At 51.3% G+C, this 115,343-nt stretch carries 94 protein-coding genes, 3 tRNA genes and 1 riboswitch (1 of these 98 running past the window's edge); of the genes, 41 read left to right on the top strand and 56 right to left on the bottom strand.

Translation table 11 applies throughout. The annotated features are described in order from the left end of the window. Window positions 1–38 carry the final stretch of a replicative DNA helicase gene (gene dnaB, locus BW972_RS12555; protein WP_076422470.1) on the top strand. 1,534 nt of this gene lie to the left of the window's left edge, so 38 of the gene's 1,572 nt are visible here — the last part of the coding sequence; its start codon lies beyond the left edge, outside the window; the stop codon is at window positions 36–38. 154 nt (window positions 39–192) lie between these two features. On the opposite strand, the gene BW972_RS12560 is transcribed toward dnaB, so the two are convergent. Then, window positions 193–777: a nitroreductase family protein gene (locus BW972_RS12560; RefSeq protein ID WP_076422382.1), complete on the bottom strand. Its 585-nt coding sequence runs from the start codon at window positions 775–777 to the stop codon at window positions 193–195. 282 nt (window positions 778–1,059) lie between these two features. On the opposite strand from BW972_RS12560, the gene BW972_RS12565 reads away from it, so the two are divergent. Next, window positions 1,060–2,316 (top strand): PAS domain-containing protein, encoded by a 1,257-nt coding sequence (locus BW972_RS12565; RefSeq protein WP_040574307.1) that lies wholly within the window; start codon window positions 1,060–1,062, stop codon window positions 2,314–2,316. Window positions 2,317–2,772: 456 nt separating this feature from the next. Here BW972_RS12565 and BW972_RS12575 read toward each other — a convergent pair whose 3' ends face one another. Then, complete coding sequence (locus tag BW972_RS12575; protein ID WP_076422383.1) at window positions 2,773–4,506, bottom strand: phospho-sugar mutase; 1,734 nt, start codon at window positions 4,504–4,506, stop codon at window positions 2,773–2,775. A gap of 526 nt (window positions 4,507–5,032) precedes the next feature. Beyond that, window positions 5,033–6,127, bottom strand: a complete 1,095-nt coding sequence (gene hppD / locus BW972_RS12580; protein ID WP_076422384.1) for a 4-hydroxyphenylpyruvate dioxygenase — start codon at window positions 6,125–6,127, stop codon at window positions 5,033–5,035. Window positions 6,128–6,277: 150 nt separating this feature from the next. Between hppD and BW972_RS12585 the strand changes: the two genes are divergently transcribed. The 3 genes from BW972_RS12585 to BW972_RS12595 all read left to right on the top strand — a co-directional run bounded on the left by BW972_RS12585 (window position 6,278) and on the right by BW972_RS12595 (window position 9,292). After that, a complete protein-coding gene (locus BW972_RS12585; RefSeq protein ID WP_076422385.1) occupies window positions 6,278–6,676 on the top strand; it encodes a hypothetical protein in 399 nt (132 codons plus the stop codon). A gap of 320 nt (window positions 6,677–6,996) precedes the next feature. Beyond that, window positions 6,997–8,319, top strand: a complete 1,323-nt coding sequence (locus BW972_RS12590) for a S41 family peptidase (RefSeq protein WP_076422471.1) — start codon at window positions 6,997–6,999, stop codon at window positions 8,317–8,319. 130 nt (window positions 8,320–8,449) lie between these two features. Beyond that, window positions 8,450–9,292, top strand: a complete 843-nt coding sequence (locus BW972_RS12595; RefSeq protein ID WP_076422386.1) for a sulfurtransferase — start codon at window positions 8,450–8,452, stop codon at window positions 9,290–9,292. Between the two features lie 70 nt (window positions 9,293–9,362). On the opposite strand, the gene trpS is transcribed toward BW972_RS12595, so the two are convergent. The 4 genes from trpS to BW972_RS12615 all read right to left on the bottom strand — a co-directional run bounded on the left by trpS (window position 9,363) and on the right by BW972_RS12615 (window position 13,309). Further along, window positions 9,363–10,337 (bottom strand): tryptophan--tRNA ligase, encoded by a 975-nt coding sequence (gene trpS / locus BW972_RS12600; protein WP_076422387.1) that lies wholly within the window; start codon window positions 10,335–10,337, stop codon window positions 9,363–9,365. Between the two features lie 87 nt (window positions 10,338–10,424). After that, on the bottom strand, window positions 10,425–10,988 hold the full coding sequence (locus BW972_RS12605; protein WP_007657889.1) for a copper resistance protein NlpE N-terminal domain-containing protein: 564 nt from the start codon (window positions 10,986–10,988) through the stop codon (window positions 10,425–10,427). Window positions 10,989–11,392: 404 nt separating this feature from the next. Further along, window positions 11,393–12,304 carry an EamA family transporter gene (locus BW972_RS12610; protein WP_007657890.1) on the bottom strand — a complete coding sequence of 304 codons (912 nt, stop codon included), beginning with the start codon at window positions 12,302–12,304 and terminating at the stop codon, window positions 11,393–11,395. A gap of 213 nt (window positions 12,305–12,517) precedes the next feature. Continuing rightward, window positions 12,518–13,309, bottom strand: a complete 792-nt coding sequence (locus BW972_RS12615; protein WP_007657891.1) for a queuosine precursor transporter — start codon at window positions 13,307–13,309, stop codon at window positions 12,518–12,520. A 248-nt stretch (window positions 13,310–13,557) separates the two neighbouring features. On the opposite strand from BW972_RS12615, the gene BW972_RS12620 reads away from it, so the two are divergent. Beyond that, window positions 13,558–14,358, top strand: a complete 801-nt coding sequence (locus BW972_RS12620) for a hypothetical protein (protein ID WP_076422388.1) — start codon at window positions 13,558–13,560, stop codon at window positions 14,356–14,358. A gap of 30 nt (window positions 14,359–14,388) precedes the next feature. After that, window positions 14,389–14,991: a hypothetical protein gene (locus BW972_RS12625; protein ID WP_076422472.1), complete on the top strand. Its 603-nt coding sequence runs from the start codon at window positions 14,389–14,391 to the stop codon at window positions 14,989–14,991. 18 nt (window positions 14,992–15,009) lie between these two features. On the opposite strand, the gene BW972_RS12630 is transcribed toward BW972_RS12625, so the two are convergent. From BW972_RS12630 to BW972_RS12645, 4 genes are all read right to left on the bottom strand, one after another. Beyond that, window positions 15,010–15,927: a ribonuclease Z gene (locus tag BW972_RS12630; RefSeq protein WP_040574312.1), complete on the bottom strand. Its 918-nt coding sequence runs from the start codon at window positions 15,925–15,927 to the stop codon at window positions 15,010–15,012. A gap of 13 nt (window positions 15,928–15,940) precedes the next feature. After that, window positions 15,941–16,318 carry an STAS domain-containing protein gene (locus BW972_RS12635; RefSeq protein ID WP_007657896.1) on the bottom strand — a complete coding sequence of 126 codons (378 nt, stop codon included), beginning with the start codon at window positions 16,316–16,318 and terminating at the stop codon, window positions 15,941–15,943. A 55-nt stretch (window positions 16,319–16,373) separates the two neighbouring features. Next, complete coding sequence (locus BW972_RS12640) at window positions 16,374–17,321, bottom strand: phosphoribosylaminoimidazolesuccinocarboxamide synthase (RefSeq protein WP_076422389.1); 948 nt, start codon at window positions 17,319–17,321, stop codon at window positions 16,374–16,376. 175 nt (window positions 17,322–17,496) lie between these two features. Continuing rightward, the gene (locus tag BW972_RS12645) at window positions 17,497–18,981 is read right to left on the bottom strand and encodes an SDR family oxidoreductase (protein ID WP_076422390.1); all 1,485 of its coding nucleotides are present in this window, start codon (window positions 18,979–18,981) and stop codon (window positions 17,497–17,499) included. A 255-nt stretch (window positions 18,982–19,236) separates the two neighbouring features. After that, a riboswitch (SAM riboswitch) is annotated at window positions 19,237–19,340 on the top strand. 295 nt (window positions 19,341–19,635) lie between these two features. Between BW972_RS12645 and BW972_RS12650 the strand changes: the two genes are divergently transcribed. The 4 genes from BW972_RS12650 to BW972_RS12665 all read left to right on the top strand — a co-directional run bounded on the left by BW972_RS12650 (window position 19,636) and on the right by BW972_RS12665 (window position 24,228). Next, window positions 19,636–20,970: an O-acetylhomoserine aminocarboxypropyltransferase/cysteine synthase family protein gene (locus BW972_RS12650; RefSeq protein ID WP_076422391.1), complete on the top strand. Its 1,335-nt coding sequence runs from the start codon at window positions 19,636–19,638 to the stop codon at window positions 20,968–20,970. Next, window positions 20,970–22,028, top strand: coding sequence for a homoserine O-acetyltransferase MetX (gene metX / locus BW972_RS12655; protein ID WP_076422392.1), 1,059 nt, complete (start codon window positions 20,970–20,972; stop codon window positions 22,026–22,028). The genes BW972_RS12650 and metX overlap by 1 nt, the downstream gene beginning before the upstream one ends. Next, window positions 22,009–23,262, top strand: a complete 1,254-nt coding sequence (locus BW972_RS12660; protein ID WP_076422393.1) for a homoserine dehydrogenase — start codon at window positions 22,009–22,011, stop codon at window positions 23,260–23,262. Before metX ends, BW972_RS12660 begins: the two co-directional genes overlap by 20 nt. Window positions 23,263–23,676: 414 nt before the next feature. Beyond that, a complete protein-coding gene (locus BW972_RS12665; RefSeq protein WP_143732056.1) occupies window positions 23,677–24,228 on the top strand; it encodes a hypothetical protein in 552 nt (183 codons plus the stop codon). A 95-nt stretch (window positions 24,229–24,323) separates the two neighbouring features. Here BW972_RS12665 and lysA read toward each other — a convergent pair whose 3' ends face one another. From lysA to bioB, 8 genes are all read right to left on the bottom strand, one after another. Beyond that, window positions 24,324–25,469, bottom strand: a complete 1,146-nt coding sequence (gene lysA, locus BW972_RS12670; RefSeq protein ID WP_007657909.1) for a diaminopimelate decarboxylase — start codon at window positions 25,467–25,469, stop codon at window positions 24,324–24,326. Next, window positions 25,462–26,793: an aspartate kinase gene (locus BW972_RS12675; RefSeq protein WP_007657910.1), complete on the bottom strand. Its 1,332-nt coding sequence runs from the start codon at window positions 26,791–26,793 to the stop codon at window positions 25,462–25,464. The genes lysA and BW972_RS12675 overlap by 8 nt, the downstream gene beginning before the upstream one ends. A 190-nt stretch (window positions 26,794–26,983) precedes the next feature. Then, window positions 26,984–31,243, bottom strand: a complete 4,260-nt coding sequence (locus BW972_RS19760) for a T9SS type A sorting domain-containing protein (RefSeq protein ID WP_143732058.1) — start codon at window positions 31,241–31,243, stop codon at window positions 26,984–26,986. A 465-nt stretch (window positions 31,244–31,708) separates the two neighbouring features. Next, window positions 31,709–32,908 carry a beta-ketoacyl synthase N-terminal-like domain-containing protein gene (locus BW972_RS12685; RefSeq protein ID WP_076422395.1) on the bottom strand — a complete coding sequence of 400 codons (1,200 nt, stop codon included), beginning with the start codon at window positions 32,906–32,908 and terminating at the stop codon, window positions 31,709–31,711. Window positions 32,909–32,937: 29 nt separating this feature from the next. Then, the gene (bioA, locus tag BW972_RS12690) at window positions 32,938–34,254 is read right to left on the bottom strand and encodes an adenosylmethionine--8-amino-7-oxononanoate transaminase (protein ID WP_076422396.1); all 1,317 of its coding nucleotides are present in this window, start codon (window positions 34,252–34,254) and stop codon (window positions 32,938–32,940) included. Between the two features lie 86 nt (window positions 34,255–34,340). Next, a complete protein-coding gene (bioD, locus tag BW972_RS12695) occupies window positions 34,341–34,955 on the bottom strand; it encodes a dethiobiotin synthase (RefSeq protein WP_076422397.1) in 615 nt (204 codons plus the stop codon). Then, window positions 34,952–36,085: an aminotransferase class I/II-fold pyridoxal phosphate-dependent enzyme gene (locus BW972_RS12700; RefSeq protein WP_076422398.1), complete on the bottom strand. Its 1,134-nt coding sequence runs from the start codon at window positions 36,083–36,085 to the stop codon at window positions 34,952–34,954. Before BW972_RS12700 ends, bioD begins: the two co-directional genes overlap by 4 nt. Window positions 36,086–36,333: 248 nt before the next feature. Next, on the bottom strand, window positions 36,334–37,332 hold the full coding sequence (gene bioB / locus BW972_RS12705; RefSeq protein WP_076422399.1) for a biotin synthase BioB: 999 nt from the start codon (window positions 37,330–37,332) through the stop codon (window positions 36,334–36,336). Window positions 37,333–37,639: 307 nt separating this feature from the next. Between bioB and BW972_RS12710 the strand changes: the two genes are divergently transcribed. Together BW972_RS12710 and BW972_RS12715 are read left to right on the top strand one after the other, a co-directional pair. Then, the gene (locus BW972_RS12710) at window positions 37,640–38,386 is read left to right on the top strand and encodes a multidrug transporter (protein WP_076422400.1); all 747 of its coding nucleotides are present in this window, start codon (window positions 37,640–37,642) and stop codon (window positions 38,384–38,386) included. 56 nt (window positions 38,387–38,442) lie between these two features. Further along, complete coding sequence (locus tag BW972_RS12715; protein ID WP_007657924.1) at window positions 38,443–39,585, top strand: DEAD/DEAH box helicase; 1,143 nt, start codon at window positions 38,443–38,445, stop codon at window positions 39,583–39,585. Between the two features lie 115 nt (window positions 39,586–39,700). On the opposite strand, the gene BW972_RS12720 is transcribed toward BW972_RS12715, so the two are convergent. The 5 genes from BW972_RS12720 to BW972_RS12740 all read right to left on the bottom strand — a co-directional run bounded on the left by BW972_RS12720 (window position 39,701) and on the right by BW972_RS12740 (window position 45,175). After that, on the bottom strand, window positions 39,701–41,368 hold the full coding sequence (locus BW972_RS12720) for an alpha-amylase family protein (RefSeq protein WP_076422401.1): 1,668 nt from the start codon (window positions 41,366–41,368) through the stop codon (window positions 39,701–39,703). Between the two features lie 83 nt (window positions 41,369–41,451). After that, on the bottom strand, window positions 41,452–41,907 hold the full coding sequence (locus BW972_RS12725; protein ID WP_076422402.1) for a GNAT family N-acetyltransferase: 456 nt from the start codon (window positions 41,905–41,907) through the stop codon (window positions 41,452–41,454). Next, the gene (locus BW972_RS12730; RefSeq protein WP_076422403.1) at window positions 41,907–43,235 is read right to left on the bottom strand and encodes a toxin-antitoxin system YwqK family antitoxin; all 1,329 of its coding nucleotides are present in this window, start codon (window positions 43,233–43,235) and stop codon (window positions 41,907–41,909) included. Before BW972_RS12730 ends, BW972_RS12725 begins: the two co-directional genes overlap by 1 nt. A 98-nt stretch (window positions 43,236–43,333) precedes the next feature. Beyond that, complete coding sequence (locus tag BW972_RS12735; RefSeq protein ID WP_143732060.1) at window positions 43,334–43,864, bottom strand: HEAT repeat domain-containing protein; 531 nt, start codon at window positions 43,862–43,864, stop codon at window positions 43,334–43,336. Window positions 43,865–43,990: 126 nt separating this feature from the next. Continuing rightward, window positions 43,991–45,175 carry an acetyl-CoA C-acyltransferase gene (locus tag BW972_RS12740; RefSeq protein ID WP_007657939.1) on the bottom strand — a complete coding sequence of 395 codons (1,185 nt, stop codon included), beginning with the start codon at window positions 45,173–45,175 and terminating at the stop codon, window positions 43,991–43,993. A gap of 283 nt (window positions 45,176–45,458) precedes the next feature. Between BW972_RS12740 and BW972_RS12745 the strand changes: the two genes are divergently transcribed. The 3 genes from BW972_RS12745 (at window position 45,459) to BW972_RS12755 (ending at window position 51,531) form a co-directional block, all read left to right on the top strand. Continuing rightward, the gene (locus tag BW972_RS12745; RefSeq protein WP_076422405.1) at window positions 45,459–48,365 is read left to right on the top strand and encodes a S9 family peptidase; all 2,907 of its coding nucleotides are present in this window, start codon (window positions 45,459–45,461) and stop codon (window positions 48,363–48,365) included. A gap of 191 nt (window positions 48,366–48,556) precedes the next feature. Continuing rightward, a complete protein-coding gene (locus tag BW972_RS12750) occupies window positions 48,557–50,188 on the top strand; it encodes a TldD/PmbA family protein (RefSeq protein WP_076422406.1) in 1,632 nt (543 codons plus the stop codon). 11 nt (window positions 50,189–50,199) lie between these two features. Beyond that, complete coding sequence (locus tag BW972_RS12755; protein WP_076422407.1) at window positions 50,200–51,531, top strand: TldD/PmbA family protein; 1,332 nt, start codon at window positions 50,200–50,202, stop codon at window positions 51,529–51,531. A gap of 90 nt (window positions 51,532–51,621) precedes the next feature. On the opposite strand, the gene BW972_RS12760 is transcribed toward BW972_RS12755, so the two are convergent. Next, entirely contained in the window at window positions 51,622–52,080 is a 459-nt protein-coding gene (locus BW972_RS12760; RefSeq protein ID WP_007657942.1) for a PaaI family thioesterase, read from the bottom strand. Window positions 52,081–52,287: 207 nt separating this feature from the next. Between BW972_RS12760 and BW972_RS12765 the strand changes: the two genes are divergently transcribed. Further along, entirely contained in the window at window positions 52,288–52,629 is a 342-nt protein-coding gene (locus tag BW972_RS12765) for a zinc ribbon domain-containing protein YjdM (RefSeq protein WP_040574320.1), read from the top strand. A 181-nt stretch (window positions 52,630–52,810) separates the two neighbouring features. After that, window positions 52,811–53,200, top strand: a complete 390-nt coding sequence (locus tag BW972_RS12770) for a VOC family protein (RefSeq protein ID WP_076422408.1) — start codon at window positions 52,811–52,813, stop codon at window positions 53,198–53,200. Between the two features lie 147 nt (window positions 53,201–53,347). On the opposite strand, the gene BW972_RS12775 is transcribed toward BW972_RS12770, so the two are convergent. The 5 genes from BW972_RS12775 to BW972_RS12795 are packed head-to-tail and all read right to left on the bottom strand — an operon-like array spanning window position 53,348 to window position 57,162. Further along, window positions 53,348–53,971, bottom strand: coding sequence for an HD domain-containing protein (locus tag BW972_RS12775; RefSeq protein ID WP_076422409.1), 624 nt, complete (start codon window positions 53,969–53,971; stop codon window positions 53,348–53,350). 31 nt (window positions 53,972–54,002) lie between these two features. After that, window positions 54,003–54,515: an acyl-CoA thioesterase gene (locus BW972_RS12780; RefSeq protein ID WP_076422410.1), complete on the bottom strand. Its 513-nt coding sequence runs from the start codon at window positions 54,513–54,515 to the stop codon at window positions 54,003–54,005. Between the two features lie 50 nt (window positions 54,516–54,565). Beyond that, on the bottom strand, window positions 54,566–55,174 hold the full coding sequence (locus BW972_RS12785; RefSeq protein WP_083674168.1) for a TetR/AcrR family transcriptional regulator: 609 nt from the start codon (window positions 55,172–55,174) through the stop codon (window positions 54,566–54,568). Between the two features lie 54 nt (window positions 55,175–55,228). Beyond that, the gene (locus BW972_RS12790; protein WP_076422411.1) at window positions 55,229–56,194 is read right to left on the bottom strand and encodes a tetratricopeptide repeat protein; all 966 of its coding nucleotides are present in this window, start codon (window positions 56,192–56,194) and stop codon (window positions 55,229–55,231) included. After that, window positions 56,191–57,162: a vWA domain-containing protein gene (locus BW972_RS12795; RefSeq protein WP_076422475.1), complete on the bottom strand. Its 972-nt coding sequence runs from the start codon at window positions 57,160–57,162 to the stop codon at window positions 56,191–56,193. The genes BW972_RS12790 and BW972_RS12795 overlap by 4 nt, the downstream gene beginning before the upstream one ends. 320 nt (window positions 57,163–57,482) lie before the next feature. Here BW972_RS12795 and BW972_RS12800 point away from each other — a divergent pair. From BW972_RS12800 to BW972_RS12825, 6 genes are all read left to right on the top strand, one after another. Beyond that, window positions 57,483–57,569, top strand: a tRNA-Ser gene (locus BW972_RS12800). A 118-nt stretch (window positions 57,570–57,687) separates the two neighbouring features. Beyond that, a tRNA-Pro gene (locus BW972_RS12805) sits at window positions 57,688–57,761 on the top strand. 70 nt (window positions 57,762–57,831) lie between these two features. Next, window positions 57,832–57,905 (top strand) — tRNA-Arg (locus BW972_RS12810). A 383-nt stretch (window positions 57,906–58,288) separates the two neighbouring features. Next, window positions 58,289–60,112 carry a site-specific DNA-methyltransferase gene (locus tag BW972_RS12815; protein ID WP_076422412.1) on the top strand — a complete coding sequence of 608 codons (1,824 nt, stop codon included), beginning with the start codon at window positions 58,289–58,291 and terminating at the stop codon, window positions 60,110–60,112. Window positions 60,113–60,121: 9 nt separating this feature from the next. After that, on the top strand, window positions 60,122–60,688 hold the full coding sequence (locus BW972_RS12820; RefSeq protein ID WP_007657984.1) for a hypothetical protein: 567 nt from the start codon (window positions 60,122–60,124) through the stop codon (window positions 60,686–60,688). 173 nt (window positions 60,689–60,861) lie between these two features. Continuing rightward, window positions 60,862–61,368, top strand: coding sequence for a cupin domain-containing protein (locus BW972_RS12825; RefSeq protein ID WP_007657986.1), 507 nt, complete (start codon window positions 60,862–60,864; stop codon window positions 61,366–61,368). A gap of 64 nt (window positions 61,369–61,432) precedes the next feature. Here the strand turns inward: BW972_RS12825 and BW972_RS12830 are convergent, their stop codons facing one another. From BW972_RS12830 to BW972_RS12850, 5 genes are all read right to left on the bottom strand, one after another. Beyond that, window positions 61,433–61,855: a c-type cytochrome gene (locus BW972_RS12830; protein ID WP_076422413.1), complete on the bottom strand. Its 423-nt coding sequence runs from the start codon at window positions 61,853–61,855 to the stop codon at window positions 61,433–61,435. Further along, entirely contained in the window at window positions 61,839–62,528 is a 690-nt protein-coding gene (locus tag BW972_RS12835) for an SCO family protein (RefSeq protein WP_007657990.1), read from the bottom strand. Before BW972_RS12835 ends, BW972_RS12830 begins: the two co-directional genes overlap by 17 nt. Next, window positions 62,515–62,943: a hypothetical protein gene (locus BW972_RS12840; protein ID WP_076422414.1), complete on the bottom strand. Its 429-nt coding sequence runs from the start codon at window positions 62,941–62,943 to the stop codon at window positions 62,515–62,517. The genes BW972_RS12835 and BW972_RS12840 overlap by 14 nt, the downstream gene beginning before the upstream one ends. 166 nt (window positions 62,944–63,109) lie before the next feature. Then, window positions 63,110–63,538 carry a DUF2267 domain-containing protein gene (locus BW972_RS12845; protein ID WP_076422415.1) on the bottom strand — a complete coding sequence of 143 codons (429 nt, stop codon included), beginning with the start codon at window positions 63,536–63,538 and terminating at the stop codon, window positions 63,110–63,112. 167 nt (window positions 63,539–63,705) lie between these two features. After that, the gene (locus BW972_RS12850) at window positions 63,706–64,035 is read right to left on the bottom strand and encodes a DMT family protein (protein ID WP_007657994.1); all 330 of its coding nucleotides are present in this window, start codon (window positions 64,033–64,035) and stop codon (window positions 63,706–63,708) included. A gap of 446 nt (window positions 64,036–64,481) precedes the next feature. Here BW972_RS12850 and gyrB point away from each other — a divergent pair, with 446 nt between their 5' ends. Beyond that, window positions 64,482–66,440 (top strand): DNA topoisomerase (ATP-hydrolyzing) subunit B, encoded by a 1,959-nt coding sequence (gene gyrB / locus BW972_RS12855; RefSeq protein WP_007657995.1) that lies wholly within the window; start codon window positions 64,482–64,484, stop codon window positions 66,438–66,440. Window positions 66,441–66,514: 74 nt separating this feature from the next. Here gyrB and BW972_RS12860 read toward each other — a convergent pair whose 3' ends face one another. From BW972_RS12860 to BW972_RS20210, 4 genes are all read right to left on the bottom strand, one after another. Further along, window positions 66,515–67,279 (bottom strand): CPBP family intramembrane glutamic endopeptidase, encoded by a 765-nt coding sequence (locus BW972_RS12860; protein ID WP_076422416.1) that lies wholly within the window; start codon window positions 67,277–67,279, stop codon window positions 66,515–66,517. Window positions 67,280–67,446: 167 nt separating this feature from the next. Beyond that, window positions 67,447–67,908, bottom strand: coding sequence for a DUF302 domain-containing protein (locus BW972_RS12865; RefSeq protein ID WP_076422417.1), 462 nt, complete (start codon window positions 67,906–67,908; stop codon window positions 67,447–67,449). A 4-nt stretch (window positions 67,909–67,912) separates the two neighbouring features. Beyond that, complete coding sequence (locus tag BW972_RS12870) at window positions 67,913–69,037, bottom strand: acyloxyacyl hydrolase (protein WP_234986372.1); 1,125 nt, start codon at window positions 69,035–69,037, stop codon at window positions 67,913–67,915. A gap of 38 nt (window positions 69,038–69,075) precedes the next feature. Next, on the bottom strand, window positions 69,076–69,258 hold the full coding sequence (locus BW972_RS20210; protein WP_369750938.1) for a DUF5996 family protein: 183 nt from the start codon (window positions 69,256–69,258) through the stop codon (window positions 69,076–69,078). A gap of 324 nt (window positions 69,259–69,582) precedes the next feature. On the opposite strand from BW972_RS20210, the gene ppk1 reads away from it, so the two are divergent. Continuing rightward, window positions 69,583–71,688 carry a polyphosphate kinase 1 gene (ppk1, locus tag BW972_RS12880; RefSeq protein ID WP_007658003.1) on the top strand — a complete coding sequence of 702 codons (2,106 nt, stop codon included), beginning with the start codon at window positions 69,583–69,585 and terminating at the stop codon, window positions 71,686–71,688. 166 nt (window positions 71,689–71,854) lie between these two features. Here ppk1 and BW972_RS12885 read toward each other — a convergent pair whose 3' ends face one another. Next, a complete protein-coding gene (locus tag BW972_RS12885; RefSeq protein WP_007658004.1) occupies window positions 71,855–72,757 on the bottom strand; it encodes a Ppx/GppA phosphatase family protein in 903 nt (300 codons plus the stop codon). 101 nt (window positions 72,758–72,858) lie between these two features. Beyond that, window positions 72,859–74,211: a peptidoglycan DD-metalloendopeptidase family protein gene (locus BW972_RS12890; RefSeq protein ID WP_076422419.1), complete on the bottom strand. Its 1,353-nt coding sequence runs from the start codon at window positions 74,209–74,211 to the stop codon at window positions 72,859–72,861. A gap of 175 nt (window positions 74,212–74,386) precedes the next feature. Here BW972_RS12890 and BW972_RS12895 point away from each other — a divergent pair, with 175 nt between their 5' ends. Further along, window positions 74,387–75,241 carry a murein L,D-transpeptidase catalytic domain family protein gene (locus BW972_RS12895; RefSeq protein ID WP_234986373.1) on the top strand — a complete coding sequence of 285 codons (855 nt, stop codon included), beginning with the start codon at window positions 74,387–74,389 and terminating at the stop codon, window positions 75,239–75,241. Here BW972_RS12895 and BW972_RS12900 read toward each other — a convergent pair. The 5 genes from BW972_RS12900 to treZ all read right to left on the bottom strand — a co-directional run bounded on the left by BW972_RS12900 (window position 75,207) and on the right by treZ (window position 84,623). Then, window positions 75,207–75,779, bottom strand: coding sequence for a thioredoxin family protein (locus tag BW972_RS12900; RefSeq protein ID WP_076422420.1), 573 nt, complete (start codon window positions 75,777–75,779; stop codon window positions 75,207–75,209). The genes BW972_RS12895 and BW972_RS12900 overlap by 35 nt on opposite strands. Before the next feature lie 154 nt (window positions 75,780–75,933). After that, entirely contained in the window at window positions 75,934–77,442 is a 1,509-nt protein-coding gene (malQ, locus tag BW972_RS12905) for a 4-alpha-glucanotransferase (protein ID WP_076422421.1), read from the bottom strand. Further along, complete coding sequence (gene treY, locus BW972_RS12910) at window positions 77,439–80,162, bottom strand: malto-oligosyltrehalose synthase (protein WP_076422422.1); 2,724 nt, start codon at window positions 80,160–80,162, stop codon at window positions 77,439–77,441. The genes malQ and treY overlap by 4 nt, the downstream gene beginning before the upstream one ends. Before the next feature lie 65 nt (window positions 80,163–80,227). Then, a complete protein-coding gene (locus BW972_RS12915; protein WP_076422423.1) occupies window positions 80,228–82,660 on the bottom strand; it encodes a DUF3536 domain-containing protein in 2,433 nt (810 codons plus the stop codon). 118 nt (window positions 82,661–82,778) lie between these two features. After that, the gene (gene treZ / locus BW972_RS12920) at window positions 82,779–84,623 is read right to left on the bottom strand and encodes a malto-oligosyltrehalose trehalohydrolase (RefSeq protein ID WP_076422424.1); all 1,845 of its coding nucleotides are present in this window, start codon (window positions 84,621–84,623) and stop codon (window positions 82,779–82,781) included. Between the two features lie 209 nt (window positions 84,624–84,832). On the opposite strand from treZ, the gene BW972_RS12925 reads away from it, so the two are divergent. From BW972_RS12925 to glgB, 3 genes are read left to right on the top strand one after another with little or no spacing between them, the layout of a single operon-like run. Further along, window positions 84,833–86,854, top strand: a complete 2,022-nt coding sequence (locus BW972_RS12925) for an alpha-1,4-glucan--maltose-1-phosphate maltosyltransferase (protein WP_076422425.1) — start codon at window positions 84,833–84,835, stop codon at window positions 86,852–86,854. Window positions 86,855–86,869: 15 nt separating this feature from the next. Then, window positions 86,870–90,202: a maltose alpha-D-glucosyltransferase gene (gene treS / locus BW972_RS12930; protein WP_076422426.1), complete on the top strand. Its 3,333-nt coding sequence runs from the start codon at window positions 86,870–86,872 to the stop codon at window positions 90,200–90,202. Beyond that, window positions 90,195–92,561, top strand: coding sequence for a 1,4-alpha-glucan branching protein GlgB (gene glgB / locus BW972_RS12935; RefSeq protein WP_076422427.1), 2,367 nt, complete (start codon window positions 90,195–90,197; stop codon window positions 92,559–92,561). Before treS ends, glgB begins: the two co-directional genes overlap by 8 nt. Window positions 92,562–92,734: 173 nt before the next feature. Here the strand turns inward: glgB and BW972_RS12940 are convergent, their stop codons facing one another. Both BW972_RS12940 and BW972_RS12945 read right to left on the bottom strand, forming a co-directional pair. Beyond that, a complete protein-coding gene (locus tag BW972_RS12940) occupies window positions 92,735–93,334 on the bottom strand; it encodes a DUF2179 domain-containing protein (protein ID WP_076422428.1) in 600 nt (199 codons plus the stop codon). A 34-nt stretch (window positions 93,335–93,368) separates the two neighbouring features. Further along, window positions 93,369–94,451: a mechanosensitive ion channel family protein gene (locus BW972_RS12945; RefSeq protein ID WP_076422429.1), complete on the bottom strand. Its 1,083-nt coding sequence runs from the start codon at window positions 94,449–94,451 to the stop codon at window positions 93,369–93,371. A 283-nt stretch (window positions 94,452–94,734) separates the two neighbouring features. On the opposite strand from BW972_RS12945, the gene BW972_RS12950 reads away from it, so the two are divergent. Beyond that, window positions 94,735–96,942 carry a bifunctional alpha,alpha-trehalose-phosphate synthase (UDP-forming)/trehalose-phosphatase gene (locus BW972_RS12950; protein WP_040574098.1) on the top strand — a complete coding sequence of 736 codons (2,208 nt, stop codon included), beginning with the start codon at window positions 94,735–94,737 and terminating at the stop codon, window positions 96,940–96,942. Between the two features lie 77 nt (window positions 96,943–97,019). On the opposite strand, the gene BW972_RS12955 is transcribed toward BW972_RS12950, so the two are convergent. The 4 genes from BW972_RS12955 to BW972_RS12970 form a co-directional block, all read right to left on the bottom strand. Next, on the bottom strand, window positions 97,020–97,226 hold the full coding sequence (locus BW972_RS12955; protein WP_076422430.1) for a hypothetical protein: 207 nt from the start codon (window positions 97,224–97,226) through the stop codon (window positions 97,020–97,022). Window positions 97,227–97,243: 17 nt separating this feature from the next. Continuing rightward, window positions 97,244–97,510: an exodeoxyribonuclease VII small subunit gene (gene xseB, locus BW972_RS12960; protein WP_007656098.1), complete on the bottom strand. Its 267-nt coding sequence runs from the start codon at window positions 97,508–97,510 to the stop codon at window positions 97,244–97,246. Continuing rightward, a complete protein-coding gene (xseA, locus tag BW972_RS12965; protein WP_076422431.1) occupies window positions 97,503–99,065 on the bottom strand; it encodes an exodeoxyribonuclease VII large subunit in 1,563 nt (520 codons plus the stop codon). The genes xseB and xseA overlap by 8 nt, the downstream gene beginning before the upstream one ends. 99 nt (window positions 99,066–99,164) lie before the next feature. Continuing rightward, the gene (locus BW972_RS12970) at window positions 99,165–100,646 is read right to left on the bottom strand and encodes a helix-turn-helix domain-containing protein (RefSeq protein WP_076422432.1); all 1,482 of its coding nucleotides are present in this window, start codon (window positions 100,644–100,646) and stop codon (window positions 99,165–99,167) included. Window positions 100,647–100,796: 150 nt separating this feature from the next. On the opposite strand from BW972_RS12970, the gene aceB reads away from it, so the two are divergent. Both aceB and aceA read left to right on the top strand, forming a co-directional pair. After that, window positions 100,797–102,389 (top strand): malate synthase A, encoded by a 1,593-nt coding sequence (gene aceB, locus BW972_RS12975; RefSeq protein ID WP_076422433.1) that lies wholly within the window; start codon window positions 100,797–100,799, stop codon window positions 102,387–102,389. Between the two features lie 210 nt (window positions 102,390–102,599). Further along, the gene (aceA, locus tag BW972_RS12980) at window positions 102,600–103,880 is read left to right on the top strand and encodes an isocitrate lyase (protein ID WP_076422434.1); all 1,281 of its coding nucleotides are present in this window, start codon (window positions 102,600–102,602) and stop codon (window positions 103,878–103,880) included. A 100-nt stretch (window positions 103,881–103,980) separates the two neighbouring features. Here aceA and BW972_RS12985 read toward each other — a convergent pair whose 3' ends face one another. The 4 genes from BW972_RS12985 to BW972_RS13000 form a co-directional block, all read right to left on the bottom strand. Continuing rightward, entirely contained in the window at window positions 103,981–105,030 is a 1,050-nt protein-coding gene (locus BW972_RS12985; protein WP_076422435.1) for a CNNM domain-containing protein, read from the bottom strand. Window positions 105,031–105,081: 51 nt separating this feature from the next. After that, window positions 105,082–105,474, bottom strand: coding sequence for a hypothetical protein (locus BW972_RS12990; protein ID WP_007656072.1), 393 nt, complete (start codon window positions 105,472–105,474; stop codon window positions 105,082–105,084). 112 nt (window positions 105,475–105,586) lie between these two features. Continuing rightward, complete coding sequence (locus BW972_RS12995) at window positions 105,587–107,017, bottom strand: aldehyde dehydrogenase (RefSeq protein WP_076422436.1); 1,431 nt, start codon at window positions 107,015–107,017, stop codon at window positions 105,587–105,589. A 14-nt stretch (window positions 107,018–107,031) separates the two neighbouring features. Beyond that, window positions 107,032–107,880 (bottom strand): SDR family oxidoreductase, encoded by an 849-nt coding sequence (locus BW972_RS13000; protein ID WP_076422437.1) that lies wholly within the window; start codon window positions 107,878–107,880, stop codon window positions 107,032–107,034. 266 nt (window positions 107,881–108,146) lie between these two features. On the opposite strand from BW972_RS13000, the gene BW972_RS13005 reads away from it, so the two are divergent. The 8 genes from BW972_RS13005 to BW972_RS13040 all read left to right on the top strand — a co-directional run bounded on the left by BW972_RS13005 (window position 108,147) and on the right by BW972_RS13040 (window position 115,270). Further along, the gene (locus tag BW972_RS13005) at window positions 108,147–109,007 is read left to right on the top strand and encodes a hydroxymethylglutaryl-CoA lyase (RefSeq protein ID WP_076422438.1); all 861 of its coding nucleotides are present in this window, start codon (window positions 108,147–108,149) and stop codon (window positions 109,005–109,007) included. Window positions 109,008–109,009: 2 nt separating this feature from the next. Then, window positions 109,010–109,750, top strand: coding sequence for a (Fe-S)-binding protein (locus tag BW972_RS13010; protein WP_076422439.1), 741 nt, complete (start codon window positions 109,010–109,012; stop codon window positions 109,748–109,750). A 606-nt stretch (window positions 109,751–110,356) separates the two neighbouring features. Further along, the gene (locus tag BW972_RS13015; RefSeq protein ID WP_234986374.1) at window positions 110,357–111,130 is read left to right on the top strand and encodes a transporter; all 774 of its coding nucleotides are present in this window, start codon (window positions 110,357–110,359) and stop codon (window positions 111,128–111,130) included. Between the two features lie 27 nt (window positions 111,131–111,157). Then, on the top strand, window positions 111,158–112,021 hold the full coding sequence (locus tag BW972_RS13020; RefSeq protein WP_234986375.1) for a TIGR02587 family membrane protein: 864 nt from the start codon (window positions 111,158–111,160) through the stop codon (window positions 112,019–112,021). Window positions 112,022–112,029: 8 nt separating this feature from the next. Continuing rightward, window positions 112,030–112,467 (top strand): hypothetical protein, encoded by a 438-nt coding sequence (locus BW972_RS13025; RefSeq protein ID WP_007656060.1) that lies wholly within the window; start codon window positions 112,030–112,032, stop codon window positions 112,465–112,467. Between the two features lie 27 nt (window positions 112,468–112,494). Then, entirely contained in the window at window positions 112,495–113,391 is an 897-nt protein-coding gene (locus tag BW972_RS13030) for a cyanophycinase (RefSeq protein WP_007656059.1), read from the top strand. 95 nt (window positions 113,392–113,486) lie between these two features. Next, on the top strand, window positions 113,487–113,867 hold the full coding sequence (locus BW972_RS13035; RefSeq protein ID WP_076422441.1) for a hypothetical protein: 381 nt from the start codon (window positions 113,487–113,489) through the stop codon (window positions 113,865–113,867). 53 nt (window positions 113,868–113,920) lie between these two features. Further along, entirely contained in the window at window positions 113,921–115,270 is a 1,350-nt protein-coding gene (locus tag BW972_RS13040) for a hypothetical protein (protein WP_076422442.1), read from the top strand. The last annotated feature ends 73 nt before the right edge of the window (window positions 115,271–115,343 follow it).

Consider the following 115,343-nt stretch of genomic DNA (forward strand, 5'->3'; position numbering starts at 1 on the left):
TCCCGGCCTCAGGCTTTGATGAGGAGCCACCGTTTTAAGGTACATACATAAGACATTTTTGATATAAGGCCAAAGCGTAAGTGTATCAGTATTTTCACCCTGATCACACTTTTAATGTATTCTTTGAGCCGAAAAGATCCTAAGCCAAAGGAAGAAAAGCCGCTGAACCTGAGAGTCAGCGGCTTTTCCATTTTACATCCACACTACTTTCTCTTCCAGCGGCACGATGCGCTTGCCTACTGTGGCAGGTGTGTCCGAATAGCCCAGGTATAGTATGCCCAGCACTACGTCTTCTTCGCGCAACTGCAACAGCTCTTTCATAGGCGGACGGTACGCCATACCACCCGAGCCCCAGTAGCTGGCTATACCCAGGGCCGTAGCGCCCAGTAACAGGTTTTGGATGGCGCAGGAAGTAGCGGCAATTTCTTCAAGGGCAGGAATTTTGGGCAGATTGCCGCGCTGCATGTAGGCTACTATTACATGGGAGACCTTGTCACCCATATACAGCAGTTTGTCATATTTCTCCTGCAGGTATTTCTCCTGTTCGGTGTGCTTCCTATACAGTTCGGCATGGGCCTGGCAGAAGTCCTGTACCTTATCGCCGGCGTATACCTTAAAGCGCCAGGGTTCTGTATGGCCGTGAGTAGGTGCCCAATCCGCCAGCTCCAGCAGTTTTTCCACTTGCTCGTCCGGTATACGCTGTCCGTTCATTTTGCCGGGCTTAGTCGTTCTGCGGTTCCGGATAATGTTACTTATTTCTGAGAATGATGTATGCATATCGGTAAATTGATCTTGTTTGGTATTGCAAAAGTACGGACAACGAAATTAAATGTCGGGATCAGGGTTTACAGGATTTCGTGTAGTGTTAACACACTTTGGCGCTATCACCAGTGGTACTAAAACTAAACTTGCAGAATACGTGTACATAACCGCCAGTTGTACTGCTCTCAACCTAGCAAAAAATCTACTTTAAAATGCTTATTCCTATAACTGGAGCGGTAAAGTATGTGTACAAGATTTACTATCTTTAAGATTATCTTTATTTGTTAGTAGGCTCTTATGGATTTTAATAGACTGTTTAATAGTATACCCGAACCTATTGTGGTGCTTTCACCCGAGTACAAAGTTGTTGCGGCAACAGATGCCTTTCTCGAGAGCAGCCTGCGTACAAGGGATCAGCTAATAGGCTTACATTTCCTGCTGGAAGCATTCCCTGAGAGGGAAAACTCTTACCAGGACAATGCTATAAAAAAAGGCCTGGATCAGGTGCTGCAAACAAAAAAGGCTGTTCGGTTGGGCGCAATGCGTTATGATATTCAAAAGCCTGAGTCCCAAGGAGGTGGATATGAAGTGCGCTTTTGGGAAGTAAACCAGACGCCGATCCTCGACAGTGAAGGCAATGTGGAATACATTATGCAGAAGCCTTTTGATGTGACGGAACGCGAAGTATCACAGGTAGCTTTGCAGAAGAGTGAAGAGAAGTTCAAGGTGATGGCAGAAGCCCTGCCTCAACTGATTTATACCATAGAACCCGGGGGGAAGACCTCTTATTTTAACAAGCGCTGGGAAGAATACACCGGTATAAATCTGGAAACACTATTACAGATCAAATGGGACCAGATGATTCATCCTGATGACCTGGAAAATACGCTGGCCAAATGGGAGACGGCTGCTAAGGAAGGAGCTGAGATGCAGATGGAGTTGCGTATGCGAGACAAAAACGGGACTTATCGCTGGCACCTGTCCCGCTCCATACCTATGAAAGATGCCGACGGCAACATTACCATGTGGATTGGCAGCTCGACCGACATACACGATACGCGAAAACTGGTACAGGAACTGCTGGATTCAAACGAACAGATGGCGCTGCTATCAGACCAGGTGCAGCACGCCTACGAAAAAGCCGAATCAGAGCGCAAAACACTGGAAAGGCTCATCATGGAAGCCCCAGCTATGTTTGTCATTTTGAGAGGGCCGGAGCATCGGTTTGAGCTGATGAATGACAAATACCAGCAACTGTACCCGGGCCGCAACCTAATCGGGATGCCACTAGGAGAGGCACTGCCTGATATCAAGGCACAGGGCTTCACAAAGTTACTCGACAGGGTATACGAGACGGGTGAAACCTACATTGCAGAGGGCGTGCCCATTATTTTGCCAAAGGACGGCACTGATGAGATGGAGGAAAGGTTCTTCAACTTCTCCTACCAGCCCATGTACGAAGCGGGCAAAATTACAGGCATCCTGGCCTTTGGCTACGACATCACCAATGAGATTCTGTTTAAAAGGAAGTTAGAAGACCTCTCGTCACTTTAGTCAGAAGTCCGTTTAAAAATAGTAATTGAGGGACGTTGTGTAGATGGAGGCAGCACGGCTAGATTTTCAGCAACTTAGGATAAAACATATTCTGTATAAGTCGAAGGTGCGTTCGTTTTTGTACGGCGGAACCTTCGATGCAAGCTTTTTTTCCAGTGCAGGGCCGATAGACATTTGGTTCTCTACAGTGGGTAAGATCCGGTACGCCCAGGAACCTGAAATTTTACAGCTTATCCGGCTTCATCAGCAAATGAATGAGATCGCGTTAAACCTTTACAAGCTTTACAGTAAGGGACTGATTGAGCAGGCCCACGATGGGCTGAAGGAAGTGGATTTCAGGTCAGATCAGTTTATCCAGATTCTATCAGGCTTAGATGAAAGGCTTCAAAAGGTATAGGTACACATTAAAAGAGGCCGGCAGTTTTAAACTGCCGGCCTCTTTTATATCCTAAAAGCTTATCGAAGTTTCAGATCCACCAGAATCTGCTCGATCTTCTGGCTCAGCTGCCTATTTACAGCATCAAATTCATCTTTAGAAGCCAAAGGCTCATTCACACTGATATAGAACTTGATCTTCGGTTCGGTTCCTGACGGACGAGCAGATATCTTGCTGCCGTCTTCGGTCAGGTATTGCAGTACATTGGAACTCTCCAAATCCAGTCTGGACTCCTCTCCAGTCAACAGATTTTTTCGGGTGCTGTGCTTGAAGTCGCTTACCTCTACCACTTTAGAACCGGCAATGGTCTGCGGTGGATTGGCACGCATGTCGGCCATCATTTGCTGTATTTCCTCTGCACCACGCTGTCCTTTTTTGGTGAAGGAAACCAGTTCTTCTTTGTAGAAGCCATGGCGGGTATAGATCTCCACCATCATCTCGAACAGGCTCTGTCCTCTGTCTTTTGCCACAGCGGCCATTTCGGCGATCAGGGCGCAAGCCGAAATGGCATCTTTGTCACGCACGAAGTCACCGATCATGTAGCCGTAGCTCTCCTCGCCGCCTCCGATGTACGTTTCCTTGCCTTCCAACTCACGGATCTTCTCAGCGATGTACTTAAAGCCAGTCAGGGTCTCGTACATGGTCACATTATAGCTATCGGCAATGTCCTTGATTAGATCGGTGGTCACGATGGTCTTCACAATGAATTCCTTACCAGTTAGCTTGCCAGCTTTCTGCCATGCCAGCAGGAGGTAGTTCATTAGCAAAGCACCCGTCTGGTTACCGTTCAGGAGCTCAAACTCGCCTTCCAGGTTTCTTACAGCTATACCTACACGGTCAGAGTCGGGGTCAGTAGCCATCACGAGGTCCGCGTCAATTTCTTTGGCTTTGTTCAGTGCCAGGGTCATGGCCTCTTTCTCCTCTGGGTTCGGGTATACTACGGTCGGGAAGTTACCGTCTGGCGTAGCCTGCTCCTCTACTACATGCACGTTGGTGAAGCCAAATCGCTTGAGTACCTCCGGTACCAAAGTTATACCTGTACCGTGTATGGAGGAGAACACAATCTTGAGGTCATGCTGGTTTTTAATAGCATCCTGTGAAATGGAAAGGTTCTGCACCTTGGCCATATAAGCTTCGTCCATTTCTTGGCCCAGCATGTGGATGTTGCTTGATTTTGCCTCCCATTTTACCTCGTCAATCGACGTGATTTTGTTCACCTCCGCGATGATGTTCTTATCGTGTGGGGCAGTTACCTGTGCACCGTCGTTCCAGTATACCTTGTAGCCGTTATACTCTTTCGGGTTGTGAGAGGCCGTTACCACCACACCGCTCTGGCAGCCAAGGTGACGGATGGCAAAGGATAGCTCCGGGGTAGGGCGAAGGGCTTCAAACAGGTAAGCCTCAATGTCGTTGGCCGAGAAAATATCAGCGGCGATGCGTGCAAACACATCAGAGTTGTTACGGCAGTCGTGTGCAATAGCCACTTTCACACGTTCACCCGGGAAGTTCTGCTTCAGGTAGTTGCAAAGGCCCTGCGTCGCCATACCCAAGGTATAGCGGTTCATACGGTTGCTGCCCGCGCCCATGATGCCGCGCAGACCACCTGTTCCAAATTCCAGGTCTTTGTAAAAGGCGTCGGCCAGTGCTTCGTGTTCGTTGCGCTCGAGCAGATTGTTTATTTCTGATTTGGTAGCATCGTCGTAGTTGCCGCTCAGCCAGGCGTTTATTTTCTGCTGTATAGCTGGTTCAATCATAGTCTTTTTGGTAATGTATGTTGTTGATGATAATGTCGTTAGTATGTTTAAAGACAACATGGCGCGAGCGTCCTCGCTCGTGATCTGCTATCGTGGGGCCTCTGGCCCAGTTGTAGCTATTGCAACCTGATTTGTTTCATTGCTTCGCCTGTGCGGCGGGCACTCACTTTTTTCCTTGATGAAAAAATCGAGGCCCCTACCCCCACTTGCTGACCGCTCAAACAAAAAATCGTCGGTTGTGCACTTGGCAGGGCTGTTTGCTACGTAGGTTACGTGCGAGTTACTATGCAATGCGTGCCTGTGCTCTGTGTTCTCAGTGGCATGTGCTACTGGGCTTATACCTACAAAACCTTTTCTAAGCTTGCGTCCTGCTAGCCTAAAGCTTTGTCCTTATACTTCCAATTGCACAAAAAATCACACCAGCCCTTCGTTTACCGCTTAACGGTTCTGAGAACTGGTGTGATTTGAATATAGCAAAATCGGAGTATCTAACACGGGTTACACCGTGCTATACTTGGCTTGCGGCTTAAAGGTTACCACGTAACGCCTGCTCACGCTCGATGGCCTCGAACAGGGCTTTGAAGTTGCCTTTACCAAACGATTTGGCTCCTTTGCGCTGGATGATTTCGTAGAATACAGTAGGTCTGTCTTCTACAGGTTTCGTGAAGATCTGTAGCAAATAGCCCTCATCATCGCGGTCTACGAGGATGTTCAGCTTACGCAGGTCTTCCATATCTTCGTCGATGTGACCGATGCGCTCGATCAGGTCTTCGTAATAGGTCTCCGGAACGTACAGGAACTCCACGCCACGGCGACGCAGTTCCGCTACGGTATGCAGAATATCGTTGGTAGCCACCGCGATGTGCTGTACACCGGCACCCTTGTAGAACTCCAGGTACTCGTCAATCTGCGATTTCTTCTTGCCTTCAGCTGGCTCGTTGATCGGGAACTTGATGTATCCGTTGCCATTCGAAACCACTTTCGACATCAGGGCGGTATACTCTGTGCTAATGTCTTTGTCGTCGAAGGTAAGCAGCAGTTTGAAGCCCATTACATCTTCGTAGAACTTCACCCACTCGTTCATGTGGCCAAGTTCCACGTTGCCTACGCAGTGGTCCACATACTTCAGCCCTACCGACTCAATATCAAGCTGGCTTTGACGTGCCACATAACCCGGCATGAACACGCCGTTGTAGTTTTTGCGCTCCACAAAGGTATGGATGGTATCGCCGTAGGTATGGATGGAGGCTACTTTTACCTCACCGTGCTCGTCGGTGAGCGTCTTCGGCTCCATGGCGGGTTTAGCGCCACGCTCTACCGTACCACGGAAAGAAGCCTCGGCATCATCTACCCACAGGGCCAGTACTTTCACACCGTCGCCGTGCTGGTGCACGTGTTGGGCGATATCAGAATTCGGGTCCAGTGAAGTGGTCAGCACCAGGCGGATTTTCTCCTGCTGCAGTACATACGAAGCGCGATCTCTTACACCCGTTTCAGGTCCGGCATAGGCGATCAGTTTAAAACCAAAAGCCGTCTGGTAGAAGTGAGCAGCCTGCTTGGCATTACCCACATAAAACTCAATATGGTCTGTGCCGTTCAGCGGCAGAATATCTGTTGCCATAGGTATAGGTATGGTTTAAGAAATGTTTTGTGTAAAAATACAGCTTTTATGCGTTTATCAAAACCCGGGTAGTGCCGCTGTAAATTATCATTGTTAATTCTTGCAATTACTACGGCATGTTTCCAACTTTGTAAAAAACAGAATGACGCTATGAACGCAAATGCACTAAACAGTTCGCTGGTGGCCATCATCAGCAAGAAAGAAGAACTGAATGCGCTTGATTATAATGACGAGCGCTACGACGATATTGAGGAAGAACTGCACGACCTGGAAGACGATTTTAACGAAGAGTACGGTGACTACCTGGAGGATGTACTGGAGGATGTGCATGGCAAGCTGCGCTCCGATGCGGATATCCTGCTGCCAACCGCCTACCTGCCGAGCTCACTCAATGGCGACCATATAACACCGGATGGTGAGCGTGAAGGCGTATGGGTTGAGTCAGATGAGTTTCCGGGTATAGAGATGCGCCTGGTATTGACTGCCAATCCTGCCCGCTTCGTGGTGCTGATCGGTGATCAGGAACGTGAGCTCTGGAAGGCGGAGTAATCAGTTAACAACACATACAAAAAGAGGTGGTCAGACACTAGGAACCGACCTGCCTCATATCATACTCAAAACCGCTTTACGCTACAATCTGCTGGCGTAAAGCGGTTTTTTCTGCTTTATATTCAGAAGTTATCAGCTCAGATACGTGTTTCGCCTGTTGGAAGCAACAAAAGGGTATCATCTTAGTATTCAGGAGTATAAAGTGATGGTGTTCGGCTTTGTTTCGGCTGGAAGGTATGGTGTTTCTGCAACATCTGTAGTTTAGAAACAAAAGAGCAGACCTGCATCACCTGGGTATGGCTATATCTAATGTGTGGCTTATGAAAAAGAGTTTTTGGATACTATGCTTGTGCCTTTTGTGCCTCAGTGCCTCGGCGCAGCAGCTTACCATTACCGCAGCTGAAAAGGACAGTGTGGTAGAGCGGGTGGTGGCGCTGTTGGAGCAGAACTACATTTTTCCGGACAAGGCAAAAGAGATGGGAAAGTACATCCGATCACAACACATGCAGAAGGCATACGATCAGGTAAATAACTACCAGCAATTCGCAGCGGTTTTGTCCTCAGATCTGCAGAAAACGCACCGTGACGGGCACTTAAACCTGAAATATAGCCCTGGGCTGGTAAAAATGCTGAAAAGCTGGAAATCTGCCTCAGAGCCTGGACCAGAGGTAATGCAGGAGCACCTGCGGATGGCGGAGCGCAATAATTTTGGCTTTACAAAGGTGGAGCGCCTGCCTGGCAACATCGGCTACATCAACTTCAGCCAGTTTTTTCCGGTCAGTGAGCAAGCCCGCCAGACAGTAGCAGCAGCTATGGCATTTGTCGCAAACACGGATGCGGTTATACTCGACTTGCGCTACAACGGGGGAGGGCATCCTGAAATGGTGCAACTGGTGATGAGCTACTTTTTTGATGAGAAGCCTATTCACTACAACAGCATCTATGACCGCCCTCGCAATACTACCAAAGAGTACCACACCCTAGCAGAAGTAGATGGAAAGCGAATGCCAAAAACTGATCTGTACGTGCTTACGAGCAGCAGCACCTTTTCTGCGGCCGAAGAACTGACCTACAACCTGCAGTCGCTAAAAAGGGCGACGATAGTGGGCGAGACAACGGCCGGTGGCGCACACCCTGTACAGCCCTTCATCGTGAACGATCAGCTTGTGCTGGATATACCTGTTGCCCGATCAGTCAATGCCATTACCCAAACCAATTGGGAAGGAACCGGTGTGGAGCCCGATATTAAAACCGAAGCTGACAAGGCACTGCTACAGGCGCAGGAGTTGGCGCTAAACAAACTGCTTTTAGCCAGTACTGACGCACAGGACAGAGCTTTGCTGGAATGGGAACTGCAGCATGTAAAAAGTGAACTGCAGCCTGTGCAGCTAGATAAGAAAGTGATGTCGAAGTATGCCGGCAGGTATGGCGAAAGGCTTGTCAGTCTGCAGGGAAATGAGCTTTATTACCAGCAAAAAGGCAAAGCACAACGAAGACTGATTCCGATCACTGATACCATTTTCCGCATCGACGGTCTTCCTCACCTGCGCATCGAAATGGTAAAAGATGCGTCCGGAAATGTAAGAAAGCTGTTAGAGCTACAGGCAGGCAGTTCCTTTAATGAGTTTGCACGCTCCAACTAATGCCCTTATCGCAGGTATACCGCAGGTGACCATCCTTTTCCGGCAGTAATTCACTTGCAGAAGTTTCTCACGTCTGAACTTTTAACTATCTTCCATCTGCCATCTTGTTATACCTGATAAGCCCTCCCATATGCAACCAATCCTGAATGCAACTGAACTGTCTTCTGTACTGAAGGAAAATCACAAACTGGTCTTGATCGACGCCCGCTCCGGACCCAATGGCCGCGCTAAATATGAAAAGGAGCACCTGGCCGGAGCCCTGCATGTTGACCTGGACAAAGACCTGGCTGATGTGAAAGCTGATGCTGCACAGGGTGGCCGGCACCCCTTGCCGGAACCTGATCAATTTGCCGGGTTGCTAGGCCGGCTAGGTATAACGCCTTATAGCCAGGTGGTGGTATATGATGACATGAGCGGAGCGAATGCTGCCTCCCGCTTCTGGTGGATGCTACGGGCTACGGGACATGATCAGGTGCAGGTATTGGATGGCGGCTATCAGGCAGCTGTAGCAGCCGGTATACCTGTCAGCAGCGGAGTGGAGCAGGCAACATCTGTTGATCCATATCCTTTCAAAGCATGGGAACTGCCGACTATCTCCATGGAGGAAGTTTCAAAGGCAGTAAAGGATCCGGATTACCTGGTGATTGATGTGCGTGATGCAGCACGCTACCGTGGGGAGACCGAACCGATTGATCTGGTGGCAGGGCATATTCCGGGTGCTGTTAACATTCCTTTTCAAAGTAATCTGACGCAGGACGGTACCTACCTGTCGCCTGAGACTTTGAGGGGGAAATATAGCCAGGCAGTAGGCGAGCGGGATCCGGAGCATGTGGTGGTACACTGCGGCTCCGGCGTAACGGCCTGCCACACAGCGCTGGCCATGGACTATGCGGGATTGGGTATACCGACTCTCTACGTAGGTTCCTGGAGCGAATGGTCACGCAATGACCGCCCGATCGGAACAGGGGCCTGATATAGGTATAAACGAAAAGCGGCTGCTGAATAAATTTCAGCAGCCGCTTTTCGTTTGGCAGGTATAGCTCTTAGTAGCCAAGCTTCTGGCGCACACGCTCCAGTACCGGCGTGGCGATGGCTTTGGCTTTCTCAGCGCCTTCCAGCAGTTTCTTGTCTATTTCGGCCAGGTTGTTCATGTAGTAGTTGAAGAGCTCACGCTCCTTGGCAAACTTGCGCAGGATCAACTCATACAGCGCCTGTTTGGCATGGCCGTAGCCGTAACCGCCGTTGAGGTAATTGTTGCGCATCTGCAGAATCTCTTCCGGTGAGGCCAGCAGACTGTAGAGTTTAAAGGTCGTGTCTTCGTCCGGATCTTTCGGGTCTTCCAGCGCAGTGCTGTCCGTTACGATGCTCATGATCGTTTTGCGCAGCGGCTTGTCGGCCTCAAATATGTCGATGATATTGCCGTAAGACTTGCTCATCTTCTCACCGTTGATGCCCGGAACAGTCATGACCGTTTCATCGGTCTTTGCCTCCGGAAGGACAAATGTCTCACCGTAGATGTGGTTAAATGAGCTGGCAATATCGCGGGTGATCTCGAGGTGCTGGATCTGGTCTTTGCCCACAGGCACAATGTTGGCGTCATACATCAGGATGTCGGCCGCCATCAATACCGGGTAGGTAAAGAGGCCGGCATTCACATCAGATAGTCCTCTGCGGCTTGATTTGTCCTTGAACGAGTGCGCATTGGCCAGCATCGGGAAAGGAGCGAAGCAGTTGAGGTACCAGGTCAGTTCCGTCACCATCGGTACGTCTGACTGACGGTATAGAATATGTTTATCGGTATCGAAACCACAGGCAAGCCAGGCGGCGGCTACCGAATAGGTGTTGTGACGCAGCACCTGTGGTTCGCGGATAGTTGTCAGGGAATGAAGGTCGGCGATGAAATACAGCGCCTGCTCCTGGGATGCCTTCGAAAGTTCGATGGCTGGGAGGATAGCACCCAGCAGGTTGCCCAAGTGTGGACGGCCTGTGCTCTGAATGCCCGTAAGGTATCGTGCCATAGTCGGGAAAATGGTTTACAGTTGCAAAATAACGCAAATTGCTGAAAACACCCTTAGCCCGGCTACGACAATTCTATACCTAAAGCTTTAAAGTTTCTTTAGAGAGTAATTTCTGGAGTTGCTGATCTCGTCCTGTGTATTGCTCAGCAGCTTCACCTCTGTGTCACTTACCTGCAGAAAATACATGGGGTCGATGTCGCCGGCAGTAGGTATAAGCTGCAGCACTACTGCGTCAGGGTTTTGCTTGTTGCCTTTGGCCAGGAACCATTTGCCGCTGCTGTTCACCACACTCTTATCAGCTGGTTTGCCTATGTATACCTGTTTCATAGTGAAGGAGCCCTTGGAATTGCCATTCAGGGTAAGTTCAGTTTTGATACCCTGGCAGTCCTTGCAGGCGATCGTGCCCATAAAAGTGCCGCTCGGAGGAGCCAGGGCGGGAACTGCTGACGGCGCTTCTTCTGCCGGCTTTGCAGCGGTGCCTTTTGCTGTAGAGGACTTTGCTTTTACAGGAGCTTTCTTAGCAGTTGCTTTTTTACCCCCGCCACGGTTTTCTTCCAGCCATTCCTGATAACTTTTGCCGGACTGCGCCTGTACCTGCTGCAAGCCCAGTGTAAGATTGAATAGGACGATAAGTGTGAGTATTGTTCTCATGCGATGTAGGATTTGTCGTTCAGGGTGAATCATATCAGAAAATATACCAGTTTTTCAGAAGTATCCTTTTGAACAGGCTATTTCTGTTAAAACTGTTGTTAAATGTTAATTATTGTGCGCATCTGCGAATCACGCTTCATGCGGTGGTCCTGATATGATGTAGTAGGATGTGAGATACGAAAGTAGGAGGAGAGGGTTTTCAGCAGTAGAACCTGAGCTTATGGATTGCATTATTTTCTGGCTCTAACTGGATGGCACCCCTATAAAAAGCAAATGACCAGGCGCTTCATTTAAGAGCAGACACCCAGCCATTCAAAAAAAATCAAATCAAATCTTATAGTTTAAAGTCAATTACATCATAGGCTAGTCTCGGTTTAAGTAAAAAACAATCAATCTTGTATCGTTTAGGCTGTCACCAGCTTTTTGGTTTTCTTTGTTTGGTATACCCTGTTGATGTTACTCACAGTAATGGCGAGGAGTATAAGCGCCACACCCAGCCACTGTATCGTCCATACCTCTTCCTGCAGTACGAGGTAGGACATGGCCACGGCCACCGGCAGTTCAGCCGAACTCAGGATGGCACTCAAGCCAAGGCCGGTACGCGGTATTCCATAGGCGAAGAACAGTGGTGGAATAACGGTGCCGAACACGGCCAACAGTAAGCCCCACTTCAGTAGTCCATCACCCAGCGCCCCGTTCACCAGAAACACCGGAGGGAAGACGCTCATGACAAGTATAGTTGCGCCCGTCAACAAAAGGGCACTCTTGGCGGTAGGGTGCAGGTTGTTGCCGGCCGCACCGTTGATCATCAGAAAAACAGAATAGCAGGCTGCTGCAAGTAATCCGAAGCCGATACCAGCTAAGTCAAAGTCAGGAACAGTGCCTGAGAACAGTCTGCCCGCCATAGCAGTTCCTATCAGTACCAGCAGCACCATCACGATTTGCGATAGCTGCGGCATTTTGCGCTTAATTACCGCTTCCAGCAGCAGGCTCATCCAGGTGAATTGCATCAGGAGCAAGATGGCGATCGAGGCCGGCACCGCCTGCACGCACTTGTAATAGAAGATGCTCACCAGGCCGGTGCTGGTACCCATGGCTACGAGCTTGAGTTTGTCCAGTGCCGAAACACCAAAACTGCGACGCCCCATCAGCTGGCGCACTAGCACAATGCTCCAGAGTATGATAAAGCCAAAGAGGACCTGCGTACCGGTGACGTCACCCAGGGTATAGCCTTCTTTGTAAGCCAGTTTTACGAATGTGGATAGTATGCCGAAGCTGCACGCTCCGAGAAATACCAAAAGGATGCCTCTGAACATAGATGTCCCTTTTGAAAATGGTCAGTAAAAAAATAAGGTAAAGGGGCGGGCTACACAGGCCCAATTAGCGGAAATGGGGACTGTTAGAGGTCGTGCAGGACGTACCCCGTAATGAAAATCTGTGTATGTGCTAAGTGTGCAGCCATTTTGTTTTGCAAGGCCGCAAAGATAAGGGCGTATTTATTTTAAAAGCAAATTTATTTGTAACACAGGCTACTCTTTGCTCTCCTCAGCTGCCACCTCTATCATTGTTGCGGCAGTGCGCTCACCCAGGTAACCGTCTATCAGATAGTGTGCTACATACAGGACAGGGGTGAGCGCAACGGCGATGAAAAATTTGTAAATATAATTGATCGCCGCCACTGACATGACCAGCGAAAGTGGCCAGTTTCCGAAAATATAGAAGGCAACGAAGAGCACGACCACACTATCGATTAGCTGCGACACCAGCGTAGAACCAGTCGCTCTGAGCCAGATCTTGCTGCTGCCAGTGAAGCTGCGCAGCCAGTGGAACACGGTGGCGTCCAGAAACTGCGATATCAGAAAGGCCACCACCGAACCGATGATAATTCCCAGCCCCTGCCGGTAAATGGAATTGAAAGCAAAGTCAATGTTAAAAGGGTTTCCTTGGGCATCCTGATTATTCAGCTCCAGCCAAAATGCAGCTGGCGGCAGACCCGTCACGATGGTGATGACCAGGAAAGCATACAAAATCAGGATGACGGTCAGAATGCTGACTTTCTTCACGCCCTCCTTGCCGAAGTACTCGTTGATGATGTCGGTGGTCACAAACACCACAGGCCAGATAATCACCCCTGCCGTGAGGTTGAAATCGAACTTCTCACCCATGATGCCAATCTGGGCACCCTGCAAACCAAAGAGAGCTTCCGCCGAAAAAATCTTCACACCGATCAACTCAGCCAACAGGGCGTTGGCCAGGAAGATGCCACTAAGGACAAGGAAGAGGTTGGTGCGTTTTTTCTCCAGGGAGGGGGCTGCCGGCATAGGTCGGGTTTTCTTATCACAGCAAGTTTACAAGTTATGGACCGCTAAATCAAATATCATTGCCCTTAGCTTTGCTGCTAACAGTGCTCCAGCTAAAACATTGAGCTGCACCTTCACCAAGTATTTCCTGCCACTCAATAAATATAATATACAGATTGCTAATATTTATAAAAATTGTTTTAAAAAATATTGGATAAAAGCTAAATTTAAATTTGCTAGTTGCTTATTTCAATTAATTCCTTAGTTCTATGAAAAAGATATTTACAGGAGCCGTGCTGCTGCTGTTGTGCTTTGGGTCGGGAGAGGCTGTGGCACAGGGCGGGATGCTCAACAAGCTAAAACAAAAAGCCAACAACATTGCCGAAAAGGCTTTGGACAAGACAATTGAGGACAAAACAGGTATAGGAAACGGCTCCACTAACAATAGCAGCGCTACTGCTGGCAATACCAGTTCCGGCCGGGCCAGAAACAAAGGGGGCGAAGGCCTGATCTCAACGCCGCCTGATGTAAACGCATTTCTGGGAGATGCCGACAAAGCCTTCAAAGCTGGCACTTACGGCGAAGCCCGCTATGCCGTGCAGCAGGCCATGCTGGGAGTAGAGCTTCAGATCGGTCAGAAGATACTCAAGTCGCTGCCGGAGTCGATCAGCGGTTTGAATAAGGATGAAAGTGTAGAGCAGGTGGCCAGCAGCGGATGGGGATGGGCTGGCCTGACCATCATGCGCCAGTATACTGACAATAGCGAGAAGGAACTGCGGGTGATGGTGGCCAACAATTCGGTGATGTTATCGGCTGTAAACATGTACCTGGCAAATGGTGGCTATACCCAGACGTCAGGAGAGCAGCAGAACTGGAAGCAAACCAGAGTGAAAGGACACCGTGCCGTGATCGAGTATGATGATGCCAGTGGTTACAAACTGACCGTGCCTATGGGGCAGTCGTCGCTGCTGGTATATGAGGGCGTCAACTTCAAAAACGAGCAGGAGATGATGACAGCGGCCAATGCGGTGGATATTGATGGCATCAAGAAAATGCTGGGCGAAAAGTAAGCATCATAGAAATCTAGAATGAAACCAGACATGAAAAATATAGCAATCCTAGTCGTTTTTACCTTCCTGCCTGTCCTGGCCTTTAGCCAGGATTTCAGCAAAAGCCTGGCAGAAGCCAAAACCTCTTATACTTCAGGTGATCTCAGTAGTTCCCGCTTTGCCATGGAGCAGATGCTTCGCAGCCTTGATGCGGAGATCGGAAAGGAAATCCTAAAGATGCTGCCGGCAAAAATGGAGGACCGCAATCCAAATGTGAAAGAAGATGACGTGACTGGCGGTGGCGCAGGCCTAGGTATGGGCCTGTTTGTGCATCGCAGCTATGGCCCTGCCACCAATCAGGTCACAATAGATATTATCAACAATTCACCACTGATCAACTCGTTGCAAGCTGTTCTGGCTCTGCCATTTATTGGCAACTCCGGTGACGGCAAACAAAAAGTGGTGAAAGTGCATGGCTATAAAGCAGTGCTGAACAAAGTAGAAGGTATGGAAGGGGCTCCAGCTGGCTATGAATTGCAGATTCCCTTGCAGAACACGCTGCTGACCTTAAAAGCCGACAATACAAAAGAGGACAATATCCTGAAAATGGCTAACAGCCTACCGCTCGATAAAATTGCACAGATGGCACATTAGCCAAGGTATAGCTATACCTCATTCACGTACACAAAAGATGCTTCCCTCAACGGCTAAGTCCGTTTTGGCGAAGACTTCCTTTGCTTCTTCCAGTATAGGTGTGAGGTCTTTGTAGCGCACTGAAAAATGTCCCAGCAGCAAGTGGCGTACTTGCGCGGCAACGGCCATTTCGGCGGCCTGCCGGGCAGTGCTATGGAAGGTATAATGGGCCCGCTCCCGCAACTCGTCCGTAAATGTGGCTTCATGGTAAAGCAGGTCGACTCCTCGTAAGTGGGGGAGGAGGTCGGGCTTATACCTGCTGTCGGCACAGTAGGCGTAGCTGCGGCTGCGCTTGGGCTCCAGCGTAACCACGGAGTTGCGTACCAGCACATTGCCCTGTTCGTCGCGTATGTCCTCGCCCCACTTCAGGCGCACCAGTTGCGGCGGCGTCAGGAAGCCGGGCAGGTTCTCTTTGATCAGCGGACGCGGCTTTGGCTTTTCGCGGAACAGGAAGCCACAGCAGGGTATGCGGTGCTCCATGGGCAGCGTGTGCACCGTGATCTTCTTGTCTTCGTAAATTTTGCGATAAACACTGGTGTCCAGCTCGTGAAATACGAGTTTGTAGCATAGATTAGTGCCGGAGTATTTGAGCTGCAGACTGAGAATTTCGGAGAGGCCGGGAGGGCCGAAGAGGTGCAGTGGCTGTTGGCGGCCCTGCAAATGCATGGTGGAGAGGAGGCCTGCAAGACCGAAGTAGTGGTCGCCGTGCAGGTGGCTGATATAGATATTAGAAATGCGCTGATGCTTTATCTTGTAAAGCATCAGCTGCATTTGGGTTCCTTCTCCGCAATCAATCAGATGAAGCTGATTGTCGATGGTCAGCAATTGGGCGGTATGGTGCCGGTTTGCCGAGGGTGTGGCCGACGAACTGCCGAGTATTCTGAGTTCGAAATCCACAAAGTTGGTTTAACTAGTCTTCCTTGTTGGTCAGGTCCTGCTCGATCTCGTGCAGAAACACGCGGTCGATGGCCTCTTCCACCGTCGGAAGGATGTTTAGCACAGACTCCAGTTTAGAGATCGTGATCAGCTTCATCACGTGGTCCTGCAGGCTGGTCAGAATCAGCAAGCCGTTAGAGGAGTTGCAAAGTCTGTTCGCGATCAGGATAGAGCTCAGTCCTGAAGAGTCGGTATATTTTACGTTATTGAGGTCAAGAATCAGGTTGGTGATCCCTTCAGCATTCAATTTCACGAACTCAGATTTTAAATCCGGAGCGATTGAAGTATCCAGTTTCTTCTCGTCTATCGTGATAATCGTGTAGTTTTCTTTCTTATCAATCGTGTACTTCATAGATCTACCAGTAAAGGATTTAAACGCGAATGTACCAAAATCCACGTTAATAATTCTAATTTTTCTCGTTAAAAATGTTTTCTACTATGTGATTCTCAATGCGTGAGAGCACATTATCGTAACTTTCTTTGTGAAAAGGCTGTCCCGTAAATACCTCGTACAACTCGATGTAGCGGTCCGAAATACTGTTCACCACTTCATCGGTCATTTCAGGTATAGCCTGTTCTTCCTTTCCCTGAAAACCGTTCTCGATCAGCCACTGTCGCACAAACTCCTTCGAAAGTTGCTTCTGCGTTTCACCGTTCTGCTGACGCTGCTGATACCCTTCCAGATAAAAGTAGCGCGAAGAGTCCGGCGTGTGGATCTCATCGATCAGGTACACCTCGCCGTTGTAGCTGCCGAACTCGTACTTGGTGTCTACCAGTATCAGTCCGCGCTTGGCGGCAAGCTCTGTACCCCTTGCAAAGAGTGCCTGGGTATAAGCTTCTAATTTAATATATTCTTGCTCAGATACAATGCCTTTTGCCAGAATTTCTTCACGCGAGATGTCCTCGTCGTGCCCTTCGTCGGCTTTGGTGGTCGGGGTGATGATCGGCTCCGGCAGTTTGTCGTTTTCACGAAGTCCTTCCGGAAGCGCTACGCCGCACACACTGCGTTTGCCAGCCTTGTACTCGCGCCAGGCATGCCCCGCCAGATACCCCCTGATCACCATCTCTACTTTGTATGGCTCGCAACGATACCCGATGGTTACGTTCGGGTCTGGAGTCGATAGCACCCAGTTGGGCACAAGGTCTGCAGTAGCTTTAAGGTTTATGCTTGCTATTTGGTTCAATACCTGTCCTTTATAGGGAATAGCCCGCGGCAACACCACGTCAAATGCCGAAATGCGGTCAGTGGCTACGACTGCCAGACGGTCCTCGAAATAATAAACATCGCGCACCTTACCTCTATAAAAACCGGTTTGCCCGGCGAAGGAGAAGTTGGTTTCTTTTATGGCCTCCATTAGGTCTGTTGGGTTAGAGAAAGGCAAAGTTAAAATTTTTTGTCGGTGCGAGTTATAAGGTATAGGTATAAATGTGAAATGCCTTCGCAGAAAGGATAATCATCTGAGTTTGGACATTGCTGTATACTCTTAAGTATAGCTATAGTTTTATATTATGAAATCTATTGTTTGTACATTATCGAGAATGTTGCGGAGGAGGTGAGATTTTGCTTGCCACCGGCTCGCGGTAATGAATAATGTTGTGCGCCATTCCCTTGAAAATTACAAAATGAAATGGCAGCATCGCATACCAGTATAACCTGCCTGCCAAGCCATCCGGACGAAAAGCGGCCAATTGCTCAAGGTAGTTGCCATCCTTCTCACGATAGATCCGGAACTGCAGCCAAGCCTCGCCGGGCAGTTTCATTTCAGCGTATAGGAGAAGCCGCTTTGCCTGGCGATCGACCGCTAACACACGCCAAAAATCGATAGAATCACCTGCCTGCACGTCTGAGGGGTGCCTCCTGCCGCGCTGCAAACCAACGCCGCCCACCATTTTATCGAGCAGGCCACGTATCTCCCACAAAAAGTCAGTCTTGTACCAGCCACGCTCACCGCCGATGCGCAGGATGTTGTCCATCACTTCCTCCGGCGCTCTGTCGAAACGCATGCGCCGTCGGTCGGTGAGTACGCCGTGTTCTGGTATTTGTACAAAATCCATGAAGTTAAGGCTCATGGTGCCACTCACCAGCGCATCCTTCCAACTGGAGACCACCATGTTTTGCTCCATCTTGGTAAAAGCCAGATTCAGAGCACTCTCGTAACTAAGGCACTTGTGCGGGATCAGCTGTTGTATGCTGCTGTCTTTCACCACGGCATCGTTGCGCAGGCTCTCCACCAGACTGCGGGCCAATGCGTAGTTTGTGCTCGTGACAAAGTATAGCCAGTAGGAGGAGAGCTTGGGCGTGAGCACCGGCAAGGTATAGATGCGCCGCTTCAGGTTTCGTACTTTGGCCAGTTGCAGCAGCATTTGCTTGTAAGTAAGCACATCGGGCCCGCCAATCTCAAAGCGTTCGCCATAGCAGTCCTCACGGCCCAGCACGGCAGTCAGGTAAAAGATGACGTCGCGTATGGCGATGGGCTGGCAGCGGGAGTTGAGCCAACGCGGTGTCACCATCACAGGCAGTTTTTCCACCAAGTCGCGGATGATCTCGAAAGAAGCGCTGCCCGAGCCGATGATGATCGCAGCCCGCAATACTGTGAGAGAAGCTTTGCCCTGCGCAAGCACATCCTCCACCTGCCGGCGAGAAGATAGGTGGCGCGACAAATGTTCGTCGTTGGCAATGCCACTGAGGTAAATCAGTTGTCGGGCGCTTGTTGTATTGAGGTAGCTGACGAAGTTGGCGGCAGATGTTTTTTCGGCCTCCTCAAAGTCAGCCGATCCGGAGCCCATGGAATGCACGAGGTAATAGGCGGCTTCTATGTCACGGGGCAGGTTTTGTAAACTTTCCGGTTTGAGTAAATCTCCCTGAACTACTTGCACCTTACCTTTCAAACTATCTGCCACCTCAAAGCGGCGCTGGTCACGCACAAGGCAGACCACCTCGTGCTGCGCTTCAATCAGTACGGGTAGAAGTCGTTTGCCAATGTAGCCGTTTGCGCCGGTCAGGAGTATTTTCATGCGGGTTATCCAGACAGTTTATACCTGCACAACAGGTATAGCCGGTGAATGTTATGTATGAGCAATTATACTTATTCAAAGATTCTAAACCAACAGGTATAAAGGTTAGCTATTATAAAGTATGTAAAGCATTGGAGAGCAGGTTTATAAAATTGATTTTTCGACGAACTTTAAATTATTTAAAATTTTAATTTGGATTATTTGAAATGCTGCTCTAGCTTTGCATCATCAAGTCTGATATCCCTTGTGGGTATCGATTTATAAAGAAGCGTGGAGAGACAGGCTCTATGAAACGCTAGCAACCAGCCGCAGTGCAAGGTGCTAATTCCTGATTCCGGAAGTCCGGATGTATATAAATTGATAACGTTATGGAAAAGGGAACAACATCAACACCGCTTTTTTTACGATCAACCCCGGCAGCTCAAAGCCTGGTTCTTTCGCATGCCTCAACTTTTGCTACCACCTGTTGTAGCCGAATGTGCATGTGCTGCTGCTGTTGCTAGCAGTGCATTAATCCTCTTTATATCTGCTGCATTTACCGCTTAGCTACAGGCTATACCTGTAATCACGGCTATTGCTGCATCTCTATCTTTTCTTGTCTCAGCACAAGCTAATCTATTCTATATTTTTTCAAAAATCTTAAACAGAACGACTATGTCTAATTCACTTCATTTCGAAACACTTCAATTACACGCCGGCCAAGAGATCGATCCTACTACCCGTTCTCGTGCCGTGCCTATTTACCAGACTTCTTCCTATGTTTTCAAAGACGCCGAGCACGGTGCCAATTTGTTTGCGCTAAAGGAGTTCGGTAACATCTATACCCGCATCATGAACCCGACCACCGATGTGTTTGAGAAGCGCATTGCTGCTTTGGAAGGCGGCGTAGCGGCAGTGGCCGTTGCCTCGGGGCAGGCGGCCCAGTTCATCGCACTAAACAACATCCTGCAGGCCGGTGATAATTTTGTCTCCTCCAGTTTTCTCTATGGTGGCACTTACAATCAATTTAAGGTAGCCTTCAAGCGACTGGGCATCGAAGTGCGCTTTGCCGAAAGCGACGAACCGGAGAGTTACAAAAAGCTGATCGATGAGAACACGAAAGCCATCTATACCGAATCCATTGGCAATCCGCGCTTCAATATTCCTGACTTTGACGCCATCGCGGCCATTGCCCAGAAGCATGATATTCCGCTGGTAGTGGACAATACCTTCGGGGCGGGCGGCTACCTGTTCAGGCCCATAGAGCATGGCGCCAACGTAGTGGTGGAGTCGGCTACCAAGTGGATCGGCGGACACGGCACCAGCATCGGCGGTGTGATCGTGGATGGTGGCAACTTCAACTGGGGCAACGGCAAATTTCCGCAATTCTCAGAGCCATCGGAGGGCTACCACGGTCTCAATTTTTGGGAGGTGTTCGGTACGGACGGACCTTTTGGGAACATTGCTTTCTCGATCAGAGCGCGGGTAGAGGGCCTGCGTGACTTTGGTCCGGCACTCAGTCCGTTCAACTCTTTCCTGCTGCTGCAGGGGCTGGAGACACTCTCGCTGCGTGTGGACCGCACGGTGCAGAATGCGCAGGCGCTTGCTGAATGGCTGGAGCAGCACGAGCAGGTGGAGAGTGTGAACTATCCGGGGCTGCCGTCCAGCAAGTATCACGACCTGGCCAAAAAATACCTGAAACGAGGGTTTGGTGGCGTGCTTTCCTTTAACCTGAAAGGCGACAAAAAACAAGCGGAAACTTTCGTGAACAGTCTACAACTGGTGAGTCACTTGGCCAATGTGGGAGACGCTAAAACGCTGATCATCCACCCGGCCTCCACTACTCACCAGCAGCTTTCGGAGCATGAGCAGCAGAGTGCCGGTGTGACACCTACCTTGCTGCGTCTGTCTGCAGGTATAGAACACCTTGACGATATCAAAGCTGACCTAGAACAGGCTTTTGCCAAAGTGCGGCAGCGCCACGAAGAACCTGTATTGAACGAAGCATAATGCCTGAACAACTAGTATTTCATTACCAGAAACAATTCCAACTGGAGTCGGGGGCCTCGCTTCCCGGCTTCCAGTTGGCCTATACAACCTATGGACAACTCAACCAAGACCAAAGCAATGTGGTGTGGGTATGCCACGCCCTCACGGGCAGCTCGGACTTCACCGACTGGTGGACCGAATTATTTGGCGAGGGAAAACTATACGAGCCGGCGGACTGGTTTGTGGTTTGTGCGAACACCTTGGGTGGCTGCTATGGATCCACGGGACCACTTGCAGTTAATCCGGAAACGCTGCAGCCCTACTACCACAGCTTTCCGCAACTGACCAACCGCGACATTGTGCGTGCCTTCGATCTGCTGCGGCAGGACCTGGGTATAGCCAGGGTGCATACCCTGCTCGGCGGTTCGCTGGGTGGGCAGCAGGCGCTGGAGTGGGCTATCTTGCAGCCGGAGGTATGTGGTCATCTGATCCAGGTGGCCTCCAATGCGCGGCACTCGGCCTGGGGCATCGCCTTTAACGAAAGCCAGCGCATGGCTATCCGTCAGGACCCAACCTGGCAGACCAGCACAAGCGAGTCAGGTATAGCGGGTCTTAAAACGGCCCGCGCCATCGCCATGCTTTCCTACAGGCACTATACCTGCTACGAAGCGAGCCAGCAGGAGCCGGGCAACAGCATCACCGATGATTTCCGGGCTGCCTCCTACCAGGTATACCAGGGAGAGAAACTGGCACAACGCTTCAATGCCTACACCTACTGGTTGCTCTCCAAAGCCATGGACTCCCATAACATTGGTCGGGACAGGGGAGGTGTTGAGAAAGCCCTGGAGCGGCTTCGGGCTAAGACCCTATTTGTCGGCGTAGACACTGATCTGCTTTTCCCGATAGAGGAGCAGCAGCAGCTCCACCGGCTGGTGCCGGGTTCTCGTTTCTCCCAACTCCGCTCCGGTTACGGCCATGATGGCTTTTTGGTGGAAACGGCACAGTTGACAAAAGCCATACAGGATTTTTACCAAGCAGAAAAAGTAAAGCACATACACTATGAAAATACAGAAGTTTAAAAAGCGTATCGGCCTGATCGGTTTTGGTTGCGTAGGGCAGGGGCTCTACGATGTGGTGGAGGCCAACCGGCACCTTGGCTGGGAGATCGGGAGTATCTGCGTGAAAGATAAAGACAAGCCGCGCACCTTACCCGCCTCTGCCTTTACCTACAATGTGCAGGAGGTGCTGCAAGATACCAGTCTCGACATCATTGCCGAACTCATCAGCGATCCAGAGGAGGCGCTCGGTATACTCCGGCAGGCGCTGCAGCAGGGGAGGACGGTGGTATCGGCCAATAAAAAAGTAATTGCCGAGAATCTGCCCGAGCTGATTCGGCTGCAGCAGAAATATGGCGGTGTACTGTTGTACGAAGCCTCCGTTTGCGGCAGTATACCTGTGCTGCGCACGCTTGAAGCCTACTATGGCTCAGAGCCATTGCTAGAGGTGCGAGGTATACTCAACGGGTCATCCAATTATATACTGAGTAAACTGCACGCTGAGCGGGGAAGCTACCAATTGGCTTTGGAGCAGGCGCAGGCCTTAGGATTTGCCGAGGCGGATCCTTCCCTGGATGTAGAGGGGGTGGATGCGCTGCATAAGCTCTGCATCCTGGCAACGCATGCCTATGGGGTACTGGTGCATCCGGAGGAGGTGCTGCATTTTGGTATTCAGCACATAAACACTGAAGTCGTTGAGCTGGCTGATGCCTTGGGTTGTCGTATCAAGTTGATTGGGTCTTTAAAAGCTACTGCTACGGGGCAGGTTGCGCTTCAGGTCCTACCTACGCTTATACCTGCAACGGATGCTCTGTATGGTGTGGAAGCAGAATTCAATGGTCTTGAAATAGAAGCTCAGTTCGCAGGCAAGCAATTTCTACTCGGGAAAGGGGCTGGAAGTCACCCGACGGGCTCGGCTGTGTGGGCTGATATTACTTCGGCAGTACGGGGATATCGCTATACCTATCCAAAGCTTTGCACCAGCCAGGCAACAAAGGCCTCCGGAGAGGAGCAGATCACAGTCCTGCTCCAGGGGCAGGGGAGGCCTATAACAACGTTCATAGAATTGCTTCAGTCGACCTTGCACTTTCAGTCGCCGGATAAAAATCAGGTTGTCCTTTCGGTGACGCCGCAGCAACTTAAGCTAAACCAGACCTCCTTGAAGTTGCAAGGTGTATTTGTGGCGGTTGTCCCGGCAAGTGTAGCACTTGATAAAATACCAGACCTACTTGCCCGATCTGAGGCGATTCCTGCATAATATGTACAGGTATAGCTTCAGATCCCAGGTGTGATTAAGTGTTGAAAGTGGAAATTGTTTCGGGGATGGATTATAAGAAAAATTCAATTAAATAATTTTAATAATAGCAATTTTGAATTGCACATTAATTGTATAAGTATATTGTGATAAATTGGGTTATGGCCTTAATAATAACTTTTCAAAATATTTATGCAAATAACGCTATCATTTTCATCTGTTTATGGTTTTACTATCGTACAATGAATATTTATGGACGATACATAATACCCGACGGCAATGAAAACCTATATACCTTGGATAAGCACTCTACTTCTGATAATTATATTTTCATCCTGTAGAAACGACAATGTTTCACCGATTCGGAATGTCCGATTTGACCCCGGTTTGCTAAATCCGCTGCAAGCTGGCGGTGGTATGCCCTGTATCGCACATACCTATTATTATAATGATGCAGAGAAGTCGCTGGGAACTGTATACAGTGGCATGATACTCCTGTCATTTAGCCAGGAACTTACCCAAGAAGCGGCTACAGCTGCAGCAGGGCAGTATGCTTTTATTGAAGAGATGGGGCAGCCGATCCATACAAACTCTGCTCGTTTATACCCTGTCAAGTTAGCGGCAGGACTTAGCTGCCAGCAGGTAGAAGGAGCGATATCCGAGGTTTCAAAAGATCCGGCAGTAGCATACGCAGCTCCCTATTTCGAGTCTGCCGGAGGTAAGCTATTGGGTGTATCGAATGAATTTATTGTAAGTGTGGAAAGTGGCCGACAGCCAGCTGAGCAGGTGATCAAACGCCTGACTGCAGCGACCCGCACTGAAGTAGTAACTGAGCTGAGCGCTAATACTTTTATATTGCGAGCTGATAAAAATTCACGGGGCAATGCGCTCGAGATGGCTAACTTCTTCCATAAGCAGCCGCTCATAAAACATGCTGAACCAGACTTTGTGGTTTCAGTCAGCATGTAAAGTTTTTGATTGTGATGGTTTTGGGTTAAGAGTGAGAAAGCCCCGGTTCCTTGACTGAAACCGGGGCTTTCGTTTTATCAGAGGGGATGCAAAAACTAGCTAAGGTATACGGCAGCCGCTTTGTCACGCAGGTTGTAGGCCGAAGCCATCACCTCGCCATAAGCGCCCGCTGTGCGGATGGCAATCAAGTCACCACGATTAGTCTCGGGCAGCACTACCGCCTTGCCAAAGCAGTCTGACGATTCGCAGATCGGGCCTACGACGTCATATTTGTCCTCAGGGCCTTTGCTAGTCAGATTCTCTATTTTGTGGTACGACTGGTAAAGTGCCGGACGTATAAGCTCTGTCATACCGGCATCCAGGATGGCAAAGTTCGTCGAAACACCTTTCTTGATGTACAGTACTTTGGAGATAAGCGTGCCGCTCTGGGCTACGAGTGCGCGCCCCAGTTCAAAGTGCACCTGCTGGTTAGGACGCACCTCCAGAAACTGATTGAACAGCGAGAAGTATGACTCAAAATCAGGTATAGGCTGCTCGTCCGGACTATAGTAGTCCACGCCAAGACCACCGCCCACGTTAATGTGCTCCAACTGCACCTGCTGTGACTCGAACCAGTCCTGGAATTCGTTTACACGGGTACACAGGTTTCTGAAAGCCGACAAGTCCGTTATCTGAGAGCCGATGTGGAAGTGCAGGCCGATCAGCGACAGGCTCGGGAGTGATTTAAGCAGAGTCAGCACATCTGGCAGTTCCCAAGCATTGATACCGAACTTGTTTTCCTCCAGCCCTGTGGTGATGTACTTGTGCGTATTGGCATTCACGTTCGGGTTGATACGCAGCGCTACACGGGCCGTTTTGCCTTTTGCCTCAGCTAACTCGTTCAGCACGATCAGCTCGTGGCTTGACTCACAGTTGAAGCAGAAAATGTTTTGATCCAGAGCGTAGTTGATCTCTGCATCGGACTTGCCTACACCTGCAAACACCACGTGATCAGCCGGGAAGCCATTTTCAATGGCACATTTCACCTCATTTCCGCTCACGCAGTCAGCGCCAAAACCCACGGCACGCATCTCGTTCAGGATCGGGCTGTTAGTGTTAGCCTTCATGGCGTAGTGCACCTGAAAGTTATATTTAGCTGCCTCCTGGCTGGCCTGCTGCAGGGTTTGGCGCAACAGGTTGAGGTCGTATACATAAAAAGGAGTGGCGTGCTGCTGCAACTCCTGCACAGATAAATTAAGCATTGCTGTTGTTCCTTTCAAAGATGCCCTCATTCAGCAGGACAAGAGATCTTTCTTTATCGGTTGTGTTGATGAGTAAGCTAATGTTGTTTTTGCTTCCGCCGTAAGAGATCATGCGCAGCGGAATATCACGGAGCGCTTTGAAAATCTTGAGGCCGGAGCCGCTGCGATCGGCAATAAAATCGCCAACGATACAAATGATGGTCTGGTCCTGGTCAACCTCTACCTGTCCGTACTCCTGAAGCTCACGCGTGATCTCAGCCAGGAACTTCGGGTTGTCGATGGTCAGGGACACGGCTACCTCAGAGGTCGTGATCATGTCGATCGGAGTCTTATACCGTTCGAACACCTCAAACACGCTGCGCAGAAAGCCATAGGCCAGGAGCATACGTCCGGATTTGATCTTGATTGCTGTGATACCGTCTTTCGCCGCTACCGCCTTGATGCCCCCTTTTCCGGTCTGCGCTGAAATGGTAGTACCCTGCGCCTGTGGCTGCATGGTGTTGAGCAGGCGCACCGGAATGTTCTTCTGCTTAGCTGGCTGTACGCTGGACGGGTGTAGAATCTTGGCTCCAAAATAGGCAAGCTCCGCCGCCTCGTCAAACGACAGTTCCGCAATCGGGAAGGTGTTTTTCACGATGCGCGGGTCGTTGTTGTGCATGCCATCGATATCGGTCCAGATCTGGATTTCGCTGGCATCTGCAGCTGCTCCAATCAAAGAGGCGGAGTAGTCCGATCCGCCACGCTTCAGGTTGTCGACCTCGCCAAAGGCGTTGCGGCAGATGTAGCCCTGCGTGATGAACAAAGTAGCGTCCGGGTGCTTCTCCAGCTCCAGTTTCAGGTTCTTGCTGATGTAGGCCGTGTCGGGCTCCTCATTCTCGTCGATCTTCATGAAGTTAAGGGCCGGCAGCAGCACGGAAGGTATACCTTGCTCTTCGAGGAAGAACTGGAACAAAGCCGTTGACAATAGTTCGCCCTGCGCCAGCACGGCACGCTCTTCGTAAATGGTGAAGAGGTCGAGCGTGAAGGAGCGGATGTGATCAAAATGATGCGAAATCAGCTCAAGTGCCTGTTTTTTCTTGTCGTCGGTAAGGTAGAGCGCCTCTACCACCTGTTTATATTTGTCGTGCAGCGCATCGATGAGCGCATTAGCTTCCTGGTTAGCATTCTGGTAGAGCGTCTCCGCTATCTGTACCAGCTGGTTGGTAGTGCCCGACATTGCCGAGAGCACCACGATCTTCGGCGATCCATCGTTGATGAGGTCCGCCACTGCTTTCATTCTTTCAGCCGACCCTACAGAGGTGCCGCCGAACTTTAAAACTTTCATCTAATCAGTTTGAAATAAAGGGTATAATCAGAAGATGGTCAGGTATAGCCTTTTGCAAGGTATAGGATGAGCAAAGTCTGACTGCAAATTTAGTAAAAAGCAAAGATTTTCAGTAGAGTTATACCTGTTGGGATTAAAAAAGAAAGGGCAGCTTTAAAAAGCTGCCCTTTCTGTAGGAGGTTTCTTCAAGTTAATTTTTCATGATACGTGTCGTCGACTCCATTCCTTCGCCTACTACTTTGAGGATATAGACACCGGATTGTAACTGGCCAAGCTGAAGTTCCAGGTTATTTATACCTGCATCCAGATTTAGGTCTTTGGTCATGACACGTCGGCCATTGATGTCATAGATGGTCATAGCCGCGATTTGTGACTCTGGTACTGTAAGCGTTACTTTGATCACATCACGGAATGGGTTTGGATACGCCTGTGTTGCCAGCTCACGTGCCAAACCTTTGGCATTTACAGCAATCACATTGCTGTAAGCAAACTGTCCGTCTGTGTCAACCTGCTTGAGTCGGTAGTACACGGTGCCTTGCACTGGTGTGCGGTCGGTGAACTGGTACTTGGTCTCCAGGCTGGTAGTGCCCTTGCCTTTCACAGTCCCGACTTTCTCGAAGCTCCTCGCATCAAGGCTGCGCTCTATCTCAAAGCGGTCGTTGTCGAGTTCAGAAGCCGTCAGCCATTCCAGATGCGCCTGGTTGTTGCGGACAGTGGCTGTGAAGTAGACAAGCTCGACTGGGAGTGGGATGATAACAGGAGAGTCCTCAAGGATCTCGAGGGTGAGGCTGACCTCAGTGACGTCACCTACTCCGTCTGTAAGGCGCACTCTGAAGGTATAGATACCTGTTACGAGTGCATCTGGGTTTTCGACGAAGATGTTACCATTGTCAGGGTCCAGTGTAGCTCCCGGAGGGAAAGCGCCACCAATTAACTCAGCCGCTTCGATGCCGCCGTCAGGATCAACTGCTGTAGCTAGAATGTCACCCGGTATATACTCGTCACGGTACTTCGGCGGAGCAATGACATAAGTAGAAGGACAGTTAACGGTAAGTGTTATTTGATCCACGGAAGGCTCATAGGTGGTGCCTCCACAGATAGTGGTTACGGTCCAGGTAATTGTGTAGGTGCCGGTTGTGAGGCCAGTAATTGTGGTAGAAGGGCTGGTAGGGTTTGTGATTACGGCCCCTCTGGCATCTCCTACGAACTCCCAAAGGCCAGTACCAGGATCAGGTGACACAGCTGCCGTTAGGATTGTCTCTTCGCCGCATACGGTTCTGTCGCCGCCAGCATCAGCAACACCAGGTTCGTTGGCTACGGTTATGCTAGGCTCAGAAAGTAACCTCGTTGGAGTAAGGCAGTTGCCTCCTATTACCAATGCATAAAATGAGTAATCTCCTTCCTGGTTAAGTGTACCAGTGCTAACTGGTATTACTTGTCCATTACCAACTATATCAATTCCAATCCGTGTTTCAGTGCCATCAGGTGCTACTCTAAACACATTATACCGATAGGTAGAGTTGTTCTGAGTAGCCAGGAAGATTGTGGCAGGTCCACCCACGCAGACTGTAGTAGTTGGCGTGAAGAACGGTCGGTCAATTGCCGGACCGGAGATGGTGGCATTATAGCGCGCAGCATCTATGAACTCACACTCATTTGACAAGTTTCTAATGTAAACGGCATAGTTAGCGTTCGATGTGATATTGTTAATGGTTAACGTTATAGGTCCTCCTGTACCTTCAACTTCAGAGCCGACTAAATCACCGGTTGCCTCATTCAGGAACTGATACGTAAAGCCCGTAGCCGAGCTTGAAAGTTGTACCTGCACGTTCGAACCGGCACATATATTACTACTAAGCGGGGTGAGTGTAAAGTCAGTGGGCGGTTGTGGCAAGATAGTTCTGGTAATTGTTTCGTTCAAAATAGCTGAGCAGCTTTCAGGAAGTTCATCCCCAAGGCTACCTGTCACTCTTCTGGCTCTTACAGAAAGTACTACATTTTGTGACGTAGCTGTTTCGTTTGGAATCGGACCTGAAGTGATTGTAATCGGTCCGCCTGTTCCCATCACAGAACTGCCGCTGGTCGTACCATTAGGCAAGACAATGGTATAGGCTACACCTGTCTCAGAGCCACCGAGGCTGATTGTAACTGTACCGCTGCCTCCACACAGTACATCATCTGTGTCTGAGGTTACAGTAAAGGTTGCAGTGAGCGGGTTGCACTCTACAAAAAGACTCTCAATAGGCTCGCTTTCACATAAACCTGTAGCTGTTTCGGTTACGGTAACTTCTGCACCAGGGAATAGCTCCGAAGAAGAGAATCCTGTCAGGCTCCAGTTACCATCAGGAGGAATGACGATTGGAGTAAAAGGTGTGCCTCCAATATAAAGGGTTAGTTGTGCACCTCCAGTACCTGTGCCTGTTATCGTGTTGGCTCCTTCCAGAATTGGTCCATTTATTGTCAGCGTTTCGTTCGAGGTTTGTGCTGTGGCTGTTACAGGTTCGGATGGTTCACTTTCAGTGCTGCCAGGTGCAGTAGCCGTGGCTGTGAACGCTGTACCAGCTGGAATTTCTAGACCTGTTACAGTCCAGAAGCCATTTTCATTTACTGTTCCCGGATCACCAACAGCGTCATCCCCAACATAAACCTGAATGCTGGTCCCTGCAGGCTCTGTAGAAGATCCTGATACAATAGTGGTAGTGCCACAATAATCACCGGTTATTACAGGAGCAGCTGACTGGCAGGTTGTAACAACCGTAGTTGGTGTAGACTGGCCGTAATAAGTCGTAGGAGTTCTGGATCTTACATATAATCTGCTTCCTTCTTGTATACCTAAGTCTGCTGTCAAACTCCAGTTGCCACTGGCGTCGGCCTGAACTGTATAGGCATTATTGGATGTTCTGACAAGGTAAAGGGGTACATCGTTCAAAAATAATGTTACAAAAGCGTTTGCAACTGTCGTACCTGTTATGGTGGATGTACTTACACATACTGGTGCTGTAATGGTAGGTGGGTTGTTCGTATTGTTTGTAACTCCATTTAAGAACGGTGCCGAAGGTATTGATTCGCAACCAGTGCCTATCTGTTGAGTTGCAGTGAATACTCCGTTCCCAATACAGTTGTTATTGCCCGAACCACCCCCCGGAGCGCATACTCTAAAAGTCCATGTACCATTAGCTGCAGCGGTAACTGTTTGATTACCATCTGAATTTGTCAGCAGAACCCCATTCCTATAAATTCTGATTATTGCATTTGGAGCTGAAGTGCCATTAAGTACTCTTCCAGGATTATCTGCGCTTAAGATAGCTGGTGGAGGCGTGGTACAAACTGTACTTGTCACCACAACAGTATTTGAAGCCTCTGATACAGGTCTACCAGACGCGGTTGCAGTAGCTGTAATTTGGTTCCCAACTGCGAGTGCAGTGCCCGCAGCTACCGCAAAAGACCAGGTACCCGCTTCTGTGACAGTGGTATTACCCAGAGGGGTGCCGTTACGCAATACCTGTATCGTAGTGCCTGCAGGTTCACGGGATGTACCTGTTATCATTGTAGTAGCAGTCGTTATCGGAGAGTTGATGATGGGTGCAAAAGTCCTGATCGCACCTACTTCGTCCGCTACCAGATCATTTAGAGTAGTGGGAGGAAAGGTGCTGATAATATCCCGGTATGCGGCCATTGCATCGTAATTGTAGCTCTGGAAGTTAACCCCGGCTACATCGGCTATTACACTAAGATCCTGGAGTGCACTCTGCTGGCCCAGGTTAAGGGTGCTGCCTGCCATGCGAAGTGGAGTGGCAGCTGTGATCTGCCCATTAAAAGTCGATATCGGAATATAGAAGTCTACAAAATAATCAGCGTTTCCTCCCACAGTACTGGCAGCAACGGCACGCTGAGAAAATTGTCTGTGAGCTCCACTTAGAAGGGTTTGTCTTGAGGTGCCATTATGCTGGATCAGACTTACATCGAAGCCTGAAGAGAAAACAATCTCGTACTCAAATCCAGGGTTAGCGCCGGTTCCGGCAAAAGTATTGTCGCTGTCAATGAGGACACTGTACCCCCGCTGTGAAGGTGAGTTGCCACCAATCCGCATTCTAAACATTAAATGTTGACCATCATAAAAAGCTTGTAATGGAGCAGGGGAGACAAAATCAGTATGGCCTCCCGCTTCTCCCCTCCTGATGTCCCCGATAGGCTCAGGAGTAAGTGTAGGCAATGGCCGATAAGGGACCTCACTCACGGCAGGACCAATATCTGAAGTTCCTGCAAATCCAGCTGGGGTAGTGGAAATATAACCATCGTTATTAGGATCCAATATGTCTTGCCCGCCATTAACAGCTTCTCTGATAATCAGACCTGGTGTCTGCGCTAAAGCGCCTGTGATCGATACTACGGCCAGAAGGGCAGCCAGCAGGCTGTTTCGCAGCATCGAGACTTGTATAATTTTTTTCATAGTCCAAGTAAAAGTTTGTTATAGCATGTACTTTTTAGGGTAAACAACACAATAACTAATAGTCTGTAAATGGTGCGAAATGGCTTGTCCAGACTACTTGTCCAGACTATTAGATTGTATTGGGTTATACGTTCCTGTGCTACAAAACTTTAGTGTGCAATTGGATGGAAATTGGAGAGGTTTACTTGTTATAATTGTATTAATAAGACGCTATATTTTTATAGAAATATCTAGTGATATAGAGACTCTTAGCTATTTCTTGTGTTATGAGGGGTTTTAAGAATAGTGTCTTGGCCTAGGAGCTGGCAGATTGGTAAGGGGTTGAATTAAGTGAAAAAAACAGTGCAATTTTTGTAAAGGGATTGAGTTGTTTGAAGAGCGGAAATGTACAATATTTACGCTCTATAGCATGAGTGAATATAAGGAAGGTGAGTTGAGGTAAGAATTTAAAAAATCCTTGATTTTCTAAACGATCGAAAGAACGATACTGGCTGCATTTCCACCGAAGCCAGCGGCATTTACTAAGATGCGACGCATAGGGCCAGAAGTGTGTGTTGGGAGTAAATTCGTATAACCTGGGGTAGTAATTTGCTGGGATGAGAGCAGGTGCAGGGCATATTGTAGACTCAATGCACCGGAGGCACCTAACGTGTGACCTATCAAGTGCTTGTTCGTAGTCAGAGAAGGTAATTTATCGCCTAATACAGCTTCGATCGCAGCTAGTTCAGCATTATCTCCGGCTCTGGTGCCAGGGGAGTGGGTGATGATCGCATCAATCTGGTTATCATCTTGACCAAGATGACTAATGGCATGTCGCATGGATCTCTGGAAATTCTGGCCCTCTGCTGATATACCTGTTTTACTCGTGATTTGCTCAAACCCAAAACCGACTGCTTCTATAATGACATCAGCTGTTCTAAGTTCTGTTGAAAGAGCTTTTTCGAGAGCGAAAACACCAGCGCCTTCCCCTAACACAAAGGTGTTTTGCCCGGAGATGCCGTAGGGCTGACAAGGAAATAAATCATCTTGTAACCTGGAATATATACCCACCGCTTTCATCTGGGCTATGGTAAAATCTGTGAGTGGCGCTTCGGTACCGCCTGCCAGAAAGCGATTTGCCATACCTGCCCTGAGCCAAGCAACCCCGTTGGCTACAGCCATGAGTGCCGTACTACAGGTAATAGAGTGGCTGATCTGGGCGCCACCGGCATTCACAGCATGTCCTACCCAACTCGATAAATTGCCCAAAGTGGTCGTAGGGGAGGAGGAGGAGGAAAGCTGGCCTAGCTGATATGCGTCGTAATGGTGCTCAAACAATCCGGTTGCTCCTCTGGAGGAGCCAATGTTCACCGCCAGATCTTCCTGCTGAGCTGTACCCTGGTTTAACCAACCTGCCTGCGTAGTAGCCTGTATTGCCGCAAAAATTGCCAGATGCACAGAGCGATCCAACTGGCGGTAGCCCGAATTACTGGAGATAAGTGCCTGTAGTGCTGCCTCTGCCGTTGGCGGAAGGGAAGCTACGGGGGTGGGTTGCCCTTGATGTTGTATAATAGTGATGGCAGGCTTTCCAGCAAGGTAGCCTTGAGCAATCGTTTCACTATCGGCCCCAAGCGATGACACAGCACCACAGCCTCTGACTACGATATGTTCTTTTGCAGATTTCAAATCAGCCGCAAATGTAGCAGAAATTAAGCTTAATCATGCAGAGTGGTCTGCTGAGGGGGCTCAAAATAGCGGTTGCCCGTAATGAGTTCCTGCATGCCTCGTATGGTCTGGTACACCTGATCTAATTGTGCATCAGTAATACAATATGGTGGGATGACGTAAATAATGTTGCCGAGCGGACGCAGGATCACCCCTTGCTCCAAGGCGAAACTATAAAGTGTGTCGCCCAGTTTGTTGAAGTAAGAAGTGCCGTCCGCCTCGAACTCCACCGCCAGAATAGTTCCCTGCTGACGTACTTCAACGACTTTGGGCATCGATTTGAGTTGTTCTGCAAAAGCTGTGTGACGCTGGCTGATGTGCGTGATATGTTGTTGTGTTTCTTCCTGCAGCAGCAAGTCCATGCTGGCCAGGCCAGCGGCGCATGCAACTGGGTTGCCCGTGTAACTGTGCCCATGAAACAGGGTCTTGTGCTTATCGTCGCTCAAGAAGGCTTCGTAAATTTTTTCATTGCAGGACGTGGCGCCTAAAGCCATGGTACCGCCTGTCAACCCCTTGGACATGGTAACCATGTCAGGTTTGAGCTGTTGGTAATCACTGGCAAAGGTACGTCCAGTGCGTCCAAAGCCCGTCATCACTTCGTCGGCGATGGTGAGGATGTCGTGTTGCTGGCAAATACTTAGAAGTTGATCGAGTACCTGTGGTGTGTACATCACCATACCGGCAGTACCGAGCACCAGCGGCTCGTAGATAAAAGCGGCCACATCGCTGGCATGGGCGTAGGCTTCCAGCTGTTTGATGGTTTCCTCTTCGTGCCCCGGTATAGGCACATCAATAAAGCAGACCTCAAACAAATAAGACCAAAAGGGCGCCGTGAAGGCGCTGCGTGCACTCACCGCCATTGCCCCGAAGGTATCGCCGTGGTAGCTGTTGCGAAAAGCGATGATTTTACGCTTCGGTATACCCTTGTTCTGCCAGTACTGGATCGCCATTTTGAGTGCGACTTCTACGGCTGTAGAGCCATTGTCGGAGTAGAAGATGCGGCTCTGGCCTGTTGGCAGGATCTGTATGAGTCGCTCGGCAAAGGTAATGGCGGCAGGGTGGGTGAAGCCGGCGAAGATTACGTGCTCCAGCGTCTGCAACTGATCGGCTACCTTTTGCGCGATATAAGAATGCGCATGCCCGTGCAGGTTCACCCACCACGAAGCTACGGCATCGATGTACGTCTTTCCATCCTCCGCATACAACAGCGCTCCTTCGCCCCGGACGATCGGTATAGGGAGGGCAGCGGTTTTCATCTGTGTGTACGGATGCCAAATGACGTTATGATCGCGTTCTGCTAAGCTCATTTTTGAATGAGTGAGTTAGTAAATGAGTGATTTTAGTAGAGTTTAATCAATAGGCTTTCAGGTTGTTTATCCTTTGTTATACAGGCTTACAGGTATGGTACAAAACTCTTAGCATACTCAGCTACAGCCTCTTGGCAGAAGTCGGCTTCCTGACGGATAGACGGTAGTCGGCGCAAGCCTGTATACTTGATGATGAAGTCCTCGGATGTCTGGTTCTCCTCTCCGTTGAAAATAATGCCCGCCACCGGCACTTTGCGGTAACGCAGTACCTCTGCTGTGAGCAAGGTATGGTTAATGCTGCCGAGGTAGTTTCTGGAAACGAGGATCACCTCCAATCCCAGTTGTTGCACCAGGTCCAGCACTAAGTAGCGCTTGTTCAAGGGCACCATCAATCCGCCCGCACCTTCTACGATCAGGTTGTTCTGTGTTTCAGGAAGCTCCAGTCCGTGCACGTCGATCTCGATGCCTTCGGCTGCCGCCGCTTTGTGCGGAGAGGCGGCCATCTTAAGGCGGTAGGCTTCGGGGTGAAACACGGACTTTTCATTTGAAATAAGACTTTTAACCGTGTCTGTGTCGGTAAAGTCTAGACCGCCCGCCTGTACGGGTTTCCAGTAGTCGGCCTGCAGTGCTTCGGTGAGAATGGCTGCGGCAACTGTCTTGCCAACGTCCGTTCCGATGCCTGTTACAAAATATCTTTTCATGTACCTTTCGCTATGGCCTGCACGAGGCCGTCAATTTCTTCTTCACTATTATAGGCATGCACGATCACGCGGAGCCGCTCTGTGCCGGCGGGCACAGTAGGGGGCAGCACGGGGCGCACATCATATCCTGCTTGTTGCAGCGCAGCCGCTAGCGCCTTGAGTTGCCGGGACTGTTGCGGGAAAACAGATAGGATCACACTGTTTTCCGGAGTGCAGCGAATGCTGCTAAGTTTGTTCAGTTTCTGGTACAGTCGGGTCGCTAATTGCTGCACGCGTTCACGCTCAGGCGCGAGTTTGGACAGCAGGGTATAAGCACACTTTAGGGCCACCAGCGCATGCGTCGGTAGGCCTGTCGTGTAAATAAATGCTCTACTATAATTAATCAAAAAGTCGCGCAGCACCTTGGGCCCAACCACGGCAGCCCCGTGACTGCCCATGGCTTTGCCATAGGTGATTACCTGCGCAAACACCTGGTCCTGTAGTCCAAGTGCCACTGTCAACCCTTCACCGTTCGGGCCATACAAACCCACGCCATGAGCCTCGTCTACAATCAAAGCGGCACTGTACTCGTTACATACCTGAGCCAGCTCCTTTAGCGGTGCCTTGTCACCGTCCATGGAGTAGACAGATTCCACCACCACGTATACCTGTCCGGTTGCATGCTTCAGCTTTTGCCGCAAATCCTCCACACTGTTGTGGCGGAAGGCGTAGGTCTTGGCAAAGCTCAGGCGCAGGCCGTCTTTCATGGAGGCATGGCTGGCCTCGTCATAAAACACGGTATCGCTACGCTGCGGCAGGGCAGACAATAGGCCCACGTTTGCCGTATACCCGGAGTTAAAAAGCAACGCCGCCTCCCCCTTGTGGTAGGGCGCAATGATACCTTCCAGCTCTTCGAAGAGGCCGTGGTTGCCCGAAAGTAGTCGGGAGCCAGTTGCCCCCAATGGTAAATGCCTGTAGTGCTCCTCTTCCTTGTGGATAAGCGCCCGCAATTTCTCACTGCGAGCAAGGCCGAGGTAATCGTTGGAACAGAAGTCAACTAGTCCGGCAGTGATTTTAAGCGTACGCAAAGTACCCTGCGCCGCCCGTTCAGCCAGCTTCTGCTGTAGTTTATTTTTCAGGACATCAGACATGGATTAGAACTCAGTTTTCTGATTTCAATATAGGTTTAATGTCTTGATGCCTCTAAAGTTTAGAGATCAAAAGTGATGTCATCTCCTAAAGTATGACATCAGTATCATCAGGCTGGGCTTTCACACCAGGGTTCCCCTCTAGAGAAGGGCAGGGGTGTGTTATAGCTATTGCCTTAATCCTTCGCCTAAAACCCATTCAGGATGACAGAGACAAGAGGCTTTCCGGTAAATTTTGTATTACCAAAGATCTAGCAAACGTGCTGTGCTTCTTCTTTAAAGGATTTTCTTGGAGTAAGACCCAACAGGTCAAACATAGCTTTATCGGCGTCGAAGTCCGGGTTTGGCGTCGTCAGAAGCTTTTCGCCAGTGAAGATGGAGTTGGCACCAGCCAGGAAACAAAGTGCCTGATCGGTCACGCTCATGCGCTCGCGGCCTGCTGACAGGCGTACCATGGTCTTGGGCATCAGGATACGGGCCGTGGCGATCATGCGTACCATTTCCCAAACGGTAACCAGCGGCTGGTTTTCCAGTGGCGTGCCTTTTACCGGTACCAGTGCGTTTACCGGCACTGATTCCGGGTGCTGCACCAGGGTGGACAAGGTATGGAGCATACCGATACGGTCTTCGTCTGTCTCGCCCAGACCGATAATGCCACCAGAACAAACCGATATACCTGCCTTGCGCACGTTCTCGATTGTGTCGAGGCGGTCGTCGTAGGTACGGGTCGTGATGATGTTGGAGTAGTTCGCCTCAGACGTGTCGAGGTTGTGGTTGTAGGCGTACAAGCCGGCTTCTTTCAGCTTCTCAGCCTGGTACTCGTTCACCATACCCAGGGTACAGCAAACTTCCAGTCCCATCTCGTTCACACCTTTCACCATATCAAGCACTTTGTCGAAGTCGCGGTTGTCGCGCACTTCGCGCCAGGCGGCACCCATGCAGAAACGGGTAGAACCGCCGTCTTTGGCACGCTGCGCAGCCGTGAGTACCTGCTCCTGGCTCAACAGTTTGTGCACATCCACACCTGTATGGAAGCGTGCCGCCTGCGGACAGTAAGAGCAGTCTTCCGGACAGCCACCGGTTTTTACTGACAACAAAGTACACACCTGCACCTCACCAGTAGCCTGGTGCTGCTTATGTACATTGGCTGCTTCTACAATCAGTTCCAACACCGGTTTATAATAGATCGCTTTGATCTCCTCCAGTGTCCAGTCGTTACGTATGGCTGCGTTAAGTCCGTCTTGCGTCATGTTTATCGGGTTTGGATTACGAAGATAATTTGAAGATTTAGGAATAAAAAATCAAGGTTGGGGGTATATTCAGTGGATAACTTGTTAACTATTTAAGCACGTGTACTATTTCTGTGGAAAAAATGGTTTGTTAATTTGTTGGGAAGCAGCTTTCAGTAGGGCTGCGCGGCCCTCATGCTGTGGAAATAAAGTTGAAGCCGGACTTGCTGTTTGATGGCCCCAGGCTTTGTACAGGGCAACAGAAGAAGGGATTTTGGGGTATACCTGAATCTGTAAATTGTACCGATCTCTTCTTCATTGTTGACATATGCATTTGACCTCTACTTCCCCTACCACCACACCCTTGTTGCTTTCACCTGAAAATGTGCTTCGGAAGCTTGCTGTCATTATTTTCGTGCTGCTGCTGGCTGATATTGCCGGGATTTTACTGGACAGTGTTTTGCACTACGAATCAAGGTTGACGCGGATATTGATGTATTATTTTACTTTCAACGGCGAGAGCAACATACCTGCTTTTTTCTCTTCGGTGATGTTGTTAGCTGCCAGTGGACTCCTTTTTCTTGTTCACCGCCAACACAAGCACTCTGTACAGGAAACCTATACCCGTCATTGGTTTATCCTGGGGTGCATTTTCCTGTTTATGGCCATCGATGAGAACACACAGATACACGAGCGGGTGGCGGATTTTGTGCGTCCGCGTCTGGCAACCGATTTGTCAGGCATGCTGCATTGGGCCTGGGTGGTGCCCTATAGCGTGCTCACGCTGGCGGTTGTTGCTTATTTTATCGGCTTTGTGCTTCGCCTGCCCGCTTATACCCGCAATCTCATCCTGCTGTCGGGTGCGCTGTTTGTGGGCGGTGCGCTCGGGCTGGAGTTTTTTGAAGGCTATCTGTACAAGCGCTACGGGCTAGACCACCTGTACAACCGCATCCTCTACTGCCTGGAAGAGCTAATGGAAATGTCAGGGGTAGCGTTGTTTATCTATGCCCTGCTCGACTACCTGACAAGATATGGCACCCAGATCCTGATTGCTCCCAAAAACAGAGACGTATAATATGTGTACCTTTGCCAGTGCGCGGGCAGGTCGCCCGGCGCTCTATACCTGAATCTATGTCATTTTCGTCATTAGGCCTTTCGGCACCACTGCTTCGTTCCATTCAAGAGCAAGGCTATACAGCTCCTTATCCTATACAGACACGGGCTATACCTGCCATTCTGAAAGGAAAGGACCTGTTAGGTATAGCCCAGACCGGCTCCGGCAAGACGGCTAGTTTCGCGTTGCCTATACTGGAGCTATACCAGCAGAAGCAGGCCGGCCGTAACCGCTATGTGCGCACGCTGGTGCTGGTGCCGACACGCGAACTGGCGGTACAAATCGAAGAGGTGTTCAGAGCATTCGGTAAAGGACTGGGCAGACCGGTGAAGACGCTGGCCGTGTATGGTGGCATCTCGATCAACCCGCAGATGATGAAGCTAAGCGGTACAGATGTGCTCGTTGCCACGCCTGGCCGACTGCTCGACCTGATCGAAAACAAAGCAGTGCACCTTTCAGAGGTAGAAACGCTGGTGCTCGATGAGGCAGATAAAATGCTGAATCTGGGGTTTCAGGAGGAGGTGAACAAGCTGCTCGGCATGTTGCCAGCCGGGCGGCAGAACCTCCTGTTCTCAGCTACATTGAGCCAGGATGTGGAGGATCTGATCAGCAAACTGCTGACGGACCCGGTGCGGGTAACCGTGCAGGAGGAAGCCACGGTGCCGGAACTGATCAAGCAGGTAGCCTACCAGGTAGATCCTGAGAAGAAAGGGCCGCTGCTGCGTTACCTGATCCGGCAGCACGACATGCAGCAGGTGCTGGTATTTGCTTCGTCCATCCGTACGGCTGATAATGTGGTGGGTAAACTCAAAAAGCACGGAATTGAAGCCGCTGCTTTTCACGGTGACAGAAGCCAGGGCGGCAGAACGGAGGCGCTTCGTCAGTTCAAGGCGGGCAAGCTCCGCGTACTGGTCGCCACCGATCTGGCCTCACGAGGTATAGACATCAAGTTCCTGCCTTATGTGATCAACTACGAACTGCCGCGCTCTCCTAAAGACTATGTGCACCGGATCGGGCGTACAGGCCGTGCCGAAGCCTCCGGCGAAGCCATTTCGCTGATCACACCGGAAGATGCCCATCACTTTAAAATCATCCAGAAAAAAATGGGAGTGAGGGTGGAGGTGCTTCCTACAGGCGAAATTGAACTGCAGGGACAGTAAGGTATAGGTATAAACTTAGCAGGTAATGCGAACCACAGGTACAGCCACAAAGCTTTAGCTTCATTTTTAAACAAAGCGCCCTTTCTGCTTTAACAGAAAGGGCGCTTTGTTTGCTCTAGCTCTTCTTGAGCAGATGACTTAAGTCACCGGTCCGGAACCAGCGATAGCCGTAGGCATCGAGCGTAATATAGTGTTTACCCTTCTCGTCAGCTTCGCTTTCATAGTTCACCATCAGGTCGATCAGCTTTTGCTCTTTTTCTTTTTGACCGTTTTGCTTTTGCTTTAAGTCTAAAATTACCTCGTGTGCTTTTTCATCGAAGTTGTGCAGGATGATCAGGGAGCTGCCTTGCCAGCTGTAGTGCATGCAGAGTACCTTCGGTTTGTTTGTTTTCAGGATTTGCCAATCCCCAAAGCCAATCTCGGTACACTCCTGCCTTAGGCGGATCAAGGCTGTCATCCAGTTTAGAAGTGAATCCGGTTCACGGCGCTGGTTCTCTACATTCACATGGTGATAAGAGTAAGGACCTTTGTCAATGACAGGATGCACCAGTTTGTCTGCTTCGGAAAAGCCCGCTTGGTGGTCATCGGTCCATTGCATTGGTGTGCGCACGGCGTCCCGTTCATTCAGACTCAGGTCATCCCCCATGCCTATTTCATCGCCATAACGGATAACGGGAGTGCCCGGCAAAGAGAACATCAGGCTATAAGCTAACTCACTTTGCTGGCGGTTTCCCAGCATAGTAGAAAGACGACGGCGGATGCCCCGATCGTAAAGCTGCATGTCTTTATCCGGGGCGAAACGGGCAAATACCTTTTCACGCTGTTCATCGGTTAGGCGACCCAGGTCCAGTTCGTCGTGATTGCGCAGGAAGTGGGCCCACTGCACCGTTGCCATGTGGGTGCGTGTTTCTTCCAGGGCCTCCACCAGAGGCTCTATTTCGCCGGTAGCCAGGGCGTAAAACAGGTGCTGGTTCACATAAAAGTTGAACATCATCTGAATGCCATCCCCTTTATCACCGAAGTATTTTTTAGTTTCCTCAGGGAGTACGTTAGCTTCGCCCAGCAGAATAGCATCCCCACGCCGCCATTGCAGAAAGCGTCGCATGTCACGCAGGTAATCGAAGTTTAATTCATGATTATCTGAACCCGGTACGGGCGACTCGATCATAAAAGGCACAGCATCTACCCTGAAGCCACATACCCCTAATTGCAGCCAAAAGCCCATGATGCGCTGAATCTCTTCACGCACTTTGGGATTGTCCATGTTAAGATCGGGCTGAAATTCGTAGAAGCGGTGGAAATACCAGGACTTCGCTTTCTTGTCGTACGTCCAGGTAGAGTCCTGCACCCCCGGGAACACCATGCCCTCGTCCCAGTCAGAAGGCTTCTTTTTAGACCATACATACCAGTCGCGGTGCTCGGCATCTTCGCTGCTGCGGGCATCCTGAAACCAGGGGTGCTGGTCGGAGGTATGGTTCACCACCAGATCGATGATGACCTTGATGCCGCGCTTATTGGCCTGGTGCATGAACTCGACAAAGTCACCGCTGGAGCCGTGCCGTTGATCGACACCATAGTAATCGTACACATCGTAACCATTGTCCTTGTTGGGGGTGGGTTGGAAGGGGGCTAGCCAAACACAGTCGATGCCCATAGCGTTGAGGTAATCAAGGCGGCGGGCCAGACCTGCGAAGTCACCCACGCCATCGCCGTTCAGGTCCATGAACGTTTCAAGATCGAGGCTGTAGATGATAGCATTTTTGTACCAGAGCTCTTCAAGCATAGCGAATCGGTTTTGGTTGGTTAAAACTTGATTCGTCTATACGGGAGAAAGCTTATGAAAGTCGGAGGGAAGCTTGAAAGGAGCTAAGGGATCTGTGCTTTACTTTCAGTTAGCCAGTCTTCGTAACGCATTTCAAATTTGATTTCAGAACCGCCGTGTATACTTTTCTGACGCCAGCCTTGTCGACGGTAAAAGGACTCGGCTCTTGTGCCGGGGTCGGTGCCCAGCCATATTGTTTCTTTCGTTTGTCGGAAGTACCAGTCAAGCATGATGCGGTGCAGTTGCTTGCCTATGCCTTGGCCTTCAAATTCCGGTAGCAGAAATAAAGCCCACACATTGTGCTCCTGCAGGTCGACGATTGAGAAGCCGACCACTTGGCCATCAACTTCGCACACCCAGCCTTTGCCGCGCTCGTTCAGGTATAGCGCGCAGAGCTCGTCCGTCACCAGCGTCGGGTCAGAGAGGATATTCTCTTTTACGGAGTGACGGATGATCTGGAGTCGGGGGATATCGGCGGTGGTGGCTTCGCGGAAGAGCATTACTTCTCCTTCTCCTCTACAACTTCACCATTCCGGTAAAGGCGTGTTTTGTATACCTTGCCTTCGTCGTTGTGGTACTTCCAGGTGCCGGTGGCTTTGTTGTTGCGGTGCTGGCCCAGCACTTCTACTTTGCCATTCTCGAAGTACTGTTTGTAAGGCCCAAAGCGAAGGCCGTCTTTATAGCTTGTCTCGGACTTGAGTTTGCCGCTTTCATAGAACTCCTGGCTGCTCACGATCTTGCCATCGCCTTTGCCATAGGTATATTTTGCCTTAGCCTGACCGTTTTCATAGTAAACAATGCGCTCGCCTGTCAGCTTGTTAGCGTTATAGGTTTCAGCTACCTCTACCTTCTTACCCGGGGCGTCATAGTAGGTTTTCCAGCTGCCGGTGCGCAGTTTGTTTTTGTATTGCTCCTCGGCTTTTATGTTGCCGGATGGGTAGTAGGTCGTGATCTTGCGGTCATCGCCATTGTTACTATATTGTCCTTCTTCCTTCAGCTTGCCGTCTTCAAAGTATACCTGCGATAGGCCCTGTACCTGTCCGTTGCGGTAGGTGATCATGCTGCGCAGGTTGCCATTCTCGAAGTATGACTTGGAAGGTCCGTGCATTTTACCAGAAACAAAGCTGCCTTCTGTGCTCAGTTTACCGCTGCGATAGTAGCTCTTGAAGGTGCCGTTACGCTGACCGGCCACATTGATCACTTCGGTTTCGAGTTGGCCATTGTCGAAGTAAGTCTTGTAGGACCCTTCCAGCATACCGTTGCGATAAGTGGCATCCGTCTCGAGGTTGCCATTATCGAAGTACGTTTTGGCCGGACCGTTCTGCTGGCTGTTCTTGTAAGTGATCTCTGATTTGAGTTTTCCGTTCGGGTAAAACTCCCGCACCAGACCCTCCGGGAAACCGTTTACAAAAGAGGTTTCCTTACGCACCTTGCCATCCGCATAAAAAGTCTTGAACACATCGCTCTGCTGGTCCTTATCATAGCTGCCTTCCTGCAGCAGACGGCCGTCCGGATGGAAAGCCTTGAAAGGCCCCTGTTTTTGATCCTGCACGTAAGTTACCTGCATGCGGGGTTGTCCGTTCTGGTAGAACTCCGTGAACACGCTGTCTTTTTTGCCTTCCACAAATTTGGCAAAGGCCTCCCGCTCGCCGGTAGGATAGTAGCGGTTGTAGTAGCCAACAATGGCCGAATCCGGCGTCATATAGTATACCTCCTTCACGCTGGTCATGGACTCGTCGTGATAGGTTACCACTTTGCGTTGAGACTGTCCATAAGCCACGGCGCTGAAAAGTAAAACAGCCGGTAAGATTGAAAGCAATTTCGACATGGGTACTAGTTTCTGTCTGATAAATTTTGATAAGCGTGTAAGGTCGTATTAGAGGTAAATCTATTGCCAAAATACCCTTTGTCCTGTCACGTATATGGTCATACCTTCTTTTTAGTGATTTCCTTTGCCACTAACTTCATAAACGGGTCGGTATCCCGCACATATTTCTGGGCTAGCTCTACAGCCTTACTGTGGTTCACTTTGTTCAGGCTCAGCAAGGCACGTCTTATCACATACTTGTCTTCGCTGTTGATCAGCTGCATGAGCATCTTCTCTCGACCTTCCACATCAATGTTTCCAAGCAGTTCAGCCATCTGCCACCTGGCCTGTGGCTGGTCAGAAAAAACAGCCTTCCGCACAAAACGCAGTGGGCTTTCCAGTTTCTCCTCCACACTTTTCAGCACTATACCCGCTTCGTTGTCAATAGCCAGCGCATATACCAGCAGTTGCGCCAAATCATGGTTGAACTCCTGGTTTAGTTGTTCCAGCGCTTCGTTGGCTGCTTTGTAGAGTGCGTCCCATCCGGGGTACTCAGCTTCCCACTCGCCTAAACCTCTGTTTTCATTATATGTATCGGGCGTCATACCGGCCCACTCCCAGAACTTTGCTAGCTCGTTTTCTAATGACATAAGCGATTCAAATTGGATAAACACCAAAAGTATGGCAAACAGTTTAATATGCTGACCAAGGTGTAAAAAAGAAGCCTTACGAAATAACGTAAGGCTTCCTGCAAAAAATATACCGCAAAGCGGAGATTACATTTTCTCGATCACAAGGGCAGAGGCACCGCCGCCACCGTTGCATATACCGGTTACACCAATCTTGCCGCCTTTTTTATCGAGCACGTTGCATAGGGTAGTTACGATACGGGCACCGGAAGCGCCAAGTGGGTGGCCCAGGGATACAGCACCACCGAATACGTTCACGTTGCCGCCTTCCAGACCCAGTTTCTGGTTATTAGCGATCGATACCACAGAGAATGCTTCGTTGATCTCGTAGAAGTCCACTTCCTCAGGCGACACGCCGGCGTTTTTCAGCGCCTTAGGTATAGCCAAAGATGGCGTGGTCGTGAACCAGATCGGATCCTGCTCCGCATCTGCAAAGCCACGGATTTTCGCGATCGGCTTCAGACCCAGTTCTTCCGCCTTCTCTTTGCTCATCAGCAACAGGGCCGCAGCACCATCGTTCAGGGTAGAGGCGTTGGCAGCAGTCACTGTACCTGCCTTGTCGAACACAGGGCGCAGACCGGCCATTTTCTCGAAGTTCACTTTCTTGTACTCTTCGTCTTCTGACACCACGATCGGGTCTTTGCCGCGCTGTGGAATTTCTACCGGCACGATCTCGTCTTTCAGCATACCGGCCTCAGCGGCGGCGGCTACTTTCTTGTAAGACTGCGTGGCGTACTCGTCCTGCATTTCGCGGGTGATCTTCATTTCACGGGCTGTGTTCTCAGCGGCGTTGCCCATGTGGAAGTCATTGTATACATCCCACAGACCATCTTTCATCAGGCCGTCGATCATCTGACCGTGACCCAACTTTGCACCAAAGCGGGCTTTGTCAAGGTAATATGGCACGTTGGACATACTCTCCATACCGCCTGCCACGATGATATCTTTGTGACCGAGCATAATCGCCTGCGCCGCAAACATGATCGCCTTTGTTCCGGAGGCACATACCTTGTTCACCGTCGTACATTCTACTTCGTAGCCCAGACCCGCCTTCACGGCAGCCTGACGGGCAGGCGCCTGGCCTACGTTGGCCGACAGCACGTTACCCATAATCACTTCCTGTACCAGGCTTTTGTCAACACCGGCTTTTTCCAGTGCTCCTTTGATAGCGGCTGCACCCAGTTCCGTGGCAGAAAGGCTGGCCAGAGCGCCGCCAAAGCTACCAATCGGGGTACGCACAGCCGAAATAATATATACTTCCTTCGTTTGCATAAGATTGTGTCTAATAGTTTTATAGTGTGAAATTATCAGGATTCAGGCTGAAAACCAAACAATCGTTAGGTAAATGGCTGCTTTTGTAGCTTAAGGGTTTAAATGCTAAATTGTTAAGCTTCCCATTAGTAGGCTTGTGGCACACATAGATGGTGGCGGAACTAACTGCCTTTAAACCTTCCTTATAAAGTGAGCTCTAAAGGTATAACGGCCACAGCCGCAAAATAATTTGTACATTTAGAAAACCAATCGAAACCGCTAACCGATAGCAAAGCCTTATACAATGAAGAAATTTTTATTGCTGGCGGCCCTGTTTGGTGCAGGCCTTATTCAGGCGCAGGCACAGCAGCAAGCCTCCAAAAAGCCACTCACCCACGATGTATACGACAGCTGGAAAGGCGTAGGCAGCGACAAGCTCTCCAACAACGGCCAATACGTGCTTTTTAACGTCGATCCGCAGGAAGGCGATGGCGCCCTCTACATCCGAAATTACGCCAGCAAGGCCATGCGCGAGTTCTCCCGCGGTACCAAGGCGGAGTTTACGAACGACAGCCGTTATGCTGTGTTCCAGATCAAGCCGGAGTATAACAAGGTACGTGCGCTTAAGCTGAAAAAGAAAAAAGGCGACGATCTGCCGAAGGACTCGCTGGCTATTGTGACGCTGGAGAACATGAACGTGGTAAAAGTGCCGCGCGTGAAGTCTTTTAAACTGCCAAAGGAAGGCAGCAACTGGCTGGCCTATCAATTGGAAAAACCACTTCCGGCGAAAAAAGAAGCCGCAAAGAAAGAAGACTCTAAAACTGAGCTCGCTATACCTGAGGCGACAAAAACCGAACCTGCCAAGGCAGCCGCAGCAAAGCCAGCTGCTAAGCCAAAGCAGAAGAAATCTGAAGGTACGGAGCTGGTGTTGCGCAACCTGCAGACCGGACATGAGCAGCGCTTCGACCGTGTGGTGGATTACATGTTCTCTGAGAAAGGCAACATGCTTTACTTCGTGAAGGATGAACTGGACTCGCTGCACACCGCCGGGGTATACGCTTTCAGTACTGCCGACCTAAAAGTAATGCCAATCGATACGGGAAAGGTAACCTACAAAGGCATCAGCACTGACAAGGCGGGTGAGCAACTGGCCTATGTGGCGACAACCGACTCCACAGGGGCAGAGATACGCTACTTCAACCTATACCACTGGAACAAAAAAGACAACAAAGCGGTAACGCTGGCCGATACGCTTACCAAAGGGATGCCAGCTGCCTGGATGGTGAGCGAACATGGTAACCTGCGCTTCTCGGAAGACGGTCGTCGCCTGTTCTTCGGCACCTTCCCGCGCCCGACCCGCTTTGAAAAAGATACTACTAAACTCGACGAGGAGAAAGTGAGCCTCGACATCTGGGGTTACAAAGATCCGCTGATCCAGCCGATGCAGCTCAAACAGCTGAGTCGCGACCAGAAGCGCTCCTTCCTGGCCCTGTACGACTTGCGCGGTAAGAAAATGCAGCAGCTGGCCACCCTTGAGATGCCAGATGTATATCTGGACGCTAACGGTCAGGCAGATGTGGCTTTGGCAGTGAGTGACGAGAAGTATAAAGTGACGATCGGCTACGATACGCCAACCCGAAAGGATGCCTACCTGATCGATCTGAAAAAGGGAACAGCCAAGCAGATCCTGAAAGAAACAAGAGGCTATCCGCGTCTGTCGCCACAGGGAGCTTACGTGTACTGGTACGAACCTACCGACAGCAGCTGGCACGCAATGAACACCAAGGGCGGTGCCAATATCAACCTGACCAAAGGTATAGGTCAGGCTTTCTATGAAGAGGATAACGATGTGCCGGCACTGCCAGGCTCTTACGGTGCAGCAGGCTGGGTAGAAAAGGACAACGCCTTTCTGGTGTATGACCGTTTCGATATCTGGAAGCTGGACCCAAGCGGCAAGAAAGCCCCTGAGAACCTGACCGACAGGTATGGTCGCAACAACAAACTGCGTCTGCGCTACGAGCAGCTCGACAGCGAAGAGAAATTTATACCTGCAGACGCCACGCTATACCTGAGCGCCTTTAACCTGACCGATAAGTCGGCTGGCTTCTTCCGCGACCATGTGAGCAAAACTGCGCAGCCTGAAAAACTGGTGATGACACCGCATGGCTATACCTCATTGCGCAAAGCCAAGAACAGCGATCGCACTACGTTCCGCCGCGGCTCTTTCCGTGAGTACAACGACCTCTATACCTCTGACCTGAGCTTTACCAATTTAGAGAAACTGAGCGATGCCAATCCGCAGATGAAAGACTACCTGTGGGGAACGGTGGAACTGGTGAGCTGGAAATCGACGGACGGTATACCGTTGGAGGGCCTGCTTTACAAGCCGGAGAATTTTGATCCGAAAAAGAAATACCCGATGCTGGTATACTTCTACGAGCGCTCCTCTGACGGCATCCATAACCACCGTGTACCGGCTCCAAGCGCCTCTACTATCAACATCCCATACTTTGTAAGTAACGACTACCTCGTGTTTGTGCCGGACATTGTATATACCGAAGGCTATCCGGGTGAGAGCGCCATGGACTGCATTATACCGGGTGTGCAAAGCATCGTGGCGCAAGGCTTCGTGGATGATAAAAACATGGCTTTGCAGGGGCAGAGCTGGGGCGGTTACCAGATCGCCTACATGGTGACCCGCACCAACATGTTCAAGGCTGCGATGGCCGGTGCGCCGGTGTCCAACATGACGAGTGCTTACGGCGGTATACGCTGGGGAACGGGCCTGAGCCGTCAGTTCCAGTACGAGCGCACGCAGAGCCGCATTGGCGGAACGCTATGGGAGAAACCAATGCAGTTTATCGAAAACTCACCGCTCTTCTTTGCCGACCGTGTGAAAACACCGTTGCTGATCATGCACAATGACCAGGATGGGGCTGTGCCGTGGTACCAGGGCATTGAGTTCTTCATGGCGCTGCGGCGTCTCGAAAAGCCGGTATGGATGCTTGTGTACAACGGCGAGGACCACAACCTGATGCAACGCAAAAACCGAAAAGACCTGTCTGTGCGCATGTCGCAGTTCTTCGACCACTACCTCAAAGGCGCTCCTGCTCCGAAGTGGATGGATCAGGGCGTACCGACTCTGTTAAAAGGAAAAGACTACGGCTTTGAGCTGACAGAGCCGCAGGTTTCTTCTGCGCCGAAGGAGTAAGTTATACCTTACATAATTCAGCATAACAGCGGCCGCTTCTGCAAAGAAACGGCCGCTGTTTTTATATAGAATGATTTACCGATCCGGTAAGAAGCATAGTATTTAATCTATTAGTTTAAATTCAATAAAAATTTGTATTTGTGAAAGGTATTGCTTAGCTTCAACTATCTGTTAACTAATGGAATAGAAGCTTGAAACGTCGTGACTTTATGTACCTGGCAGGTATGGGCGCTGGAGCGCTGATGCTGCCTATACCTGTAATGGGGAATCATATGCCGCCGGAGGCCCTGCTAGGGCAAATGGATGTGGCGCTGAAGAAAGAACTGGCAGATGTCGCTCTGAACGCAGCCCGATCCAGTGGCGCGACCTATGCTGATATTCGTATCGGCCGCTACCTGAACCAGTACGTGATCACCCGCGATAACAAGGTAGAGAACACCGTTAACACGGAGTCCTACGGTGCCGGTGTGCGTGTGCTGGCCGATGGTGCCTGGGGCTTTGTAGCTGCCGATAACATCACGCGAGACAACATTGCCAGCATGGCCAAAAAGGCGGTTACAATCGCCAAAGCCAATGCCAGGCTATTGGAGCAGCCAGTCGTGCTGGCGCCGCAACAGGGCTATGGCGAAGTGAGCTGGAAAACGCCCATCGAGAAAAACGCCCTGGCTATACCTATCAAGGAGAAAGCCGATCTGTTGCTTGCCGTCAACGATGCCGCCATGAAAAGCGGGGCCAATTACATGAACTCGCTCCTCTTTCTGGTGAACGAACAAAAGTACTTTGCCTCAACCGATGGTTCTTACATTGACCAGGACGTGCACCGCATCTGGCCTATTTTCATCGCTACGGCCATCGACCCTGCCACGGGTAAGTTCGAGACACGTCAGTCTTTGAGCTCGCCCATGGGCATGGGCTATGAGTACCTGGATGGGCGCAAAGAAAGCAAGGTTGCCAGCGTGACCACCCTTTACGGCAATCATTACGATATGCTGGAAGACGCCACTGCAGCCGGTAAGCAGGCTGTAGAGAAGCTAAAAGCGAAGTCGGTGGAGGCAGGCAAATACGATCTCGTGCTTGACCCGTCACACCTCTGGCTGACTATACATGAATCGGTGGGGCACCCGCTGGAGCTCGACCGTGTGCTGGGCTACGAAGCAAACTTTGCAGGCACCTCTTTTGCCACGCTCGACAAATGGAAATCCAAGAACTTCAAATACGGCTCAGACAGGGTAAACTTGTTTGCAGACAAGACACAGCCCGGTTCGCTCGGCGCCGTTGGGTATGATGACGAGGGTGTGAAGACCAAGCAGTGGGACCTGGTGAAAGACGGCACCCTGGTGAATTACCAGGCCACCCGCGACCAGGCGCACATCATCGGCGAGAAGGAATCACATGGCTGCTGCTACGCCGACAGTTGGAGTTCTGTGCAGTTTCAGCGCATGCCAAACGTGTCGCTGGCAGCTGGCAAGACACCGCTTAGCGTGCAGGACATGATCAAGGATGTGAAGAAAGGTATTTACATCATCTGCGACGGCTCCTTCTCGATAGACCAGCAGCGCTATAACTTCCAATTCGGCGGGCAGCTTTTCTACGAGATAAAAGACGGACAGATTGCCGGTCAGCTACGCGATGTGGCCTATCAGAGCAATACCCAGGAATTCTGGAACTCCTGCGCCGCTATCTGCGACGAGCGTGACTACCGATTGGGCGGCTCCTTCTTCGACGGCAAGGGTCAGCCAGAGCAGGTGAGCTCTGTGTCCCATGGCAGCGCGACCACCCGCTTTAATGGAGTAAATGTGATCAATACAGCTAGAAAAATCTAAACTCTCAAACTATGTTATTCACAGAACAACAGGCACGGGAGGTAATGCAGAAGGCACTGCAATACTCCAAAGCAGATGAGTGTGTGGTGAACCTGCAGGGCAGCGACAGCGGTAACATACGCTATGCCAACAATGCTGTGTCTACCAGCGGCGAAAATAGTACAACCAGCTTAGTGGTGACCTCTGCTTTTGGCAAAAAATCAGGTATAGCGACCATCAACGAATTTGACGATGCCTCGCTGGAGAAGGTGGTGCGCCGCTCCGAAGAGCTGGCTCAACTGGCTCCTGAAAATCCGGAGTATATGCCTATTCTTGGTCCGCAGAAATACAGCAGCTCCAATGCTTATTTCAAGAGCACGGCAGCATTCTCGCCCGAGCAACGTGCCAATGCCGCGGCAGCGAGCATACTGCCCGCCCGCCAACGCAAGCTCATAGCCGCTGGCTACCTGCAACATAATAACGGTTTTCAGGCCATGCTCAACTCCAAAGGCTTATTTGCCTATCACCCCAGCACCGATGTAAGATTCTCGGTAACGGTGCGCAACGAAGCCGGTACAGGTTCTGGTTATGCATCCCGCGGATACAACGACATCACCAAACTGGACACGGGCATAGCATCCAAAATTGCCATGGACAAAGCAGAAGGCTCAGCCAAAGCGGTTGCCATAGAACCAGGAAAGTATACAGTCATACTTGAACCTGCTGCCGTAGCGGTGCTGCTGGAGAACATGTTCTTCAATATGGATGCACGCAGTGCAGACGAAGGACGGAGCTTCATGAGCAAGCCAGGGGGCAAAACCAAGGTTGGCGAAAAGCTGGTAGATTCAAAAGTGAATATCTACTCAGACCCTACCCACCCAGACTTGCCTACGGCCACCTGGAGCGAAGACGGCCGGCCTCTGGAGCGAACAAATTGGATCGAGAATGGGGTGATGAAAAATCTGTATGCCTCGCGCTACTGGGCAGAGAACAAAGGAGCCAAGTCGATTCCGATGCCGAACAATGCGATCATGGAAGGGGGTAAAGCATCATTGGATGACATGATCAAAAACACGAAGCGGGGTATCCTGGTAACGCGCCTATGGTATATCCGCTCCGTTGATCCGCAGACACTCTTGCTGACCGGACTGACACGTGACGGTACTTTCCTGATCGAGAACGGGAAGATAAAACATCCTGTCAAGAACTTCCGCTTCAACGAGAGCCCGATCATCATGCTGAACAACTTGGAGGAAATGGGCCGCCCGGAAAGGGTGGTAAGTGGCGAGTCGAACATCAACTACATTTTGCCGCCACTCAAGGTTCGTGACTTTACGTTCAGCAGTTTGTCAGATGCTGTGTAAGTAGGATGTGGTAAAATTTTAGAGTGCCTTTTTGCTATGAAACACTAGAACCGCTTCGGTCAATCCGGGCGGTTTTTTAGTTTTTAGTCCTTAATGCTTCGCTTCCAGTCCGTAATGCTCCAGGCTCTCCCAGGACTGGTTCGTTCGCATAAATTGCCCAGTTCCAAAAGCGACTTCTTTGCCCTTTTCATTGTACAAGGTCGCCTCTGCCACAAACAGGTTTTTGCTGACTGAGCGAACGGTACCGACCGCTTTGAGTGAGCCGCTTGTAACGGGTCTGGTCAAATTGATCTGGAAAGAGAAAGTGACGATAAACACATCCGTCACCAGCGAAGCCACTGCAAAATAGGCGGCATCATCGAGCAGCTTGAAGTAAGTCGCTCCGTGTATGGCCTGCGCTCCGTGAAAATACTTTGGATCGACGGGCAGTGTGATTTCGGACTTGCTATGCGACACTTCGATGCTGCTGCCACTGAACAGTTGCTGTACATTGGCGCTTAGGTATAGCCTTTCCAGTTTCCGGTGATGCGCTTCAGATTTGGTTGACATGCGGTGTTTTTTGTGCAAGTATACGCAATGCTACTCAGGCGATTGAGCATTTATAGAAGAAAGAAAAGGCAGTGATTGCAGGAATGTTAGTATATTCGCTTGTCGCAGGTATAGCTGAACAAGTTGCGATGGATATGGAATGGAGTTGCCTTTTCATTGTTCACTTGCTGTACATAAGCATAAACAGAGTAAAAATAGAACACCATTATGTCAGATGAATTGAAACAGTGTCCGAAATGTAGCTCACCTTACGGATACGCCATGAGCCAAGAGCTTTATGCCTGCCCGGAGTGCGGCAATGAGTGGAATCCGAATGAAGTGGTAGAAGAAGCAGGCTTGAAAGTGGTGGATGCGAACGGTAATGTTCTTCAGGATGGCGATTCCGTTGTTGTTATCAAAGACCTTCCAGTAAAAGGCGCTCCTAAGCCGGTGAAGGCTGGAACCAAAGTAAAGAACATACGCCTGACTGATGGTGATCATAACATCGACTGCAAAATCGATGGCTTTGGCTCTATGGGGCTTAAATCAGAGTTTGTAAGAAAGGCTTAAACAGTTTGGTCTGTTGCTGGGCAGGGGCAGCATTGTATGGTAGATATCATCACCGAAATAGACATTAACAGACCACTTTTTGAAGTGTTGGCTGCGGAAGGCCAATAACAAGGATTTGAAAAAGCTAAAGGAAATCCTGGAAAACAGATAGCTAGGTAATTTTTGCAAAGCTGCTATGACGATGAAATATCCCTATAGCCCCGGTATCAACCACATTGAGTTTTGGGTGAAAGACCTGGAAACGTCAATGCTTTTTTACGGGGAGCTATTCCCGATGATCGGTTGGTATGCGCTCAACGAAACCTCTTTTAGCTGTGGCCAGCACGAAATCTACTTCAAGCAAATGCCGGTTGAGTTTTGTGACAGCCTGGGTGTGCGGCATATCTGCTTTCATGCCATAAGCCGGGAAGTGGTTGATCAGGTAGGGGAGTGGCTTCGGAAGCAAAATGCTGCTATTATACGCGGTCCGCAGGGGATGCCGCACTACAGTGCAAGTTACTATACCGTCGATTTCCGTGACCCGAATGGCTTCGTGCTGGAAGTAGCTTACACCCCTGAAATCAAGTTATAGAACGGATTCGGCAGCAGCGTAAAAAAACAAAGGCAGCTAGTGCTAGCTGCCCGTTTTTCATAGTTATATTTTGTGCTATGAACTCCTTATACTCCTAATCCAAAACTATGTTGTGGCTAGGTCAGAAATTATTGTTTAGCTACTTTTTTACCGGGCAGGCATGCTTTGTCTTACGGTCGTAGTACAGATGCCTGCGGCCTCCATTTTCAGAATGGCCATTTCCTCTATCAAGGCTCTGAACTCCTCCAGCCCTTTGTCAAACGAGGTATGGCGGCCCATCAGGAAAACGAACTCCCGTTCGATCTCAATCCAGGTGCTGATGTCGGCGTGGTTGTGCTGAATCTGCACCTCTAATTTGTCGAGAGCATTGGCTACTTTTGCCTCGTACGTTTCCTTTTCTTCAAACTCATACCACAGGTCATAGATCTCCTGGCCGGTTGATTCGCGCAACTGGTCCCGCAGGTTGAGAATGGCTTGCTGTTCACGCTGCTGCTTTAGCAGTTTGGTTTCCTCATTCACAATGTCGAAAGCAGGCACATCACCGGATTCGGCCTCTACCAGGTCATGAATGATGATCATTTTGAGCAGCCTGGCCATGTCAACTCGCTGCTCCAGGTATGGCTCCAGCAGGACAGCCATCAGGCTCATGCGCCAGGTATGTTCCGCCACGCTCTCCTGCCTGCCATTGGAAAGCCAGCTATGGCGCATCTCAAATTTGATCTTTTCTGCCAGGGTTAGTACCTCCAGCACTTTTGCAAGGTTCTCTTTCATAGGTGGTATTTTGTGCTGCAAAAATAAGATTTTATTTTTCTAATGCAGCCACTGCAGCCAAACGCAGCTCTCTTACACGGTCTTCGAAGTACTCCGAAGGCTTTCCTTCTCCCAGTACAGCCACTTTGCCAAACAGCTCAGTCAATTCCTCGCTGTGCTCAGCTTTCTGGCCCTTACGGATGTCGATGTAGGCGAAGCGCGTCCATATGACAGAAATGATCGCTCCTGTTTCAGGGTCCACCATCTGGCCCTCCATCATCAGGTCGGAGCCGCTGTACCAGCGCAGGCAGGTTTTGATCGTAACCGTTTCCATGAACTTCACTTCACGCAGGTAGGCGATCTGATTAGAGGCGACCACCCAAGCTTTGCCCGTCGTTTTACCCATGGCATAGATGTCCAGGCCATAGTTGTCGCGCAGCTGATCTTCCCTGGCGTTTAGGTAATAGTCAATATAACGTCCGTTGTTCAGGTGGCCGAAAGGGTCGCAGTCCTCAAAGCGGATCAGTGCCTTGCTTTCCAGAATTTTGCTATAATTTTTTTCCATAATGAATAGTATAAAAAAGACCGAATGGTTTATTTTTGATTAAAAAAATATCAGGTTTGCAATTCAGACGCGAGCATATGCTCTAGCTGTGAAATTACCGTGTTGAGATATTTGTTGTCGCCGTATGCTTTTGAAAGCATGATGCCGCCTTCAACCATGCTCACAAACAGAATAGAAAATCTCTGTGGGTCTGTTTCAGGTCTGAATTCTCCCCGGTCTATACCTTGCAGCACAATGTTGGCAACCGCTTTGTGCAGACGGTTGAGCACTTTAACTACACTAGCCCTTAAAAGCGGGTTGGTGTCGTCCGCTTCTACTGCTGTGTTCAAAACAGGGCAGCCACCTTGTACAGGAGGCGAGAAAAGGTAGGTTTTATAGAATTGCAGAATCGCCTTCAACTTATCCGAAGCGCTTTCTTTAGCTGCTATCCGTTCCCCGATCATCCGGGTGATGATACCGGCAGCATGTTCAAAGGCAGCCAGGGCAATCTCTTCCTTGCTCTCAAAATGTCCGTAGATGCCTCCTTTCGTCAGCCCAGTGGCAGTCATGATATCCTGCATCGACGTGCCGGCATAGCCCATCTGATTGAACAGAGGGGCAGATCGCTCTATGATGAGCTGGCGTGTGCGTTCTGCTTTAGATAAGGTTGTCTGCATCATTCAGAATTGAATACGCAAAATAAACCAATCGGTTTTTAATTTCCAAATTGTGGCCTACCAATCCGGTTTGGTAGGATCAGGCTTGCGTGTCGCTTTTTTGGGGAGTTGCTGGATGTACTGTTGCTCTGCGCTGCGCATCGCCTCCAGCATCAGCCGTGCCTTTTCGGGGTTGATGTTGAGCTGCTGCAGTCGGTTGTTCCGGGTTTGCGCTCTTTGTTCGGCATCAGAGAGAGGTTCTCCACTGCGGCTTCGCTCTGGTCGGCTCGGGTCAAATTGGCTGTCAGGGTTCATGCCCTGCGTATCGCCGGGCTGCTGCCCACTTGTTTCCGTTTTTTCGGACTGTTTGTCACTGCCGTCTTTATCTGGCTGCTGACCTCCTCCTTGTTCCTGTTGCTGCCCCTGGTCGTCACGCTCTGGCTTGTCTACCTCTGCTTCCTGGTCCCCTTCGCTGTCGGGGTTTTTGCGTGGTTGCTCTGCCTGCTCTTCCTCCTCCGGTTTTTGCTGCTGCGGCTTAGGCTGGTTCTGGGCAGGCTGCTGGTCTGCAGGGAATTGATCGTCCTCTTCATCCGTCTGAGCCAGGTCCGGACGCTGTTCCAGAAGTTTTTTGATCAACTCGTAGTTATACCTGGCCGCCTCGTTTCCGGGCTCCACGATCAGTGTCTGACGGAAATAGGAGAGGGCCTGCCTGTATTTTCTGCTTTGAGAGGAGATGGCACCGAGTTGAAGCAGCGATACCGCCTTGATGTGGCGGGTGGCGTGGTTGGCCAGCAGGGTGTACTGCTGCTGGGCTTTCTGCAATTCGCCCAGCCGGAAGTAGGCGTGTCCCAGGTTAAGCCGTACCTGATCATCCTGTACGTCAAGATCCTCCAGCAGGTACTCGTATGAAGCCACTGCTTCTATGTAATCTCCCCGTTTGTAGGCTGTCGCTGCCAGGTCTGCATGCTCGTTCATGAGCGAGATGGTACGCAGCCCCCCCGACAGAAATCCGATAAATAATATGGCAGCCAGAAAAGCTTTCATATTCTGAGCAGTTTAACGGTGATCAGCACATCCAGCAGTATAAGCAGCAGGGCCAGCGCAAGCGGATAGATGTACTTATTGGCAGTTACATCAATGGTTTTGCTTTCGCGGAGTTCGCCTTCTATGTTATTGATGGCGTTGATTAGTCGGCTCACCTCACTGATGCGGCCGTTTACTTCAAAGTACTCACCATCGGTAGCCTCGGCCAGCTGCTCCAGCCCTTCGGGATGCAAGCGGGTGATAACAGGATTGCCCTGCTGGTCCTTTTTGAAGGAGTTGCCAACTGGTATCTGGGAGCCGTCAGTAGTGCCGATGCCCAAAGCAAACACCCGTATGTTCTGCTCACGCAGCCTGTCAGCCCAGTCGGAGGTACGGCCTCCAAAATCCTCCCCATCACTGATCAGCACCAGGATGCGGGCTTTTTGCTCACTCACCTCAGGCGACGCCGCCTGCCCGAATTTCTGAGACACAATTTCCAGCACAGGTATAAAGCTGGTCCCGCCGTGTGGCAACAGACCGGTGCGCAGGGTTTGAGTATAAAGGGTGAGCGCCTGTTGATCGTAGGTAAGCGGACTTTGCAGGTAGGCCTCAGAATCAAATACGATCAGGCCGATGCGGTCCGAGTTGAAGCGGCTGATCAGCCTGATGATGTCGCGCTTGGCCCGTTCCAGTCGGGAAGGCTGCACATCATTGGCGTCCATGGAGGCCGAAAGGTCCACGGCGATGTAAATGTCTTTGCCAATGGTTTTGATCTCCTTTTTCATCGCCCCGAACGATGGCCCGAGTATCGCAATGATCAGCAGCACCACATAGGCGTGTCGCAGCACAAACTTCACCCACACACCGTGCGGGCGCTGTCCAAAAAAGGCAGACACCTTCCGCACCCGCCACAGATAGCCCACGTACAGTCCCATAAAGAGAATGCCGAACAGTATTTCAAGCAGTGTTAAAGTTTGGTACCAGGTCATGTTGTGCAGGTTCAGGCCAACGCCCGATGACAAATATAAGAAAGGAAAGCCAATGTAAGGGGTTTTTGAGGCACCTTGTCGGTAGATACAGGTATAGCAGGAAGGGGAGGCAAGAGGTGGGAAGGTGAGAAGACGACAATGCTCTAAAATTTTTTCTGAAAATTTCGTCTCAGAAAGCTGAATAGAATCAAGTAGTTAGTTTTCGAAAAGGGAGTCTAGAGGTATGCCAGGCGGGTTTGTTTGCTAAAATTTTGGTGAGTGCTATTGTGTGGGCAAATTTAATGTAGTATGTTTGCAATCTCTTCAGCAGGGAGAGACCCGGAGGGGTGGGTGAGTGGCTTAAACCAGCAGTTTGCTAAACTGCCGTACTGGAAACGGTACCGGGGGTTCGAATCCCCCCTCCTCCGCAAGCGAAAAAAATAAATTGAAAAAGTTTTGACAATTTAAATTCTTCGCTTACTTTTGCACCGCGTTCAACATTAACAGCGACATCAAACATCGCTAACCGGAGTTGAAAGCACAGTTCGGGGTGTAGCGTAGCCCGGTATCGCGCCACATTTGGGATGTGGAGGTCGTAGGTTCGAATCCTGCCACCCCGACTTAAAAAATTTCGGAAGCAATTCCGAAATTTTTTGTTTAAGGGTAGAGCTAAGCTCTCCTAAGGACGCTGGTCTCGTAGCTCAGCTGGATAGAGCAACTGCCTTCTAAGCAGTAGGTCTTTGGTTCGAATCCAAACGGGATCACTTCAGTATCAAGCACTTATAAGTTAAAACTTATAAGTGCTTTTTTTATTTGCAGACGGTTTTAGAACTATTGATATAACCAGCTCTCTCAAAAAAACAGCTCTCTATTTCAAAATCAACATAGAAAAGATGGGTGACTATTAATATTAGAAAACTTCCTTTCATTCATCTCCCCTTTATTCCTTATCTTGAAGTTTTGCCTCCAAGAGCCAGAGGTAAAATAACAGCAGATCATTTTACAGCAAAGCACAGGACATATCTGGTGCTAATGAGGTGAGTTAGGACTTAGACTTGAGGTTCTTTATCAGATCATCATTTAGGGCCGGAGCCACACTCTGTTGAGTGGTGCCTGATAGCATACTGACTAGATTAATACAATAATAATGAACGGAGACTCCAATAGTATTTCGGAAGACCTGCTTTCTAAACTGAAGGCGCTTATACCTGCTGCTTTTCATGGGAACAAGCTGGATGTAGCGCAGCTGAAGCAATTGCTGGGGGAGCACATTTATACAGCCCCGGAGGCCTACCAATTGACCTGGGCAGGCAAGGCAGAGGCCTATAAGCAAGTTCAGGAACCTTCGACCGATACACTTATACCTGTTTCGGATGCGTCAGTTAACTGGGATAAAACGAAGCATGTGTTCATCGAAGGGGATAACTCCAAAGTGCTGAAGGTGCTGCAGAAAGCTTATTCCGGGAAGGTAAAGGGGATCTATATTGACCCTCCATACAATACTGGTTCCGATAGCTTCATCTACGCTGATAACTTTGCTGGAAAAAATGGCCGTTCTCAGTCCGACCGTAGGAAAAACGGCCATTCGAACTGGCTCAGTATGATGCTGACAAGGCTGTCGCTGGCCCGTCATCTGCTGCGTGAAGACGGTGTTATTTTCGTGAGCATCGATGACAATGAATTGGCTAATCTGAAACTGGTGATGGACGAAGTGTTCGGGGAAGAGAACTTCATCGATTACTTTTCCTGGGCCAAGTCCGAAACGCCTGCTAACCTGAGCAGAAAGAGTAAAAAAGTAGTGGAGTATGTGCTCTGCTACCAAAAAAATAAGAACGGCGAGAAATTCAAGGGCATCAGGAAAAACAGCACCAGTTCCAACGGGCTGCTGAACCAGTCGAATAAACCGGGCATATTGACCTTCCCGGCAGATGTGGTTATTACGCGTCTGAAGGATGGCCTGCTACAGAAAGGCAGTTACGGAACGGACAGCTATGCCATTGAATTGCTCGAGGACACCGAGGTAAAGGACGGCGTGTTTGTAAAGCCTGTTGTATTGAAGGCTAAATTCAAGTGGTCGCAGCCGAAACTGGATGAAGAAATAAGCAAAGGTACCCGGATCAGTATACCTACGATCAAACTTAGTCCTTCTTATGAGAAGCTGGTGTATGACAAAGAGGTGCCGCCTAACCTGATCAATTCAAAGGTTGGCGTGGGTACAAACGAAAACGCCAGCGCCCAACTGGAAGCTCTGTTTGGAGCAAAAGTGTTTGACTTTCCGAAACCACCCAGCCTGATCAAGTACCTGCTAGGCTTCTCCGACGATCCTGATGGCATCTTCATGGATTTTTTTGCCGGTTCGGGTGCCACTGCCCAGGCCGTGCTCGAAATGAACCAGCAGGATGGCGGCAGCCGGAAGTACATCTGCGTGCAGTTGGATGAGCAGATCGCCCCAGCGACTAAAGCCTATCAGCTAGGCTTCAGAACCATCTCCGAGATTACCAGAAAACGATTGCTGTTGCTACATGAAAAAATGCAGGGACAGGAGGAGACGGAGGCCATCGACACAGGTTTCAGGTATTTTAAACTAGCCCCTTCCAGATTCAAAACCTGGCGTGGAGAAAATAGCAATGGTGCAAATGAGCATGCAAAACAGCTGACCTTATTTAAGCAGGTAGAAAAACAGAAAGAGCATTCAGAACACATGCTGTGGGAGTTGCTGCTCAGGTTCGGTATACCGCTGACAGCTGCCATAAACAAAGTGCCTGCCGGTGATACGATACTGTATGAGGTTGTGGAAGAAGGGCTCCTGTATGGGCTGGATAGGATCAATGAAGAAGTCCTTAGGAAAGCGATCGAGCTGAAACCCAAGGCCTTTATTTGTCCAGACTCGCTTTTCCAGCTGAACGAAATCTCCAGAACTAATTTACAACTAACCTTGCAGGACATTGGTATTGATTTTAAATCAATCTGATGAAATGCAATGCTGGTACAAAACTTCGACTTTGACGCTAACCTCGCCATAGCCCGGCAATGTGCGGCTGACATGGTCCGCAACGGCCTGTATTCCCGCTTTGGCCTTTCAGAGAAAGAGCGCCTCGAGAAGGCGGTGCTGGGATGCATGGGGGAGTACGCTTTCGAACATTGGCTTAAGTCCCTTGGCTATACCTACGAGGTTGATCGTGCCGGCTTCGAAAACAGGAATGCGGATGCGTTCGACTTTTTGATTGGCGGCTGTAAAATAGATGTGAAAGTTGCGAAGAAATCAACTGACAGGCCACCGAACGACAACTGGACCTATGGTTACCCGCAGGAGCAAAAGCCGGCTTCAAAAGATTATGTAATCGTAGGTTGGGTGGATTTTAGCAGAAAAGAAGTAGGGTATTATGGCTGGATAGCGGGTAAGGAAATCAGCAGATTTCCGGTGGTGACAAAGAATACCTTTGCCGGCTACAGCTACCGTACGCCTAACCACGAGTTTAAATGGGGAGCCTTGCACAAAAACTTCGAACGTTTCTTCCAAGGCGTTCTACAGAGCAAGGAAGCATAAGATCGCCGGCGACTGGTGCTACCCCCTCAGGTAAGAGTGAGCTCTTTCAATGTACAGTCTTGACTTCTGTACAATTATGCTAAATTTGCGCCCCGCCTCAACAGGCGAGCTGCATTTTGCGTTAGCATATACCTGCAAGTATAACGCTAACACCCTTAAAGCCTGATTTGAACATGACAACCGATACGATAAATAAAGCAGCCCTTTTCGCAGAAACAGAACAGCAACTAAAACAACAACACTTTAACATCAGCAGCCAGGACCAGGACCGTCCCTGGGGCGGATTTTTTGTGATCGACGAAGCCCAGGCACAGGACTTTGCCAACACCTATTTCGACAACATGTCGGTAGATGAACTGAAGATATCCGGCAAGTTAAGCCCGAAAATACTGCTGGTAGCACCGCACAAGCGACTGAGCTGGCAGTACCACCATCGCCGCGCCGAAATATGGAAAGTAGTGAAAGGTTCTGTAGGAGTTGTGACCAGCGACACAGATGAAGAAGGGGAATTGAAAGTGCTAAGCACCGGTGACCTGATTACCCTGCGTCAGGGAGAACGTCACCGCCTGGTGGGCCTTGACGATTGGGGTGTGCTGGCCGAGATCTGGCAACATACCGATGCGGCCAATCCTTCCAACGAGGATGATATCGTGCGTGTGCAGGATGACTTTGGCAGGTAAAATCTGAATTTGACAGGTATGGAAATGGCGCTGCAGCTAAGCTACAGCGCCATTTTTATTTTTATTACTCCAGCAAATGCCGGCATTTAAGCAGTTGCTTTTCCACTTCCTGTATGGTGAAGCGCGGGTTGCTGTTGCCGAAGTTGGTCTGCACGTAGTTGAGAATGTTGGTGATCTGCCCTTTGTTAAGGTGCTCAAAACCTGGCATACCCTGGTTATAGTTTTTACCATTCACGACAATGTTGCCCGTCTGCCCGTGTTGGATGATGCAGGCCAGCTCATCGCGGTGATTCTCCAGGTAGTCGGCGCCTGCCAGCGGCGGAATGAGGTTGCGGAGTCCGCTGCCGTCATCCATGTGGCAGTTGGCGCAGTACTGGGTATAGAGCTTTTCTCCTTCGTTTTGCTTATCAGTGTAAAAGCACTGGGTCAGAGTGAGTAAAGCGGCTATACCGGCAGCATAGTGCAGGAATTTAGTTTTTATCAGCATCCTTCTTTTTCTTTTTAGGCAAAAGGGCCGGTATGTCACGGATCAACCGATCGACCTGGGCTGGGTCGGTGCCATCGTAGATGCCGCGCACGTGGCGGTTCTGGTCCACGAGCACAAAGGCGCCGCTGTGCACAAAGCCGCCGGGCTCTTCCTCGTCTTCCATCGCCGACACCATGTACTGCATGGCAATGCTGTAGATGCTGTCTTTCTCGCCAGTCACAAAATGCCATTTGTCGCTGTTCACCTGCAGGCGGTCAGCGTAGTCACGCAGCACGGCTACTGTATCGTGTTTCGGATCAATGGTATGAGAAAGGAGCATGACTCTTGGGTCATCCTCAAAAGCTTCGTAGATGCGCAACATCTGGCTTTTCATCTTAGGGCAGATGGTCGGGCAGGTCGTAAAGAAAAAGTCGGTGACGTATACTTTGTCCTGCACGGTGAGGCTGGTCACCACCTGGCTGTCCTGGTTGATGAAAGCGAAGTCAGGTATGCGGTGGTATACCGTATCGGTTACCTGCTGGCCGTCAACTTGGCGCTGCACCAGCTGCCGCTCGCCCAGGTAGGGGAGTGTGCCGGCATCAGAGGACTGTTCCTGCGAACAGGCCTGCCAGCTGAGTGCAGACAGGCCAAGCAGCAAGGCTGAAAAAAAAGTGTTTAGTTTATTTCTTTCCATAAGTCGCATAAGTTTCCTGTGCTTGGGTGATGGTGCTGTCCATTAGCGATTTTACCCGTTCCATTTTCTGGTGTTCAGCATTCAGGTATAGCATCGCCTGCTGGTGTGCCAACGTGTCGGGAGCCTTGTACTGGCGCATCCACTCCATCATGGCTTCATCGGCCTGGTCCAGTTCCTGTATACGGCGCGCGAGCAGGCTAATGGTCGCGGTGTCGGCAGACTGTGCCTGCAGCGTATCGCGGAGGCTGGTGAGGTTGCGGCGCAAGCGGTAGATTTTACTCATGTCGGCCATGGCCTCGTCGTGCAGGTCCATCACCTCTGTTTCCAGGGCCTGTTGTCGCTCCGCTTCACTGGCGCCGCCCTGGCAGGCAAGCAGGGTGAGGGGTAAACTCAGGTATAGCAGCCACTTTTTCATCGTTCAGCTGATAAGGTTTGGTGTAAGAACAGGTATAGCTGCAAAGGTATAGGATATGGCAGAATAATGGCCCCTCAGGTGCTAAGTTTTGGGCAATTCCCTTTAGGCGGGCATTAAAAAGCCCGGCACGGTGGCCAGGCATTGGTTTAAGATAAGTTTGTTTTGATTAGGCAGGAACCATTAGTTCTGAATGCAGGGCTTGAGCTACCTGGTTGTATTGTCCCTCGGAGATACGGCTTCGCAGAAACTTCATTACATCCTGGAAGGCATAGTGGGCGTGCTCCAGTGTCGGGAAATCGGCCATGTCAGCAAAGGCGTCTTTGGAGCGAATAAACTCCAGCCATTCTTCTTCATGGCGTATGCGCACGGGCTCTTCCCGCAGCGTGAAGCCATCAAAGTATATACCTTTCCAGACGATCGGAAGCTGGGCCGCCAGGTGTATGGCTTCTCCGGCAGGTATGCGGTCACGGATGGCGTGCAGCACCGCTCTAAAGATACGGGCAGCTTTCATCTCGTCTTCTATACCCAGGTAGTCACAGAGCTCGTGTAACCAGGTCTTTGCCTCCTTTTGATAATTCTCAAAATTCATGGACATGTTTACCTCCTTTTTTATGGTTAAACATCATGTACTCTGTTATTTACAACGAATCAGCCAGGAGAGGGTTATCAGATAAAAGGGAGTACGCTCACAAGCACGCCAATAGCACTGAAACAATGGTAAACGCCCAAAACAATTTAACCATCAACAATTTAATAATTTGACTACCACTTCTTAAAGACAAAGAACACGGCCAGCAGGATGAAAATGAAGCCAACGATGTAATTCCATTTCACCTCTTCGCGCAGGTATAGCACCGAGAAGCCTACAAACACGACCAGCGTGATGACCTCCTGTATCGTTTTGAGTTGAAAGGCTGTGAACTGTCCGTGCCCAATCCGGTTGGCAGGCACCTGGAACATGTACTCAAAAAAGGCAATGAACCAGCTCACCAGGATTACCTTCCAGAGCACGGTGTCTTTGAACTTCAGGTGACCATACCAGGCGAAGGTCATGAAGATGTTGGAGATAAGAAGGAGTATAATCGTTTTCATGCCCGAAATTTAACATAAGGCGCATTCATGATGGCATAAAATTTAAGCAACCTTCGCAATGCTGAGTCAGTATGTTCGTTTACAACACGATGCAATGCCTGACTGAGCTATGAAAAAAACCGGGTCGGCCCTCGAGCCGCCCCTAAGGGCAAAGTAGACGAAAAGCGAGTAAAATCACTTGCGTCCATCTGCCGATATATTTTGCATTCGACTTGATCAGAAAGACCGCCTCCATAAGAGGTGGTCTTTTTGTGTTTTTAAGGTATAAGTATTTGTGAAACAGGCACTAATGGGCATTCGTTTTTGTTTAAATCAAGGTGTGCTTCCTGCTTATACCTGATGGGATCACAGGTATGCAGCAATCGGTGTAAAGTACTGCTCCGAAAAGCATAGATAAAATGAAATAAATTGGTAATTTTACCTATTCAATCTACCCAGATACACACATGAGTGACGTAGAAGAAAAACAATTGCATAACAATTATTCAGCAGATAGTATTCAGGTACTGGAAGGACTTGAGGCCGTTCGCAAGCGTCCTGCCATGTACATCGGTGACATTGGCATCAAAGGCCTGCACCACCTGGTGTGGGAAGTAGTGGACAACTCCATTGACGAGGCCCTGGCCGGTCATTGCGATACGATCAATGTAACCATCAACACTAACAATTCCATTACTGTGTCGGACAACGGGCGCGGTATACCTACCGACTTCCACCAGAAAGAAGGCCGTTCGGCCCTGGAGGTGGTTATGACGGTACTGCACGCCGGTGGTAAATTCGATAAAGACACATACAAAGTATCCGGTGGTCTGCATGGTGTAGGTGTATCGTGTGTGAACGCACTGTCTACTGATTTGCACGTAACCGTGCACCGCAACGGAAAGGTATTTGAGCAGCACTACAACATCGGTGTGCCAGCTTATCCGGTGCGTGAAATCGGCACGACAGATAAGACTGGTACTACAGTAACGTTCCAGCCTGACGCTTCGATCTTTACCACCACAGAGTATAAGTATGACACCATCGCCAGCCGTCTGCGCGAGCTTTCTTTCCTGAACAAGGGCATCCGCATTAACCTGACGGACCTGCGTGAGACTGGTGAGGACGGACAGCCACTTTCTGATTCTTTTTACTCAGAAGGCGGCCTGAAGGAATTTGTGGCCTACCTGGACGAGACGCGTGAGAATCTGATTCCAGAGCCAATCCATATTGAAAGCGAGAAAAACGGCGTACCGGTAGAGATCGCTCTTCAGTACAATACCTCATATACTGAGAACATCTTCTCGTACGTGAATAACATCAACACCATAGAAGGTGGTACACACGTTGGTGGTTTCCGTCGTGCTCTTACCCGTACTTTGAAGGCTTATGCCGACAAGTCAGGTATGCTGGACAAGTTGAAGATCGATATCGCCGGTGATGACTTCCGTGAAGGTTTGACGGCCGTTATTTCGGTGAAAGTGCAGGAGCCGCAGTTCGAAGGACAGACCAAAACCAAACTGGGTAACTCCGATGTGGGTGGTGCTGTGGATACGGCTGTGGGCGAAATGCTGAACCAGTTCCTGGAAGAAAACCCGAAAGAGGCCCGCACGATCGTGCAGAAGGTGATACTGGCGGCGCAGGCCCGTAACGCAGCCCGCAAGGCCCGCGAAATGGTGCAGCGTAAGAACGTGCTTTCGAGCACCAGCCTGCCTGGCAAACTGGCCGACTGCTCTGACAATAATCCGGAAAACTGCGAAATCTACCTCGTGGAAGGTGACTCAGCAGGTGGTTCTGCCAAGCAGGGCCGTAACCGTATGTTCCAGGCCATTCTGCCGCTTCGTGGTAAGATCCTGAACGTGGAGAAAGCACAGGAGCACCGCATCTACGAAAACGAAGAGATCAAGAACATGATCACCGCCCTGGGCGTGAGCTTCGGAACCGCAGAAGGCGAGAAGGCCCTGAACATGGAGAAGCTTCGTTACCACCGCATCATCATCATGACGGATGCGGACGTGGACGGTTCGCACATCCGTACCCTGATCCTGACCTTCTTCTTCCGTTATATGAAAGAGCTGATTGAGAATGGTTATATCTACATCGCCCTTCCTCCGCTATACCTGGTGAAGAAAGGCAAAGAGGAGCGCTACTGCTGGAGCGAGCAGGACCGCATCGATGCCATTGCTGAACTAGGCAAGGGTAAGGAGGACAGCGTAGGCGTGCAGCGTTACAAAGGTCTTGGTGAGATGAACCCGGAGCAGCTTTGGAACACGACCATGGACCCTGAAACCCGCAGTTTGAAACGTGTAACAATTGAGTCTGCCGCTGAGGCTGACCACTTGTTCTCGATGCTGATGGGTGACGAGGTAGGTCCTCGCCGTGACTTCATCGAGCGCAACGCCAAGTACGCTCGTGTAGACGTGTAATCTATATCAAAACATAAAACAGCAGCGGCTGCTTTCGGAAGAAGGCAGCCGCTGCTGTTTTATGACAGGTTTGTTCAATACAGGTCAGGCGCCAGTGCTATACCTGACTTCAAGCGGTTCCTGTAGAACCCCCAAAGTATTAACAACACTAACAGCAATCCCCAGCAGCCTGCCAGTATCCAGGTGCTGGCATCACTTGAAGCCGACGTAGTGCTGAATAGGCTTCTCGTTGATTCGTAGGCGATGTTGGCGCCCCAGTGTATGCCGAAGGCAAGCCAAAGCGATTTGGTAATGATGACCGCATAGGCCAGCACCAGGCCTAATAACAAAAGATAGGAGAGGACTGCCGCACCATCACCTAATCGCCAAATGTGATTCAGCACATAGACCAAAGCGGAAAGCAGCACCCAATAAGTGGGCTTCATATATTTGACTAGATGCGCATATAAATAACCCCGGGTTAGAATGTCCTCCGCAACAGAGGGAACCGCAGTCATCAGCAGGAGCATGGGAACTTGTCCTACAAAGGTTGTGATGGTTATGCTGGAAACAATGCTTTCATACCCCAACAGAACCGAGAGGTAGAACGATAGGATGAAAAATGTCAGGCCTAGCAACAGCCCCACCAAAAGCTGCCGCAACCATTTATCTTTCAGACTCAGGCCATAGCCCCCAAGTCCTGTCCACCCCTGCGCTCTGGCCAGGAAAAAAGCTGCCACTATAAACCCGGTTTTAAACAGGGCCATTATCCAAAAAACAAAAAAAAACTCAGGGAAATGATAAATGGCGAAAAGGAGGAAAAATCCTGGTGCACATGAGAGTAGACTACGTATAGGCATAGCTTTTCCGAAGAGCCATTAGAAGCTCTCAAGCAACAATAATAATTTAAATTATAGGTACTTACAATGTATAGGGAGGGGTAAATTTCGGACAAATGGTTTGTTGATTATTCTTTTGTCAGGTTGTATGCATTTGCACATCTAAAACGCTACCAAAGCACAGGCACCTACTTGCTTACCGCTTCACTCAGTTTCTCAAATACCTTCCCCATTTTATCCAACACAGCTTGCTGATCGCTTAATTTGTAGTCCTGCTGCAGGTCGTTGGGATGGCGGTAGCTCAGGTATACCTGGCCTTCTTCGTCTTCCCACACCAACAGGCGCAAAGGCAGATCTAAGCCGGCACGCTGATCGGCCTGCATCAGGTTAGTGCCAACCAGCGGATTGCCGAAAATAAGCACATGTGTAGGCCGGAGATCCAGCCCCTTGTCACTGGCGGCTTTGGCGTGGTCTACTTCCACTACCAGGTTGATGCCCATACCCTCTATTGCAGTTCGGAGTCGTTTCAGTGTTTCCTCCATGCCATAGGCGCTTGGTTTAGTGGTTAGCTGTCCGGTTTGCGAAGGCTGTGCTATACCTGCACAGGCGATGCAGATCATCAGGAAAAATGCTAATGTAAGGTGCTTCATCTTATTAGAATCTAAAACCGACGCGGGCATCCAGAAAATCCGCCACATGGCGATGGGCCTTCAGGTTGATGCCGTAAAACATGCGCCCTCCTGTATGGTACTCCAGGCCCCAGCGCTGGTACACCGGGTCGCGGGCTTTGTATGGAGAGTATACGTATACCCCAAGCTGCTGATTGAACCGGAAACGACCTATGCGCAGTTCGTGCCCCACCAGCAAAGCACCCCGCTGAAAATCACGCCCGTCCTCTTCGTCCTGCAGGTGCTTACGCAAGGTATAGTCTGCTATCCACTCGGCCCCACCAGTCAGCGCACTGATGCGGCCAACGGGCTGGCTGACGTAAGCAGTTATACCTAGCAGTGGCAGCTTGCGTGAAGGTTCGTCGTGGCGGTCCTTGCCGGTGCCAAACACGGCTACCAGAAAATTACGCACCTGCTGCTCCTGCATACTTGCGGACATTTGGCGCTCAGGGAAAGCGGCAGGTCGCAGGGCATAGTTGAGCCCCAGTGTAGCCGAGGGAAAGTTGATGCCCTTGTTCGGCTGACGCAACCCTCCATTCGAGATATGCTTGTACGTACCGCCTGCCCGCAGCATCCAGCGCTCGCTGAGGCGGTAGTTGCCCATCAGGTTAATTTCGAGCGGAAAACTGATGGCTGTGCTGTAAAATAGATTTTCAGGGTTGGTGTCAGGGTCATAGATGTTGTCCATGTAGGCCAGCCCAGCCCCGAAACGGAAAGACAAACTGAAGCGGCGATGCGCTGATAGAAAAGGCTCTACATACAGGAGCAAGGTATAGGCATTGCCCAGAATGTCAGGATTGTCAAAGTTGTAATAAGCCAGTGCGGCACCCAACCTGGGGTAACCCTGCAGGTACTGCCAGGCGCGTTCGTTGGTAAAGTGCAGACTCACATCCGCCTCTATACCCCAGGGATTGGAACCGGAAATATCCCGAATCTCTCTGGAATGTGGAATGATGAAGCCCGTGTGCCCCGTCAGGCCGATGTTGATCGCAGACCGGGTGGAATCGCTTTGCCACGCAGCAATTGCCAGTACAGGCTCACATAGTAGCGACAGTACCATAGCCAGGGATAATAGCAAACCGGTATGAAAACCTCTTCCACTGTTCGTCATCTTTATAACTTTTTGCTGCCTCAAGGCAATTTAACTCTTCAACAGGCCAGTTCGCCAGTTTGGCACCTGCCTGGTAGTCTTTCTCCAGAAAGTCGGGCAGGGCCTGGTGCGCTCACGTACAGCATAACACGCCACCAATGATTAAGCAGGGGCATCAGCGTCAGGCGTATCTTGCCTACAATCTGAAGGTACAGATGCGGCGTGTCCTGTGGGCCTCCCAGTCGGCAAGGGGTAGGGGAGGACGTTCAAACTCGCTGGTGTCGGGCTTGTTTGTACAGCTTCTTACATTGGCTCTTGTTTTATACCGGGCGCCTGCTGATTGGTTTTGAGATTCTGGTATAGATCAGGGTAAAGCCGGGCTTTTTTGGCGCCGGGCGATGCTCTTGGAAAACATTTATGCAAGCTTTCGTCAAAAGGCATGACAAATTCACTAACAAAAATTATATTAGCAGTTGGGCATACTTAATCTAATGTCCGTATACCTGCGTCTGTCAGGGAGCCTCTGTTCTCCGACTTGATATGAGGCTCCTTTAATATCTGAAAACATGTTAACCAATAAGGTTTCTGACCAAATAAAGAGAAGTAAATACATTAGCCGCGACCTGAGCTGGCTGCGTTTTAACTACCGTGTGCTTGACCAGGCCCGCGACACGAGTCGCACCATTTTTGACCGGCTCAAGTTTATGGCCATCACGGCTTCCAACCTCGACGAGTTCTTTATGATCCGGGTAGGCAGCTTGTATAACTACATCGATTACGGCAAAGAGCGACTGGACTACTCTGGCCTGCGCGAACTGCCCTTCCGTAAGAAATTGCTTGACTACGCGCACCGCTTTGTCAACGATCAGTACCTGACATTCAACAACGAACTTACCGAGCTGTTTGACAAAAGCGGTTTTGACATACTCAAGGTGGGCGACCTGACCGAGATCGAGCAGAAGAAGGTAGACAGCTATTTCAAGAACACGATCTATCCGCTGCTCACGCCCATGGTGTTTGACAACTACCATGGCTTCCCGCTGCTCATGAACCAGCTGCTGACCTTTGGTGTGGTGACCCGCACCACCGAGGAGCAGAAGGCGCAGGACCGCGTGACCTTTGTGCAGATACCCCAGAACCTGGCCCGTTTTTACGAGATCAACCGCAAGGACAAGATCATCTTTGTGCCGATTGAGGAGATCATCCGCTGGAAAATCAAAAAGCTGTTTCGTAACGTGGAGATCGTGTCAGCGAACCTCTTCCGCATTACCCGAAACGGAGATTTTACACTGGAGGAGTCTGACGATATTGAAGCTGACTTTGTACAGGAAATCAAGTCGAAGCTGAAGACGCGCAAAAAAGGACGTGTGGTGCGCCTGGAGATTGAGCGCAATCCGTCTGCCTTTATGATGAAGGTGCTGAAGGAGCGCTGGACCATCGACAATGCCAATGTCTTCACGATCACGAGCATGATCGACCTGCGCGGTCTTTGGCAGATCATCAACCACCGGCAATTCAAAGACAAAGGTTTTAAGCAACCCGCATCCGTAACGCCGCTCAGCCTTCCGGCCGAGTCGGTGGACATGTTTCAGTATCTGAAAGAGCATGACGTACTGCTGCACCACCCCTACAACAACATGGAGCCTGTAGTGCAGCTACTGGAGCGCGCCGCCGAAGACCCTTATGTACTAGGCATCAAGCAGACGATTTACCGACTGGCGGATCAGTCACGTGTGACGGCTGCTTTGCTGAAGGCTGCTGAAAATGGCAAGCACGTATCGGTGCTGTTTGAGGTGAAGGCCCGCTTTGATGAGGAGCGAAACCTGCGTGAGGGTGAGCGTCTGGAAAAGGCTGGCTGTTTTGTGATCTACGGCATCAGCAAGTATAAGACGCACACCAAAATGCTTATGATCATCCGGAAGGAAGGGGAGAAGGTGACGCGCTACGTGCACATCGGAAGCGGTAACTATAACGAGCAGACCGCCCGCCTGTATACGGACGTGAGTCTGCTGACCACCAACGATGTGTATGCGCATGACGTGTCGGAGTTTTTCAATGTAATAACCGGTCACTCCCGACCAAACGAGTATAAATACCTGCTCACTTCTCCTAAATCCATGCGCCAGCAACTGATCGAGCTGATTCGCCATGAAGCACGCAATGCCAAGAAAGGGCTGAAGAGCGGAATCGTGATCAAGATCAACTCACTGGAAGACAAGGAGGTGATAGATGAATTTTACAAAGCTTCCAAGGCAGGTGTTCCGATTAAGCTCATCGTGCGCGGCATCTGCTGTTTACGCCCGGGCCGTGAAGACCTGAGCGAGAATATTTCAGTAAAGTCGATCGTAGGAGAGTACCTGGAGCACAGTCGCATCTATTACTTCCACAACAACGGTGACCCGAAGGTATATGGAGGCAGTGCCGACGTTATGGTGCGCAGCTTTGACCGCCGTATTGAAGCACTTTTCCTGATCGTGAATGAGGAACTGAAAAAAGAGGCGATCAATATTCTGTACTACAACCTGCTCGACAACCAGAACTCCTACATCATGCGCGAAGACGGTACCTATTCCCGTAAAAAGCCCGCCGCCAATGAAGAGATCGTTGATGTGCACAAACTGTTCTACAAGAAGGTGTTCGAGGAAACAACGCAGGAGGTAGAGTTAGTATAAAATCTGGTTTTATCTTCCGCTGAAAACAAGAACGGGAGTGGTACATGATCATCATGCGCCACTCCCGTTTTTTTATAAAAGTCCCGCCCGGCTAAGTCATTTCCACCATAGTAATCACGTGCGAGGAAGATCGCTCCATAGCATGTGCCTGCGGGCAAGGCGAAAACTACCTGCTGATCTGACTGATCACAAACCGCTCCTGATGATGCTGCTCATATAAAGCGTGAATCATTCCGTCTTTGAGGCCGACGGCAGGCACGAGCATGCTCTCGAGCTTGGCCCACTTCATGGCGGACAGGTATATCTCAGCAGCGGGGAGGATAACGTCGGCGCGGTCAGGGTTGAGGAGCAGTTCGGTGATGCGCTGCTCCATGGTCATCGCTGCTACCCGCTGTGTGATCTCTTCAATCTGCTTGCGGAAAATCGCCTTGCCCACTGCCTTGCCTGACAGGTCAAATATCTTGTTGATGTTACCTCCTGTGCCAATGGCGCGGGTGAGATGGTATTTTTTGGCGTTCTCTTCGATCCATACCCGCATGTTGTTCCAAAGCTCCTGTGAGTCCACGCCGTGCATGTGCCGGATGGAGCCCTGCTCAAAGGATTGCGAGGCCATCTTCTCCCGGTTCACATAGATGTTGAACTCGGTGCTACCGCCGCCCACGTCAATGTGCAGGTAATTACGCTCATCCAGAAAGTTCACGATAACTTTGTTGATCAGGTCGGCTTCGGCTACCCCGTCGATCACCTGGATGTTCATGCCGATGGCCTGGTGCACACGGTCCAGAATTTCAGGGGCATTTTGGGAGGTGCGCATGGCAGAGGTGGCGCACACCATATAGTGGTCCACGTCGTGCACGTCGAGTAGCAGTTGAAAAGCGTGCAGTAGCTTGATGAACTTCTGAATTTTGTGCTCGCTGATAAAACCGGCATTGAACACATCCTCTCCAAATCGGATGGCGTAGCGGATGTATTCAACTCTTTTAAAAATTACGTTTCCATTCTGATTCAGAACGTTGGAGATCTGGCACCTCACCGCGTTCGAACCGATATCAATAGCAGCTAACTTCAAAAATTATCCGGTTAAGAGCGTACAACATGCTTTACTAAGCCAAATATAGGTATAAATGCTGTACGCAGAAAGTATCGGTGCTGCCAATTAAACCGGCGATTTTACTCAGCAGACTGCACCCAGCCGAGTCTGCCGTCCGGCTGTCGCACGAGGTCAAACTGTCCGTTCACGGCTACTACAGGTATAGCAGCGCCTGCTGGCAGACTATCCATTTGCCCGGCTTCGGAGTGTGCGTCATCCAGCAGCGGACGCTCCTGTCTTAGTTTTTTAACGGCAATGGGCTTGGCTATACCTTCCACCAGTGAGCTGATGATATATGCCTCCGACTGATCGGGCAGGCGCACGCGGTACCAGTTGTTTGCGGCACCCACCACCTGGAGCGGCGTGTGCTTGCTGAGGGAGGTATGGAGCGCTGCTTTAGCTGAAGGCTCTGCCCGCACATTGGCCATTTTGGACGACACCCTTACCCAGTTGCCGATCTGCGTGGCATCCACTTTCACGGTAGGTATAGGTGCTGCAGACTGGTGCACGTAGGGGTAGGGGTTGGTGGCACCGCGACCATAGCGGTAAATGCCGAAGTGCAGGTGCGGGCCGGTTCCCCTGGCATTGCCGGTGTTGCCGACCAATCCGAGCGTGTCGCCTACACTGACGCGCTGTCCGGCTGTAACCAGCTGCTGGTCAAGGTGGGCGTAGTAAAGGTTCTGCCCACGATTCAAATCCGAAAGCCAGATCACCTTGCCGCCACGGGGCGTTTCGTTCACACGCGACACGACACCGTCTACCGAGGCGATGACGGGTGTGCCGCGCGGTGCGAAAATATCAATGCCTTCGTGGCTGCGAGCGCCTGCATCACGTGGGTCACCCCAGATGCTGGCGATGTGACGACTTGACTTACCAGGTATAGGAAAAGCCAGGGTAGGCTGTGCTTGTATAGTGATGGTATAAGTGCCGCCGCGCAGCAGCTCCGGCTGCACACGCAGCAAGTGCGCCATGTCCTCATCCACCACGTAAGTCAGCGTAGTGGCTGTGCTATCTGTGTGGGCAACCTGTTTGGGGGCTCTGGCCGGGTCGGTGCTGGCTTCAAACAGATCCATGAAAACCTGCATAGTCTCCCGTGCTTTCATCTCCAGGCTCACTACCAGTTTCTCGCCGCGTTTGGCTTCTACTCTGTAACCGAGCGCTCGTGGTTTGTCAGCCGGAAAGTAGCCGGTTTCTTTGAAAGGCAGCGTAACCGGCGTGGGTGTTTGCAAGGCAGTTTGCCCTGTCGCCAGCCAGTCCTGCCCCACAGCCGTCTGATCAAGTTTGGCGCTCTTCAGGGATGAGACATAGGCCTCGTAAGGCGTCTCTTTTTTGAACACGCCACGCAGCGTTTCCCGGCTTCCGCAACTGGAGAGGAAGAGGGTAACGAGTAAGAAGTATAAGAGAGAAGAATAGCTTATCGGCTTTCTGTTCATGTTTGGTTTCGTTTCCGGATTTCAGATGTGTATCCCTTTCTATACAAATATGATACCTGATTTGATTCCTTTTACTTGATATAGAATGATTTAAGCGCAATGTTGTACCTTTTGGGCAAATCTGAACAGTGCCTGAGCAGTCACGTAAAAACAGGTGTACCAATGGGAAAGGATCGTGAGAACGAACGTCAGAAAGAAAAGTATCAAAGAGCGGTGGCGCAACCGCGGAAAGAGAATGGGCAAACGACTGTTGCCTCTTTTTGCGCCGCTCATACTATCACCCTCCGCCTCCATAGGGGCTGGTAAATATGTATCCGTCAATCATAAGGTGAAGCCTAACGTGACAGCATTGTCTGTCATGCGGTTTGAGCAGGTATCCTTTGACCTCTACACTCAAATGAACCTGAGTGAATCGGACCTGAACTACGATGTGTTTAACAATGCCTTGATGGGCTATTATGGCATGTACAACGAAGGGCGTCTGTCAGATAAAGGCATCCTGACCATAGTAGACTTCACGAAGCCCTCCAGCGAAAAACGTCTCTGGGTGCTCGACCTGAACAACCGGCAGGTGCTCAGCAACACGTATGTGGCGCATGGCAGAGGCTCAGGCGAAGTGATGGCACAGACTTTTTCCAATGAGCACAAGTCCTTTATGAGCAGTGTGGGCTTTTACGTGACCGACGAGGTATACTATGGCAAGCACGGCAAATCGCTGCGGCTAGATGGACTGGATGAGGCCTATAACTCCAATGCCCGTGACCGTGCCGTGGTGATGCATGGCGCCGAGTATGCCACCGAAGACTTTATGAATAAATACGGCAGACTGGGCCGCAGCCTGGGATGTCCGGCAGTGCCACTGGGTGAGCACGAAAGCATAATCGATGCAGTAAAAGGCAAGACAGCCCTGTACATCCACTCGGGTGACCAGACCTATACCTCGCACTACCTTGACAATGCCAATGCCGTGGCGGGCTATATGGCAAGCACGCAGCCTACCCAGCTTCCGCCAGCGGAGTTTTCCATTTAATGCCACAGCCTATACCTGGTTTCTGGTCAGCTCTAACCTGATCACCGTTCAGCAAGGCATCAAGCGCCTGTCGCAGGTCCTGTCCTGTTACGGGCGTTTCGCTTTTGGGGCGTGCGTCATCAAACTGGCCATGGTAGGCCAGGCGCATGTTGCGGTCGAACACAAAAAACTCTGGTGTGCATACTGCCTGGTAGGCGCGGGCCACTTGCTGGGTCTGGTCATACAGGTATGGAAAAGGAAAGCTTTTTTCGCCGACCAATTCCCGCATCTGCTGCGGACCGTCCTGTGGATAATTCGCCGCGTCGTTTGCGCTGATCCCTACAAAACTTACCCCTTTTTGCTGATACTCGCGGGCTACCTTCACCAGTTCGTCCAGTATGAGCTGTACGTAAGGGCAGTGGTTGCAGAGGAACATGATGACAGTGGCTTTGTTAGAAACCACATCCTCTAAACAGACGAGCTTGTCGGAAGCCGTGTCGAGCAGGGCAAAGTTGGGTGCTACAGTGCCCAGTGGTAATGCTGTGGAAGCTAATGGCATAATGCTGTAGATTAGGTGAGAGAATCTTTCTGGCTATACCTGAAAGCTGAATCAATGTAAGATTTTTGTGTGAATTAAAAAAGAAAAGGGGTGCTTATTACGCAACAGCTTTCAGCTGCGTAATAAGCACCCCTTTTCTGATTTTTTGGCGGAGCTATCTGCCGTACAGCTCTATTTCCTTTCTCAAGCGCTGCGCTGTAGTTTTGGTAAACATACCGGGCTGCAGGCGCCACTGCCAGTTACCCCTGGCGGTAGAAGGCTTGTTCATGATCGCTTCCTTACCCAGACCCAGCACATCCTGTATAGGCAGTACCACGAGTTGCGCCACCGACATGTAAGCCAGGCGTGCCATCACCTCATGCACGTTCTCTTTTGAAAGGCGCTGGGCACTGTAATCGCTCAGGCGCTTCTTATCATCTCGGCTGGCGTCCTGCTCATACCAGGCCCGCACGGTGCTGTTGTCATGGGTACCGGTGTATACAATGCTGCTTTTGATGTGGTGGTGTGGCGCATAAATACTCTCGGGCAAGTCTTCACCGAATGCAAAGAGCAGCACCCGCATGCCCGGCAGATCAAACTGGCTCATCAGGTCTCGTACCGGCTGGTCTATCTCACCCAGGTCCTCGGCGATGATGGGCATGGCAGGGAATTTCTTGCGTACCACGTTCAGCAATTCGGCTCCCGGGGTATTCACCCATTTCCCGTTGATAGCGGTTTCTTCTCCGGCAGGCACTTCCCAGTAAGCCGAGAAAGCCCGGAAATGGTCGAGGCGCAGCAAACCGAAAAGCTCCAGGTTATGGGCGATGCGCTGCAGCCACCAGTCAAAGTTTTGGTCCTGCAGTTTTTTCCAGTCAAACACAGGCGTGCCCCAAAGCTGTCCTGTTTCGCTGAAGTAGTCCGGTGGCACACCCGAAACAGCGGTAGGCATGCCGGCCTGGTCCAGTTTGAATAAATGTGGGTGTGACCAAACATCGGCACTGTCATGGCTTACATAAAAGGGCATGTCACCGATAAAGGTGATCTCTTTGGAGGTGCAGTATGCTTTGAGTGCCTCCCACTGGCGATAAAAAAGGAACTGGAAAAAGGCTTCCCGCTCAATCTCACCAGCCAACTCAGCCAAGAGTGCCTCCATAGCATGATCCTGCCGTGTTTTAACTTTCTCAGGCCATTCCACCCAGGGTTTCTGATCGTAATAATGTTTGAAAGCCACAAAGCTTGTAAAGTCTGGCAGCCATGCCTTGTGCGTTTCCCGAAAGCGGATAAACGCGGCTTTGAGTTTGCTAGCCTTGCCGTCTTTGTAGTTGTCGTACGCCTGTCGCAGCAGCTTCACTTTATAGTCCGCCACCTTCGGGTAGTTTACCTTGGATTTGTCGAAGCCGCCGCCCGCCCGTATGTCCTTTTTGTCCAGCAGGCCATCTTCCACCAGCCGTTCGGGGCTTATCAGCAGGGGGTTGCCGGCAAAGGCGGAGTGGCTGCTGTAGGGCGAGTTGCCTGAGCCGATTTCAGTCGGGTTGAGCGGCAGGATCTGCCAATAGCGCTGGCCCGCCTCAGCCAGCAGGTCGGCAAACTTATAGGCCTCTGAGCCCAGGTCGCCGATGCCATAAGCGGATGGGAGCGAGGTGATGTGGAGCAGGATGCCGCTGCTTCGTTTGGGTATAATCATGCGTTTGAGGATGTTAAAAGTGCAACCGGGAAAGTCTTGAAAATCTCGGCCAAAGGTATAGACTGCTTTGCCTGCACCTGCTGTCCGCCAAAAAGCTGCTGCCAGTTTTGCGGCGCTTCGGCAGGAAGTTCCACCATCGTGTCACCCCACACCTGTTCGCCCAGTGGCAGTTCCTTTTCTGAGATGATGCTCGTGAGCAGACGCGGCACCACCACAATGCACCAGTTCTCTTCGTGGTGGCGGGCGAAGGCCATGGCATGGCGGCTGTGCTGGCCCTTTAATTTTAGCGGGATATAATCGCCCTCGTCGAAAAGTGATTTCAGCTCTTTGCGCAGGTGGAGTACCTGGTGCAGCAGGTATAGCTTCACGCGGGCATCGGTGGGGGAGGAGAGCAGCTCCTGCTGCAGCTCATCACCGTTTTCGTTGTGCTTTATTTCCTGCAAAAATTGCTGTCGTTGCTCGTAATCCACAGGGCGGCGGTTGTCCGGATCTACCAGGCTGAAGTCCCAGAGTTCGCAGCCCTGGTATACATCGGGCACGCCCGGACAGGTGGTTTTGAGGAGCGTCTGGCACAAGGAGTACAACCAGCCAAAATGAGCCGCCTTCTGGAAAAAGGGCTTGAAAGAAGCCATGAAGTCCTTGTCTTCCTGCAGCAGTTGCTGCACCAGATTTTTGACCGATGTTTCATAGGCTTCATTTGGCTCCGACCAGTTGGTGTTGATCTTGGCCTCCCGGAAAGCCTTCACGAGGTACTCCTGAACCCGTTCCACCAAGGTATCGTCCACCTTGCCGTCGATCGGCATCACGCCCAGCAGGGTTTGCAGGATGAAGTAGAGGTCGTTTGCTGTCGGTCTGTCGGATTTGCTATGCTTCCGTGCCAGTTGCATCCAATCCTGCGCATTTTTCTCCCACTCTTCCGGCAGCTCACTCAGCACCTGCAGGCGCATACGGGAGCCTTCGCCGCGTTTAGTATCGTGCGTGGCCGTGGCGTTGATGGAGTGCGGATAGGTTTGCATGCGGTATTGCATGCGCTCATGGAAATCACGGCGGTCGAGATTGAACACATCCGGACTGTTTCCCACTTCGTTGAGCGCCAGCAGGCGGTTGTAGTTGTAGAAGGTGGTGTCTTCCACACCCTTCGCTGCCAGCGGACCTGTAAACTGCTGACTGCGCATCACGAAGTATAGCTTTTCTCGCTTTAGTTCTTCGCTGTCCTGCTCACCTGACTCAAACAAGGTGCGCAGGTGTTCCAGCTCGGTTTTGACCTCAGGTGCTTTTTCATGGGCAATGGCTAAAGCTTTGCCCACCACTTCCATGGCCCCGGACGGCAGCGGGAAGGTATGGCCGTATATGCGGTATACCGGGAAGGAGGCCAGCAGTGTAGCCAGGGCATGATGCCAGTTTTTATCTTCTGACGAAGCAGGTATAAGTTCACAATCACGCAGCAGACGCATCAGGTTTTGCAGTTCGCCCTGCATGTAGTTTTCGAGTATCAGCAGCTTCTTTTCGTACACCAGCTTTTCGTAGTCGAGAGGGGCGTCGGGCACCAGACGGTGGTAGATGTCGGTAAGCTTTTTCTCACCCTCAGCGTCGGTATAGAGGTTACTCACCCAGGCCAAAAAATCGTAGCCGCTGTTGCCTTCTATTGGCCAGTAGTCGGGCATGTTTTCTTCCCCTTCCAGAATTTTCTCCACCACCAGGTATACCTGTTCGCCTGCCAGTTCGCGAAGTCGCTCCAGGTAGGTATCCGGGTCAAAAAGGCCATCGACATGATCTACCCGCAGCCCCTGCACCAGTTGCCGCATGCAGAGCTCCTTGATAAACTGATGGTAATGATGAAACACCTCCTCCCGCTCCATGGCCGTGCAGATCAGGTCGTTGACCGTGAAGAAGCGGCGGTAGTTGATACGCTTCTCTGTTTCCTGCCAGTGACTCAGAATATAATATTGCTGCCGGAGCAGTTCCTGAAGGGCTGTCTTGTCCTCGTTTATACCTCGTAGTACATCGGCTATACCTTGCTTTACTGCAGAATGATCTTGTGCAATCTGGTAGAGAGCCTGTTTCGCCTGCTCCCAATCGTTAGGCTCCAGCCTGTCGTGCGACATTAATTGCTCCAGCTTTTGCACCTGCTCCGTTAGTGCTGCGCTGGCTTCTGAAGAATTGAGCTTTTCGGCTACGCGCTCCAGCAGGAAGGTATAGCTGTCGATGCTGATTGGGTAAATATTGTCGAAGTAGTGTAGCCGGAAACCCTGTTCATCGAAACTGAGCTTAAGCTGCCCCTGCTTGACCACTTCCTGCAGAGGCTCTCCCAGGAAGGGTACCATTAGTTGGCCCTTAAAGTCAGGATGGTTGAAGTTGACATCGAAGAAGGTATAGAAGCGCGACTTCTGGCCTTTTTCCAGCACGTCCATCAGCCAGGCATTGTTCGGGTGAAAGGCCATGTGGTTTGGCACGATGTCCTGCAACCAGCCCATGCCATGTGCTTTCAGTTCGTCTGCTATCGCCTGTAATTCTTCCATGGTGCCCACATCGGGGTTGAGCTGGTGCGGATCCGTCACGTCATAGCCGTGCTCACTGCCGGGACGGGCCGTGAAAAAAGGCGCAGCATAGATGGTGCTGATGCCCAGGTCCCGCAGGTAGGGGAGTATATTTTTCAGGTCCTTCAGTTTAAACTTCGGAGACAGTTGTAGTCTGTATGTAGAGGAAGGTATGTATACCATGTTGTTTTCTTTTTAGCTGTATAAGGAAAGGTGGCTTAGTGGGCAAAGTCTGCGAGATGTCAGCTTCATATTTTCAGATTCAGGCTATTATACAACTCTTCGAACTGCTTGCACCAGGCATCGGCTTTTTCGTTTTTTTCATTTTTTTCATCCTGCTTTTTGCGGTTCGTCTCATAGGTACTTTGTCGCATCCTGAAAGCGATGTTCTGCGACTGCCAATACTCCGGCTGCAGACTGGAGCCGTTGATGACCGTCAGGAGTTCGATCAGATATTGCATGTGTTCCGTGTCATCGGGATTTTCCTCCAGGTAGTGCATCGCTTCTTCTACATGGATAGTCGCCGCATAATTCACCGCTTCTTCATCCAGTTTCACGCCCATGCGATCGACTTCTTTCAGGAGTTTGAGCACGGTGTCCACATCCACCCGTTCGGCCATCAGGGCTTCAAGCAGGCGTCCCGATACAATGTAGTCTACCGTGATCTGCAGTGGCCGCGGCAGGTTCATATCCACGTTTTTGATGGCAGCCATCAACGGATAGTTGTTGTCGTATACCTGCTGAAAATCATGCTCCAAAGCCCGCATGGTTTGCTCCAGTACTTGGTCCAGAATCTTCTTCTGGTCATCGCGGAAGAGGTGCCAGAAAGAGTAGTTGTGCGACTCGAAGTGCTTGTCAAGTAGCATGATTACTTCTGTGATATTGCCTTTGTCAAAGGCGGTGCTGAGTTCATGGTGCAGGGTGGCGAAGGCATCGGGGCTTACGAATTTGCGCACGCCCCCGAACAACTGATGATCACCAATGTGTAGCACGCCAAACGAAACGTCCACTTCCTCCCAGGTAATGGTGGAGCGTATGAAAGCTTTGCCAATGGCCAGCCGCTGACGTCCCGCCTCTAGCATTTCATAATATTCGGAAGTGGCCTTGTAGCTGTAGAGTGGTAGCTCTTCCGGGGAGTCGGCAAAGAGCGACGACACGGCATAATGGGCACCAACCCGCAACAGGTCCAATTGAGTTGGCTGCACTATTTTGTAGTAGGCCTTGGAAGCGTCGCCGTACTCCTTGTTATTGCTCTTAGCTCGTTTCAGGAATTCCACGAATGTTGTTTCATAGTCGTTGCCGCTCAAGTCCTTTGCCAGTTGCAGGGCTCGTGTCGCGTACAGAATGTCCTGCATCGTTTCGATACCGGTCACCTCGTCAAAAAACCAGCCGCAGCTGGTGTACATCAGCATGGCGTGGTACTGCATTTCGAGCAGTTTCAGAAACTTGATCTGCTCGCCTTTGCTCAGTTCCCGGTTAGTCTGTGAATGGATGAAATCATGCACATGGTCCTCGTTCCGGTCCATGATCACCTGGATGTAGTTGTTACGCGTCTGCCACGGATCGGCTCCCAGCTTCTGCATCTCCTGCTCAAAGAGCGGCTCCAGCTGATCGCGCACCCAGTCGAAGGCTTCCCGCACAGGAGCCCGCCAGGCCTGGTTCCAGTCATCGTGGCCGCCGGTGTGGCAGCCGCAGTCGCTGCGCCAGCGCTCTACGCCGTGCATGCAGCTCCAGGATGTGTTCTCGATGATTTCAGCTTCGTATTTAGGCGGGTATAGCTCCAGGTATTCTCCGTAGATCGTGATCTTGGCCAACTCTTCCTGCTCAATGTGGTGCAGGGCGTAGGAGAGGGCCATTTCACCGAAGCGGTGGTGGTGGCCGTAGGTTTCGCCGTCTGTGGCGATGTGCATGAGCTGCGGATCTTTGCTGTGCTCGTCGAAGGTGGTGGTGAGGCGGTGGGCAAACTTCTCGCCACTCTCCAACAAGCCTTCAAAAGCGATGGCCTGCGACACGGGCGCGTCATAAAAAAACAACGCAATCGTTCTGCCTGAAGGCAAAGTACAGCGGTAGGGCCGCTTTGGGTCTATCTTGGCGCCCGTGGCATTGTGCCAGTCTTTCTCGTCTATCTTGCGGTAGCGTTTGGCCTGGTAGGGGGAGAGGATCGTGAACTTGATACCATGCTCAGCCAGCACTTCCAGCGTGGTCGTGTTTGCAGCGGTTTCCCCCAGCCACATGCCTTCCGGGTCGCGACCAAATCGCTTCCTGAAATCATAGATTCCCCAGATCACCTGTGTATGCTGGTCCCGCTCGTTGGCCAGCGGCATGATCATGTGGTTGTATACCTGCCCCAGCGCTGCCCCGTGCCCAGAAAAGCGCTTCTGACTTTCCTTGTCGGCCTCGAGTATGGACTGGTAAATATCCGGCGCTTTTTTCTCCATCCACTCCAGCAAGGTCGGGCCGAAGTTAAAGCTCATGCGGGCGTAGTTGTTCATAATGTCCACGATCTGCCCCTTGCCGTTCTGGATGCGCGAAGCCGAGTTGCGGGCATAGCATTCAGCGGTAATGCGCTCGTTCCAGTCGTGAAATGGGTGCGCCGACTCCTGTAACTCGACCTCGTTAAGCCAGGGGTTTTCACGTGGCGGCTGATAGAAGTGTCCGTGAATGCAGATATACTTGTTCATAACTTATAGGACAAAGGACTGTTGAATAAAGAAAAATAGACCGGCAGGTATAGAGGGCACTGTACAGGGACAGATTCGCTCTGTTTGAAGGCTATACCTGAAATGAGCTAGTTCCTTTTCATAGAATGATGTTGCTTTGGAATACGGTGACGGAAGCTGCTGGCAGTTCTATTTCCTGACCCGCACTAAGCTCCTTTGGTAGATCTTTACCTGCCCCGCCATACCTGCTTTCATCAGAACCCAGCACCAGTTTCCATGAGGCCCCCACCTCTTTAACAACGCTTGTTTTTTGCGGTTGATTATTTATGTTAAATAAAGCGTAGAGGTACGGACTTTCACCGGAGTGGATGAGGTGTAGCACTTGGGTATGGCTGTCGGCTGAAACATGCAGTCTGGTTTTGTCAGGGCGGGCAAGGGCAGGGGCGGACTTACGGAGCTGAATAAGCGCCTTGTAGAAGTCCCGCAGCTGGCGGTGCTTTTCGCTGTACTCGTAGCTACGCTGCAGTTTCGATTGATTAAAGGTTTCTTCTGACTGTGGATCCGGTGCTTCGCCTTGCCAGGCAAAAGAAGAGAATTCCTCTTTACGGCCTTTGCGCACGGCCTCTACCAGGTCTTTATCGGAGTGACTCACAAAGTACAGGAAAGGATTTTCCTCACCATATTCTTCACCCATGAATAGCATGGGGGTGAAAGGGGAGAGCAGCACCAAGCCTGCTGCCACCTTAAGCATGTCGTAGGGGATCAGCTTCGTCAGACGCTCCCCCAGCATGCGGTTGCCTACCTGGTCGTGGTTCTGAGAGCAGACCACGAACTGACGGGCGGGGTTTGCGGTGGGATCGCTGCCAAAAGTCCGCTTGCGGTGTTCAGAGTAGAGTCCGTCATACACGAAACCATGTTGCAAAACTTTCTGCAACTGCTCCAGCTTTCCGAAATCGCTGTAGTAACCAGAGTCTTCTCCCGTGAGCAAAGCATGCACGGCATGGTGAAAATCATCGCTCCACTGCGCCGCTAGTCCAAAGCCGCCTTTTTCTCTCGGGTTGATGAGGCGCACGTCGTTCAGGTCGCTTTCCGCAATCAGGATGAAGTGCCGGTTAAGTTGCTTTTCCAGGTGCTCTACCTGCTCCTGCAAATCCTGCAATAAGTGCTTCGCGCCTGTATCCAGGATGGCGTGCACGGCATCGAGGCGCAGGGCATCGATATGATAATCACGCAGCCACAGCAGGGCGTTCTGCATAAAGAAGTTGCGCACATGGTCGCTGTGCGCATCATCGAAATTGAGCGCCTTGCCCCAGGGCGTGTTATACTTGTCAGTGAAGTATGGGCCGAACTCATTGAGGTAATTACCTTCCGGACCAAGGTGATTGTACACCACATCCAACACCACAGCTATACCTGCAGCATGGCAGGCGTCTACCAGTTTTTTCAGGCCTTCCGGTCCGCCATAGCTCTCCTGCACCGCCGAAGGGTATACACCATCGTAGCCCCAGTTCCGACCTCCCGGAAAAGCCGCCACAGGCATGATTTCAATCGCCGTTATACCTAAGTCCACCAACTCAGGCAGCTTGTCGATCACCCCCTGAAAAGTCCCTTCTTCGGAGAAGGTACCGACGTGCAGTTCGTACACAATGTACTGCTCCAGCGGCAGCGGTTTCCAGTTTTTGTCGGTCCACCCGAAGGAAGTATGATCCACCACGGCTGAGGGTTCGTGCACGCCGTCAGGCTGAAAATGTGAGGCAGGGTCGGGTCGCTCCACCTCTTCGTCAAGCTGGAAGGTATAGCGTGCGCCGGGACCGGTCTCTTCGCTCAGGGCGGTCCAGTAACCGAAGGCTTCGCGCTGCAGTGGTATTATGTTATCGTTATCTTTTAACACCACATCCACCTGCGCGGCGGCCGGGGCCCAAACTGTAAACAAGGTACCCTTGCCTGGGGTATAATGTGCTCCAATCTCTCGTGTTATGCTCATATAGTATCCTTTTACGCCTGATTTCTAACTGGCATATACGGCATTAGGTTGTTCTTTTTTGGGCAATTGAATCTTTTATGATTCCAAAGTTGTCCTCTGCACCGCTTAACATAGGCTACAGGTGCTCTGCTGCAGACTCACCCGAAACCTATTGCGCGCGCATGCAGTACCTATTAGCTATTCTACATCAAATCAGGAAAAAAGCATACATGGAAGCATTGGAAGGAACCAAAAGGGTTGTCATCGAGAACGTGAAACCGCAGGTAAACTGTGGGCAGTATCCAATCAAGCGCACTGTGGGAGAAGAGGTCGAAGTGACGGCAGATGTGTTTGGAGACGGCCATGACGAGGTAAAAGCTGTATTGCTCTACCGGCATTCCAAAAAGAAAAAGTGGAACGAGGTGCCGATGCAGTTCCTGGGCAACGACCGCTGGCAAGTGACTTTCACCCCCGACAGCATGGGCACTTTTGAGTATACGCTACAGGGCTGGGTGGACCACTTCTATACCTGGCAGAAGGGGCTCAAAAAGAAATTTGAAGCGAACCAGGATATCACGGTGGAGTTGCAGATCGGGGCGCAATTGCTCCAGGAATCTGCCGCTACCGCCAAGCCCGGTCAGCAGAAGCGACTCTACAAATGGGCCGAGCAACTCAACAAACCTGGCTCCATAGCCGATGCCGTGACACTAGCCACCGGCGAAGACGTGTCGGACCTGATGCACGCCTGCTGCGATCGCCAGAATGTAACGACTTACCACAAAATACTGACCGTGGAAGTAGAGCGGCAGAAGGCGCTTTTCAGCACCTGGTACGAATTCTTCCCCCGTTCCGCAGCACAAGAGGCAGGCCGCCACGGCACCTTCCAGGACTGCGAGCGCCTGCTGCCCCGCATCGCCGAAATGGGCTTCGACACGATCTATCTTCCGCCGATCCACCCGATCGGCAATGCTTTCCGCAAGGGCAAAAACAACTCAGTGACCTCTGAGCCTGGAGAGCCTGGTTCTCCCTGGGCGATAGGTGCTGAGTCAGGTGGGCACAAGTCCATCCTGCCGGAGCTGGGCAGCCTGGATGAGTTCAGAAGTTTTGTGCAAGCTGCACGGGAGCACGGCATTGAAGTGGCGCTGGACTTTGCTATTCAGTGCTCACCGGATCATCCTTATGTAAAGGAGCATCCGCAATGGTTTAAATGGCGACCGGATGGCACGGTGCAGTACGCCGAGAACCCACCAAAAAAATACCAGGACGTGCTGCCCGTTAATTTCGAAACCGAAGACTGGCAGAACCTGTGGCGCGAACTCAAAAGTATCGTCATCCATTGGATCGAGCAGGGAGTTTACGTTTTCCGCGTAGACAACCCGCACACCAAACCTTTCGCGTTTTGGGAATGGATGATCCGGGAAGTGCGCCAGCAGTACCCGCAGGTGATCTTCCTGGCCGAGGCCTTCACCCGTCCGCGGGTGATGGAGCGTCTCGGTAAGATCGGTTTCACGCAGTCCTATACCTACTTCACTTGGCGCAACACAGCTGCCGAGATAAAAGAGTACATGCGCGAGCTCACCCAAACCGAGATGCGCGACTTCTACCGTCCAAACTTCTGGCCCAACACCCCGGACATCCTGCCACATGAACTGCAGTCGGGCGGTGAGCCTGCGCACATTACCCGTGTGGTGCTGGCGGCTACCCTGTCCTCAAACTATGGAATGTACGGACCAGTTTATGAGTTCGGCATCAACACGCCGGTGCAGGGCAAGGAAGAGTACTGGGACTCCGAGAAGTACGAGATCATGCACTGGGACTGGGGCCGCCTGACAAAAATAAGAGAAGTCATCACCAAGATAAACAAGATACGCCAGGTCAACCCGGCACTGCAAACCACCTGGAACATTGCCTTCGGCGATACCGACAATCCGCAGATCCTTTGCTATGCCAAGTGGGACAGCAGCTACCGCAACAAAATGCTGATGGTCGTGAACCTGGACCCGCACCATACGCAGGCCGGTTGGGTGCAGGTGCCGCTGCACGTACTAAAAATGGACAGCAACCAGCAATACATGGTGCACGACCTGATGACCGAACACAAATATACCTGGAACAGCGAGTGGAATTATGTGGAGCTCCGTCCGCACGAAATGCCTGTGCACGTCTTCCGCATCGAATCCGCTACCCCGGGCATGGGCCACGACAGTCTGGATGATACCTGGCTGCCCGACGACCACAGCAAACACGAATAAAACCGAAAAAACTATATGGCAGAAGACAACACCCTTCTCGACGACAACATTCACTGGTACAAAGACGCCATCATCTACGAGCTGCACATCAAGGCCTTCATGGATGGGAACGGCGACGGCATTGGCGACTTTAAGGGGCTCATGCAGAAGCTCGACTATTTGGAAGAGCTGGGCGTAACCGCTATCTGGCTATTGCCTTTCTACCCATCGCCGCTCAAAGACGACGGCTACGACATTGCCGACTACTTCAGCATCAATCCGAGCTACGGCACCATGCAGGATTTCAAGCTGTTTGTGAAGGAAGCGCACCGTCGGGGGCTCAAGGTCATCACCGAGCTGGTCATCAACCACACTTCCGACCAGCACCCCTGGTTCCAGCGGGCACGTCGCGCCAAGAAGGGCTCCAAACACCGCGACTTCTATGTGTGGACCGATGACCCGACCCAGTACAAGGATGTGCGCATCATCTTCACCGACTACGAACCGAGCAACTGGACCTGGGACCCGGTGGCGGGCCAATACTACTGGCACCGCTTTTTCCATCACCAGCCCGACCTGAACTACGACAATCCGGAGGTGCAGAAAGAGGTGTTCAAGACCCTGGACTACTGGTTCGACATGGGTGTGGATGGCTTCCGTCTGGATGCCGTACCCTACCTGTTTGAGCGCGACGGCACCAACTGCGAAAACCTGCCAGAGACACATGAGTTCCTGAAAAAGCTCCGGGCGCATGTCGACAAAAAATACGAAGGCAAGCTCTTGCTGGCCGAGGCGAACATGTGGCCAGAGGATTCTGCCTCTTACTTTGGTGATGGCGACGAGTGTCACATGAACTACCACTTCCCGATCATGCCGCGTCTGTTTATGTCCGTGAAGATGGAGGACCGTTACCCGATCATCGACATCTTCGACCAGACGCCAGCTATACCGGAAACCTGCCAGTGGGCCATGTTCCTGCGCAACCACGACGAACTGACGCTCGAGATGGTGACTGATGAGGAACGGGACTACATGTACAAGGTATACACCCGCGATCCGCTCGCCAAGATCAACCTGGGTATACGCCACCGCCTGGCACCGCTGCTGGGCAACGACCGTGCGAAGATTGAGCTCATGAACGTGCTGCTCTTCTCCATGAAAGGAACACCGGTAGTGTACTATGGCGATGAGATCGGTATGGGCGATAACTACTACCTGGGTGACCGCGACGGCGTTCGCACCCCGATGCAGTGGAACGACAACCGCAATGCCGGCTTCTCCACTGCCAATCCGCAGAAGCTATACCTGCCTGTGATCATCGACCCGGAGTACAAGTACGAGTCGGTGAACGTGGACACGCAGCAGCACAACGCCAACTCGCTGCTCTGGTGGATGCGCCGCATCATCAACATGCGCAAGCGTTACAAAGCTTTCGGCCGTGGCGAGATTCGCTTCCTGAACCCGTCCAACGCCAAAGTGCTGGCCTTTGTGCGCTCTTACCAGGACGAGAACATCCTGGTGATTGCCAATCTGTCGCGCTTCCCGGAGGCGGTGGAACTGGACCTGCCGGAGTTCAGAGGCTACGTGCCGGTGGAGGTGTTCAGCAAAAACAAATTCCCGCAGATAAAAGAGGATAGCTATGTGCTCACGATGGGCGCGCATGGCTATTACTGGTTCGAGCTGCAACCACAGGAAGTGAGCGGTCGCGAAGGCCTCGACATGAAGAAGCCTGCCATGCAGCTGCCAACACTCAGCCAGCCTATACCTGCGCGGGCGCTTAAAACGCTTGAGAACAAACTACTGCCGCCTTATGTGATGAACCGCCGCTGGTTCGGTGGCAAGGCCCGCACGATACAGCGCATGCAGGTGGTGAACAACATGCCGATGACGGCAGGTCGCTTTGCAGCGTCACTGCTGTTTATAGAAGTGAGCTACAACGAAGGTTTGCCGGAACTGTACCAGCTACCGATCGCCTTTACCAGCGGTGAACAGGAAGAAGAACTCATTGCCAGTCAGCCGAACAGTGTGATTGCCCGCCTGACCATGGATGGAAAAGAAGGCATCCTCTACGACGCTGTTTACTCCGAGGACTACCGCCAGCTCTTGCTCAACCTGATGGCCAAACGCAAGAGCATCAAAGTGGACAGTGCTGAGTTAGTGGGTACGGGTAGCCGTTCTATCGCCGCCAAGATCAAAGAAATCGGGCATCCGCTTTCTTCCAAAATACTTGGGGCCGAGCAAAGCAATACTTCGGTGCTGTATGACAACCAGTTCTTTCTGAAGGTATACCGCAAACTCGATCGCACCCTGAATCCGGATGTGGAGATTGTGCAGGCGCTCACGGACAAGAATTTCCCGAACGTGCCGATGTACCTGGGCTCAGTGGAGCATGAAGAGGACGGCAAACCGCCGATGGTGCTCGTGATGCTGCAGGAGCTGGTGCCGAACCAGGGCGATGCCTGGGTATACATGGAGGATTCGCTCAAGCGATTCTTTGAGAGACTGCAGACGCACAAGGAGCATATTGAGCAGATTGACACCACGGGCACATTGGCACGTCCGGTGCCGTTCTCGGAAGCGCCGGAGCACATGCAGTTGCAACTTGGCGGTGCCTCAGTAGAGCGCATCGAGTTGCTCGGTCAGCGCACAGCCGAGATGCACCTGGCGTTGGCCGACATGGTCACCTCGAAGGACTTTGCACCGGAGGACTTCTCCCTGCACTATCAGCGATCGCTTTACTCGTCTCTTACCTCACTCGTACGCAGCAATTTTGACAGCTTGCGCAAGCACCTGTCTAACCTGCCGGACGCTGTGCGGGCTGAAGCCGAAGAAGTGCTGCAAATGCGTCAGGAGGTGCTCGAGCGACTCAAAATGATCTTCCGCCGCAAGATCGACACGATGAAGATCCGCACCCATGGCGACTACCACCTCGGACAGGTGCTGTTCACAGGCCGCGACTTCATCATCATCGACTTCGAAGGGGAGCCAGCCCGTTCGTTCAGCGAACGCAGGCTGAAGCGCTCTCCGCTACGTGATGTGGCCGGTATGATCCGCTCTTTCCACTATGCCGCTTACAATGCGTTGTTTCAGCAGGACAGCTTCCGCAAAGAAGATGGCGACTACCTCGAGACTTGGGCTGAGCAGTGGTACCACTATGCCAGCGGCTTCTTCATGCATACCTACCTGGGTATAACCCAAGGGACAGGCGTGGTGCCGCAAAACGAGGAAGACGTAGAAGTGCTGATGGAGACCTTCCTGTTGGAGAAGGCGATTTATGAATTGGGATATGAACTGAACAACCGTCCGGATTGGGTGCTCATCCCGATCAGGGGCATAAAGTACATCATGAGGAAATATCAGAATGGCTAAGAAAAAGGAACAGGAGAACACACAGCAGAACCCGATGGCGGGAACAGGTATGGAAACCGGTGCCGGCGCGGCCATGAACGATGGCACGGATACAAAAAAATCCGGAGGCAGAAAGAAAAGCAAGCAAGACGAAGGGATAGCCACCGTGGAAGTGCAGTCAGGAGCGGCTGCGGCTCCTGCCAAAAGGGGAAGACCGCGTAAATCGGACACTTCCGAAATGGGAGAGGCAGCGCAGGAGGTGATGGTGAAGCCGAAGCGGGGTCGTGCAGCTGCAGCCAAGGCTACCACAACAGAGGCGACGGCTGCAACTACTGAAACAAAACCAAAACGAGGCAGGTCCGCCAAATCGGCAACGCAGCAACAGGAGGCAGAAGCGCAGAAGACGGGCTTGTCTACCACGCCTGCACCCGTGATGGAGCAGCCGAAGCAGGAGCAGACCGGACCGGTTTATTATGACATCAGCCGCCTGTCAGAGTTTGATATCTACCTGTTCCGCGAAGGCCGTCACTTCAACCTATACGAGAAGCTGGGCTCGCACCTGATGGAGCGACAGGGTACCAAGGGCGCTTACTTTGCGGTATGGGCCCCGAATGCTGAGCAGGTTTCGGTGATGGGCGACTTCAACTCATGGAACCGCGAAAGCCACCAGCTACAGGCAAGGGCTGATGGCTCGGGCATATGGGAAGGCTTTGTGCCGGATGTGCAGGCAGGGATGCTGTACAAGTACCATATCCGGTCGCGCTATCACATGTACCATGTTGAGAAGAGCGACCCCTTTGCGCTGCGGCGTGAAAAGCCGCCGCAAACTGCCTCGGTTGTGCACGAGTTGCACCATACCTGGCAGGACGACAGTTGGCTGGAGCAGCGCAAGTCGCGCCATGGCCAGCCGCAGCCGTATTCGGTTTACGAACTGCACGTGGGTTCCTGGCGTCGCAAGCCCGAAGACAACAACCGTCCGCTGACCTACCGCGAGCTGGCTGAGGAACTGCCGGCTTATGTCAAGAATCTGGGCTTTACGCATGTAGAGTTCATGCCCGTGATGTACCATCCGTTCAGTGGATCCTGGGGTTACCAGATTACAGGTTACTTTGCAGCGGCCAGTATCTACGGTTCACCGGAAGACCTCATGTGCCTGATCGATGCGCTACACCGCGAAGGCATTGGCGTGATTATGGACTGGGTGCCCTCGCACTTCCCGTCTGACGAGCACGGCCTGGCCTATTTCGACGGTACGCACCTGTTTGAGCACGCCGATCCACGCAAAGGCTATCATCCGGACTGGAACAGCTACATTTTCAACTACGGTCGCAACGAGGTGCGTTCTTTCCTGATCAGCAACGCGCTATTCTGGCTCGACAAGTACCATGTGGATGGTTTACGAGTAGATGCCGTGGCATCGATGCTATACCTGGACTACAGCCGCAAGCATGATGAATGGATCCCGAACGAATTTGGCGGGCGTGAAAACCTGGAAGCGATTTCTTTCCTGAAAGACTTTAACCATGCCGTGCATGAGCAGTTCCCGGATACCTTGACCATTGCCGAAGAATCCACGGCCTGGCCGCAGGTGACAGGCAAAGTAGAGGATGGCGGACTGGGCTTCGATATGAAGTGGATGATGGGTTGGATGCACGACACGCTGACCTACTTTTCCAAAGATCCGATTTACCGCAGACACCACCAGGGCGATATTACTTTCAGCATCATCTATGCTTTCAGCGAACGATTCATGCTGCCGCTATCCCACGATGAGGTGGTGCATGGCAAAGGCTCCCTGATCCGGAAGATGCCGGGCGATGAATGGCAGGCATTCGCGAACCTGCGGGCGCTCTATACCTACATGTACGCGCATCCGGGTGCCAAACTGCTGTTTATGGGTGGTGAAATCGCCCAGAGCAGCGAGTGGAACCACGACAGCAGTCTGGACTGGCACTTGCTGGAGTATAAATACCATGCAGGTATACAGGAGCTTATCCGCGCCCTGAACCATACCTACCGTGAGCAGCCAGCCCTCTATAGCAAAGCCTTTGATCCGTCAGGTTTTGAGTGGATCGACTTTAACGATGCGCATAACAGTGTGATGAGTTTCCTTCGCAAAGGCGAACGACCCGAAGACCAACTGTTGGTAGTTTGCAATTTCACTCCTGGCGTGCACGAGCAGTATCGCTTAGGTGTACCAACCGGTGGCAACTGGGTGGAGGTGTTCAACAGTGATGACGGCCATTTTGGTGGCAGTAATTTCCACAACCACGGATCGTTGCAGGCTAAACCTGATTCCTTCCACGGACATGATTACTCTGTCGTGCTGAAGTTGCCGCCGATGGCCGTGGTGTATTTTAAGTATCAGCCAGGGGCGTAATTTAAAAGTATATTTTGTAGAAGAGAGCATCTGTTCAGATTGGACAGATGCTCTCTTTTTGTAGCTAGTGCTTCCGTTGCAACTGGATGTTGCAGGTATAGCAACTATTGCTGTTCTGGGGCAGGGGAGCCAACCGGGCACTCAAACGCTAACTAATCCTGCAAACTCTGACTCTACTTCCCCTTCCGCAGCGGCAAAAACTTCTTGTAGTTTCTTTTGCGCTCGCCTTCTTCCTCCGGCATACCCGTTTCGGACACCGAGCGCACGTCTTCAATTGAGTAGAAGGCATTCGGGTTATAATCCCGGATAATGTCGATGACTTCCTGTAGCTTTTTGCGCTTCACAATCATAAAGAGCAGGTTCACCTTACCCCTGGTGCCTTTGGCGTCGAGGGCGGTGAGGCGGTAGCCACGCCCGGCCAGGCGGTCAATCAGCTGGTCGCCTGAATCAACGGTGATGACACGCACTACTACCTGACCCAGCGCTAGTTTCTGCTCGATGCGCAGCCCCAGGAAGTTACCGGTCGCAAAGCCGGCTGCCCAAGCGAAGTAAGAGGCAAAATTGCTCAGGTTCTGCATCACCTGTGTAATGGCCACCAGCCAGATGAGCACTTCAACAAACCCCAGCAAAGGGGCAATCACTTTGTCACCTTTCGAAATAAAAACGATGCGCAGGGTGCCCAGCGTCACGTCCATAATACGGGCTAGAAATATAAGTACAGGTATAATGACCCAATTGACAAGATCAGGGTCAATTCCTTTAAAGTAATCCATGTTTTGGTTTATCCTTTGGCAAATGTGTAAGCTGTTACTGTGATCGGCCGGAAATGGTTTCCTGATCAAGGGAGGCCCGGATTTTAGGCAGTGCTTCCGGGTGGTGCTCCTGTATAAAGGTAATAAGTTTTTCGCGGATATGGCACCTTAAATCCCAGGCTGCGCCCGAACTGGGGGCGCTCACCATCACCCGCAGCTCCAGGGTACGTTCTTTGGCATCGGTTACCTGAAGGTTCTGCACCTGGCGGTCCCACAGCGGCGTATTTTCGAGGATGCGCGTCAGCTCGGCCCGTATCTTCTCGATCGGAGCCCGGTAGTCCAGGTATAGGTGTACCGTGGCCAGGATGTCGGAGCTGCTGCGGGTCCAGTTCTGGAAGGGCTTCTCGATAAAGTAGTTAAGCGGCAGCACCATGCGGCGGTTGTCCCAGATGCGCAGGACCACATAGGTCAGCGTGATTTCCTCCACCCGGCCAAACTCACCCTCCAGCACTAGCACATCGTCAATGCGGATAGGCTGCGAAAAGGCGATCTGCAAACCGGCAAGCAGGTTAGACAAGGAGCGCTGGGCCGCAAAACCCACGATGATGCCTGCTATACCTGCCGAAGTCAGCATACCGGTGCCCAGCTTGCGAACCGGCTCAAAGGAGAGCAGCATGAGCGAAATCGTAATGAAGCTGATCAGCACCATGGACAGCTTTTTGATAAACTGCAGCTGTGTGATCAGGCGCCGCTCCCGTATGTTGTCTTCTTTGGTGATATTGTACCTGAGCCGCACCATATCCTGCACTACAAACACCAAATGCAGCAGAATCCAGCCAAAACCGGCAATGTTCAGCAGTTCGATCAGGCGTCTGAAAAAATAGTACTGATCAGGCGTGAAAGGTGTGGAGCTGAGCACAAAAGCGGCAAAGAGCAGCGGTATAAAAAAGGTGAGAGGCCGGTCAAGATGGCGCGTAACCGAGGCCATTAGCTGTGGGCTGGTCTTGCGGTTGTAAAGGTTCAGCAGCCAGAAGAGCAGCACTTTCACCAGCAGTCCTACCAATATGGCAACACCCATGATCAGCAGTCCGAGTGCAAGATGATCCAGTTCAGCCAGAAATTGAGATAATCGTTGCATAAGCTATAAACAGTCAGGTTTAACGTCCTGTGAACGCCTCTCACATACGCTTATTCAGCAAGATGGGTATTTCCTGCCAGGTAAATGCTTCTGTGTCAGGAGGGGATTTTATTTAATAGAAAAATGACTATATAGTTAAAACGTGCATGCAACTATATCCGTATGATATAAAGACTGCCTGTACCACAAGTAGGCAGAGAATTTTTTTGAATCCGGACACTGAATGCTGTTGGACCACACCCTGGGCCAGCAGCTGCAGAAGCCTGACATAAGGTATAATCACATGGCAAAATTGATTATTGTATCAAACCGACTCCCTGTAAAGCTACAGGAAAGCGAAGGTCGGCTTGATTTTAAACCGAGTGAGGGAGGCCTCGCAACGGGGTTAGGCTCTATCTACAAAAAGAAGAACAACCTTTGGATTGGCTGGCCTGGCATGGTAGTCGAAGATGAATCGCAACAGCAGCAAATTATCGACAACCTGAACGGGCAGAACATGCACCCGGTCTTTCTTTCAGACAAAGAGATAAAAGAGTTTTACGAGGGCTTCAGCAACGAAACGCTGTGGCCTACTTTCCACTACTTCAGTCAGTACGCCATCTACGAGCAGCAGCTTTGGGAAACCTATGTAGAGGTAAACCAGAAGTACTGCGACGAGCTGGTGAAAGTGGCCGAGCCAGACGACACCATCTGGGTACATGACTATCAGTTGCTGTTGCTGCCTTCTATGCTGCGCGAGAAACTACCGGGTAGCACCATTGGCTTCTTTCAGCACATTCCTTTTCCATCGTATGAGGTATTCCGCCTCCTGCCCTGGCGCAAAGAACTGCTGGAAGGCATGCTGGGCTCCGACCTGATCGGCTTCCATACCTACGACGACATGCGCCACTTCCTGAGCTCCGTCAACCGACTGGTAGGCCACGGCAGTACGCATGGCTGGATCAACACCGGCAATCGATCCCTGCTTGTCGACTCTTTCCCAATGGGGATAGACTATGAAAAGTATGAGCAGACGGCTGAAAGTGATGAGGTTAAAAAGCGGGAAAAGATTTACCGTAATAACCTGCACTCTAAAAAGATAATACTTTCCATCGACCGCCTGGACTACTCCAAAGGTATACCGCAGCGCCTACTAGCATTTGAGCTGTTTTTGGAGCGCTACCCGGAATTTCACGAGAAGGTGACGCTGGTGATGCTGGTGGTGCCATCACGCGATGCCGTGGAGAAGTATAAAGAGCTGAAAGAGGAGGTGGATGAACTGGTAGGCCGTATAAATGGCAATTACAGCCACATGAACTGGAACCCGATCCAGTATTTCTACCGCTCTTACCCACTGGAGACGCTTTCTGCCTTCTATCGCATGGCCGATGTGGCGCTGGTAACACCCATGCGCGACGGTATGAACCTGGTGTGCAAGGAGTATGTGGCAAGTAAGCTCGACCAGAAAGGAGTGCTGATCCTGAGTGAAATGGCGGGTGCTTCGAAGGAGCTTTCAGAGGCCTTGCTCATTAACCCGAACGATATCAACCAGATGGTAGAGACGCTGCATACGGCCCTGACCATGCCGGAAGATGTGCAGCAGCAGCACATGCGACACATGCAGGAGTCGCTGCGCAGGTATAACATCCACCATTGGGTGAGCATGTTCATGGACCGCCTGTCTTATGTGAAGATCAAGCAGCTGTCCATGGCTACGACCTACCTCGACGAGGCGACTTACCAGGAGCTCAGCAATTCCTACGAAGAGGCAAGCTCCCGCCTGTTCTTCCTGGAGTATGACGGCGCCCTGGTAGACTACCATAACCGTCCGCTCATGGCCGCCCCTGACGAAGACCTGCTGGAACTGTTGCAGGTGCTGAGCAGCAACTCTAAAAACCGGGTGGTTGTGATTAGCAGCCGGGAAAAGGACAACATGCAGCGCTGGTTGGGTCATCTCAACATCGACCTGATAGCAGAGCACGGCGTCTGGATAAAACAGCGCGGCACCGGCTGGCAAACCATGACCAGCCTGATCGATGACTGGAAGAGTGATATCCGCCTGATTCTGGACCTGTATGTGGACCGCACGCCTGGCTCGTTTATCGAAGAGAAGGAATACTCGCTGGTTTGGCATTACCGTCGCGTAGAGACGGGTCTGGGTGAGTTGCGTGCCCGTGAACTCGTGAGTCACCTTAACTTCCTGGCCACTAACAGCAATCTGCAGGTGCTCGATGGACAAATGGCCGTGGAGATCAAGGCCCAGGAGGTGAGCAAAGGCAAAGCGACCAGTTACTGGCTCAACATGTACCCCCACGACTTCGTGCTGGCCATTGGCGACGACTGGGGTGATGAGGATATCTTTAAGGCTATGCCGCGAGAGGCCTATACCGTCAAGATCGGGAATACGCACTCCGTTGCAAAGTATCACCTCGACAGCTGCGAAGAAGCCCGCAAACTCCTGTCACGGCTGATCGGGCTGAAGCAGAAAAAGCTTCCGAAAGAATTGTTGTAAATAGGTTATAGTGAAACAAGTAAGCCCCGGCTGTTTTAGAACAGTCCGGGGCTTTTTGTATCTGATAGAGGTATAGGCTACTTCTGCGACTGGTTATCCGTTTTTCGACTATACCTGCGATAGCTGAAAACCAGTGAAATCAGTACCAGTATATTGGCCACCAATCGCATATATACATGCTGGTTGGGTACAGAGCTCAGCGAATCCGTAAAGTCAATGTTCGTCACATTGTAAACGATCAAGCCTATCAGCAGGATGATCAGCACGAGGGCAAATTTCTTCATGGGCTGGTTGGCTATACCTACTGAAACAAAGTACCACTGCCTGCACTTCCTTTCTCAGACTTCGAAGCCGGCTCTTCGCAGTTCTCCTCATTGAACACCTGGTTAATTGCGTTTTCGGCATTGCGCAGCTTGTCTTTGCAGAATTTGATCAGTAGGGAAGAGCGCTGCACCTTTTGGGTAAGTTCGTCCACATCCACAGAGTCGCTTTCAATGGCCCGCAGAATCTCCTCCAGTTCCTGGGTGGCCTCGCGGTAAGTCATTTTGTTTATGTCCTTGTTATTCATTTTCGTCTTTGTTTACAACCAAACTATGCACCTTGCCGTCCTGCAGGCGGGTCTCGATCACATCTCCCTCTTTCACCTGCCCCATGTACTTAATGATCTTGCCGTTGATCAGCGTCAGGGTATAGCCACGCAACAGCAGTTTTTCCGGATCATTGGCCTGAATGCGCATCTCCAGCATATCTAGCCGGTGGCTGTCGGAGCTGAGTTTTTTCTGGGCGCTGTACTGCAGGCGGTCGCTGCATTTTACAAAGCTGAGCTGACTCCGCTTATGCTTGTCCTTGGCCTCCGTTTCGATGCAGTGCACGAGCTTGTTCAGGTCCTGTTCCTTCATATGCAGCCAGCGCTGACCTATGCCTTCCACACAAACCGTGAGGTCGCTTAGTTCCTTTCCGCGCAGGTGCAGCAGGTCTTTCGTATAAGCCTGCAGCAACCTCTCCGAGTTCAGCAGCTGGTGCTTTTGGTTTTCAAGGAAGCTCTTTGGCTTGAGCAGCAGACTCTTAGAGAAATGCTCCAGCTGCTCCCGGTTTTCCTGCAGAAAACCATTGGTAAGGTTCGATATCTTTAGGCTCTGCCGTTCCAATTTGTCAGCAGTGAGGCGTATTTGCTGGCTGGCGAACATATAAATGCTGTCAAACAGCCCCTCCATTTCCGATTCGAAAGAATGTGCTTTGTCTATCAGGTAATTGGCCACAGCCGTCGGTGTTTTCTGGCGGGTATGGGCTACTAAGTCTGCAATGCTCTCGTCGCGCTCGTGGCCTATACCTGTTATCACGGGCAGGGGGGAATTGCCGATAGCAGCAGCTACCTTGTAGTCATCAAAACAACCCAGGTCAGTCTGCGAACCGCCTCCACGGATGATCACGATGGCATCGAACAAGTGGCTATACCTGGCAATCAGGTCCATGGCCTTGGTGATGGAGACCGGAGCCTCGTTGCCTTGGACTGTCGCCGGAAAAAGCCGCGTGTCGAAGGTATAGCCGTAGCTGTTGTTTTCGAGTTGATGGACAAAATCCTGATAGCCGGCCGCAGTCGCCGACGACACAATGGCCAGTCGCTGCGGCACCAAGGGCATTTCCAGCTCCTTGTTAGCCGTGAGCAGTCCCTCAGCCTCCAGGCGCTTCAGCGTTTCCTGCCGCTGCCTGGCTAAGTCGCCGATGGTATAGTTGGCGTCGATGTTGATGATGTCGAGGCTCAGCCCGTAGAGCTCGTGAAAGCGTACCTGTGCCTGAAAAAGAATTTTAAGTCCGGCTTTAAGCGGCTGCCCCGTTTTCTCCTCAAAATACCGCCCCAGCATCTGAAAACGGCTGCTCCAGATCGTAGCCCTGGCCTGCGCTTGTATGGCGCCACGCGGGTTATCGCCTTTATCGACGAGGTTGAGGTAGCAGTGCCCCTTGCGCCGGTCCGGCGTTACCTGCGAGATCTCCGCCACTACCCAGTAACTGTCCGGAAATGCCAGCTCCAGTTCCTCCCGTATCTGCTGGTGCAGTTCAAAGAGCGAAAGCGGAGCGTTGAACTCCTGTGTAACCGAAGTCTGGCTGAAATAAAACTGGGCCATGGGTAGGGTGAAGGATCTAAACCCGAAGATAGGAGTTTTACCTGAAAGCCGGTAGGTCTGCTTGTGATTTCTTCAGAAGGATAAAGCCAGAATGTCTGCTTACCCTTTCAACTTGTCCAGCGTCTCCATCACCTTCTCCTGCCACAGCTGCTTCTCAAGTATCACAGGTGGCGCGGCGCGTTCCAGGCAGTCGGTCGCAGGACAACGTTCACAGGTTTCGTTTACGTAGCGGTGCAGAATGGCCGGGTCGTCCAGGAAGCGGACTTTGCGGCGCAGGTTTTCGTTGAGCAGCAGTCCAATGCTGATCGTGCCGGTCAGGCTTTCAGTTGGTTGAGCAAGTGCCAGTACCAGGTATTCGTTTGTAGAATTGATGTAAGAGGAGCGCTGTATACCTACCAGTGGCTGATCAAGCTGGCCGGTTAACTTCTGCTGTTCCATTTCCTCAAACAAGGTGAGTGAGATCCAGCGGCGGCAGTAATGCTCGTTCAGAAAAGAGGCATGTGGATTGTGCAGCCCGGAAAGATGCAGCTCTTTTGTGAGCGAGTAACGATCAGAGGCCGCATGGTGATGGAAGCGCAGGAAAAAGAGCTGCTTGATGTTGAAAAAGCGGGGCAGGAGCGAGGTCAGGCGGTGCAGCAGCGTTTCGGGGGAGGTACTGTAGTTCTCCATCAGCTGAAGCATTAACTGAGGCTGCCAAACCGGCTCTGCGAAAAAGTTCTCCATATCCTGTACCAAACGGTCGCGGTTGAGCAGGAGGGCACCTGCAAAGTAGGAAGCTTTGAAATTGTTAAGCACTTCCTCAAAAGAACCTACCCGCACCCAGGTGGCGGTGTACGGACGTGGTTGCAACTGCAATACCTGGAAGCCAATCTCACGGGCTATCGCAAAAGCACGTTGCTGTTCTGTCAGATTTGGGTTAAGGGACAACCGAGGTATAGAACCCGGTACAAAGACTGATCGCAGCGGGGCAAGCTCCGGATGGTCTTGCACTGTCTCTGTTTCAATTTTTATGTTAAATACAGATCCCAGTATACCTGCCAGTTGCTCGAAAGACGGGGTTTGCTCTGGGCTTATACCCTGCTCCTCCATAAAGCGCTCTGCTTCCAGTTCCAGGTCTTCAAAGTAATTATCATGTAACTCCTGGTAGGAGCGGAGGGCAGAGAAGTAGAATTGCTCTACCCGCAGGTCAAAGGCGCGCGAAATCTCCAGCAATGTGTTGACGAAGGCACTAAGCTTGGTAGGTGCAGTCGCAAACAGGTCCAGCAGTCGACTGATGTCCAGACCGAAGTGCTCAAGTGGCAGTTCCGACAGGATATTGGATTGCAGCAGTTCACCCACGGGTTGAAGGCGCTTGCTCAACTGCAGTGACACCAGATAGTCGTAGGTTACCCCTAGTTCATCGGCTATTACGGCGATCTTGCTTGGCTTGGGGTGCTTTTTACCTTTCTCTATTTCATTGAGGTACGACACCGATATACCTGTAGTCGTGGCCAGATCGGTCAGCGAGATGCTTTTTTCTGCTCTTAACTGCTTGATCTTCAGTCCGAGTATAAGCCGGATAACATCCTCCTGTAGCCTCATGCAAAATTTTTTTGTGGTCTGTATGCTAATAAACGCCCTTTTGCGATTATTTCCTAAAAACGAATAAATTTATTTAGCGAAAATTCGCCAAAATTAAAATGTTCGCGTATAGATGATAAAATCACAATCCATCACCTCAAGTTTATAATTATGTTAGTAGAGAGCACAGCCCAAGTAAAAGGATTGCCTGTTAAAGGGATAGAACAAGTTTTGACTCCTGAAGCCGTGGACTTTCTGATCATGTTGCACGAGCGCTTTGAAATCAGAAGAGCCGAGCTCCTGAAAGCGAGAGCGGAGCGGCAAGAGCGCATCGATGCCGGTGAGCGTCCTGATTTTCTGCAGGAAACCAAGGCGGTTCGGGAAGGGGACTGGAAAATAGGGGCTATACCTGCCGACCTGCAGATGCGCCGCGTGGAAATTACTGGACCGGTGGACCGCAAAATGGTGATCAATGCGCTGAACTCCGGGGCCGATGTGTTCATGGCTGACTTTGAGGACGCGAACTCGCCTACTTGGGAAAATGTGGTGCAGGGACAGCTCAATCTCTATGATGCGGTACGTCGCACTATCACTTACCAAAACGGTAAGGTATACCAACTGAAAGATTCAGTGGCTTTGCTGAAGGTGCGCCCAAGAGGCTGGCATCTGACTGAAAAGCACTTGGTAATCGGCGACAAACCGATCTCAGCCGCCCTGTTTGACTTCGGACTTTTCTTCTTCCATAATGCCAAAGAGCTGATTACCCGCGGTACCGGCCCATACTTCTACCTTCCTAAGCTAGAGAGTCACTTAGAGGCCCGCCTGTGGAATGATGTTTTCGTAGCGGCGCAGGAGGCTTTGGATATACCTGTCGGTACCATCAAAGCGACTGTGCTGATCGAGACCATACTGGCCGCTTTTGAGATGGACGAGATCCTGTACGAACTGCGTGAGCATATCGTCGGCCTCAACGCCGGTCGCTGGGACTATATCTTTAGCGCCATCAAGAAATTCCGCAACCAGCCCGATGTGATTTTTCCGGATCGCACGGCCATCACCATGCAGGTGCCCTTTATGAAAGCCTATACCGATCTGCTTGTGCAGACCTGTCACAAGCGGGGCGCCCATGCCATGGGCGGTATGGCGGCTTTCATCCCGAATCGACACGACCCGACTGTGAACAAAATGGCCATCGAGAAAGTGAAAGCCGATAAGGATTTTGAAGCCCGGAACGGGTTTGACGGCACGTGGGTAGCCCATCCGGATTTGATTCCGGTGGCGCGGGAGGCTTTCGACAAGGTGATCGGAGAGAAGCCGCACCAGAAAGAAGTGCTGCGCGAAGAGGTGAAGGTAAAAGCCGATGACCTGCTCAACTTCAGGATAGAAGGAAGCAAGATCACAGAGGCGGGCCTGCGACTGAATATCAATGTGGGCATCCTATACCTGGGCAACTGGCTCTGCGGCACCGGCGCAGCTGCCATCCACAACCTGATGGAAGACGCCGCTACTGCCGAAATTTCACGCGCACAGGTATGGCAGTGGCTGCACCACGAGGGCACCTATACCGCCGAAGGCGAGACCATCACCGAAGAACGTGTGTTGCAACTGATCAAAGAAGAAACCGGGAACATTAAAGAGGAGGTAGGTTTGGCGATGTTTAAAAACTGCCACTTCGAACGCGCCTCGCAGCTCTTCTCCGAGCTCGTGCTCTCCACCTGCTTCGTTGACTTCCTCACCCTCCCGGCCTATAAATACATTGATTGAAGTTTAGGAGTTGGGGCGTTTGAGAGTTGAGGAGTGAGTGATGTGAGAGTTTAGGAAATAAGAAGCAATGATGCCCAGAAGCTAATCTCTCTTCCTACCTAAACTAGCGCCTAGCTCAAAACTTTAAACCCGAAACCTGAAACGCCCCAATTCCTAATCTGTTTAATTCCCACTTCTCAAACTCTTAAATTCTTAAACTCCCAAACTCCCATGAACAAGACAGAAAGAATTCAGGCTATCCAGCAAGACTGGCTCGTGAACCCACGTTGGGCAGGTATAAAAAGACCGTATACTGCCGACGAAGTTGTGAAACTGCAGGGCTCCGTCAAGATCGAGTATACCCTGGCCCGCAACGGGGCCGAGAAACTGTGGCGCTTGCTGCACACCGAAGAATATGTGGCCGGACTAGGTGCCATGACGGGCAATCAAGCGGTGCAGGAGGTGCAGGCTGGTCTCAACGCCATTTACCTGAGCGGCTGGCAGGTCGCCGCCGACGCCAACCTGGCCGGGCACATGTACCCGGATCAGAGTCTATACCCGGCCGACAGTGTGCCGAATGTAATCAAGAAGATCAACAACGCCCTGCTGCGCGCCGACCAGATCCAGAGTGTGACCGGTGATGGAGAGATTGACTGGATGGTGCCGATCGTGGCCGATGCCGAGGCCGGTTTTGGTGGTAACCTGAATGCCTTTGAGCTGATGAAAATGATGATCGAGGCCGGAGCTGCCGGGGTGCATTTCGAGGACCAGTTGTCAAGCGCCAAGAAGTGCGGTCACCTGGGCGGAAAAGTACTGGTACCGACACAGGAGGCTATCAACAAACTGGTGGCGGCAAGACTGGCTGCCGATGTGATGGGTGTGCCTACCCTGCTGGTGGCCCGAACCGACGCCGACGCCGCCAACCTGATCACCAATGACATCGATCCGCGTGACCATGAATTCATCATACCTGGCGAACGCACCAGCGAGGGCTTCTACCGCGTGAACTGTGGTATCGAACAAGGTATAGCCCGCGGCCTGGCCTATGCGCCTTACGCCGACCTGATCTGGATGGAAACCTCTACGCCAGACCTGGCTCAGGCTCGTAAGTTTGCAGAGGCCATACACACGGAATATCCGGGCAAGCTGCTGGCCTACAACTGCTCTCCGTCCTTTAACTGGGCTGCCAAACTGAGTGTGGAGGAGATGGAAACATTCCGGGAAGAATTGGCAAAGATGGGCTATAAGTTCCAGTTCATCACGCTGGCCGGCTTCCATGCACTCAACACCAGCATGTTCGAACTGGCCAAAGCCTACAAGGCACGCGGCATGGCCGGTTACTCCGAGCTGCAGGAGCGTGAATTCGGGTTGGTAAAAGAGGGCTTCAAAGCCGTGAAGCACCAGTCCTTTGTCGGTACCGCTTACTTTGATGCCATCCAGAACACCGTGACGTCAGGCACCGCTTCTACAGCCGCACTGGTTGGCTCAACCGAAGAAGAGCAGTTTCACTAAGACGTATAGATTGATTGGGTAAAACAGAAACTCCCCGTTGTCAACCAGACAGCGGGGAGTTTTCTTTTTAGTATGATTCGATATGTTCTAGGTGGGCTGCTTACTCTGTCTTAAACCCGATGCCTTTGGCTCTTTTCTCCCAGTTCTCGCGGGCCCACTTCTGCATGTCTTCCACGTTGTCCATTTCGTCCATGATCTCCATGCCCAACAATGTTTCAATGATGTCCTCCATGGTCACAATGCCGGCTGTACCGCCATACTCGTCGACTACCAGTGCAATGTGGTTTTGCTCTTTGAGCAACCTGCTAAACAGTTCAGGTATAGGCATATACTCGGTCACAACCTCTATGTCGCGGCGTATCGTTTTTAGAGGCAGGTGGCCCTGGTTGTCAATTAGTTTTGAGAGCACCTCGTCCTTAAGCACATAGCCGTTGATGTCGTCGAGGCTGTTCTGGTAGACCGGAATACGGGAGAAGCGCAGCGTCTTGGCTTGCTTGAAAAAGTCAACGATGGGCATCTCTTCCTGCGCACCGTAAATCACAGTACGGGGTGTCATGACGTGGCGCACCAGAACCTGGTTAAAACGCAGGATGTTGCGCAGGATCTGGGATTCACCTCTTTTGAAAATACCTTCTTTGATACCGATCTCAGCCATAGCCGTAAAATCTGCGCGGCTAAGCACGCTCTTGTCTTTGTCGCGCTTCAGTCGCTTGGTGATAAACTGCGACAGCACGATAAGCGGGTAGAGCGGCGAGTAAATCATGATGCGCAAACTCGTAACCGTAAAGGGCGTAAGTTGTCTCCAGTAGTTCGCCCCGAGTGTTTTGGGTATGATCTCCGATAAGATCAGGATGATGATGGTCAGGATAGCTGAGATCAGAGACAGGTATTCCTCCCCCCAGATTAGTTGGGCCTGTGCACCTACACCGGCTGCTCCTATGGTGTGCGCAAAAGTGTTGACGGTGAGGATGGCTGCCAGCGGGCGGTCAATATTGTCTTTGAACTCTTGCAGGTGTTTGCCGAGCGCCGGATTTTCCTGTGCTGTAATGCTCACATGCGATGGAGTGATGCTGAGCAAAGCCGCTTCGAGCAGCGAGCATAAGAAAGAGAACATCAGCGCGATGGCCAGGTATAAGAAAAGTAAGCCCATGCGAGTGGATTATGGTGAAAAAACCTTTGGTTGATTTGCAAAGGTAGTAAATTAGTGCACCACGCGCAGTACCGGCTCCTCAAGCGGTGTGCGGGTTTCAGGGTCTACTGTGAAATACCCTACCATACTCGGCCCATAGCCCAGGTTCAGCTCTACAAACTTATTCTGGTCCGGCAGCATCGCGATCACCTCTTGTTGCAGGTCCTTGTACTTTTCAAGCAATTCTTTCAGTTTCTGCTCTTTGTCGTTCAGGGAGTTCTGCGGTTGCTGATCTGTCAGCTGTTGTTCAATGTTCTGCTCCGGGTCGAAGTCGTGCTTCATGCTCTGTAGCGAAAGCACTTCCACTTCCAGCAACCGGATATCACGTTCCACATGCAGGTACTCTTTCACTTTCTCCTCCAGCGGAACAAGTGATTCGTCCAGGTATTCTATCAGGTTTTCCATAGTCATGTCAGGTATATATGGGTGTATAGCTCCTATACGGCAATGCCCTCATTTATTTGCATACGGGAAGCAACAGGGTGCGGCTACATAGCTGCTATACCTATACCTTGACCTATAACCATTTGAATAGCTTCCTGACAAAAGCAAGCCGGTTGCCGTAGGGTGGGTAGCGTAGCGGAAGGTCAATCCAGGTACCGCGGTGCACGACACTCTTCTGGTTGGAGAATAGCTCAAAGCTGGCCTGCCCATGGTAACTGCCAACACCGCTTTCCCCTACACCGCCAAAAGGAAGGTTAGGGTTAATGAGGTGTGAAATAGTATCGTTGATACAGCCGCCTCCAAAGTGAAGCTCTTCCAGCACGCGTTGCTGCTGCACTTCATTGGATGAAAAGAAGTACAATGCAAGGGGCTTCTCTTTCGAATTGACCTGCCGGATCGCTTCATCCAGATGGGTATAGGTAAGCACAGGCAGGATAGGCCCGAATATTTCGTCCTGCATGACAGGATGTTGCCAGTTTACCTGATCCAGCACAGTCGGTGCGATGAAACGGCTGTCAGCATCGTGCTGTCCGCCGATGCGCACGACGCCGTCCTGCAGATAGCCGCTCAGGCGGCGGTAGTGCCGGTCGTTGACAATGCGTGCAAAGTCCGGGCTGTGACGTGGCGAGTCACCATAAAACTCCTGGATGGCGATGCGCAGCCGCTCTATCAGCTCGTCTTTCACCTGCTCATGTACCAGCAGGTAGTCGGGGGCCACGCAGGTCTGGCCGGCATTCATAAACTTACCCCACGCGATGCGGCGTGCAGCCAGGCCCAGGTCGGCATCTTCAGCCACAATCACGGGGCTCTTGCCACCAAGCTCCAGCGTAACCGGAGTCAGGTGTTCGGCGGCAGCTTTCATGACCACACGGCCCACCTGTGTGCTGCCCGTAAAAAATATGTAGTCGAACCGCTGGGCCAACAAAAGCTGGGTAGTAGGCACGCCTCCCTGGACTACAGTGACCAGCCTCGGATCAAACGTTTTGGAAATCAGCCGGGCAATCACAGCTGAGGTGGCAGGGGTGAGTTCGGAAGGCTTGATGATAGCGCAATTGCCTGCCGCCAGCGCACCGATCAGCGGGTTGAGCACTAACTGCAAAGGGTAGTTCCAGGGGCCGATGATCAGGGCAACCCCGTAAGGCTGGGAGTAGACATAGCTGCGGGCCGGGAAATTAAGCAGGGTTTCGCCTACTGACTGCGGCTTCGCCCAGCGTACTATTTTTTTGAGCACCAGCTGGAGCTCTTTCTCCACAAAGCCTATTTCGGTCGTGTAAGTTTCAAAGGCAGGTTTCCGGAAGTCGGCATACATGGCATCCATCAGCTCCTGCTCGTGGCTGCGCAGGGCCTCCAGTAGGCGTCGGAGTTGCTCTTTCCGGAAGCTGATGTCCAGGGTATGGCCTCCGGCAAAATAGGCCTTTTGTTGTTTGAGCAGGTCCAGTACGGCCTGCGGGTCTGCTTCCGTGACGGTGCCGGCCCTGTTTACATAGGTGTTTGTTGAGTTCATAGCGGGTAAAAAGGTTAGGATTTGGTCGCATAGGCCGGTTTTTGGTCGGCAGCCGGTCGGCCGGTAAAGCTATTCATAGAGGTATAGACCCCAAACCAGCGGCCTGCCACCGTGTCGAACAACTGGGTGGGGAGAATGCCGCGAAGCAGGGGGAGCAGGTGCACGATAGAGGGTTTGCGAAGCAGGATTTTGTTGCGCTCCACGGCCTGCAGTATAGCCTCCGTGATCTCCTCCGGCTGCAGGATCGGGGTGAGCAGCGGTGCTTTCACGCCGGCAAACATGCCGGTGTCGATGTAGCTGGGCGTGACGGTGGTCACCTTCAGGTCCGGTCCGGTTTGCTCCAGTTCCAGCCGCAGACTTTCAGACCAGCCGAGCACTGCCCATTTGCTCCCCGCATACACACTCATGCGCGGGTTGGGGAGCAGACTCGCTGCCGAGGCTATGTTCACAATATGGCCCTTCTCTCGCGCCACCATCGCTGGCAAAAACGCCTGTGCCACGAGCATGGCGCCCAGCACATTGACCTGAATGGTCCGCTCGATTTCGGCCATCGTGTGCTCCACAAATGACTTGCCTACCACAATGCCCGCATTATTCACAAGTATATCCGGCGCTCCAAAGCGGCTCTGTACATCTTCGGCTGCCTGCCGTACCTGCGCCGCATCTCCCACGTTCACTTGCCAGGTATGTACTTCATAACCGGCATTGCTGAGCTCCTGGTGAGTCTGCTGCAAAGCGGTAGGGTTGATGTCCCACACCAGCACCCGACTGGCACCGCGCTGCAGGCATTTCCTGCCCATCAGCTTGCCTATGCCGGAAGCACCCCCAGTTATGAGTACTGTACTTTTCTTAATGCTGGTCATGGAGCTTTTTTTAATATTATGTGTATTTCGCAAGCATAATATAGGAGGATAAGCTCATATAAAAAAATATTATCACCTCATTATCAATCAGGCAGATAGGAATGTTACAATTGAGGTACTGCTATACCCGGGCCAGCACCAGGTTGGCTTACCTGGCTGATCTGGTTTGAACCAGCTGCATCCGGCAGGCACAAATTCTCGCCTTAAATCCCGTTTCCAATATAGGCTTATTGTATCTTTGACAAAACGACCTGAATCTATTTCCTATGACAGACGATACCATCAAAATAATAGAGTGTCCACGCGATGCCATGCAGGGCCTGCATGATTTTATACCTACGCAGACAAAGATCGACTACATCAATCAGCTGCTGCAGGTGGGCTTCGACACAATAGACTTCGGTAGCTTTGTGTCGCCCAAGGCTATACCGCAAATGGCGGACACAGCCGAGGTGCTGGCTGGATTGAACCTGCGCGATACCCGTTCCAAACTGCTGGCCATCATCGCCAATGTGCGGGGCGCAGAAGAGGCCGCCTCCCATGCAGCGATCGATTACCTGGGCTTTCCGCTTTCCGTCTCTGAGACCTTTCAGCAGCGCAACACTAACAAGAGCATCGCCGAAGCCATGGGCCAACTGTCCCAGATCCAGGACATCTGCCAGCGCCAGAACAAAACGCTTGTTACGTATATTTCCATGGGCTTCGGCAATCCTTACAACGATCCCTGGGATGCGGCTACCGTTATTCGCTTTGTGGAGGAACTGGATAAGCTGGGCGTGAAGATCATCTCTCTTTCTGATACCATCGGGGTTTCCAATCCGGAGAATATTACCTACCTGTTCAGCGAACTGGTGCCGGCCTTTCCGCACATCGAGTTTGGGGCGCATCTGCACACGACGCCCACTTCCTGGCAGGAGAAGGTGGAGGCTGCCTACCAGGCTGGCTGTCGCCGCTTTGACGGGGCCATGCGCGGCTACGGCGGCTGCCCGATGGCCAAGGATGAGCTCGTGGGGAACATGGCGACTGAAAATTTGGTCGGCTACTTCGAAAATAATAATTTAAATTTGAAGCTCGACAAAGAGGCTTTCGCTGCCGCACTGGCAGCTTCAGGCTCTGTTTTCTCCTGATTATGGCAAGAAGAACCATTGTAGATATTTTTATTCCCTGCTTCGTGGATCAGCTGCATCCAGAGACAGGCCTGAGTATGGTCAAGGTACTCGAGGGGCTGGGCTGCGAAGTGAACTATAACCCGAACCAGACCTGCTGCGGACAGCCTGCCTTCAACGCCGGCTTTTTTGACGAAGCCCGTGAGGTTGCCAATAAGTTTCTCGACGATTTCTCAAACGAGACCTCGCACTATATTGTGGCTCCTTCAGCGAGCTGCGTTGGTATGGTGCGCAATGCCTATCAGGACATTTTCGTGAAGTCATCGAAACTGGTAAAGTACCGTGCCATGCAGAAAAAGGTGTTTGAGCTGACCGAGTTTCTGACCGATGTGCTCAAGGTATCGCAGGTGCCGGGTGCCCGCCTCGACGGCAAAGCCACCTACCACGATTCCTGCAGCGCCCTGCGCGAATGCCATATCAAGGAAGGGCCTCGTGCGCTGCTGCAAGGGGTGCATGGCCTCGAAATGATCGAAATGGAAGACACTGAAACCTGCTGCGGCTTTGGCGGTACGTTTGCCGTGAAGTTCGAAGCCATATCAGTAGCCATGGCCGAGCAGAAAGTGGAGAACGCCCTGGCCACCGGTGCCGACTACATCATATCCACCGACAGCAGTTGCCTGATGCATCTCAACGGGTATATCCAGAAGAACAGGAAACCGATCAAAACCATGCACATAGCCGACGTGCTGGCCAGTGGCTGGTAAGGTATAGGGATCAACTAAAATTCAAGAGCCAGATACGGTAAGTGTCTGGCTTTTTTATATGCGTAAAAACACGTAGCCTCGAGGCTAGTAATACTGAAATTAGCTCAATAACAACTGAATAGTGCATTCATGGCTTACCTCCCTATGATGTTGCCGTATAATAGACAAAACACGGAAGGCAGTTTAGAACTTTGGTTTTAGGTTGGTTGAACCAAACGTCCTGACTCCTGGTGAGTCTACTGCCGATACAAACGTTGTTTTTAAATGATCATGTGCTTGCCGCTATCTGGGGTGCGTTTGGCGGTTTGCACATGTTTATAAAGGGAGCCGGTATCTGTTATTTTAATGCAGGCGGTTGGAACCGGCTCCCTTTTTTCCCCTCTTCCAGGTCCCCGATTCCTTTTTTAACTCATCCTGCAGAAAATGCCAGTTGTCAAGCTGTTTTTGAAAGCTTGCCTACATGTAGGTAGCAGATTGACGCCTATGTCAGCGCCTTGCGGTAATATGCGAGGCTACTACGTGCAAATCGGTATTTGTATAGGCTGTCCCTACTTATATAGTCATGCAGCGTATAAAGCGCAACAAACGCAAGTACTGTTCAAAGCTATGAAACCAAAGAAAACGCTGGTGCTGGGACTGCTGATTTTTGTGCTGAGCGCTCTTGTAATACCGGCGCAGGCGCAGGAAGAACGGGAGGAGCTTACGACAGACAGGCCGGATAAGTCACAGGGTCCGGGCATTGTGTCGCGAGGTTATATTCAGTTGGAAGCGGGGTATCACTACCAGAAGCTCAATGCATCCATCAGAACACACGCCTACCCCACAGCACTGCTGCGCATCGGCTTGCTGGAGGGAGTGGAGTTGCGTCTGCATGGTGCCGCAAAAGATTCTGTTATTGAAAATGGGTCAAAGCGCCATATCAGGGGATGGGGGCCGCTAAGCGTCGGCACGAAAGTACGGCTATGGGAAGAAAGCGGCTGGCGTCCGGAGGCTGCTTTATCAGCCATGCTGACGCTGCCCCTTGCGAGTGAAGTATTCAAACCAGATAATCCGGAGCCTCAGTTCGGGGTGGCTTTTAGTCATGGAATATCTGAGAAAATGGACCTGACTTATAACCTGGGCTATGGCTGGGCTGAGGGTGACCCCGTGCGATCATACGGTGTCAACATCACCCGGGAACTAAGCGACAAGCTCACAATCTACCTGGAAGCATTCGGGAGCAAAGGGAAGGGGGAGACTGCCGAGCACCAGGCGGACGTTGGACTGCTCTACCTGCTGCTGCCCAATCTGCAGTTCGATGTGGCGGCAGGGCGTCGCCTGAACAAAGCAGCCCCGCACAGTTTTATCACTACAGGCCTGGTAGTAAGGCTACCCCGTTAACTGGCTGTAACAGGTATGGCAAGAGATATGAAAAAGAGACCTGTCCGGAAATCGCTGCAAGAGTACGCCCGTGGCATAGCGGGAGGACTTCTGTTCAGCTTTCCGCTCCTCTTCACCATGGAGGTATGGTGGGCCGGCTTTATCGCCACGCCCTTCCAGCTGCTGATCATGGTGGTGGTCACCTACCTGTTGCTGCTTGGCTACAATCGCTATGCAGGTATGCGTCCCGGGGCATCGTGGCGCAGTGTCTTCATCGACTCGGTGGAGGAGATGGGGCTGGGGATCATTCTGTCCTTTGCTGTGCTGTACGTGCTCAACCGCATACAATTCGGGGAGATGTCCACTGACGAGATCATGGGTAAGATCATCATCGAGGCCATGGCTGTTTCTATTGGCGTATCCATCGGGACCGCACAGTTGGGCAGTCCGGAAGATGAACCGGAGGAAGAAGATGAAGTACAAACAGAAGCAAAGGAGGCAGGCTGGCGCACCGGACTGCGGAGTAAGGTCAGCCTGGTGGTACTGGCGCTTTGTGGCAGCGTGATTGTGGGTGGCAATGTGGCACCTACCGAAGAAGTGGTGCTGCTGGCGGTAGGGGCAGCGCCCTTTCACATATTGCTCATGGCCTTACTGTCGCTTGCTCTCAGTGTGGTGGTGGTTTACTTCAGCGATTTCCATGGAACGGGCAGGCACCAGAATGGTAACCTGTTCTTCGCCATCACGGTAGACACCTGCCTGAGCTACCTGACGGCACTTGCCGCTTCAGCATTCCTGCTGTGGTTTTTCGGCCGGTTTGAAGGCGTAAGTTTTGAAATAGCCATAGCCCAATGCATTGTGTTGGGTGTGTTAGCCAGCCTGGGGGCCTCAGCCGGGCGACTGCTGATAAAATAACATGCTCCATGACGGGAAAACAAGAACAGGAAAATAAGCAAAGCCAGGTTGGAAGGGCTGGTGAGGACGATGACAAAAACGCACTGGAATGGACTGTGTTCGTGGTAAGCCTGCTGCTTGTACTGAGCATACTGGCCTACCTGAGCTACCAAACCTATATCGATGTGCCCTCCACCCCCGATCTGGTGGTGCGGTATTATCCCGACCCGACGGACAATGCTCCGCAGCGCTACCGGGTGGAGGTATACAATGAAGGCGGCGAGACGGCTGAGGAAGTGCAGATCGAACTTACCCTGGAGAAAGGGGGCGAAGTGCTGGAAAGTGCGCAACTCAACATCGCCTTCGCCCCCAAGAACTCGATGCGGGAGGGTTGGGTGAATTTCAAAGAAGACCCGATGCAGGCCGATACGCTGGCGGCACGGGTGATGAGCTACAAACGACCTTAATCTTTACAATCAGTTAAATAAAGAACAATGGCAAAGAAAAAAGTTTCTGAACGTCATAAGAGTCACAAGGAAGCTCCGGTCCCGAAAGGCTGCCTCCTGGCTATTGGCGGCCGGGAAGACAAGGGAGAGAAGGAACTTTCAGCGGAGCAGTCAAAGAACGTTGATTTTGAGAGCGACGAGATACTGAAGTATTTCGTGGAGAGCTTAAAGGGATCTGATCCCATGATCGCAGTAGTGCCGACAGCTTCCACCGTGCCGGATAAGATCGCACAGGACTACATCAAGGAATTTAACAAACTCGGAGTAAAAAAGGTGGAAGTGCTCGATGTCAGGAACAGGGAAGATGCCTTCAAGGATGAGTATCTGGATATGGTAGAGCGTGCTGCCGGCATCATGTTTACAGGTGGCGACCAGTTGCGCCTGACCTCCATCTTAGGCGGGACACCCGTGCTGCAACTGATGAAGGAACGCTATACCTACGATGAAAAGTTTATCATTGCGGGTACCAGCGCTGGTGCAGCGGCTATGTCTACGCCCATGATCTATGAAGGGGAAACACAAGGGGGCTACATCAAAGGAGACGTACGCATCACTACCGGGCTGGAATTTTTGAAGAATGTGGCCATCGATACGCACTTTATACAGCGGGGGCGCATAATCCGTGTTTCGCAGTGCATTGTCACCAATCCGGGCTGTATTGGCGTAGGGCTGGAGGAGGATACCGCCATTTGTGTCAGGAATGGTATCGAAATAAAGGTACTTGGCTCGGGCCTGGTCACAGTAGTGGATGGCTTGGGCATTACTTCTACCAACATTTACGAAATAAACACCGGAGAGCCTTTCTCTGTGCGCGATCTGAAGGTGCACTTGCTTTCACCCGGTGACACCTATGTTCTTCCAACCTACGACCAGCTACATATCTGATGCATTTAATTTAACTGATCTTTCAGAAACCGGGGGAAAAACTCAATTGAGCTTTACCTCCGGTTTCTTCCATGTAAACTTAAACAATTGAAGCCATGAGAAGCGTAAGCCTGATCGCCAAACTGCAGGGTATCTACTGGACGCTAACAGGTATATGGCCGCTCCTGCACATGCCCAGTTTCCTGTGGGTGACGGGGCCTAAAACAGACCTGTGGCTGGTGCGCACGGTTGGTATTCTGATTGCGGTAGTAGGACTGGTGCTGTTGGTGGCAGGGTTCCGGCAGCGGGTGACTTCTGAGATCAAGTGGCTGGGTATTGGGGGTGCTGCAGGGCTTGGGTTCGTGAGCGCCTACTACCCTCTCCGCAACGTAATCTGGGAGATCTACCTGCTCGACGCTGCGGCAGAGCTGATCATCATCCTGCTCTGGCTCTGGGCAGGGCAGCGGGGAATGGCAAAGATTGACGCACGGGATTGATTATAAACCCTGGTGCAGCAGACCATCATATCAATTTTATAAACGCTATACCTATGAGCAACGAAGCCGCACGTCCGATCAGGAGAAGACACTACCGCTTGATAGAAGAACTCTCAAGCGAGTCACAACAGGACCTGCCGGAGTCGGGGATGCAGCGGCGGGCCATTGCCATGACCATGCTGCAACAGTATAGTCAGATGCCCCAGCAGCCTAGTCTGGTGCCAAGCGCCGACGGGTCCCTGGAAGCGATGGTCTTCACGGTACCGTCCTATGTGCTCAGGCACGACGATAATCCACTCTGGAAGGTATACCAGGACCTCTTCCGAAAATTGCCGGACTATACGGAATTTCACTTGCTGGTGCCCGAAAGTGGCGATACCAAAGAGCAACTGATGAATTGGTTCTCTGCCCATGACATGCTCAATCGGGTCCGCTTTCATGAAGTGCCCGGCCACATCAAGCTGCTGGTATGGGCCGAGGATGACTACGAAGTGGTGGAGGATAAGCGTGATGGCAGTTATTACATCGTACAACCCCACTCGCACCGCCGGGCCGCCGACGACTATACTGGTTATATCCTGAGCAAATCGCTTGGACTGAACAGGGTGAAGACGCCGCTTTATTTTGAAGGGGGCAACCTGCTGGTCGGTGACGATTTTTTCCTGATGGGTGCCGACTACATCGTGGACTCCATGCTTGACCTGCGGGGAGTGCTGCTACCTGAGGAAAGTAACCTGGCAACAGAGCAGCTGGCACAGCTCTTCAGCCGCTACCTCGATCACAAGCGCAGGTTTGTGACAGTGGGCAGTTTGCTGTACGTGCCGCAGGAAGAAGAGCAGGAGTTTAAGCTGAATGGCGAGAAGTGGACGGAAACGCTACACACCCAAAATGTGGAAGGCACAGTACAGCCGGTCTTTCACATCGACATGTTTGTGACGCTGGCCGGGCGCAATAAAGAAGGCAGGTACCAGGTGCTGGTCGGTGACACCCGCATGGCCTGTGAAGTGCTGGGCGAGGAACTGTCAGCCTACGCTATACCTGATGTGTTTGATGACGTAGCCGCCCTGCTCGAGCGACAGGACTTCGAGGTGATCCGAAACCCACTGCCGCTGACCTATGTGGACACCCCGGAGGAAAAGAAACGAAGCTGGTACTACGCTACCGCTAACAATGCCCTGGTAGAAATTAAAAGTGAAGATGAAAAGACAGTCTGGCTACCCACTTATGGACATGGTAGCTGGGAGTACCTCCGCAAGACCGATGAAGCGAATAAGCAGGTATGGGAGAAGCTCGGTTTTAAAGTAATCCAGCTAGAGGATTTCAACCCTTTCGCCGAAAAGTCAGGAGCGCTGCATTGTATTAAGAAGTATTTGAGGAGGGGGGATCAGGATTCTCAGGATTAAGATAGATTTTCAGGATTGATCATGTCGGAGTGCACAATTGTCATTTTAAGGTAAATAGTAGACACGAGCGTGG

The organism is Pontibacter lucknowensis (assembly GCF_900156415.1).
Lineage (GTDB): Bacteria > Bacteroidota > Bacteroidia > Cytophagales > Hymenobacteraceae > Pontibacter > Pontibacter lucknowensis.

Coding starts and splice junctions, on each gene's coding strand:
- BW972_RS12560 (WP_076422382.1), bottom strand. CDS start 777: ATGCATACATCATTCTCAGAAATAAGTAACATTATCCGGAACCGCAGA.
- BW972_RS12565 (WP_040574307.1), top strand. CDS start 1,060: ATGGATTTTAATAGACTGTTTAATAGTATACCCGAACCTATTGTGGTG.
- BW972_RS12575 (WP_076422383.1), bottom strand. CDS start 4,506: ATGATTGAACCAGCTATACAGCAGAAAATAAACGCCTGGCTGAGCGGC.
- hppD (WP_076422384.1), bottom strand. CDS start 6,127: ATGGCAACAGATATTCTGCCGCTGAACGGCACAGACCATATTGAGTTT.
- BW972_RS12585 (WP_076422385.1), top strand. CDS start 6,278: ATGAACGCAAATGCACTAAACAGTTCGCTGGTGGCCATCATCAGCAAG.
- BW972_RS12590 (WP_076422471.1), top strand. CDS start 6,997: ATGAAAAAGAGTTTTTGGATACTATGCTTGTGCCTTTTGTGCCTCAGT.
- BW972_RS12595 (WP_076422386.1), top strand. CDS start 8,450: ATGCAACCAATCCTGAATGCAACTGAACTGTCTTCTGTACTGAAGGAA.
- trpS (WP_076422387.1), bottom strand. CDS start 10,337: ATGGCACGATACCTTACGGGCATTCAGAGCACAGGCCGTCCACACTTG.
- BW972_RS12605 (WP_007657889.1), bottom strand. CDS start 10,988: ATGAGAACAATACTCACACTTATCGTCCTATTCAATCTTACACTGGGC.
- BW972_RS12610 (WP_007657890.1), bottom strand. CDS start 12,304: ATGTTCAGAGGCATCCTTTTGGTATTTCTCGGAGCGTGCAGCTTCGGC.
- BW972_RS12615 (WP_007657891.1), bottom strand. CDS start 13,309: ATGCCGGCAGCCCCCTCCCTGGAGAAAAAACGCACCAACCTCTTCCTT.
- BW972_RS12620 (WP_076422388.1), top strand. CDS start 13,558: ATGAAAAAGATATTTACAGGAGCCGTGCTGCTGCTGTTGTGCTTTGGG.
- BW972_RS12625 (WP_076422472.1), top strand. CDS start 14,389: ATGAAAAATATAGCAATCCTAGTCGTTTTTACCTTCCTGCCTGTCCTG.
- BW972_RS12635 (WP_007657896.1), bottom strand. CDS start 16,318: ATGAAGTACACGATTGATAAGAAAGAAAACTACACGATTATCACGATA.
- BW972_RS12640 (WP_076422389.1), bottom strand. CDS start 17,321: ATGGAGGCCATAAAAGAAACCAACTTCTCCTTCGCCGGGCAAACCGGT.
- BW972_RS12645 (WP_076422390.1), bottom strand. CDS start 18,981: ATGAAAATACTCCTGACCGGCGCAAACGGCTACATTGGCAAACGACTT.
- BW972_RS12650 (WP_076422391.1), top strand. CDS start 19,636: ATGTCTAATTCACTTCATTTCGAAACACTTCAATTACACGCCGGCCAA.
- metX (WP_076422392.1), top strand. CDS start 20,970: ATGCCTGAACAACTAGTATTTCATTACCAGAAACAATTCCAACTGGAG.
- BW972_RS12660 (WP_076422393.1), top strand. CDS start 22,009: ATGAAAATACAGAAGTTTAAAAAGCGTATCGGCCTGATCGGTTTTGGT.
- BW972_RS12665 (WP_143732056.1), top strand. CDS start 23,677: ATGCCCTGTATCGCACATACCTATTATTATAATGATGCAGAGAAGTCG.
- lysA (WP_007657909.1), bottom strand. CDS start 25,469: ATGCTTAATTTATCTGTGCAGGAGTTGCAGCAGCACGCCACTCCTTTT.
- BW972_RS12675 (WP_007657910.1), bottom strand. CDS start 26,793: ATGAAAGTTTTAAAGTTCGGCGGCACCTCTGTAGGGTCGGCTGAAAGA.
- BW972_RS19760 (WP_143732058.1), bottom strand. CDS start 31,243: ATGAAAAAAATTATACAAGTCTCGATGCTGCGAAACAGCCTGCTGGCT.
- bioA (WP_076422396.1), bottom strand. CDS start 34,254: ATGAGCTTAGCAGAACGCGATCATAACGTCATTTGGCATCCGTACACA.
- bioD (WP_076422397.1), bottom strand. CDS start 34,955: ATGAAAAGATATTTTGTAACAGGCATCGGAACGGACGTTGGCAAGACA.
- BW972_RS12700 (WP_076422398.1), bottom strand. CDS start 36,085: ATGTCTGATGTCCTGAAAAATAAACTACAGCAGAAGCTGGCTGAACGG.
- bioB (WP_076422399.1), bottom strand. CDS start 37,332: ATGACGCAAGACGGACTTAACGCAGCCATACGTAACGACTGGACACTG.
- BW972_RS12710 (WP_076422400.1), top strand. CDS start 37,640: ATGCATTTGACCTCTACTTCCCCTACCACCACACCCTTGTTGCTTTCA.
- BW972_RS12715 (WP_007657924.1), top strand. CDS start 38,443: ATGTCATTTTCGTCATTAGGCCTTTCGGCACCACTGCTTCGTTCCATT.
- BW972_RS12720 (WP_076422401.1), bottom strand. CDS start 41,368: ATGCTTGAAGAGCTCTGGTACAAAAATGCTATCATCTACAGCCTCGAT.
- BW972_RS12725 (WP_076422402.1), bottom strand. CDS start 41,907: ATGCTCTTCCGCGAAGCCACCACCGCCGATATCCCCCGACTCCAGATC.
- BW972_RS12730 (WP_076422403.1), bottom strand. CDS start 43,235: ATGTCGAAATTGCTTTCAATCTTACCGGCTGTTTTACTTTTCAGCGCC.
- BW972_RS12735 (WP_143732060.1), bottom strand. CDS start 43,864: ATGTCATTAGAAAACGAGCTAGCAAAGTTCTGGGAGTGGGCCGGTATG.
- BW972_RS12740 (WP_007657939.1), bottom strand. CDS start 45,175: ATGCAAACGAAGGAAGTATATATTATTTCGGCTGTGCGTACCCCGATT.
- BW972_RS12745 (WP_076422405.1), top strand. CDS start 45,459: ATGAAGAAATTTTTATTGCTGGCGGCCCTGTTTGGTGCAGGCCTTATT.
- BW972_RS12755 (WP_076422407.1), top strand. CDS start 50,200: ATGTTATTCACAGAACAACAGGCACGGGAGGTAATGCAGAAGGCACTG.
- BW972_RS12760 (WP_007657942.1), bottom strand. CDS start 52,080: ATGTCAACCAAATCTGAAGCGCATCACCGGAAACTGGAAAGGCTATAC.
- BW972_RS12765 (WP_040574320.1), top strand. CDS start 52,288: ATGTCAGATGAATTGAAACAGTGTCCGAAATGTAGCTCACCTTACGGA.
- BW972_RS12770 (WP_076422408.1), top strand. CDS start 52,811: ATGAAATATCCCTATAGCCCCGGTATCAACCACATTGAGTTTTGGGTG.
- BW972_RS12775 (WP_076422409.1), bottom strand. CDS start 53,971: ATGAAAGAGAACCTTGCAAAAGTGCTGGAGGTACTAACCCTGGCAGAA.
- BW972_RS12780 (WP_076422410.1), bottom strand. CDS start 54,515: ATGGAAAAAAATTATAGCAAAATTCTGGAAAGCAAGGCACTGATCCGC.
- BW972_RS12785 (WP_083674168.1), bottom strand. CDS start 55,174: ATGATGCAGACAACCTTATCTAAAGCAGAACGCACACGCCAGCTCATC.
- BW972_RS12790 (WP_076422411.1), bottom strand. CDS start 56,194: ATGAAAGCTTTTCTGGCTGCCATATTATTTATCGGATTTCTGTCGGGG.
- BW972_RS12795 (WP_076422475.1), bottom strand. CDS start 57,162: ATGACCTGGTACCAAACTTTAACACTGCTTGAAATACTGTTCGGCATT.
- BW972_RS12815 (WP_076422412.1), top strand. CDS start 58,289: ATGAACGGAGACTCCAATAGTATTTCGGAAGACCTGCTTTCTAAACTG.
- BW972_RS12820 (WP_007657984.1), top strand. CDS start 60,122: ATGCTGGTACAAAACTTCGACTTTGACGCTAACCTCGCCATAGCCCGG.
- BW972_RS12825 (WP_007657986.1), top strand. CDS start 60,862: ATGACAACCGATACGATAAATAAAGCAGCCCTTTTCGCAGAAACAGAA.
- BW972_RS12830 (WP_076422413.1), bottom strand. CDS start 61,855: ATGCTGATAAAAACTAAATTCCTGCACTATGCTGCCGGTATAGCCGCT.
- BW972_RS12835 (WP_007657990.1), bottom strand. CDS start 62,528: ATGGAAAGAAATAAACTAAACACTTTTTTTTCAGCCTTGCTGCTTGGC.
- BW972_RS12840 (WP_076422414.1), bottom strand. CDS start 62,943: ATGAAAAAGTGGCTGCTATACCTGAGTTTACCCCTCACCCTGCTTGCC.
- BW972_RS12845 (WP_076422415.1), bottom strand. CDS start 63,538: ATGTCCATGAATTTTGAGAATTATCAAAAGGAGGCAAAGACCTGGTTA.
- BW972_RS12850 (WP_007657994.1), bottom strand. CDS start 64,035: ATGAAAACGATTATACTCCTTCTTATCTCCAACATCTTCATGACCTTC.
- gyrB (WP_007657995.1), top strand. CDS start 64,482: ATGAGTGACGTAGAAGAAAAACAATTGCATAACAATTATTCAGCAGAT.
- BW972_RS12860 (WP_076422416.1), bottom strand. CDS start 67,279: ATGCCTATACGTAGTCTACTCTCATGTGCACCAGGATTTTTCCTCCTT.
- BW972_RS12865 (WP_076422417.1), bottom strand. CDS start 67,908: ATGAAGCACCTTACATTAGCATTTTTCCTGATGATCTGCATCGCCTGT.
- BW972_RS12870 (WP_234986372.1), bottom strand. CDS start 69,037: ATGACGAACAGTGGAAGAGGTTTTCATACCGGTTTGCTATTATCCCTG.
- ppk1 (WP_007658003.1), top strand. CDS start 69,583: ATGTTAACCAATAAGGTTTCTGACCAAATAAAGAGAAGTAAATACATT.
- BW972_RS12890 (WP_076422419.1), bottom strand. CDS start 74,211: ATGAACAGAAAGCCGATAAGCTATTCTTCTCTCTTATACTTCTTACTC.
- BW972_RS12900 (WP_076422420.1), bottom strand. CDS start 75,779: ATGCCATTAGCTTCCACAGCATTACCACTGGGCACTGTAGCACCCAAC.
- malQ (WP_076422421.1), bottom strand. CDS start 77,442: ATGATTATACCCAAACGAAGCAGCGGCATCCTGCTCCACATCACCTCG.
- treY (WP_076422422.1), bottom strand. CDS start 80,162: ATGGTATACATACCTTCCTCTACATACAGACTACAACTGTCTCCGAAG.
- BW972_RS12915 (WP_076422423.1), bottom strand. CDS start 82,660: ATGAACAAGTATATCTGCATTCACGGACACTTCTATCAGCCGCCACGT.
- treZ (WP_076422424.1), bottom strand. CDS start 84,623: ATGAGCATAACACGAGAGATTGGAGCACATTATACCCCAGGCAAGGGT.
- BW972_RS12925 (WP_076422425.1), top strand. CDS start 84,833: ATGGAAGCATTGGAAGGAACCAAAAGGGTTGTCATCGAGAACGTGAAA.
- treS (WP_076422426.1), top strand. CDS start 86,870: ATGGCAGAAGACAACACCCTTCTCGACGACAACATTCACTGGTACAAA.
- glgB (WP_076422427.1), top strand. CDS start 90,195: ATGGCTAAGAAAAAGGAACAGGAGAACACACAGCAGAACCCGATGGCG.
- BW972_RS12940 (WP_076422428.1), bottom strand. CDS start 93,334: ATGGATTACTTTAAAGGAATTGACCCTGATCTTGTCAATTGGGTCATT.
- BW972_RS12945 (WP_076422429.1), bottom strand. CDS start 94,451: ATGCAACGATTATCTCAATTTCTGGCTGAACTGGATCATCTTGCACTC.
- BW972_RS12950 (WP_040574098.1), top strand. CDS start 94,735: ATGGCAAAATTGATTATTGTATCAAACCGACTCCCTGTAAAGCTACAG.
- BW972_RS12955 (WP_076422430.1), bottom strand. CDS start 97,226: ATGAAGAAATTTGCCCTCGTGCTGATCATCCTGCTGATAGGCTTGATC.
- xseB (WP_007656098.1), bottom strand. CDS start 97,510: ATGAATAACAAGGACATAAACAAAATGACTTACCGCGAGGCCACCCAG.
- xseA (WP_076422431.1), bottom strand. CDS start 99,065: ATGGCCCAGTTTTATTTCAGCCAGACTTCGGTTACACAGGAGTTCAAC.
- BW972_RS12970 (WP_076422432.1), bottom strand. CDS start 100,646: ATGAGGCTACAGGAGGATGTTATCCGGCTTATACTCGGACTGAAGATC.
- aceB (WP_076422433.1), top strand. CDS start 100,797: ATGTTAGTAGAGAGCACAGCCCAAGTAAAAGGATTGCCTGTTAAAGGG.
- aceA (WP_076422434.1), top strand. CDS start 102,600: ATGAACAAGACAGAAAGAATTCAGGCTATCCAGCAAGACTGGCTCGTG.
- BW972_RS12985 (WP_076422435.1), bottom strand. CDS start 105,030: ATGGGCTTACTTTTCTTATACCTGGCCATCGCGCTGATGTTCTCTTTC.
- BW972_RS12990 (WP_007656072.1), bottom strand. CDS start 105,474: ATGGAAAACCTGATAGAATACCTGGACGAATCACTTGTTCCGCTGGAG.
- BW972_RS12995 (WP_076422436.1), bottom strand. CDS start 107,017: ATGAACTCAACAAACACCTATGTAAACAGGGCCGGCACCGTCACGGAA.
- BW972_RS13000 (WP_076422437.1), bottom strand. CDS start 107,880: ATGACCAGCATTAAGAAAAGTACAGTACTCATAACTGGGGGTGCTTCC.
- BW972_RS13005 (WP_076422438.1), top strand. CDS start 108,147: ATGACAGACGATACCATCAAAATAATAGAGTGTCCACGCGATGCCATG.
- BW972_RS13010 (WP_076422439.1), top strand. CDS start 109,010: ATGGCAAGAAGAACCATTGTAGATATTTTTATTCCCTGCTTCGTGGAT.
- BW972_RS13015 (WP_234986374.1), top strand. CDS start 110,357: ATGAAACCAAAGAAAACGCTGGTGCTGGGACTGCTGATTTTTGTGCTG.
- BW972_RS13020 (WP_234986375.1), top strand. CDS start 111,158: ATGAAAAAGAGACCTGTCCGGAAATCGCTGCAAGAGTACGCCCGTGGC.
- BW972_RS13025 (WP_007656060.1), top strand. CDS start 112,030: ATGACGGGAAAACAAGAACAGGAAAATAAGCAAAGCCAGGTTGGAAGG.
- BW972_RS13030 (WP_007656059.1), top strand. CDS start 112,495: ATGGCAAAGAAAAAAGTTTCTGAACGTCATAAGAGTCACAAGGAAGCT.
- BW972_RS13035 (WP_076422441.1), top strand. CDS start 113,487: ATGAGAAGCGTAAGCCTGATCGCCAAACTGCAGGGTATCTACTGGACG.
- BW972_RS13040 (WP_076422442.1), top strand. CDS start 113,921: ATGAGCAACGAAGCCGCACGTCCGATCAGGAGAAGACACTACCGCTTG.